The organism is Sphingopyxis sp. EU05-FHT14B03, from assembly GCF_058790875.1.
On sequence record NZ_JBYTDC010000001.1, the window covers coordinates 166242 to 275307 of the forward strand.

At 65.7% G+C, this 109066-nt stretch carries 113 protein-coding genes, 1 tRNA gene and 1 other RNA gene (2 of these 115 only partly in view); 47 read left to right on the forward strand and 68 right to left on the reverse strand.

What is annotated here, in order from left to right:
- The 3 genes in view from AC3WS4_RS00890 to dcm are tightly spaced (at most 31 nt apart) and all read right to left on the reverse strand, a layout consistent with a single transcriptional unit that may run on beyond the window.
- On the reverse strand, window positions 1-732 hold the 5' portion of the coding sequence (locus AC3WS4_RS00890; RefSeq protein ID WP_492740219.1) for a type II restriction endonuclease. It extends 483 nt beyond the left edge of the window; 732 of the gene's 1215 nt are visible here — the first part of the coding sequence; its start codon is at window positions 730-732; the stop codon falls past the left edge of the window.
- Between the two features lie 18 nt (window positions 733-750).
- On the reverse strand, window positions 751-1191 hold the full coding sequence (locus AC3WS4_RS00895) for a very short patch repair endonuclease (RefSeq protein WP_492740218.1): 441 nt from the start codon (window positions 1189-1191) through the stop codon (window positions 751-753).
- Window positions 1192-1222: 31 nt separating this feature from the next.
- The gene (dcm, locus tag AC3WS4_RS00900) at window positions 1223-2452 is read right to left on the reverse strand and encodes a DNA (cytosine-5-)-methyltransferase (protein WP_492740217.1); all 1230 of its coding nucleotides are present in this window, start codon (window positions 2450-2452) and stop codon (window positions 1223-1225) included.
- A gap of 600 nt (window positions 2453-3052) precedes the next feature.
- Here dcm and AC3WS4_RS00905 point away from each other — a divergent pair.
- On the forward strand, window positions 3053-3235 hold the full coding sequence (locus AC3WS4_RS00905) for a hypothetical protein (RefSeq protein ID WP_492740216.1): 183 nt from the start codon (window positions 3053-3055) through the stop codon (window positions 3233-3235).
- A 42-nt stretch (window positions 3236-3277) separates the two neighbouring features.
- On the opposite strand, the gene AC3WS4_RS00910 is transcribed toward AC3WS4_RS00905, so the two are convergent.
- Window positions 3278-5134, reverse strand: a complete 1857-nt coding sequence (locus tag AC3WS4_RS00910) for an ATP-binding protein (RefSeq protein WP_492740215.1) — start codon at window positions 5132-5134, stop codon at window positions 3278-3280.
- A 491-nt stretch (window positions 5135-5625) separates the two neighbouring features.
- On the opposite strand from AC3WS4_RS00910, the gene AC3WS4_RS00915 reads away from it, so the two are divergent.
- Window positions 5626-6114 (forward strand): MarR family transcriptional regulator, encoded by a 489-nt coding sequence (locus tag AC3WS4_RS00915; RefSeq protein WP_492740214.1) that lies wholly within the window; start codon window positions 5626-5628, stop codon window positions 6112-6114.
- 11 nt (window positions 6115-6125) lie between these two features.
- A tRNA-OTHER gene (locus AC3WS4_RS00920) sits at window positions 6126-6225 on the forward strand.
- 9 nt (window positions 6226-6234) lie between these two features.
- Here the strand turns inward: AC3WS4_RS00920 and AC3WS4_RS00925 are convergent.
- Together AC3WS4_RS00925 and AC3WS4_RS00930 are read right to left on the reverse strand one after the other, a co-directional pair.
- Entirely contained in the window at window positions 6235-6840 is a 606-nt protein-coding gene (locus AC3WS4_RS00925; protein ID WP_492742574.1) for a competence protein CoiA family protein, read from the reverse strand.
- 138 nt (window positions 6841-6978) lie between these two features.
- Entirely contained in the window at window positions 6979-8220 is a 1242-nt protein-coding gene (locus AC3WS4_RS00930; protein WP_492740212.1) for a site-specific integrase, read from the reverse strand.
- 454 nt (window positions 8221-8674) lie between these two features.
- Here AC3WS4_RS00930 and AC3WS4_RS00935 point away from each other — a divergent pair, with 454 nt between their 5' ends.
- Window positions 8675-9382: a hypothetical protein gene (locus AC3WS4_RS00935; RefSeq protein WP_492740211.1), complete on the forward strand. Its 708-nt coding sequence runs from the start codon at window positions 8675-8677 to the stop codon at window positions 9380-9382.
- A gap of 45 nt (window positions 9383-9427) precedes the next feature.
- Here the strand turns inward: AC3WS4_RS00935 and AC3WS4_RS00940 are convergent, their stop codons facing one another.
- Window positions 9428-9742 (reverse strand): EF-hand domain-containing protein, encoded by a 315-nt coding sequence (locus AC3WS4_RS00940; RefSeq protein WP_492740210.1) that lies wholly within the window; start codon window positions 9740-9742, stop codon window positions 9428-9430.
- Window positions 9743-9875: 133 nt separating this feature from the next.
- Window positions 9876-10853, reverse strand: a complete 978-nt coding sequence (locus AC3WS4_RS00945; RefSeq protein WP_492740209.1) for an NADPH:quinone oxidoreductase family protein — start codon at window positions 10851-10853, stop codon at window positions 9876-9878.
- Between the two features lie 110 nt (window positions 10854-10963).
- Here AC3WS4_RS00945 and AC3WS4_RS00950 point away from each other — a divergent pair, with 110 nt between their 5' ends.
- Both AC3WS4_RS00950 and AC3WS4_RS00955 read left to right on the forward strand, forming a co-directional pair.
- Window positions 10964-11494 carry a glycoside hydrolase family 108 protein gene (locus AC3WS4_RS00950; RefSeq protein ID WP_492740208.1) on the forward strand — a complete coding sequence of 177 codons (531 nt, stop codon included), beginning with the start codon at window positions 10964-10966 and terminating at the stop codon, window positions 11492-11494.
- 66 nt (window positions 11495-11560) lie between these two features.
- Window positions 11561-11974: a holin family protein gene (locus AC3WS4_RS00955; RefSeq protein WP_056349680.1), complete on the forward strand. Its 414-nt coding sequence runs from the start codon at window positions 11561-11563 to the stop codon at window positions 11972-11974.
- A gap of 119 nt (window positions 11975-12093) precedes the next feature.
- On the opposite strand, the gene AC3WS4_RS00960 is transcribed toward AC3WS4_RS00955, so the two are convergent.
- The 13 genes from AC3WS4_RS00960 to dapA form a co-directional block, all read right to left on the reverse strand.
- Complete coding sequence (locus AC3WS4_RS00960) at window positions 12094-12570, reverse strand: SRPBCC family protein (protein WP_492740207.1); 477 nt, start codon at window positions 12568-12570, stop codon at window positions 12094-12096.
- A complete protein-coding gene (alaS, locus tag AC3WS4_RS00965) occupies window positions 12567-15212 on the reverse strand; it encodes an alanine--tRNA ligase (RefSeq protein ID WP_492740206.1) in 2646 nt (881 codons plus the stop codon). Before alaS ends, AC3WS4_RS00960 begins: the two co-directional genes overlap by 4 nt.
- Before the next feature lie 60 nt (window positions 15213-15272).
- On the reverse strand, window positions 15273-16016 hold the full coding sequence (locus AC3WS4_RS00970) for a hypothetical protein (RefSeq protein ID WP_492742576.1): 744 nt from the start codon (window positions 16014-16016) through the stop codon (window positions 15273-15275).
- Between the two features lie 96 nt (window positions 16017-16112).
- Window positions 16113-16700 (reverse strand): hypothetical protein, encoded by a 588-nt coding sequence (locus AC3WS4_RS00975; protein WP_492740204.1) that lies wholly within the window; start codon window positions 16698-16700, stop codon window positions 16113-16115.
- A complete protein-coding gene (locus AC3WS4_RS00980; RefSeq protein WP_492740203.1) occupies window positions 16690-17313 on the reverse strand; it encodes a glutathione S-transferase family protein in 624 nt (207 codons plus the stop codon). The genes AC3WS4_RS00975 and AC3WS4_RS00980 overlap by 11 nt, the downstream gene beginning before the upstream one ends.
- Before the next feature lie 12 nt (window positions 17314-17325).
- On the reverse strand, window positions 17326-18141 hold the full coding sequence (speB, locus tag AC3WS4_RS00985) for an agmatinase (protein ID WP_492740202.1): 816 nt from the start codon (window positions 18139-18141) through the stop codon (window positions 17326-17328).
- Between the two features lie 141 nt (window positions 18142-18282).
- The gene (gene recA, locus AC3WS4_RS00990; RefSeq protein ID WP_056349659.1) at window positions 18283-19356 is read right to left on the reverse strand and encodes a recombinase RecA; all 1074 of its coding nucleotides are present in this window, start codon (window positions 19354-19356) and stop codon (window positions 18283-18285) included.
- A gap of 122 nt (window positions 19357-19478) precedes the next feature.
- On the reverse strand, window positions 19479-19832 hold the full coding sequence (locus AC3WS4_RS00995) for a response regulator (protein WP_056349656.1): 354 nt from the start codon (window positions 19830-19832) through the stop codon (window positions 19479-19481).
- On the reverse strand, window positions 19832-22147 hold the full coding sequence (locus tag AC3WS4_RS01000; RefSeq protein WP_492740350.1) for a hybrid sensor histidine kinase/response regulator: 2316 nt from the start codon (window positions 22145-22147) through the stop codon (window positions 19832-19834). Before AC3WS4_RS01000 ends, AC3WS4_RS00995 begins: the two co-directional genes overlap by 1 nt.
- 146 nt (window positions 22148-22293) lie before the next feature.
- Window positions 22294-24357 carry a M13 family metallopeptidase gene (locus AC3WS4_RS01005; protein WP_492740201.1) on the reverse strand — a complete coding sequence of 688 codons (2064 nt, stop codon included), beginning with the start codon at window positions 24355-24357 and terminating at the stop codon, window positions 22294-22296.
- An 84-nt stretch (window positions 24358-24441) separates the two neighbouring features.
- Entirely contained in the window at window positions 24442-25071 is a 630-nt protein-coding gene (locus tag AC3WS4_RS01010) for a DUF2062 domain-containing protein (RefSeq protein WP_082545114.1), read from the reverse strand.
- Window positions 25068-25553 carry an SsrA-binding protein SmpB gene (gene smpB, locus AC3WS4_RS01015; RefSeq protein WP_056349650.1) on the reverse strand — a complete coding sequence of 162 codons (486 nt, stop codon included), beginning with the start codon at window positions 25551-25553 and terminating at the stop codon, window positions 25068-25070. The genes AC3WS4_RS01010 and smpB overlap by 4 nt, the downstream gene beginning before the upstream one ends.
- A gap of 7 nt (window positions 25554-25560) precedes the next feature.
- Window positions 25561-26436 (reverse strand): 4-hydroxy-tetrahydrodipicolinate synthase, encoded by an 876-nt coding sequence (dapA, locus tag AC3WS4_RS01020; RefSeq protein ID WP_187139433.1) that lies wholly within the window; start codon window positions 26434-26436, stop codon window positions 25561-25563.
- A 101-nt stretch (window positions 26437-26537) separates the two neighbouring features.
- Between dapA and AC3WS4_RS01025 the strand changes: the two genes are divergently transcribed.
- Window positions 26538-28571 carry a lytic transglycosylase domain-containing protein gene (locus AC3WS4_RS01025; RefSeq protein ID WP_492740199.1) on the forward strand — a complete coding sequence of 678 codons (2034 nt, stop codon included), beginning with the start codon at window positions 26538-26540 and terminating at the stop codon, window positions 28569-28571.
- 6 nt (window positions 28572-28577) lie between these two features.
- Window positions 28578-29111, forward strand: a complete 534-nt coding sequence (locus tag AC3WS4_RS01030) for a GreA/GreB family elongation factor (protein ID WP_492740198.1) — start codon at window positions 28578-28580, stop codon at window positions 29109-29111.
- Here AC3WS4_RS01030 and AC3WS4_RS01035 read toward each other — a convergent pair.
- Window positions 29068-30777: a caspase family protein gene (locus tag AC3WS4_RS01035; protein WP_492740197.1), complete on the reverse strand. Its 1710-nt coding sequence runs from the start codon at window positions 30775-30777 to the stop codon at window positions 29068-29070. The two genes, AC3WS4_RS01030 and AC3WS4_RS01035, sit on opposite strands and share 44 nt — an antisense overlap.
- A 239-nt stretch (window positions 30778-31016) precedes the next feature.
- Between AC3WS4_RS01035 and AC3WS4_RS01040 the strand changes: the two genes are divergently transcribed.
- Complete coding sequence (locus AC3WS4_RS01040; RefSeq protein ID WP_492740196.1) at window positions 31017-31673, forward strand: hypothetical protein; 657 nt, start codon at window positions 31017-31019, stop codon at window positions 31671-31673.
- Between the two features lie 15 nt (window positions 31674-31688).
- On the opposite strand, the gene AC3WS4_RS01045 is transcribed toward AC3WS4_RS01040, so the two are convergent.
- The 10 genes from AC3WS4_RS01045 to AC3WS4_RS01090 form a co-directional block, all read right to left on the reverse strand.
- A complete protein-coding gene (locus tag AC3WS4_RS01045; RefSeq protein WP_200938049.1) occupies window positions 31689-31841 on the reverse strand; it encodes a hypothetical protein in 153 nt (50 codons plus the stop codon).
- A 75-nt stretch (window positions 31842-31916) separates the two neighbouring features.
- Window positions 31917-32309, reverse strand: an RNA gene (gene rnpB / locus AC3WS4_RS01050) — RNase P RNA component class A.
- Window positions 32310-32416: 107 nt separating this feature from the next.
- Window positions 32417-32650 (reverse strand): hypothetical protein, encoded by a 234-nt coding sequence (locus tag AC3WS4_RS01055; RefSeq protein WP_156377747.1) that lies wholly within the window; start codon window positions 32648-32650, stop codon window positions 32417-32419.
- Between the two features lie 8 nt (window positions 32651-32658).
- Window positions 32659-33348 (reverse strand): N-acetylmuramoyl-L-alanine amidase, encoded by a 690-nt coding sequence (locus AC3WS4_RS01060; protein ID WP_492740195.1) that lies wholly within the window; start codon window positions 33346-33348, stop codon window positions 32659-32661.
- A 70-nt stretch (window positions 33349-33418) separates the two neighbouring features.
- A complete protein-coding gene (locus AC3WS4_RS01065; protein WP_492740194.1) occupies window positions 33419-34276 on the reverse strand; it encodes a CheR family methyltransferase in 858 nt (285 codons plus the stop codon).
- Complete coding sequence (gene cheB / locus AC3WS4_RS01070) at window positions 34273-35391, reverse strand: chemotaxis-specific protein-glutamate methyltransferase CheB (protein WP_492740193.1); 1119 nt, start codon at window positions 35389-35391, stop codon at window positions 34273-34275. Before cheB ends, AC3WS4_RS01065 begins: the two co-directional genes overlap by 4 nt.
- Window positions 35392-35401: 10 nt before the next feature.
- Window positions 35402-35776 (reverse strand): response regulator, encoded by a 375-nt coding sequence (locus AC3WS4_RS01075; protein WP_056349620.1) that lies wholly within the window; start codon window positions 35774-35776, stop codon window positions 35402-35404.
- Between the two features lie 66 nt (window positions 35777-35842).
- Window positions 35843-36280 (reverse strand): chemotaxis protein CheW, encoded by a 438-nt coding sequence (locus AC3WS4_RS01080; RefSeq protein WP_262408102.1) that lies wholly within the window; start codon window positions 36278-36280, stop codon window positions 35843-35845.
- Window positions 36277-38670, reverse strand: coding sequence for a chemotaxis protein CheA (locus tag AC3WS4_RS01085; RefSeq protein WP_492742578.1), 2394 nt, complete (start codon window positions 38668-38670; stop codon window positions 36277-36279). The genes AC3WS4_RS01080 and AC3WS4_RS01085 overlap by 4 nt, the downstream gene beginning before the upstream one ends.
- 64 nt (window positions 38671-38734) lie before the next feature.
- Window positions 38735-39379 (reverse strand): histidine phosphotransferase family protein, encoded by a 645-nt coding sequence (locus AC3WS4_RS01090; RefSeq protein WP_492740191.1) that lies wholly within the window; start codon window positions 39377-39379, stop codon window positions 38735-38737.
- A 129-nt stretch (window positions 39380-39508) separates the two neighbouring features.
- Between AC3WS4_RS01090 and AC3WS4_RS01095 the strand changes: the two genes are divergently transcribed.
- The 4 genes from AC3WS4_RS01095 (at window position 39509) to AC3WS4_RS01110 (ending at window position 42540) form a co-directional block, all read left to right on the forward strand.
- Complete coding sequence (locus tag AC3WS4_RS01095; RefSeq protein ID WP_492742580.1) at window positions 39509-40105, forward strand: hypothetical protein; 597 nt, start codon at window positions 39509-39511, stop codon at window positions 40103-40105.
- Window positions 40106-40156: 51 nt separating this feature from the next.
- On the forward strand, window positions 40157-41110 hold the full coding sequence (locus tag AC3WS4_RS01100) for an RluA family pseudouridine synthase (RefSeq protein ID WP_492740189.1): 954 nt from the start codon (window positions 40157-40159) through the stop codon (window positions 41108-41110).
- Between the two features lie 81 nt (window positions 41111-41191).
- Window positions 41192-42094: an RNA polymerase sigma factor RpoH gene (gene rpoH / locus AC3WS4_RS01105; protein ID WP_056349598.1), complete on the forward strand. Its 903-nt coding sequence runs from the start codon at window positions 41192-41194 to the stop codon at window positions 42092-42094.
- A gap of 59 nt (window positions 42095-42153) precedes the next feature.
- Complete coding sequence (locus AC3WS4_RS01110; RefSeq protein ID WP_492740188.1) at window positions 42154-42540, forward strand: cupredoxin domain-containing protein; 387 nt, start codon at window positions 42154-42156, stop codon at window positions 42538-42540.
- Window positions 42541-42564: 24 nt separating this feature from the next.
- Here the strand turns inward: AC3WS4_RS01110 and AC3WS4_RS01115 are convergent, their stop codons facing one another.
- Window positions 42565-43362 (reverse strand): transporter, encoded by a 798-nt coding sequence (locus tag AC3WS4_RS01115; protein WP_492740187.1) that lies wholly within the window; start codon window positions 43360-43362, stop codon window positions 42565-42567.
- A 100-nt stretch (window positions 43363-43462) separates the two neighbouring features.
- On the opposite strand from AC3WS4_RS01115, the gene mtgA reads away from it, so the two are divergent.
- Window positions 43463-44170 (forward strand): monofunctional biosynthetic peptidoglycan transglycosylase, encoded by a 708-nt coding sequence (mtgA, locus tag AC3WS4_RS01120; RefSeq protein WP_492740186.1) that lies wholly within the window; start codon window positions 43463-43465, stop codon window positions 44168-44170.
- 272 nt (window positions 44171-44442) lie between these two features.
- Here mtgA and AC3WS4_RS01125 read toward each other — a convergent pair whose 3' ends face one another.
- From AC3WS4_RS01125 to AC3WS4_RS01160, 8 genes are all read right to left on the reverse strand, one after another.
- Entirely contained in the window at window positions 44443-44841 is a 399-nt protein-coding gene (locus AC3WS4_RS01125) for a hypothetical protein (protein ID WP_492740185.1), read from the reverse strand.
- 116 nt (window positions 44842-44957) lie between these two features.
- Window positions 44958-45494: a J domain-containing protein gene (locus AC3WS4_RS01130; protein ID WP_492740184.1), complete on the reverse strand. Its 537-nt coding sequence runs from the start codon at window positions 45492-45494 to the stop codon at window positions 44958-44960.
- A gap of 222 nt (window positions 45495-45716) precedes the next feature.
- Window positions 45717-46502, reverse strand: coding sequence for a polyphosphate kinase 2 family protein (locus AC3WS4_RS01135; protein WP_492740183.1), 786 nt, complete (start codon window positions 46500-46502; stop codon window positions 45717-45719).
- An 85-nt stretch (window positions 46503-46587) separates the two neighbouring features.
- Window positions 46588-47529, reverse strand: coding sequence for a tetratricopeptide repeat protein (locus tag AC3WS4_RS01140; protein ID WP_492740182.1), 942 nt, complete (start codon window positions 47527-47529; stop codon window positions 46588-46590).
- Between the two features lie 57 nt (window positions 47530-47586).
- Window positions 47587-48462: an alpha/beta fold hydrolase gene (locus tag AC3WS4_RS01145; protein WP_492740181.1), complete on the reverse strand. Its 876-nt coding sequence runs from the start codon at window positions 48460-48462 to the stop codon at window positions 47587-47589.
- Window positions 48463-48464: 2 nt separating this feature from the next.
- On the reverse strand, window positions 48465-50255 hold the full coding sequence (aspS, locus tag AC3WS4_RS01150; RefSeq protein WP_056349573.1) for an aspartate--tRNA ligase: 1791 nt from the start codon (window positions 50253-50255) through the stop codon (window positions 48465-48467).
- 102 nt (window positions 50256-50357) lie between these two features.
- A complete protein-coding gene (locus AC3WS4_RS01155) occupies window positions 50358-51869 on the reverse strand; it encodes an FAD-binding protein (protein ID WP_492740180.1) in 1512 nt (503 codons plus the stop codon).
- Complete coding sequence (locus tag AC3WS4_RS01160) at window positions 51869-52198, reverse strand: hypothetical protein (RefSeq protein WP_187139413.1); 330 nt, start codon at window positions 52196-52198, stop codon at window positions 51869-51871. The genes AC3WS4_RS01155 and AC3WS4_RS01160 overlap by 1 nt, the downstream gene beginning before the upstream one ends.
- A 109-nt stretch (window positions 52199-52307) precedes the next feature.
- On the opposite strand from AC3WS4_RS01160, the gene rnd reads away from it, so the two are divergent.
- Window positions 52308-53534 (forward strand): ribonuclease D, encoded by a 1227-nt coding sequence (gene rnd / locus AC3WS4_RS01165; protein WP_187139412.1) that lies wholly within the window; start codon window positions 52308-52310, stop codon window positions 53532-53534.
- Here the strand turns inward: rnd and AC3WS4_RS01170 are convergent.
- The 4 genes from AC3WS4_RS01170 to AC3WS4_RS01185 are packed head-to-tail and all read right to left on the reverse strand — an operon-like array spanning window position 53531 to window position 59094.
- Window positions 53531-55015 (reverse strand): Ppx/GppA family phosphatase, encoded by a 1485-nt coding sequence (locus tag AC3WS4_RS01170; RefSeq protein WP_492742582.1) that lies wholly within the window; start codon window positions 55013-55015, stop codon window positions 53531-53533. The genes rnd and AC3WS4_RS01170 overlap by 4 nt on opposite strands.
- Entirely contained in the window at window positions 55008-57176 is a 2169-nt protein-coding gene (locus AC3WS4_RS01175) for an RNA degradosome polyphosphate kinase (protein WP_492740178.1), read from the reverse strand. The genes AC3WS4_RS01170 and AC3WS4_RS01175 overlap by 8 nt, the downstream gene beginning before the upstream one ends.
- Window positions 57167-57823, reverse strand: coding sequence for an HdaA/DnaA family protein (locus AC3WS4_RS01180; RefSeq protein WP_492740177.1), 657 nt, complete (start codon window positions 57821-57823; stop codon window positions 57167-57169). The genes AC3WS4_RS01175 and AC3WS4_RS01180 overlap by 10 nt, the downstream gene beginning before the upstream one ends.
- The gene (locus AC3WS4_RS01185; RefSeq protein WP_492740176.1) at window positions 57823-59094 is read right to left on the reverse strand and encodes a heavy-metal-associated domain-containing protein; all 1272 of its coding nucleotides are present in this window, start codon (window positions 59092-59094) and stop codon (window positions 57823-57825) included. Before AC3WS4_RS01185 ends, AC3WS4_RS01180 begins: the two co-directional genes overlap by 1 nt.
- 212 nt (window positions 59095-59306) lie before the next feature.
- Between AC3WS4_RS01185 and purM the strand changes: the two genes are divergently transcribed.
- The 3 genes from purM (at window position 59307) to AC3WS4_RS01200 (ending at window position 61738) form a co-directional block, all read left to right on the forward strand.
- A complete protein-coding gene (gene purM, locus AC3WS4_RS01190; protein WP_492740175.1) occupies window positions 59307-60425 on the forward strand; it encodes a phosphoribosylformylglycinamidine cyclo-ligase in 1119 nt (372 codons plus the stop codon).
- A gap of 111 nt (window positions 60426-60536) precedes the next feature.
- On the forward strand, window positions 60537-61484 hold the full coding sequence (purN, locus tag AC3WS4_RS01195; protein ID WP_492740173.1) for a phosphoribosylglycinamide formyltransferase: 948 nt from the start codon (window positions 60537-60539) through the stop codon (window positions 61482-61484).
- Window positions 61484-61738 (forward strand): hypothetical protein, encoded by a 255-nt coding sequence (locus AC3WS4_RS01200; protein ID WP_492740172.1) that lies wholly within the window; start codon window positions 61484-61486, stop codon window positions 61736-61738. Before purN ends, AC3WS4_RS01200 begins: the two co-directional genes overlap by 1 nt.
- A gap of 12 nt (window positions 61739-61750) precedes the next feature.
- Here the strand turns inward: AC3WS4_RS01200 and ndk are convergent, their stop codons facing one another.
- The 4 genes from ndk to AC3WS4_RS01220 all read right to left on the reverse strand — a co-directional run bounded on the left by ndk (window position 61751) and on the right by AC3WS4_RS01220 (window position 64876).
- Entirely contained in the window at window positions 61751-62173 is a 423-nt protein-coding gene (gene ndk / locus AC3WS4_RS01205; RefSeq protein WP_056349541.1) for a nucleoside-diphosphate kinase, read from the reverse strand.
- A 100-nt stretch (window positions 62174-62273) separates the two neighbouring features.
- Complete coding sequence (locus AC3WS4_RS01210) at window positions 62274-62801, reverse strand: hypothetical protein (RefSeq protein ID WP_187139406.1); 528 nt, start codon at window positions 62799-62801, stop codon at window positions 62274-62276.
- A 70-nt stretch (window positions 62802-62871) separates the two neighbouring features.
- Window positions 62872-63321 (reverse strand): DNA polymerase III subunit chi, encoded by a 450-nt coding sequence (locus tag AC3WS4_RS01215; protein WP_492740171.1) that lies wholly within the window; start codon window positions 63319-63321, stop codon window positions 62872-62874.
- A gap of 112 nt (window positions 63322-63433) precedes the next feature.
- Window positions 63434-64876 carry a leucyl aminopeptidase gene (locus AC3WS4_RS01220; protein WP_492740170.1) on the reverse strand — a complete coding sequence of 481 codons (1443 nt, stop codon included), beginning with the start codon at window positions 64874-64876 and terminating at the stop codon, window positions 63434-63436.
- Window positions 64877-65006: 130 nt separating this feature from the next.
- Here AC3WS4_RS01220 and AC3WS4_RS01225 point away from each other — a divergent pair, with 130 nt between their 5' ends.
- The 4 genes from AC3WS4_RS01225 (at window position 65007) to rsmA (ending at window position 70858) form a co-directional block, all read left to right on the forward strand.
- On the forward strand, window positions 65007-67304 hold the full coding sequence (locus AC3WS4_RS01225; protein ID WP_187139403.1) for an LPS-assembly protein LptD: 2298 nt from the start codon (window positions 65007-65009) through the stop codon (window positions 67302-67304).
- 361 nt (window positions 67305-67665) lie between these two features.
- A complete protein-coding gene (locus tag AC3WS4_RS01230) occupies window positions 67666-69006 on the forward strand; it encodes a peptidylprolyl isomerase (protein ID WP_492740169.1) in 1341 nt (446 codons plus the stop codon).
- Window positions 69006-70025: a 4-hydroxythreonine-4-phosphate dehydrogenase PdxA gene (pdxA, locus tag AC3WS4_RS01235; protein WP_492740168.1), complete on the forward strand. Its 1020-nt coding sequence runs from the start codon at window positions 69006-69008 to the stop codon at window positions 70023-70025. Before AC3WS4_RS01230 ends, pdxA begins: the two co-directional genes overlap by 1 nt.
- Complete coding sequence (gene rsmA / locus AC3WS4_RS01240) at window positions 70022-70858, forward strand: 16S rRNA (adenine(1518)-N(6)/adenine(1519)-N(6))-dimethyltransferase RsmA (protein ID WP_492740167.1); 837 nt, start codon at window positions 70022-70024, stop codon at window positions 70856-70858. Before pdxA ends, rsmA begins: the two co-directional genes overlap by 4 nt.
- 1 nt (window position 70859) lies before the next feature.
- On the opposite strand, the gene AC3WS4_RS01245 is transcribed toward rsmA, so the two are convergent.
- The 3 genes from AC3WS4_RS01245 to guaB all read right to left on the reverse strand — a co-directional run bounded on the left by AC3WS4_RS01245 (window position 70860) and on the right by guaB (window position 74160).
- Window positions 70860-71375 (reverse strand): tetratricopeptide repeat protein, encoded by a 516-nt coding sequence (locus AC3WS4_RS01245; RefSeq protein ID WP_187139400.1) that lies wholly within the window; start codon window positions 71373-71375, stop codon window positions 70860-70862.
- Window positions 71376-71410: 35 nt separating this feature from the next.
- Window positions 71411-72598 carry an RsmB/NOP family class I SAM-dependent RNA methyltransferase gene (locus AC3WS4_RS01250; protein WP_492740165.1) on the reverse strand — a complete coding sequence of 396 codons (1188 nt, stop codon included), beginning with the start codon at window positions 72596-72598 and terminating at the stop codon, window positions 71411-71413.
- Window positions 72599-72702: 104 nt separating this feature from the next.
- A complete protein-coding gene (guaB, locus tag AC3WS4_RS01255) occupies window positions 72703-74160 on the reverse strand; it encodes an IMP dehydrogenase (RefSeq protein WP_492740163.1) in 1458 nt (485 codons plus the stop codon).
- A gap of 263 nt (window positions 74161-74423) precedes the next feature.
- Here guaB and AC3WS4_RS01260 point away from each other — a divergent pair, with 263 nt between their 5' ends.
- Both AC3WS4_RS01260 and AC3WS4_RS01265 read left to right on the forward strand, forming a co-directional pair.
- The gene (locus AC3WS4_RS01260; RefSeq protein WP_492740162.1) at window positions 74424-76019 is read left to right on the forward strand and encodes an acyl-CoA dehydrogenase family protein; all 1596 of its coding nucleotides are present in this window, start codon (window positions 74424-74426) and stop codon (window positions 76017-76019) included.
- Between the two features lies 1 nt (window position 76020).
- A complete protein-coding gene (locus tag AC3WS4_RS01265) occupies window positions 76021-77268 on the forward strand; it encodes an MFS transporter (RefSeq protein WP_492740161.1) in 1248 nt (415 codons plus the stop codon).
- On the opposite strand, the gene AC3WS4_RS01270 is transcribed toward AC3WS4_RS01265, so the two are convergent.
- Both AC3WS4_RS01270 and AC3WS4_RS01275 read right to left on the reverse strand, forming a co-directional pair.
- A complete protein-coding gene (locus tag AC3WS4_RS01270; protein WP_492740159.1) occupies window positions 77265-78473 on the reverse strand; it encodes an acyl-CoA dehydrogenase family protein in 1209 nt (402 codons plus the stop codon). The two genes, AC3WS4_RS01265 and AC3WS4_RS01270, sit on opposite strands and share 4 nt — an antisense overlap.
- A gap of 175 nt (window positions 78474-78648) precedes the next feature.
- Window positions 78649-79461 carry a flagellin N-terminal helical domain-containing protein gene (locus AC3WS4_RS01275; RefSeq protein WP_056349501.1) on the reverse strand — a complete coding sequence of 271 codons (813 nt, stop codon included), beginning with the start codon at window positions 79459-79461 and terminating at the stop codon, window positions 78649-78651.
- Between the two features lie 243 nt (window positions 79462-79704).
- On the opposite strand from AC3WS4_RS01275, the gene fliE reads away from it, so the two are divergent.
- From fliE to AC3WS4_RS01365, 18 genes are all read left to right on the forward strand, one after another.
- A complete protein-coding gene (fliE, locus tag AC3WS4_RS01280; RefSeq protein ID WP_492740158.1) occupies window positions 79705-80046 on the forward strand; it encodes a flagellar hook-basal body complex protein FliE in 342 nt (113 codons plus the stop codon).
- Between the two features lie 4 nt (window positions 80047-80050).
- Complete coding sequence (gene fliF / locus AC3WS4_RS01285; RefSeq protein ID WP_492740157.1) at window positions 80051-81700, forward strand: flagellar basal-body MS-ring/collar protein FliF; 1650 nt, start codon at window positions 80051-80053, stop codon at window positions 81698-81700.
- Window positions 81693-82727, forward strand: a complete 1035-nt coding sequence (locus AC3WS4_RS01290; protein ID WP_056349492.1) for a flagellar motor switch protein FliG — start codon at window positions 81693-81695, stop codon at window positions 82725-82727. Before fliF ends, AC3WS4_RS01290 begins: the two co-directional genes overlap by 8 nt.
- A complete protein-coding gene (locus tag AC3WS4_RS01295; protein ID WP_492740155.1) occupies window positions 82720-83316 on the forward strand; it encodes a FliH/SctL family protein in 597 nt (198 codons plus the stop codon). The genes AC3WS4_RS01290 and AC3WS4_RS01295 overlap by 8 nt, the downstream gene beginning before the upstream one ends.
- A complete protein-coding gene (locus AC3WS4_RS01300) occupies window positions 83313-84644 on the forward strand; it encodes a FliI/YscN family ATPase (RefSeq protein ID WP_056349485.1) in 1332 nt (443 codons plus the stop codon). The genes AC3WS4_RS01295 and AC3WS4_RS01300 overlap by 4 nt, the downstream gene beginning before the upstream one ends.
- Window positions 84641-85087 (forward strand): hypothetical protein, encoded by a 447-nt coding sequence (locus AC3WS4_RS01305; protein WP_056349480.1) that lies wholly within the window; start codon window positions 84641-84643, stop codon window positions 85085-85087. Before AC3WS4_RS01300 ends, AC3WS4_RS01305 begins: the two co-directional genes overlap by 4 nt.
- Window positions 85087-86298 carry a flagellar hook-length control protein FliK gene (locus tag AC3WS4_RS01310; protein WP_492742584.1) on the forward strand — a complete coding sequence of 404 codons (1212 nt, stop codon included), beginning with the start codon at window positions 85087-85089 and terminating at the stop codon, window positions 86296-86298. Before AC3WS4_RS01305 ends, AC3WS4_RS01310 begins: the two co-directional genes overlap by 1 nt.
- A gap of 14 nt (window positions 86299-86312) precedes the next feature.
- A complete protein-coding gene (locus tag AC3WS4_RS01315) occupies window positions 86313-86921 on the forward strand; it encodes a flagellar basal body-associated FliL family protein (protein ID WP_056349472.1) in 609 nt (202 codons plus the stop codon).
- A complete protein-coding gene (locus AC3WS4_RS01320; protein ID WP_492740153.1) occupies window positions 86918-87865 on the forward strand; it encodes a FliM/FliN family flagellar motor switch protein in 948 nt (315 codons plus the stop codon). Before AC3WS4_RS01315 ends, AC3WS4_RS01320 begins: the two co-directional genes overlap by 4 nt.
- Complete coding sequence (gene fliN / locus AC3WS4_RS01325) at window positions 87858-88190, forward strand: flagellar motor switch protein FliN (protein ID WP_187139388.1); 333 nt, start codon at window positions 87858-87860, stop codon at window positions 88188-88190. The genes AC3WS4_RS01320 and fliN overlap by 8 nt, the downstream gene beginning before the upstream one ends.
- Window positions 88190-88474, forward strand: coding sequence for a flagellar biosynthetic protein FliO (locus AC3WS4_RS01330; protein WP_056349463.1), 285 nt, complete (start codon window positions 88190-88192; stop codon window positions 88472-88474). The genes fliN and AC3WS4_RS01330 overlap by 1 nt, the downstream gene beginning before the upstream one ends.
- Entirely contained in the window at window positions 88464-89231 is a 768-nt protein-coding gene (gene fliP, locus AC3WS4_RS01335; protein ID WP_187139387.1) for a flagellar type III secretion system pore protein FliP, read from the forward strand. Before AC3WS4_RS01330 ends, fliP begins: the two co-directional genes overlap by 11 nt.
- Before the next feature lie 6 nt (window positions 89232-89237).
- Entirely contained in the window at window positions 89238-89507 is a 270-nt protein-coding gene (locus AC3WS4_RS01340; protein WP_056349455.1) for a flagellar biosynthetic protein FliQ, read from the forward strand.
- 7 nt (window positions 89508-89514) lie between these two features.
- Window positions 89515-90294, forward strand: coding sequence for a flagellar biosynthetic protein FliR (gene fliR, locus AC3WS4_RS01345; protein ID WP_056349453.1), 780 nt, complete (start codon window positions 89515-89517; stop codon window positions 90292-90294).
- A gap of 3 nt (window positions 90295-90297) precedes the next feature.
- Window positions 90298-91437, forward strand: coding sequence for a flagellar type III secretion system protein FlhB (gene flhB / locus AC3WS4_RS01350; RefSeq protein WP_492740151.1), 1140 nt, complete (start codon window positions 90298-90300; stop codon window positions 91435-91437).
- Window positions 91438-91541: 104 nt separating this feature from the next.
- Window positions 91542-91952 (forward strand): DUF7662 domain-containing protein, encoded by a 411-nt coding sequence (locus AC3WS4_RS01355; RefSeq protein ID WP_492740150.1) that lies wholly within the window; start codon window positions 91542-91544, stop codon window positions 91950-91952.
- Between the two features lie 127 nt (window positions 91953-92079).
- The gene (gene fliD, locus AC3WS4_RS01360) at window positions 92080-93447 is read left to right on the forward strand and encodes a flagellar filament capping protein FliD (RefSeq protein ID WP_492740149.1); all 1368 of its coding nucleotides are present in this window, start codon (window positions 92080-92082) and stop codon (window positions 93445-93447) included.
- Between the two features lie 11 nt (window positions 93448-93458).
- Window positions 93459-93848 (forward strand): flagellar export chaperone FliS, encoded by a 390-nt coding sequence (locus tag AC3WS4_RS01365; RefSeq protein WP_056349439.1) that lies wholly within the window; start codon window positions 93459-93461, stop codon window positions 93846-93848.
- A gap of 226 nt (window positions 93849-94074) precedes the next feature.
- Here the strand turns inward: AC3WS4_RS01365 and AC3WS4_RS01370 are convergent, their stop codons facing one another.
- From AC3WS4_RS01370 to AC3WS4_RS01435, 14 genes are all read right to left on the reverse strand, one after another.
- Window positions 94075-95139, reverse strand: a complete 1065-nt coding sequence (locus AC3WS4_RS01370) for a sigma-54 interaction domain-containing protein (RefSeq protein ID WP_492740148.1) — start codon at window positions 95137-95139, stop codon at window positions 94075-94077.
- 194 nt (window positions 95140-95333) lie between these two features.
- Window positions 95334-96191, reverse strand: a complete 858-nt coding sequence (locus AC3WS4_RS01375; protein ID WP_056349436.1) for a flagellar motor protein MotB — start codon at window positions 96189-96191, stop codon at window positions 95334-95336.
- On the reverse strand, window positions 96191-97054 hold the full coding sequence (gene motA, locus AC3WS4_RS01380) for a flagellar motor stator protein MotA (protein ID WP_056349433.1): 864 nt from the start codon (window positions 97052-97054) through the stop codon (window positions 96191-96193). The genes AC3WS4_RS01375 and motA overlap by 1 nt, the downstream gene beginning before the upstream one ends.
- A gap of 98 nt (window positions 97055-97152) precedes the next feature.
- The gene (locus AC3WS4_RS01385; RefSeq protein ID WP_492740147.1) at window positions 97153-97980 is read right to left on the reverse strand and encodes a flagellin; all 828 of its coding nucleotides are present in this window, start codon (window positions 97978-97980) and stop codon (window positions 97153-97155) included.
- Between the two features lie 21 nt (window positions 97981-98001).
- Entirely contained in the window at window positions 98002-99327 is a 1326-nt protein-coding gene (flgK, locus tag AC3WS4_RS01390) for a flagellar hook-associated protein FlgK (RefSeq protein ID WP_492740146.1), read from the reverse strand.
- Entirely contained in the window at window positions 99324-99635 is a 312-nt protein-coding gene (locus AC3WS4_RS01395; protein WP_492740145.1) for a rod-binding protein, read from the reverse strand. Before AC3WS4_RS01395 ends, flgK begins: the two co-directional genes overlap by 4 nt.
- A complete protein-coding gene (locus tag AC3WS4_RS01400; RefSeq protein ID WP_410468130.1) occupies window positions 99632-100735 on the reverse strand; it encodes a flagellar basal body P-ring protein FlgI in 1104 nt (367 codons plus the stop codon). The genes AC3WS4_RS01395 and AC3WS4_RS01400 overlap by 4 nt, the downstream gene beginning before the upstream one ends.
- Before the next feature lie 28 nt (window positions 100736-100763).
- A complete protein-coding gene (locus AC3WS4_RS01405; protein WP_492740144.1) occupies window positions 100764-101444 on the reverse strand; it encodes a flagellar basal body L-ring protein FlgH in 681 nt (226 codons plus the stop codon).
- Window positions 101425-102213, reverse strand: a complete 789-nt coding sequence (gene flgG / locus AC3WS4_RS01410) for a flagellar basal-body rod protein FlgG (protein WP_056349416.1) — start codon at window positions 102211-102213, stop codon at window positions 101425-101427. Before flgG ends, AC3WS4_RS01405 begins: the two co-directional genes overlap by 20 nt.
- Before the next feature lie 12 nt (window positions 102214-102225).
- A complete protein-coding gene (locus tag AC3WS4_RS01415) occupies window positions 102226-102969 on the reverse strand; it encodes a flagellar basal body rod protein FlgF (protein ID WP_492740143.1) in 744 nt (247 codons plus the stop codon).
- Between the two features lie 35 nt (window positions 102970-103004).
- On the reverse strand, window positions 103005-103832 hold the full coding sequence (locus AC3WS4_RS01420) for a flagellar hook-basal body complex protein (RefSeq protein ID WP_056349411.1): 828 nt from the start codon (window positions 103830-103832) through the stop codon (window positions 103005-103007).
- A gap of 12 nt (window positions 103833-103844) precedes the next feature.
- The gene (locus tag AC3WS4_RS01425) at window positions 103845-104159 is read right to left on the reverse strand and encodes a flagellar hook assembly protein FlgD (RefSeq protein WP_492740141.1); all 315 of its coding nucleotides are present in this window, start codon (window positions 104157-104159) and stop codon (window positions 103845-103847) included.
- A gap of 1 nt (window position 104160) precedes the next feature.
- A complete protein-coding gene (gene flgC / locus AC3WS4_RS01430) occupies window positions 104161-104571 on the reverse strand; it encodes a flagellar basal body rod protein FlgC (protein ID WP_056349404.1) in 411 nt (136 codons plus the stop codon).
- Window positions 104568-104906 (reverse strand): flagellar basal body rod protein FlgB, encoded by a 339-nt coding sequence (locus AC3WS4_RS01435; protein ID WP_056349402.1) that lies wholly within the window; start codon window positions 104904-104906, stop codon window positions 104568-104570. The genes flgC and AC3WS4_RS01435 overlap by 4 nt, the downstream gene beginning before the upstream one ends.
- 277 nt (window positions 104907-105183) lie before the next feature.
- Between AC3WS4_RS01435 and AC3WS4_RS01440 the strand changes: the two genes are divergently transcribed.
- The 5 genes from AC3WS4_RS01440 to flhA all read left to right on the forward strand — a co-directional run.
- Window positions 105184-105693, forward strand: coding sequence for a flagella basal body P-ring formation protein FlgA (locus AC3WS4_RS01440; RefSeq protein WP_187139380.1), 510 nt, complete (start codon window positions 105184-105186; stop codon window positions 105691-105693).
- A gap of 447 nt (window positions 105694-106140) precedes the next feature.
- Complete coding sequence (locus AC3WS4_RS01445; RefSeq protein WP_187139379.1) at window positions 106141-106446, forward strand: flagellar biosynthesis anti-sigma factor FlgM; 306 nt, start codon at window positions 106141-106143, stop codon at window positions 106444-106446.
- A complete protein-coding gene (locus AC3WS4_RS01450) occupies window positions 106443-106748 on the forward strand; it encodes a hypothetical protein (RefSeq protein ID WP_187139378.1) in 306 nt (101 codons plus the stop codon). Before AC3WS4_RS01445 ends, AC3WS4_RS01450 begins: the two co-directional genes overlap by 4 nt.
- Window positions 106749-106829: 81 nt before the next feature.
- The gene (locus AC3WS4_RS01455) at window positions 106830-107660 is read left to right on the forward strand and encodes a transglycosylase SLT domain-containing protein (protein ID WP_492740140.1); all 831 of its coding nucleotides are present in this window, start codon (window positions 106830-106832) and stop codon (window positions 107658-107660) included.
- Window positions 107657-109066, forward strand: the 5' portion of a protein-coding gene (gene flhA, locus AC3WS4_RS01460) for a flagellar biosynthesis protein FlhA (protein ID WP_492740139.1). Its footprint extends 714 nt past the window's final position; the window shows 1410 of its 2124 coding nt (coding positions 1-1410); its start codon is at window positions 107657-107659; the stop codon falls past the right edge of the window. Before AC3WS4_RS01455 ends, flhA begins: the two co-directional genes overlap by 4 nt.

The window sequence follows — 109066 nt, forward strand, 5'->3', positions numbered from 1 at the left end:
GCCATCTTTGAGGCGATCGGCTACAACAAGCCGCTCCATATGCCGGAACAACGCCTCTTCATGTTCCATCCAAGCGACGAGCGCGCGGTCAGGGTCTTCGCGGGGTTCAATCCCCGGAAGAGTTCGCCGTGCAAACTCGGAGAATTTAGCGGTGCCGGGGAAAGTGCCGCCGAATTTATCGATCAGGCGGCTGAGCGCATCGGGCTCGGTTTCCTCAGGCTCGATCCCGAGTTCCTCCAGTATGTAGCGTGCAGCGAGGTTGAGATCACCACCTTGCTCAGCCCCGAAATCACGCTGGCTAAGTTCAAAATCATCGGTCAGCTGTAACCCAAAAAGCCACAGCAATTTTTGCTCGGCCGAACTGCGTGCGGGACAAAGGATCGCGAGAACCCGGCGTGCTGCTGTCATGCAAAGGAACAGCGTGTCTCCAGCCTTGGCGCGGTAAACCACGCTTTCGGAGGCCGCTGGATAATAGAGCCGATACTCGGGATCACGATGCTCTTGCCGTTTCCGGCTATCATACCAGGTTCCGCTGAGCTCAAGGCGAAGAGGTGCCTCCTGCTCATCATCCATCCAGATGTAGGTCACCGGAATCTTTTCTTTGTCCGCCGGTGTCCCAAGGAAGGCTCGAAAGATATCGACGCCCTGAAATTCATGCCCTCGGGAAATCGCCGGGTCTACCTCGGTGCCCCTGAGAACCTTAGCCCCCGCACCGGCAAAATAGCCCGCCAAGTACCCCTTCGCAGTCACCTATTCGTCCCCCGATGTATTTGCCAATTCTACATTGCATAGCGTCAACTCGGTGTCACCTGAGCGAAGCCAGGTGGCAATCCGGTTGACCACCTCATCGACACCTAGCCGGTGTCGGCCTTTCAGGGCGCATTCCCAGACTATGCAAACTCGCCAGCCCCTATCCATAAGGGCCTCAACATTCGCGTGATCCCGGTTAACAGTAGCCGAAATTTTCTCCCGCCAGAACTGCTCCCGCGTCGCTGGCCACCGGAACAGATGACAGGCATGGCCATGCCAGAAACAACCATTTACAAATACAGCCGCACGAAACTTGGGAAAAACAATATCTGGTCGGCCTGGAAGCGCCCGCTCGTGCAGTCTGAAACGAAATCCCCGGCGATGCAGAGCCGATCGCAGCTGCATTTCCGGCCGGGTGTCCGTGCCGCGAATAGCCGCCATATTGCGGCTTCGAGTAGCAGGGTTGTGGACGTCAGCCAAAATTGCGCGCAGCCATTCCCTCGCACGCCATGATGTTAAGGATATGTGGCTGCATAACCCTCGCCACTTCAGCAAAGACAGGCACAACGACTGAGTTCCCGAATTGTCGGTAGGCCTGGGTGTCCGAAACCGGCAGTCGGAAACTGTCACTATACCCCATCAGGCGCGCGCACTCGCGAGGTGTGAGTCTGCGCGGATTCTTTCCGTGGCCCCGGCTGACGAGAATTTCAGAGCCGTCCTTATGATACCGAGCCGAGAGCGTTCGGCTGATGTCATCCACACCCACCAGCCCGAAACCAAAGCCGTTACCTTTAGCCCGATGCTTATCTGCGTAGCCCTGCAGATATGCCCAGAGCTTGTCCGAGAGTACGTACTTGTCATCAACCCGCGCATCGGGGCCCACCGTGAAGGGAGTTTCGGCCACCTCGCTACCGTCCTCCGGATGGAGAATCGAACCAAGCCGCCTCGAACCATAAGCTGGCAGATCGAGTGCGTCGAAAGAGAAAGGCACCGGGTCGCGGAAGCCCACGATAACAATGCGCTCGCGGTGCTGTGGGACGAAATGACCCGCGTCAATTATCCGCGTATGAATCTTGTAACCGAGCTCTTCCTCCAGCTTTCGACGGATCACAGCAAATGTCCGCCCCTGGTCGTGACCCTTGAGATTCTTGACGTTCTCCAGAAGGAACGCCGCTGGGCGGTGAAACTTGAGAATTCTCAGAACATCGAAAAACAACGTGCCCTGAGTTTCATCCTGGAACCCGTGAAGACGGCCGAGAGAATTTTTCTTGGACACGCCCGCAATTGAAAAAGGCTGGCACGGAAATCCCGCGACCAGAACATCATGTGCCGGAATGTCCGCTTCGCTAACCTCGCGGATATCTCCCGCAATCGGCCGATTATCAGGATAATTCGCTACATAGGTACTCTGCGCAAATCTGTCCCACTCCGAAGTAAAAATGCAGCGTCCGCCAGCAGACTCCATGGCCTGCCGCAGCCCGCCGATCCCGGCAAAAAGATCGATAAACGTGAAGTCAGCGTTCTGTACCGGTCGGGCGCGGCGACTGACTTCGGCGCGAAGAACGCTGAGAACTGCCTCACGGGGGCTATCCTCGCCCCTTTTCCATCGGTAGATGTGCCCTTCCGAATAGCCGAGCACAGCCGATGCTTCGGATACGGAGAATCCCGTCTGTTGCAGAAGATGATCGAACTCTGACTGCACACGCCTTCTCCCTGGGAACATTTTTGTCACCTTGCAATCATAGCTCCCGATTAGCAAGAACATAATGCGTACAACGCCATAGGCGGAATAATTTATCCGGTTCTGAGCTGCCAAAGGCAACCTGCTCTATCCGCTACGCGGACCGAGCCTATAGTCTCGGCCCGTTCGGGCAACGATCAGGAGCAGGACATGATGAGCGGGAGGTTCTGCGGTCGCACTCTTTTCCGCTTCGCTCCTTGAGGGTGCGGCCCTTTTGGACTGACCCGCTGGCGCTCTTGCCTCTCTCCTTGCCGGACACCCGCTGGCCCACAGGCCCGCGCGCAGGGCGCCCGGCTGGCGTCGCGCCGTGCAAGGGCGCCGTCGTTTTCCGCACTGCGGGGTGCGAGAGGCTGATCGCCTCTGTTTGCATGTGCGCGGGAACGCCAAGGGCTTTGCCCTCTCATTTCCCGAAGCGGAATAGTCGCCCCCGTGTGGCGGGCTTCGCCCGCTGGCCCGCGCCAGAGCGTCGATTTCGCTTACCCTCCCCCTCCCATCCTCGCCGGAAGGCAGGCCGCATAGCCGCAGGCAGTGCGGCTTCCAGCCGGAGAAAGGATGTTGGAGATGATCGATTTGCTATTGCAGTATCGCGCTTGCGGGGCGGAATGCCGGGAAGATTATCTGCGTAAGGTTGCACATGAGAACGGCCTGCCGCTGGCCTACGTTTGCCAGCTTGCCGACAGGCTGGGCGAGCGCGAGGATTTCGGGGCACTTGTCCTGATCTGCGAAGGTGGCCAAGTGGCCTAATGCGGACCAGCCCTCCTCCTTTTGGAGAGAAATACCGCCGCGCTATGCCGCGCGTTCTGTGACGGCCTGAAACCACCCAAGGATTTCGTCGCCGCCATCAACTTCGCGAAGCTGTGCGAGTGTCATGCTTGACGCGACGGCATTGTTGAGGCGGATTTTAGCGCGCGACTCTTTCTCGCTCTGTTTTACGGGGTCAAGCTGATCCCAGGGACTCGGCGCACCGCTGGTGTTGTGAACGTGCGCAGCGACCAAGGCAGGCACATCGCACCAGTCCGTAAATGCCGGCGCTGCGGGATACTGAAACTCTGCTCCGATACACGCAGGATGAAGATAGTTCTCCATTTCCTTGCGTTGCGTGAGGAAAGCCACATCCCGCGTGCCCCGTCCATTCACCGCGTCCACGTGTGCGCCATACTTCGGATCGTTCGGAGTATCGCGATCGTAAATATGGACCTCGATCATTCCAGCATTCTGCAAATATTGCTTCTCGACCCAATGCTTGAGGTTGCCGCCACCCGTAGGGATGAATGCGACCCGATGATCGGTTGTCAGGTCAACGAGCGCTGGATCGTGAGTGCAATAGAGCCTGGAAGCATGTCCGAGGAAGCTGACATCATGCGGGCCCTCCACATAGACGGCAACCTTCGCCCGCTTGTCTGGATAGACACCTAGGCTAGCAGCCACTCTTTCAAGGACCCCATCGGCACCTTCCTCAACTTGCGGCTGACCTGCTTCCGTGCGTGTAACCAAGCGGACAGAGTGGATCGGCACCAAGCCAGCAATGGCAGGCACGTGGGTTGTCATCATGACTTGGGTATGCGGATCATCGGCCAATGCGATCAGAGCGTTCACCAGCATAATCTGGTTCTCGGGATGCTGTGAACTTTCCGGCTCTTCCACCGCATAGATAACGCGTTGCGTAATGCTGTTTTCACGTTTTCGCTCCGCTTCCGCTCGAAAGAAATTGAGCAGAATCAGGCGACGCACACCGCTGCCGCGTTTGTTAATCGGGATTTGGTCGTCGCCCGTAAGACTCAGCTTGAAGCCATCCCATTTTGGCTCGGCCTTGAAAGATGGTGTTAGCTGGCGAGCCAAGTTGGGATCCATCTCTTGTAATTTCGCAAGGGTGCGCTGCGCCACTTCCATAGCGCTACGTTGAACGCGCGCTTTGATTGCCTCCAAATCGGCTTCAACCTCACGCACCGCGGCTGCGACGGCGATTTTCATTGGATCCGCGATTTCGGGATCGTCATCCTTACTTGGCCGGTCCGCTTGAAACAGGGCAAATGCAGGTAAGTTCTTCTGAAGCTGGTCCCAGACCTTCTTCCCATCCTCATCTGAAAGTGGGATCAATCTCTCGGTGCGATCCAAGTCCCCCACAGTTTCGCGGATTGCGGCCCGCAGAGAGGCGTTGGAACGCTGGTCCACCCCGGCAGCAAGGTCGACATTCACTTCCCGCGCCCGCGTTTTCAGCGCGTCGTTCTTCAGCTGGAGCAGGTCGGAAAGCTGCTCCGCAGTGGGATGGTTCGCCCGCGCAAAAACCTCTTCCTTTGGAGTCTTTGTGCGGCAATCAAAGCTTTTGACGATTTCGAGGTACCCTTGCGCGTTCAATAGATGCTCGGCTTCCAGCGTCGTTACAGATCGCGCATCGAGGGTCAGTGATTCCGGATAAAGATCGAAAACGCAGCCGATTTCGATCACCTTGCCGTCATTGTGAACACAAGGGTCAGACTGGTCGACCTTGATGAGCTGGTTGTTGAAGAACACTTCCAGCGCCTCGAGGATGGTGCTCTTGCCGACATCGTTGCGGCCCATCAGCGCGGTGAAATCCCCGACATTGACCGTAACGCGGTCTTTGTAGGAGCGGAAGTTTTCGATACTGACTGACAGCAGCCTCATGGTGTCCCCCTGTATTTGCTTATTTGACCGCAATTTAGGGCATCGATGTCTAACCCGCCAGCAATTGATCGCGCAGCACCGATGCCCGGAATCGGCGGCCATTTTTCCCGAAACCATATTATCAGTGCAGCTTGGTTGACTTGCAGCAGTGAGACGACATGCACGAAATTTCATGCCAGCGCTGGCTTCGCGGTCTATTTTGGCCTAAGATAAGCCTCGCAACACCGTCATTTGACGATTGTTCGAGGGTCCGGGGAGGCAGGCGGGCCTCCATCGGTAGGCGCCACCGCCTCGTTCCCGAGACCACCGTGCACCCCTGGGGCGACGGGTCCGCCGCACGAAGCAGGACACGTGCACATATTCCAGTGTCGCATATTCCCCACGGCATCATGCCGATACGAAGTTGGACCGAGCGGCCCCTGTGCCTCGGGGGGTCATTTGGAAAACTCGGCAAAGCGTGAGATATTCTTTTCAACGAAAGGAATACCCCCGTGGCTAAAGAAAAACCGAAGACGAGCGACGACCTCAAAGTTCTGGAGCAGAAATGGTCTCCAGAGCTGATTGAGGCCGGTTGGACCGTTCTGCCAGCTGCGCTGATCGAACATCAGCGCGCGCTGGGGCTCGACGCGATCGACATCAATATCATCCTCCACCTCGCCAATCGCTGGTGGACGGCTGACAATCGCCCGATGCCTTCCAAGAACTCGATTGCCGAGGCCATGCACATCGACCCCAGCACGGTGCGGCGGCGTATCCAAGCCATGGAGAAAGCGAACTTTGTTCGCCGCGAAGAACGTCGCGTTTCAAAGGTCGGCAGCAAGACCAACATATATCATCTCGACGGCCTGATCGAGGCGCTCAAGCCCTTCGCGGCGGAGATGGTGGTGAAGAAGAAGGAGCGCATGGCCGAGCGCGAGGCACGCTTTGCGAAGCGCGGCCGTCCGAAACTGGCTCTCGTGAAGAATGACGACGATATTTAGGAATTAACTTTGGCGGCGTAGCTCAACGGATAGAGCCCCCGGTTTCTAGTGACGCTTCAGCACGTGTGCGTCACGCTGGGAAGGTTGGAGGTTCAAGTCCTCCCGCTGCCCACTACCTTTTCAGCCGGACCAATTGACAGAGTGGATGAATTCCTCGCGCGTCCAACGGCTCAGGGCATATTCTCCCTTTTTGAGAGGCAGCCCACCCGTCATGCGTCGCGAGAGGTCATCGCCCGCGAGATGAAAAATATGGCCTTGGCATTCGAAGAACACGTAGGCCGTAGCGCGCTTCCATTTTTCTATAAACTGGTTGCTGCGCCCGACCCATCGCATGATCGCATATTCACGGCCATCGACGGTGTGAACGCGCGATCCCCAATTCATCGACGCTGCAAAGCTCCAGCCGGTGAAGCTCGACGGCCCATCATGGATATGCACAAGCCAGTACATCCGGTGCGAGCGCTGGTAAAAGGCTTCCCGCGCGATGCGCTCGTCCTCGGGCATCGGTGAATATTGTAGTTCCAATACGGTCGCCTGCGGCGCGCCCAGATTGCAAAGGACATCGGCGCGATGACGCTCGCCACTGACGGGATCTGTCAGACAGACTTCGCGGCAACTCAAATCGAACTGCTCTTTCCATTCCAGATGCCACAGGCCTTCAGGTTCGCTCCAGCGATCACAATCACCGGCTTTGTGCCGCCAGTGCCGAACATTTTCCACCGGCATGACTGCCGTCAGCAGCCCGCCACAATCGCGGCAAGTTGTTCGCTCTCCCTTTTCTAGAGGGGGTCGTTTCGCACCCTCGATCCACGCGTACAACATATCATCGCCCCCTTCCGAGCCGCCTTTGGCGCTAGGGTCTGCCTAGCGAACGAGGGCAACCACTTTAGTGCTGCTTCTCGATGCCTCGCGGGCCTGATCCAAAACTTCTACCGCTTTCAACTTAAATTCGGGAGCAAGATGGGCATAGCGCAGCGTCATCGCATAATCACTATGCCCAAGTAGTTCGCGGATCGTGTTTAGATCGACGCCGCCCATTGCGAGGCGCGACGCAAAATGGTGGCGCATGTCATGCCAGCGGAATTCCGAAATCTCCGCGTCCTTCAGAAGACGACGCCATGAGGAATTTACGCGGTCGAACCGCTCTCCCTGTTCATTCACGAAGACTAGGCTGAAGGTATCTTCGCATTGCGCTCGCCAGTTGAGCAGCACAGAAGTTGCTTCGCGGTTGAGGGGTATATGCCGCGTGCGTCTCGATTTCGCGGTTGCCCCGGTCACCGTCAGAATGCGCCGGTCCAGATTGACGTTCGACCATGTGAGATCGAAAAGTTCCCCGCGCCTGCATCCAGTGTTGATCGACAGCAGGATCAGGGGTTTTACATGATCGGTGAACACGACGTCACGCAGGCTGGGTAGAAGGACGTAGCCGCGCTCGGCGCGCCAACGATTGGCGGAATCGCGCTCGACGCGTCGACGCTCTTCACGGGCCTCAATTGCTGCGCGAAGCCGCCGTTCTTCGGCCTCGCTCAGAAAGCGCACCTTCATGCAATCATCGACGCGAGACTTTTTGATCTTGGCTAGCGGATTGGCGGTTAGCAGTCCCCAATCGACCGCACGGTTGAAGCTCGCCTTAATCGAGGCGAGATCGCGGTTGATCGTCTGATTGCTCAAGCCGCGTTCGACCTGGACCGCCCGCCACCGCTCGATATCTAGACCTGTTATTTTATCGAGTGGCCTGTCGAGAAGCGTTTTAAACGCCGTGGCGAGGCGCTTGAGATTTTGTTCATGTCCCTTCTGGTTGGACTTGGCCCATGCCCCATAATCGCCATCGAGAAATTTCCGATAGGTCGGAATGACAGCCTTCGGCTTGCGCGCTTCGACGGGATCGATGCCACGATAGAAATCCGCGAGAATAGCTCTCGCGCTCTCGCGTGCTTCGCTCACGCCGAGCACGTCGGCGCGGCCAAGCCATACCCGCTTGCCGCGCGCATATTCGCAGTAGTAAGACTTGGTCCCACTGGGCATCACGCGAAGAACAAGCCCTTTCAGTCGGGTATCGCGATAATCGATTTTGGTGGTCGGGGTGGTCAATTTATCGACCGCCATTTGGGTTAATGCTGTTTGCATGATTTACCGCTCCCGCATGTCCAAATTTCGATCTGGTGGTGCACTGGTGGTGCAACCTGACGAATTAGAACGGAACAAAGGGGCACCAGACGCAACGTCGATGACACCTAAAAAATGGCAGAAAACGGCGGTAAAATCAACAATTTTTGGGTGCATCAGGATGCAACGCGACCACGCGAAAATACGGTCTGGGGGTGTGGGGGTCGGAGGTTCGAATCCTCTCGTCCCGACCAATTCAATCCGCAACCAAGGCGGGACTTTCCGGAAACGACGGCTTGATTGCCGCGAAACGCTTGCGCATCGGCTCCTGTCGATGGCAAGCTGGCTTCGGCCGGTCTGAAACAGCACCGCTTTATTGGCGGGGGAGCCAGCAGGAGCGTGCGATGGGATATTTCCAGTCCATAATCCGGGAAGCGGGTCCCGGAGCGAGCCTGTGACGGAGCCATCGAGCGCCGCACGTCGATCTCTGATCGGGCGCGCGTTCGCCGGCTGGTTGAAGCTCGTCCGGCACATGGCGCCGCCGACGCTGTTCTTCTTCGTCGGCTTCAACCTGATTTTAGGAACCACGCGGCTCGCGCTCGCCGAACATGGCATCGACGTGAAGGGATTTGCCACCGCGACCATCGCCGCTCTGCTTGTGGGCAAGGCGGTGCTGGTCACCGACAGCATCCGTTTCATGGCGCGCTTCGACGGCGCGCCGCTGATCCAGCCGATCCTTTTCAAAAGCGCAATCTACTGGCTGTGCGTCTTCCTCGTTCGCCTGGCCGAAGCGCTGGTCCATTATGTGATCGAGCACGGGACCCCCGGCGGCTTCCTGCCCTATCTCGTCGATCATTTCAGCTGGAGCCGTTTCCTGTTCATCCAGGTCTGGCTGATGCTGCTCTTCCTGCTTTATGTCACGATCCACGAACTCGACAATCTGTTCGGGCATGGCGAACTGCGCCGGATATTCTTTCGCTGGAATACGACAGAGACCAAGCTGACCCGGCGCCGACGCGTCCGGTTGCTCGCCCGGCTCAACCGCTTGACCGAGGCCAATTCGGTCGCCGCGATGAGCGCGCCCGGTTCGCGACCGCACGACGAACTGGTGACGATATTGAACGAACTCGCGGACCATCCCAAAGGAAAGCCGCGCAAATAGGACGGGCGGCGCCGTCCCCTCAGGGCCGGCGCCGCCTTTCCATCGTCAGTGCTTCGCTTCGCCGTCGGCGGCATGCGCCTTGCGCATCGCGTCCATCTCCGCCTTGTCGACGGCGCCATCGCCGTTGGTGTCGATCCGCTTGATCATTTCGTCGATCTTCGCGGTGTCGACCGGCGCGGTGTCGCCCTTCTTCGCGGCCTGCGCTTCGGCCGCCTTCGTCAGTTCGGCCTTGTCGATCTTGCCGTCGCCATTGGCATCCATCCTGGCGAACAGGGCGTCGCCACTGGGAGCCGGTTCCGCCGCATAGGCGGCCGGGATGGCCAGCGCCAGCGGTGCGGCGATCATAAGCAATGTCTTCACGTCATTTCCTCTCGGATAGGTAGCGGCGTTTCCGCCGGAGAGCCCCGGCGCCGCTATGACGGTCGGATCGCCGCAAGACCATATCGCAAGGATTCGGGCCGCCGCGATTGCACGGCGATTCGGCGGTCAGGCGTTAGGGGATCAGGACGACCTTCCCCACCACCGCGCGCCGTTCGAGCATCGCAAAGCCCTCGCGCCAGTCAGCGAGGGTCAGCGCGGCATGGACATGCGGCCGGATTCGTCCCTCGGCGGCCAGCGCATCGATCGCCGCGATATTCTCGGCACCGCGCGCCGGGAACCGGCGGCCATATTCGCCCGCACGCACCCCGACGACCGAAAAGCCCTTGATCAACGGCATATTGACCGACACCTCGGGGATGCGTCCCGATGCGAAGCCGATCACCAGCAGCCGCCCGCCGAACGCGATGCAGCGGGTCGATTCGTCGAATATATCGCCCCCCACGGGATCGAAGATCACGTCGGCGCCGCGCCCGCCGGTCAGCGCCTTGACCTCGTCGCGAAAGCCCGGATCGGCCGCGATCACCGCGTCGGGCGCATAATATTCGGCCAGCGCCGCGCGCTTCTCCGCGCTGCTCGCCGCCGCGATCACCTGCGCGCCCAGCGCCTTGCCCAAATCGACAGTCGCCAGACCGACCCCGCCCGCCGCGCCGTGCACCAGCACTGTTTCGCCCGCTTCTACCCGCGCGCAGCGAACGAGCGCGACATAGGCGGTCAGATACGCCACGCCATAGGCTGCGGCCTCCTCCCACGACAGCCGCCCGGGTTTGGCGCGCAGGGCCGCCGCCGGAACCACGACATAGTCTGCCATCGCCCCGAAACGGTTGCCGCCGATCACCGCGTCGCCGACCGACCAGCGCAAAACCCCCTCGCCCAGCGCGTCGACTTCGCCGGCGAATTCCAGCCCCGGCACGAACGGCAGGTCGGGTTTCAACTGATACGCCCCGCGCGTCATCAGCAGGTCGGGGAAATTCACCGCCGCAGCGCGCACCCGCACCCGCACCTCACCCGGCCCCGGTTCGGGGACGGCCAGGTCGACCAGCCCACAGCCACCATGATTCTCCACCAATTCCCTGACCTGTAACGCCTGCATGGAGAAAAGCCTTTCCTAATTTATTCCAATATGGTTCGTTTTGTCCGTTCAACAAACCGGAGATGAGACTCATGCCCAGACCACAAAGATCGTCTTTCGACGCCGACGCGATGATTGATGCCGTCATCGACCGCGAAGGCGCTTATGTAAACTACTCCGCCGATCGCGGCGGCGCGACGTGTTGGGGAATCACCGAAGCCGTCGCCCGCGCGCAGGGTTATGGCGGCGACATGCGCGGCCTGCCGCGCGAGGAGGCCGTGTCGATCTACCGCCGCCTCTATTGGCAGCGCCCCGCTTATGGCCGGGTCGCCCACCGCGCGCCTGCGATCGCCGCCGAATTGTTCGATACCGACGTCAACATGGGCACGGCGACTGCGACCGGCTTTCTGCAGCGCGCGCTCAACGCCTTGAACCGCTCGGCGCGCGACTATCCCGACGTTGCGGTCGATCGCGAGATCGGCGCGCGCACCCTCGCCGCGCTCGATGCCTTCCTGCGGGCGCGCGGCGCGGGCGGTGAGACGGTGCTGCTACGCGCGATGGAGGCGTTGCAGGGCGAACGCTACATCGCGCTCGCCGAACGCCGCCCCAGCCAGGAGGCGTTCCTCTACGGCTGGCTCGCGAACCGTATCGGGCCGGACTGACCCTTCGAAAACATGTCGATTCAGTGTGAAGTTGTGAGGATTCTCTAGCAAAAAGGAAATGACGTCATGAGCATCATCGAAGGCCTGATCGGCCCGATCGCCAAGTTGATCGACAAGATCATCCCCGACCCCGAAGCCCGCGACCGCGCCAAGCTCGAACTGCTCAAGCTCGAGGGCACACAGGAAATGGAAGCGATCCGCACCCAGATGACCGCGATCGTCGCCGAGGCGAACAGCGCCGACCCGTGGACCAGCCGCGCGCGGCCGAGTTTCCTCTATGTCATGTATGCGCTGTTGCTGTGGGCGATCCCGATGGGCCTGATCGCCGCGGCGCGGCCCGAGATGGCAAAGGGCATCGCCGAAGGCATGAACGCCTATCTCGCCGGCATCCCCGAACCGCTCTACGCGCTCTTCGGCACGGGCTATCTGGGATATACGGCGGCAAGAGCGTGGGGGAAGGCGAGAGGGGTGGAGAGCTAAAAACGGCAAAGCCAGCCTCAAATCCCGTTCGTGTCGAGCGAAGTCGAGACACCCGTCGGGTGCCGCGCTTTCGAGGCGTCTCGACTTCACTCGATGCGAACGGGATTTCTATGGTGTCGTTATCCCTCGACCACTCGCGCCAGATTCGCCAGCGACGAATTCAGCCCCTCCAGATGGTCTTTCGCAGAAATCCCCGGCGGCACATGATGCGCGTCGATCGTGACAAGCGTGCCACCGCTCTGTCGCGACAAATACCAGTGCATCGACATCGTGCCCGAAAAGCGCGGATCGTCCGACACGAACTCGACCTCCCACACGACGAGCCGCCCGTCGTCGAGCACCGGAATATAGACTTCAACGACATCGCTCTCGTCGTCGCTCTTGGTCTCGACATCGGCGTCGTCGAACGTCAGCCGCATCAGAAAGCCGCCGCCGGCGCTCAAGTCGATATGCTCGAACGTCCCCGTCGCGCCCTCGGGCGGCAACCAGCGCGCCAGCTTCGCCTCGCTGGTGAAGGCGGCAAACACATCGACCAACGGCGCGGCGATCAGCCGTTCGGCATGATCGGTACGCCGCGTCTTCTTGGTCGGTTTCAAGCGAGCGCGGCTTTAACGGCCGCGACCGCGGCATCGGCGGCCGCGCCGTCGGGACCGCCGCCCTGCGCCATGTCGGGCCGCCCGCCTCCGCCCTGCCCGCCCAGCGCAGCGACCGCGAGCTTGACCAGATCGACGGCATTGTGGACTACGCCCTCAGTCACGCCCACCGCAACCGAAGCGCGCCCGTCGTTAACCGCAACCAGCATCGCCACACCACTGCCGACCTGCTTCTTCAAGCCATCGACCGTACCGCGCAGTTCCTTGGGATCGAGCCCCTCGACGACCTGCGCGAGGAAGGCGGTATCACCGATTTGCTCGACTGCCGGCCCCGCCGCGGCACCGCCGCCGCCAGAACCGCCAAGGGCGAGCGCCTTCTTCGCGTCGGCCAGTTCGCGCTCGGCCTTCTTCAATTGCTCGGCGAGCGCCGCAACGCGCGCCGGCACATCGTCGGGCGAGGTCTTGAGCGCCGCTGCCGCCGCCTTCAGCGCCTCGTCGCGGCCGTTCAGCCAGACACGCGCGGCATCGCCCGTCAGCGCCTCGATGCGCCGCACGCCCGACGACACCGCCGATTCGCCGACGATCTTGAGCAAAGCGATATCGCCCAGCGCCCGCACATGCGTCCCGCCGCACAGCTCGACCGAATAATGATGATCGTCCGCCGCACCCATGCTGAGCACGCGCACCTCGTCGCCATATTTCTCGCCGAACAGCGCCAGCGCCCCCGCCGCGACCGCATCGTCGGGGGTCATCAACCGCGTCGTCACCGCCTCGTTGCCGCGAATCTGCGCGTTCACATCCGCCTCGACGTCGGCGATCTCGTCCGCCGTCAGCGCCTTGGGGTGCGAAAAGTCGAAACGGAAACGGTCTTCGGCGACCAGGCTGCCCTTTTGCGTCACATGCCCGCCCAGCCGATTGCGCAGCGCCGCGTGCAGCAGGTGCGTCGCGCTGTGATTGGCGCGAATCCGGTCGCGCCGCGCGGCATCGACGGTCAACTGCACGGTGTCGCCGACCTTCAGCGTCCCGCTCTCCAGCTTTGCCTGATGCGCGTGCAAGCGCCCGAGCGGCTTGCTCGTATCGCTCACCGTCGCCGCCGCGCCGCCGAGCGTCGCGATCGTGCCGCTGTCGCCCATCTGGCCGCCGCTCTCGCCATAAAAAGGCGTTTGGTTGGTCAGCACGACCAGTTCGTCGCCCGCCTTCGCCTCATTGACCTGCACGCCATCCTTGACGAGCGCGATCACCTCGCCCTCGCCGACCGTCGCGCCATAACCGGTGAATTCGGTGCTGCCGTTGCTCTCGGCCAGATCGAACCAGATTTCTTCCGACGCCTTCTGCCCGCTGCCCTTCCACGCCGCGCGCGCCGCCGCCTTCTGCTGCGCCATTGCCGCGTCGAAGCCCGCGCGATCGACCGTGATATCCTGCGTGCGCAGCGCATCCTCGGTCAGATCATAAGGGAAGCCGAACGTGTCATAGAGCTTGAACGCGACATCACCGGGCAAAGTCGCGCCGGCGGCCATGCCGACCGTCGCCTCGTCGAGCAGCCGCAACCCCTTGTCGAGCGTCTGGCGAAACTTGGTCTCCTCGCGCTCCAATGTCTCGGCGATCAGCGGCTGGGCGCGGATCAGCTCGGGATAGGCCGCGCCCATTTCGGCGGTCAGCGACGGCAGAAGCCGGTACATCAGCGGATCTTTCGCGCCGAGCAGATGCGCGTGGCGCATCGCGCGCCGCATGATCCGGCGCAGCACATAACCGCGCCCCTCGGCCGACGGCAGCACCCCGTCGGCGATCAGGAAACTCGATGCGCGCAGATGATCGGCGATCACTCGGTGGCTCGCCTGCGTCCCGCCCTCGGCGGGAACGCCGGTCAGATCGACCGACGCCGCGATCAGCGCCTTGAAGGTGTCGGTGTCATAATTGTCGGTGACGCCCTGCAGCACCGCCGCGACGCGCTCCAGCCCCATGCCGGTGTCGATGCTCGGCCGCGGCAGATCGACGCGGTCGCCCGGCGCCCGCTGGTCGTACTGCATGAACACCAGGTTCCAGATCTCGACGAAACGGTCGCCGTCTTCCTCCGCCGATCCCGGCGGGCCGCCCCAGATATGGTCGCCATGGTCGTAAAAGATTTCGCTGCACGGCCCGCACGGTCCGGTATCGCCCATCGACCAGAAATTGTCGTTGGTCGCGATGCGGATGATGCGATCCTCGGGCAGCCCTGCGATCTTGCGCCACAGGTCATAGGCTTCGTCGTCGGTGTGATAGACCGTCGCGGTCAACTTCTCGGGTGCGAGGCCCCAAGTTTTGGTGATCAGCGTCCAGGCATGGTGGATCGCCTGTTCCTTGAAATAGTCGCCGAACGAGAAATTTCCCAGCATTTCAAAGAAGGTGTGATGCCGCGCGGTGAAGCCGACATTGTCGAGATCATTATGCTTGCCGCCGGCGCGGACGCATTTCTGGGACGAGGCCGCGGTGCTGTACGGCCGCTTCTCCAGCCCCGTGAAGACATTCTTGAACGGCACCATCCCGGCGTTGACAAACATCAACGTCGGGTCGTTGTACGGCACCAGCGGCGCCGACGGTTCGATATGGTGGCCGGTCCCCGCGAAATAGTCGAGGAACGAGCGGCGAATGTCGTTGGTCGATGTCATCCGCGCGATCTAGTGCGCTACGCCGCGTTTCTCAAGCATGATGCTTGGTTTGCCGCCAACCTATCGCTGGCAAAGTCGATTAAGCTCCTCATCGGAATATCCCGCTTCGTCGATCAATGCCTGCGAGACGTAGCGCACGTCGTATTGCGATACATTATAAACGCCGGTGCGAACGCGATAGAGAAGCAGCCCGCCACAGGTTCCGGCGATCCCGGGATGCGAGCTCAGAACCGCGAAATAGGCATAGGCACCGGGATAGGCCGCGTCCTCGGGGTTGTTGAGCCAGCCGTCGAGCCGCGCCGTGAACTGTCCCGCGCCCGTCTGGTGCATCTTCGCTTCCTTGCTGAAGCGGGCCATTTCGTCCGGGGTCGCCTCAAGTGCCGGGTCCATCATGCCCGCCAGCGTCGCGCTATTCCCTCGGTCGAGATTGTTCAGAAAGCGCGTCGCAAATTGTGTGGCCGCCCCGATCTCGGCAGCATTCGCCGTCCAGTCGATGGGCACGGGCTTATAGGGATCGGTCGCCGGATCGTAGCAGGAGAAGTTCTGACGGAAATCCTTGATCACCGTCACACCGCGATCGACGTCGATCTGGTTGTCGAAATAATAGCGGCCAAACCGGACCTTGAGTGCCCCGCAGCGTTGAGTGGCCAGCACCTTGATGCGATCAATGACGGGATCATACTGATCGGCGTCGATCACCGCGACGGTCGCGACAAAGCCCTTCCCGGGCACCGGCGCGACCTTGATTTCAGGCTGGCCGGCCGCAGCCGCCAGCAACGCAAGAGCCATCACCGCCATGATCATTCCCCCACCGGAAACCGCCGGACGGCGGCGCGCGAAGCTTGCCGCGCGCGATATCGCACCGCAAGCCGAATTTGCTTGGGTTTCAGACCTGTACCGTCAAAAGGCGGTCGCGATCCCCTTACCAAGATAACAGGGCAGCTGGCGCAGGACTTCGGCCTTGGGGATGCCATCCTCCATCATCTCGATCGGCACCTCGGACGTGTCGGTGCGTACGATGGTGAAGCCCGATCCCGGGGCCGCGCGGTGGACGACGACATAGCCGCAATCCATCGTACCGTCGGCGCGATCGCCGCGAAAATCGAAGGCGGCGTAAAGCCCCGGCGGCTGCCCGGCCGGATCCTGGTACCAGCTCAGCCGCAGGACGCGGATGATGCCGTCGGCCCAAAGCGTCTCGCGCTTGCGCAAATTGGTTTCCCATTCTAGCCGCGGGTTCGACGCCTGAAACGACAGCCGCAACATCGCATAGGCCGACGCAAAATCGCGCCGCGCGAGCGCCATCGTATAGGATGCGACACGGCCCATCGCGTCACTCTCGTCGGCGGCGTCCGGCACGAAGCTTGCCCCTTCGGGGGCGTTGACGACGCGCTCGACCTCGGGACCGAGCAGCGGCGATTGCGCCGCCGCCGGAACCGCGAGGCCGAGCAGGACGGCGGTGGCAATAATGCGCAGGCGGTCAGAAGACAAAATAAGCCCCGCCCTTCGCACGCGCCGCCTGCCACGTCGGGCGTGCGTGCATCGCGGCCACGAAGGCCGCCAGCTTGGGATATCGGTCGGCGCCGCCCATCGCGGCAACCTCTGCCGGGAAGCTGAGCATGATGTCGGCCGCCGACAGCCCGTCGCCGATGAAATGGCCGGCGTCGTTCACTTCATTGTCGAGATAGCGGAAATGCGCGTCGAGTTGCTCGTCGATCCGCGGCTTCACCGGCGCCGCGGCGTCGCCGAGCCGGCCAAGGTAGATGTTGAGCAGGATCGGGGTCATCGCCGATCCTTCGGCGAAGTGGATAAGTTCGAGGTGGCGGACATGGTCGTCGGTGCCGCGCGCTGGAACGAGCGCCTCACCGCCATAATTGTCGCACAGATATTCAGCGATCGCGCCCGATTCCTGGATCACCCGCCCCGCATCTTCAAGCAACGGCGATTTGCCGAGGGGATGAATGGCCTTCAATTCGGGCGGCGCGAGGTTGGTGACGGCGTCGCGCTGGTAGTGCTTGATTTCATAGGGCACACCCAGTTCCTCGAGCAGCCACAGGATGCGCTGCGAGCGGCTGTTGTTCAGGTGGTGGACGATCAGGCTCATGTCGCTCTCCTCTTATGGTGTGTAGGTCCCGTTGCGATCGATCAGCGCCGCGATCTCGCGCACCAGCTTGGCGCCGAGGATCGCGGTGACCTCGCCGGTATCGCGGCCGGGATGATGTTCGACGATATCGGCGCCGATAATCGGCGCGGTCTGTTTGTGCAGGACGGCGAGCAGTTCGCGCACCGTCAGTCCGCCAGGCTCGGGATGCGCGACGCCGGGCGCCGCCGACGGGTCGATGCCGTCCATGTCGATCGAGATGTAGAGCGGGCCTTCGAGTACCGGCACCGCATCGGGGGTGAAACCCGCCATCGGCACGATCTCGACCCCGAAGCGGTCGGCCTGCTCGCGGCAGTGTCGGTTCAGCGTGCGGATGCCGACCTGCACCAGCCGCGCGGCATGGCCGCCATCGTAGATGCGGGCGAAGGGCGACGCGTGGCTGCGCGGATTGCCCTCGAAATCGTCGTAGAGGTCGGGATGCGCGTCGATATGGAGGATGTTGACCGGCCCGAAACAGGCCGCCGCCGCCTCGACGAGCGGAAGAGTCACGGCATGGTCGCCGCCGAGGGCGAGTGGAATTTCACCATCTTCGCGCACAAGCGCGACGTGGCGGCGGATCATCGCGTCGTCGCGCGCGGTGTCCTCGGTCAGCGCGAGGTCGCCGTCGTCGGCGAAGGCGATGTCGGTGCCGAGTTCGGGGCCGAGTTCGCTCGCCATATTGCCGCGCTCGCTCCAGAGCTGGGCGCGGATCGCGGCGGGCCCGGCGGCGGCGCCGCGTTCGAAGCTGCTGTTGACGTCGGTGGGCAGGCCAAAGAGGCGGATCGCGGGCATGGCGTGCTTGTAGCCGCTCGAAGGGGCCGCGCAAGGCCAACGGCGGGCGGGCCGGTCCGCGAGAGGGTTGCGAACCTGAGGGGCAAGGAACCCGCCGCCGTTGGACGGCCGGTCCGCAGGAACGGACCGACCGGATTCCTATCAGTCGTCGGTGTCGTCGTCGGGGCCGACCATCATTTCCTCGGCGACCTGGTCTGTCTTGCCGCGGATCGCGGTTTCCAGCCGTTCCATCAGTTCGGGGTTATCCTTGAGGAAGGTCTTGGAATTCTCGCGGCCCTGTCCGATGCGGATCGAATCATAGCTGAACCAGGCGCCCGATTTCTCGACGATGCCCGCCTTGACGCCGAGATCGAGAATCTCGCCGATCTTGGAGATGCCCTGGCCATACATGATGTCGAATTCGACCTGCTTGAACGGCGGCGCGACCTTGTTCTTGACGACCTTGACGCGAGTGGTGTTGCCGACGATTTCGTCGCCATTCTTGATCTGGCCGGTGCGGCGGATGTCGAGGCGAACCGAAGCGTAGAATTTCAGCGCGTTGCCGCCCGTCGTTGTCTCGGGGTTGCCGTACATCACGCCGATCTTCATGCGCAGCTGGTTGATGAAGATCACCATGCAGCGCGAACGGCTGATCGAGCCGGTGAGCTTGCGCAGCGACTGCGACATCAAGCGCGCCTGCAGGCCGACATGGCTGTCGCCCATCTCGCCCTCGATTTCGGCGCGCGGAACGAGCGCGGCGACCGAGTCGACGACGAGCACGTCGATCGCGTTCGAGCGCACCAGCGTGTCGACGATTTCGAGCGCCTGTTCGCCGGTGTCGGGCTGCGACACGATCAGTTCGTCGATATTGACGCCAAGTTTCCTGGCGTAGACCGGGTCGAGCGCATGTTCGGCGTCGACGAAAGCGACGGTGCCGCCGCCCTTCTGCGCCTCGGCAAGGACGTGGAGTGCGAGGGTCGTCTTGCCCGAGCTTTCGGGGCCGTAGATTTCGATGACGCGCCCGCGCGGCAGGCCGCCGACGCCGAGGGCGATGTCGAGTCCGAGCGATCCGGTCGAAATCGCTTCGACCTGCATCGTCTCCTTCGAACCCAATTTCATCACCGAGCCCTTGCCGAAGGCGCGATCGATTTGTGCCAAGGCGGCGTCGAGCGCCTTCTGCCTGTCCGTGCTGTTCACTGATTTCCCCGATTCGACGAGTGACAATTGACCGGCCATGACCGTCCCTTTCCTGCTCTATCGCGAAGGCAGAAGCATCGCAACGCCGGACCTGTGTACGGTATTTGTTCTAAAGGAACAAGAGTAGAACAAAATTTATTGCGACGGCGCAAACCGCACGCTTATCCGTCGAAAAATTCGTTGAGAACGGTTTCGATTTCGCTGAGCCGGAACGGCTTCGATACCAGTTTGCGGTGGGCGTGCGCCGGCGGAATCGCGTCGCCACCACCCGACGTGAAGGCGAAGGGAATATCCTTCGCCGCGAGCGCATCGGCGACCGGCCAGCCCTTCGCCTCGCCGAGATTGATGTCGACCAGCGCCGCGTCGACCGGCTGCGCCGCGATGATCGCCAGAGCATCCTCGACGCTCGCCGCCTGTGCGGGTTCGGGGAAGCCCAGCGCGTCAAACATGTCGACCAGCATCATGCCGATCAACACATCGTCCTCGACGAGCAGGATGTTGCGATTCGCCGTCATCAGCCGGCCCGCTGCGCCGCGGCATCGAGCGCCGCCGAGGTCGCCTCGGTCAATTGCGCGACCGAAAAGGGTTTGGGAAGGAAGGACACATGATCAATATCGATCGACTGGCGCAATTGTTCCTCGGCATAGCCCGACATGAACAAAACGGGCAGGTCGGGACGCTTGGCGCGCAACGCGCGGACCATCGCCGGCCCGTCCATCGTCGGCATCATCACGTCGGTCAGGATCAGGTCGACCTTGTCCATCTGGCCGAAGCGTTCGAGCCCTTCCTCGCCCTGCGACGCGGTGACGACGGTGTAGCCGGCGCGGGTCAGCGCGCGTTCGGCGACCGCACGCACCATATCCTCATCCTCGACGAGAAGGATCGTGCCGGTGCCCCACTGGCTCTTCTTGGGTTTGGGGGGCGGCGGCGCGACGGCGGGCGCATCCTTGCCGGCGCGATGGACCGGCAGGTAGATGGTGAAGCTCGCGCCTTCGCCCGGCTTGCTGTCGGCGAAGATGAAGCCCGCCGACTGCTTGATGATGCCATAGACGGTCGAGAGGCCGAGTCCGGTTCCCTTGCCGACATCCTTGGTGGTGAAAAAGGGTTCGAAAATCTTGGGCAGCACGTCGGCGGGAATGCCGCCGCCGGTGTCGCTGACCTTGAGCGCGCTATAATCGGCGGGCGGCATCACGTCGCTGCCCATCGCGCGCACCTCGGCGGCAGTGACCGGATAGGTTTCCATCGTCAGCGTGCCCTGCCCCGCCATCGCATCGCGCGCATTGACCGCAAGGTTGATGATGACCTGTTCGAGTTGCCCCGGGTCGGCACGCACCGCGCCCAGTCCGCGCCCGTGGCGCACCGACAATTGCACCGTCTCACCGATCAGCCGCTTGAGCAGATGCGACACCTCCGAAATCACGTCGGGCAGCTGCAGGATTTGCGGACGCAGTGTCTGTTGCCGCGAGAAAGCGAGCAATTGCCGCGTCAGGCTGGCGGCGCGATTGGCGTTGCTGCGAATTTGCTGGATATCGTCATAATCGCTGTCGCCGGGCGTATGCCGCATGAGCATCAGGTCGCAGCTGCCGAGCACCGCGGTCAATATGTTATTGAAATCATGCGCCACGCCGCCCGCGAGCTGGCCGACCGCCTGCATCTTCGATGCCTGCGCGACCTGGCGCTTGAGCCGCGATTCTTCGCTCGAATCCTTGAGGCTCAGCAGTACCGCCGCCTCGCCGAGCCCGCGCACCCCGACGACGCGCATCGACACCGGCTCGTCGCCCTGCCCGGCGAGCCGGATCGACAGGTCGCCGCCGACCTGTTGTCCGCTGCTGTGGCGGCGAATCATGTCGGCGAGCGGCCCCTTGTCCTCGCTGACCACGATATCGCCGGGGTAACGCGGCATCTTCGCCTCGGACAATCCGGCGGCGCGGACGAAGGCACGATTCATGTAGAGGAAGCGTCCGTCGCGATCGACCATCGCGAGGCCGAAGGGCAGCAGGGACAGCAAGGTCTCGACATAAGTTTGCGCGGTGCCGCGATCGGCCGCGCCGACCTCCTCGTCGATCAGCGCCAGCAGCATCGGACCATGGCTGTCGGCAGGGATCAACGGGATCTGGAGCAAGCGGACCGGCGTCGCGCGTTCGCCCTCGCGCCCGAAATAGAGCGTCCCGGCATCGTCGAGCCGGAGCAGCGGCGCGACGTCGCGGCCCGCATAATGGGTCGCGTCGCTCTCCCCCAGCGCGCGCAGCAGGAAGGCGTGATTGGCAACGCGCAGCCGTCCCTCGGCGTTGACCAGCGCCGCCATGATCCCCGCCTGGCCGAGCGTGCGGCCCGCCGGGCCATCGAGATGACGGCTGATTTCGGAGACGAGATCGAGCCGTTCGACCGCCGAAAAACGCCACACCAGATAATCTTCGGACAGGCCGGTGCGGATCACCTGTGCGCGCAGGTGGAGGGTGCCGACCGTCAGGTCTTCGACCTCCCCCTGGCCGTCGCGCCAGGCAGTGCGCCCGGCGTTCTTGAGCAGTTCGGCGCCGCGTCCTTCGAGCGGCAGGCCGGGCGGGGTCACGAAGCCGCCCATCCAGGTCGCGAACAGGTCGTTGGCGCAGACGAGTCGTCCGGCGCGGTCGGTCACCGCGATACCGACATCGTCATGATCGACCGCAGCGCGCAGCATCGTCCAGTCGGGCAACGCCGCCTCGCCGCCGACGGCCGCAGGAAAAAGTCGGCGCAGCAGGATCACCGCGCCGCCGGTAACCGCCAGCCCGGCGAGGAAACCCGCCGCCAGCACCGCGTCGCGCGTCGCCCAGAACAACAGCGCCATCGACATGATCGCCAACCCGCCGAGCAGCGCCGCGTCGAACCGCGACAGGCCGCCGGCAAGCTCCGGCGACACCCCCGGGCCTGCCCCCCTGCTGAAGTCGTTTTCAGCGGAAGGCAGGCTCGTGGTGGTCAATGAGATGTCCCTTTAAGGCGTTACCAGATGCGGACGCGGTCCGCCGGCGCCAGATACAGCTTCTGGCCTTCCTTGATCTGATAGGCCTTATACCAAGGGTCAAGGTTGCGCGAGACCCAAGTCCGCTGGATCGAGGGCGAATGCGGATCGGTGGTGATACGCTGCGCCAGATTCTGCTCGCGATAGTTGCGCCGCCACACCTGCGCCCAGCCGAGGAAGAAGCGCTGGTCGCCGGTCAGTCCGTCGATCACCGGCGCCGGCTTGCCGCCCAGCGACTTCTGATAGGCGTCATAGGCGATCGTCAGACCCGCGAGATCGCCGATATTCTCGCCCAGCGTGAACGTGCCGTCGAGATGTTCGCCGGGCAGCACTTCATAGGCGTCATATTGCGCGACCAGCGCCTTGCCGGCGGCTTCGAACGCCGCGACGTCGGCGGGGGTCCACCAGTCGGCGAGCTTGCCGGTCTCGTCATATTTCGCGCCCTGATCGTCGAAATGATGGCTGATCTCGTGCCCGATCACCGCACCGATGCCGCCATAGTTGACCGCCGCATCGGCGTGCGGGTCAAAGAAGGGCGGCTGCAGGATCGCGGCCGGGAAGACGATCTCGTTCATGCCGAAATTGGCGTAAGCGTTGACCTCCATCGGGGTCATCCCCCATTCCCAGCGACGGATCGGACCGCCGAGGCGGCTGACATTGTCGTCATGTGCGAACTGGTTCGACCGCAACGCATTGCCGAACAGGTCGTCGGCCTTGATCTCGAGCTTGCCATAATCCTTCCACCGGTCGGGATAGCCGATCTTGGTGGTGAAATTCGCAAGCTTCTTCTTCGCCTTCACCTTGGTTTCAGGCTGCATCCATTCGAGGTTGCCGATGCGGGTGTCGAGCGCGGCGAGCACATTCTTGACCAGCCCGTCCATCGCCGCCTTGGTTTCGGGCGGGAAATATTTCGCGACATAATCCTGCCCGACGGCCTCGCCCATATTGTTGGTGGTGAAATCGACCGCGCGCTTCCAGCGCTCCTGCATCTGCGGCGTGCCCGACAGCGCGGTGCCATAGAAGGAGAAGGCTTCCTTGGCGACGGCATCGGGCAGCACGCCCGAGAAGGCGTCGAGGCTGCGCACGATCAGCGCGTCGCGGATCACGCCGATCGGCGCGTCGGCGAGCAGCTTGGCCTCGCCGGTGAAGGCGGTCGGCTGCGCCACGATCAGCGAGGTTTCGTTGATGCCGATGCCCTTGACGAAGGCCGCCCAGTCGAAGCCGGGAGCCGCCTGCGTCAGTTCACCTATCGTCATCTTGTTATAGGTCTTGGTCGCGTCGCTGCTGTCGTTCTTGTCCCAATGGACCGTCGCGACCTGCTTTTCGAAGTCATAGATCGCCTGCGCGCGCGCCGCGGCGTTGGTTTCGCCCGCCAGCAGCAGCACATTTTCCAGATGCTTGAGGTAGGCCGCCTGCAGCTTGGCGTTACGCTCGCCGTCCTTCAGATAGAAGTCGCGGTCGGGCATGCCGATGCCGCCCTGGAACACCGAATAGATGTAGACGTCGGGGTTCTTGTCGTCCTGCCCGACATAGCCGCCGAAGAAATGCTGGACGCCGCTGCGGTCGGCTTCGGCGAGCAGCTTGGCGAGGCCCGCCTTGTCGACGGCGCGAATCTTGGCCAGCCAGGGCTGGATCGGCGCTAGGCCCTTGGCCTCGACCGCCGCACCGTCGAGATAGGAGGCGTAAGCGCGGCCGATCATGCTGTTCGGGTCGCTCTTCGCCACGTCGAGGATTTCGCGGGTGCGCGTCTGCGACAGGTCCGCGAGCGCGGTGAACATGCCGTAATTGGACTTGTCATCGGGGATGAGGGTCTTCTTGGCCCAGGCGCCATTGGCATAGGCATAGAAATCGTCGCCGGGCTGGACGCTCTTGTCCATGCCGGTCGCGTCGAAACCGAAATCGCCGATCTCGGGCTTGGCTGCGGGTTTCGCGGCGGCCTCGGTCGTCGCCGCCTTTTCCTTGGCGATGGCGGGCACGGCGGCAAAGAGCAGGGCGCCAAGCGCCGCGGTCGCCAGAAGGCGAGGATGCTGTGTCGGACGAGTCATGATATTCCCCAGTGGTATATGGCTCCGCGATGTATGCGGGGCGATCTTGCGATGGGAAAATCTATACGCCGCCGCGCGGGCGGTTCAACCGACGACCGTGTCGCTCGTCGATGCCTCAAGTCGTTTGTCGCGCGCGCGGCTGATTTTGCGGCGCCAGCGGAGGCGAATCCAATTGTCCCAGATCACCGACGCGAGCACATAGCCAACGACCGCCGACACCGCCGAGATCACGAACAACCCCGCCAGTCCGCCGAGCAGCGCGGTGCCGGCATTCGCGGTGAACCAGTCCCACCATTCGACGAGCGAGGCACCCTCATCATAGAGAATGTAGAGGTTCGAGACATTGGTGTGCAGCCCGAACAGGAAGCTGCCGAGCCACACCGACGCCGCGAGGATCAGCGGCGTGGTCACCGGGTTGGACAGGAAAGTCATCGCAGCGCCGATCGGGATATTGGCGCGAAAGGGCAGCGCGAGCAGCGCGACGCCAAGGATCTGGACGCCGGGGATGAGGAAGAAGATACCGACGAACAGCCCGAGCGCGGTGCCGCGCCGCACCGAAGTGCGCGTGAAGCGCCACAAATGGCTGTGGGCGACGCGGTGCGCGAACGGCTTGATAAAGCGGCTTTCCAGCAACTCCTCGCGCGAGGGCGAGTTGCGGCGGATCCAGTTCATCACCGCCGCCTTGTCGCGCACCTTTTTCTCCGGCCCGCTCATCCGCGGTCCTTCATCAGGCGCTGCTTGTCGCGCTTCCAGTCGCGTTCCTTGATCGATTCGCGCTTGTCATGCGCCTTCTTGCCCTTGGCGAGCGCGAGTTCGACCTTGGCGCGGCCGCGGCTGTTGAAATAGACCGAGAGCGGCACGAGCGTCATGCCCTGCCGCGCGACGCCGGCGTGCATCTTGTTGACCTCGCGCCAGTTGAGCAACAGCTTACGCGGCCTTTTCGGTTCATGGTTCAACCGGTTGCCGTGGCTATATTCGGGAATGTTGGCGTTGATCAGCCACACTTCACCGCCTTTTACCTCGGCATAGCTTTCGGCGATCGTGCCCTCGCCGAAGCGCAGCGCCTTAACCTCGGTCCCTTGCAGCGCGATTCCCGCCTCGAACACCTGCTCGATGGCAAAGTCGAAGCGTGCGCGCCGGTTCTCGGCGACGATCTTTTTCTTGTCGAATTCGGCGGCAGACTGCGGGCGGGCCATTTTGAACCTAGATCACTCCGGCCGCGGACAATGCGGCATCGACGGCCTTGCACGATGCATCGGACGCCGGGATGATAGGTAGGCGCACTTCGGGCGAAAACCAGTCGTGGAGGCGCGACAGCGCATATTTTGCCGGCGCGGGCGAGCTGTCGCTGAACATCGCCCGGTGCAGATCGAACAAGCGGTCGTGCAGCGCCAGCGCCTTGGCCCAGTCGCCCGCGGCGCAGGCGGCGGCGAACTCGGCACACAGGCGCGGCGCGACATTGGCGGTGACCGAGATGCAGCCGACGCCGCCCATCGCGGCGTGCGGCAGCCATAGATCGTCGTTGCCGCTGAGCTGGCAGAAATCCTTGCCCGCCCCCGCCCGGTGCATCGTCACGCGGGCGAGGTCGCCGCTGGCATCCTTGACCGCGACGATGCTGGGAATTTCGGCGAGCTTGTTCATCGTCTCGGCGCCGATGTCGGCGACGGTGCGGCCGGGAACGTTATAGACGACGATCGGCAGGTCGCTCGCATCGGCGAGCGCTTGATAATGGGCGAGGATGCCCGCCTGGCTCGGCTTGTTGTAATAGGGCGCGACGATCAGCGCCGCGGCGGCGCCGGCGGCCTGCGCATGGCGCATGTGGCGGATCGCGGTGGCGGTGTCGTTCGACCCGCAGCCGGCGATCACCGGTACGCGGCCCGCAGCGGCATCGAGGCAGCAATCGATGACCTGATAATGTTCTTCGAAACCGAGTGTCGGACTTTCGCCCGTCGTCCCGCACGGCACCAGCGCGCTCGTCCCCTCGCCGATCTGCCAGTCGACCAGCCGCGCGAACGCCGGAGCGTCGAACGCCCCGTCGCGAAACGGCGTCACCAAGGCGGGAATCGAACCCGAAAACATGCCGGACTCCTTTACAAAAACGGCGCCGCGACCGATAGCTGGCCAAAGCGCGCCCGCTCATGGACGCCTATTCAGCGCCCCGCAAGGAGTTTGCCACTAGCATGGCCCTTATGAATTCGCTGCTACCCGTTTCCCGCCTCGCGCTCGCCGCGGCCCTCTTTCTTCCCACCATCGCGCACGCCAGCGAGCTCACCCCCGAACAAATGGCCTGGTACCGGGCGCAGATGGGGCTCGCCACGGCGTCGGCGTCGCCACCGGTCAGCACCAACTCGGTCGGCGATGCGGTGATGGAATGGCGGCGGCTGACCGCCAACAGCGGCGCCTCGTTCGACCAGCTGTCGCGCTTCCTGCTCGCCAACAAGGGCTGGCCCGATTCCGACAAGATGCGCGCGCGCGCCGAAAAGGCGATCGCGATCGACAGCTATGACCCCGCGCGCACCCTCGCCTATTTCCAGGCCTATCCGCCGCAGACCGCGAGCGGCCATTTGCGTTACGCGCTCGCTCTCAACGCCTCGGGCCGCCGCGACGAAGCCAATGCCGCGGTGCGCCGCGCCTGGACCGGCGGCACGCTCGACGAGGTCGAGACGAGCCGGGCGCTGTCCTTCTTCCCCGGCGCGCTGACGCTGGCCGACCATGACGCGCGCATGGACCGCCTGCTGTGGTCGGGCGCGACCGGCGCCGCGAGCCGCCAGCTGGCTTTCGTCTCTCCCGACCGGCGCGCGATCTTTGCCGCGCGGCTCGCGATGCGCAGCAATGCCGTCGACGCCGCGCTGCAAGCCGCCGCGGTCGAAAGCGCCAACCCGGCGCTGACCCGTAGCGATGCGGGCTATATCACCGACAAGGCGACCTGGCTGCGCAAGGCGAACCGCGTCGTCGAGGCGCGCGCGCTGCTCGCGGCGCCGCGCACGCTGACCCGCGCGCCGACCGATGCCGAGGAATGGCTCGAGACCCTGCTCACCAACGCGCGCGCGGCCGACAGCGCGGGCGACAAGCTCACCGCCTACAACATCGCGCGCCAGCTCAGCGACACCTTCCCGCCGGGCACCGTCGTCCGCGAAACCCCGCTCAGCGTGCGCGACGATTATACCTCGCTGGCATGGCTCGCGGGCCAGCTCGCCTTCAGGGATTTGCGGCGCCCGGCCGAAGCCGTGCAGTTGTACCGCACCTATGGCGAGGCGGCGCGGTCGGCGCAGACGCGGACCAAGGGCTTCTACTGGGCCGGGCGCGCCGCGCTCGCGGCGGGCGACAGCGCCACGGCCAACGCCCATTTCGCCGATGCCGCGCAGCATTATGACCAATATTACGGCCAGTTGTCGCTCGAGCGGCTGAGCCGGCCGCAGCCGCGCCCTGTGCCCGTGCCGTCGATCCAGATCAGCCAGGCCGAAAAGGCCGCGTTCGAGGACGACCGCCTCGTTCGCGCCGCCCGGGCGCTCGGCGAGATCGGCGCGTGGCGCGAACAGTCGCTGTTCCTGCGCGCGCTCGCCAACCGCGCGACAACGCCGTCCGACCATGTCCTCGCGGGCCAGCTGGCGTCGTCGATCGGGCGCCTCGACCTTGGCGTGATGATCGGGCGCAGCGCGCAGGCGAACAGCCTCGACGCGGTCGAGGTGTCGGGCTTCCCGACCGTTCGCGTTCCTGCGGGTCATGAGGGCAACTGGACCTTCATCCACGCGATCACGCGGCAGGAAAGCCAGTTCGACCGGCAAGCGATCAGCCACGCCGGGGCGCGCGGGATGATGCAGCTGATGCCAGGCACGGCGCGCGAGGTCGCGGGCAAGCTCGGCCTGAACTACGACGCCGGGTCGCTGACCGTCGATACCAATTACAACATGACTTTGGGGTCGACCTATTTCCAGCAGATGCTCAGCTATTTCGGCGGCAGCTATCCGCTCGCGGTCGCGGCGTACAATGCCGGGCCGGGCAATGTGAACAAATGGCTGCGCGCCAACGGCGACCCGCGCGGCGGCGGAATCGAGATGGTCGACTGGATCGAGGCGATCCCGATTTTCGAGACGCGCAACTATGTCCAGCGGGTGCTCGAAAATGCCGTCGTCTATGACACGCTGCGCGACGGCAACCGCGCACTGCCGAACGCGCCGCTGAGCTTCTATCTCGGCAAGCGCACCCCCGGCTGATCGTCCATGGCGGGGGACAAGGCGAACATCATCAGCCCGGCGGGCTTCGCCGCGCTGCGCGCCGAATATGACGCGCTGCTCGGCGGCGAACGCCCGAAGCTGGTCGAGGTGATCAGCTGGGCGGCGGGCAACGGCGACCGCAGCGAGAATGGCGATTATATCTATGGCCGCAAACGGCTGCGCGAGATCGACCGGCGGCTGTCCTTCCTCGCCCGGCGGATGAAGGCGGCACGCGTCGTCGATCCGGCGGAACAGCCCGACAAGAGCCGCATCTGGTTCGGCGCCACCGCCGAACTCGCCGACGACGACGATGCGCGGCGCACCGTGACGCTGGTCGGCGACGACGAGGCCGAGGCGGGCGACGGCCGGATCGGCTGGAACAGCCCGCTCGCCCGTGCGCTGCGCGGCGCCGGGGTCGGCGATTTGCGCACCGTGCAATTGCCGGCGGGACCCAAGGAATGGGAAATCGTCGCCGTCCGCTATCCCTCACGGCGCGTCATTCCCCGACTCCGGCGATCAGGTCGCGCTGGTCCTTCCTGAGTTCGGGAAGGTCGCGCGCCAGCTTGGCCCAGAAGGCCGCCTCCTTCGCGTCGACCGGCACACCGTCGCCCTTCGCATAGGCGTCGGCGAGAATGGCGCGCGAGCCGGCGAAGCCCGCGCGGGCACCGACACCGCAATCCTCGATCGCGTCCCTTCGCGTCTTGTCGGCGAAATGCGCCTCGCACAGCCAGTGATTGCCCTCGGGATTGCCGCCGTCGGCGAGCGTCCGCAGTCGGGCCATGTTCGCGGCGCGCGTGTCGGGAAAATAGGTGAGCGCGAAAATCGCCGCCGGATGCCCTTTCGCCGCGGCCTCGGCGTAGAGCGCCTGCGACCGGACGAAATCGGCGGGGCCAAAGGTGCCCACCGCGAGACGATAGGCCAGATGCGTCTTGGCCTTGGAAAATCCGGCGTTCGACGAGGCGAGATAGAGGTCGTAGGCACGCGTCACATCGTCCGGCGACGGATCATTCTCGAGCAGCAGATAAGCGAGTTCCTGCTGCCCGGCCGCGAACCCCTGCGCCGCCGATTGTTCGAGGTAGGCGCGAGCGCGCGGCAGGTCCTTCTTCACCCCGACGCCCAGCGAGAACATATAACCCGCGAGATGCTGCGCGAGCGGGTGGCCATCGTCGGCGAGTGCGACCAGTTGGGCGGCGGGATGATGCGCCAGGACGTCGGCGACGAGCAGCGGTTCGTCCTCGATCGCCAGCCGGTCGAGCGAAATGTCCGCGAGCGGATCGGCCGCCGGTTTCGCCGGCCCGCGCGTTGCGCCCGCGGTCGGCGCCGCCGCCGCCGTGACTGGCAACGCCGCGGCGGCGGCGCGCGCCTGCGGGACCTCGACCGGCGCGACGAGATAATAATCGTCGAACCAGCTGCCATAGTGAAAGGGCTGCTGCGGCCCGAGCTGCATGCCGAAGGTCGCCTTGTAGACGTCGCGCGACACGATCTTGAAATAGTCCGAAATTTCGAGGCCCGGGATCGCCAGCTGGTGCACCACCGCGGCGGCGAAGGGGCTGACCGGCGAGCCCACCGGTGCAAAATCGAGCGCGGGGCGGCCTTTCGCGGTCGAATAGAAGACCGCACCCTGCCCGATGTCGAGCAGACCGAGCGGCGCCGACCCCGCCACCCCCGCCGCGACATCGACATCCTCGACCCGCACCACGGGTTCGGTGGTGCGGCAGGCGTCAACGAACAACAGGGTGAAGGCGCCTTTGGGAACGACATGCTTCACCAGCGCCTCGATCGACAGATAGCGTTTTTCGACATCGGCGCGGCGCGTCGCGGGCGGTGCGTCCATCGGCACCAGCCAGTTGCGCCCGCCATATTCGAAGCCATGCCCGGCATAATAGATCAGCACCGATTTGGCGCCCCTGGCCTCGGCGGCAAAATCGTCGAGCGCCTTGTCGAGCGCCGCCTTGTCGGCGTTGCGGACGATCCGCGGCGCCATGCCGGCGCGTTCGAAGGCCTCGCAGACATAGTCGATGTCGTTGACCGCGTTCTTCAGCGACGGCCATTCGAAGTCGTTATAGGCGCTGTTGCCGATGAGCAGCGCCACCCGCTCGCCCTTGAGCGGCGCGGTGCCGCAGGATTGCGCCGCAGCCGCCGGCGCGAGGCCGCCCAGCGCGAGAAGTCCGGCGACGAGCGCGATGATCCGCCTGACCTGTTTCATTCTGCCCCCTGCCCCGAGTCGCGGCGATCGATACCGCCGCACCGAAACCCCGGAAAACTTCCCAACTTCACACGCGATCGCATGTTCGGCGGCAACCCCGCGCCCCCGCTTCATGCCGCCGCGAGGGTAAGCCAGCGGGATATTGTAGGAAAGCGCTAACTGCCCTGTGTGCCGCATCACCCCATCGACTGGACGATCGGCTAACAGCTGATACTCTGATCGGGTTGGAGGGAGTGACGATGATGCGAAGCCTGGCGATTGCCGCCGCCCTGTTGCTCTGCGGCACCGCGCACGCCGCGCCGGCCCGCACCCCGATGCCGCCGATCACCGACGCCCTGCTTCTCGACGGGCTGGAACTCGGGGAAGAGATCGAGGGCCGGGTCGATGGCGATCTCAATGGCGACGGCGATGCCGATACGGTGTTCGTGGTGGCGAGCCCCGACGCGCGGACGCTGTATGTCGTCCTGAGCTATCGCGGCGAGGTCGACATGGGGCATGAACCCGCAGGCAATTTCCGCCTGGGTCCCGACCCGCTGGGGCCGGCGACGCTGTCGATCGACAAGGGCGTGCTGGTGGTCGAGGATCTGACCGGCGGCACCACCGCACTGTCGGCGACCTATCGCTATCGCGCGGACAAGAGCCGGCCGAAGATGCGGCTGATCGGGCTCGACACGACGGTGTACAGCCGCACTTACGCCCATGACGGCAACGCGATGAGCTGGAACCTCGTCACCGGCGACGTCGAAACCAAGATGCTGAAACTGACGGGCGAAGGAGAAAATGCCTCCTATGAGGACGCGTTCGTCCAGCGCTTCAAAAGGCCGAGCAAGCCGGTCTTCATGGAGGATACGCCCGACCCCGAGGGGCAGCTGATCGCCTTTACGAGGGCGAAATAGGCCGTCCGCCCGGCGCTATTTGAGCAGCGCGGGAACGATCCACGCAACGGACATTACGACGATCGCCGCGATCAGCGAAAAGGCCAGCACGTAGCGGACATTGTGCCCCTTCACCCCGCCGCTGGCTTCCTCATCGGTCACTTCGATATGTTCATCGACGACTTTCATGGTTTTCCCTTTCGTCCGATTGCGGATCAAACGCGGGAGCCGCCGACGCGGTTCCCGCACCGCTGGCGGGGAGAGGATGCCAGAGGGTCTGTAAGCCGGGTTCTGTCCACCCCTTGCGGGGATAGGCGATCATTCCTCTAGGCCGGCGGTTACCCGACGGCTCAAGCAGTCAACCCGGATGGCGAGACCGGAACCGGTCCTGAGTAACCTCGTGCCATCCCTATTCGACCTTGCTCCCGGTGGGGTTTGCCGTGCCGCGTCCGTTACCGTCCGCGCGGTGCGCTCTTACCGCACCCTTTCACCTTTCGCCGGGCCGAAGCCTTGGGCGGTCTCTTCTCTGTGGCACTTTCCCTGAACCTGTCCGAAGACAGGCCCGCCGGACGTTATCCGGCACCGTGGTTTCCGTGGAGCCCGGACTTTCCTCCCCCGGCGGGATACCCCACCGGCGGCGATCGCCCGACCCTCTGGCGGGAACGAGCATAGCGCGAACGAAATCCATTTACGAGCGATTGTATGATACGGGCGCGCTAAGATGGGAGGTCTGCCGAGCCCACTCCAATCTTATGTCGCACAGACTAGTGCCCGCTGCGGTGTACTGCATTGAGTAGCGCCGAGTACGCGAAATAAATCAGCCCCCCCGCTGCCCCGACCAGCGCTGCAGCCGCAGCGTCATGATCGCTCACGCCTAGATCGATACCAAACACCTGCTTGATGGAGTAGGCTAGCAGAGCAGAAACACAAACTGCCTCAAGCAATATCAAGGTCAGTTTCGCGTCTTTCCGCATCCAATCTGCATCGAAGCGTGCCACTGTCGCCCTCAATCCCCCTCGGGCTGGGGCAGCAGCAGCGCCAACAGGATCGCGCGGCATTCGCCATCGATCGTGCCGTCGATCAGTTCGGGCCGGAAACGGCGCTGGAACGCCACCGTCGCGGCAAAACCGTCGGTGACGTCATAGCCGAACCGTTCCAGCGCGAGCAAAAACCCCGCGTCGGTCCACAGCGGATCGGTCAGCTTCTTGGTCGGGCGCGGCAGCGCGAGACGGCGGCGCGCGAGCTCGTGCCATGGGAAGAGCTCGCCCGGATCCTGCTTGCGCGTCGGCGCGATGTCCGAATGGCCGACGACATTGCCGCGGGTGACCTCGTGCCGGTCCTTGATCATATGGACGAGGCGGACGACCGAGGCGACCTGCGGGTCGGGAAAGGGCACATAGCCATGCTCATGCCCCGGGTTGACGATCTCGATCCCGACGCTCGCCGAATTGATGTCGCTCGTCCCGCGCCAATGCGCGCGCCCGGCGTGCCAGGCGCGCTTGTCCTCGGGCACCATATGGGTGATCTGGCCATCCTCGCTGACGACATAGTGCGCCGACACTTTTGACGCAGGATCGGCAAGCCAATCAATGGCTTCGGCACCGCTCTTCATACCGGTATAATGGAGTATGATCATCGAGACCGGCAGCATGCGCTCGTCGAAATTGGGAGACCAGCGTTCGATAAAATCGCTCATGCGTGTCGCGGCCCAATCGTTGCAAACCCGCCCTCACCTGCGCCAGGCCCGCGCAAATTGCAAGGCGGGTTCAGGCGGCGGCCACGCGCCGCACCTGCTGGTCGGCGGGTTCGTAGAGGCCGCGCAGCCGCGGGCTCGCGACATATTGGTCGGTCTGGCCCAGCACCGTCTCACCCGCGCCAAGCACGAGGAAACTCTGCGGCGCCGCCATCGCGCGCATCCGCGCAAAGGCTTTCTGCCGCATCGGCAGCGCGAAGTAGAGCAGCAGGTTGCGGCAGAAGATGAGGTCGGCGGGACTCGCGAGCGGCGGCCGGTCGGTGAGCATGTTCTGCACCGAAAAATCGATCCGGCGGCGCAGATCGGCCTTCGCCAGCCAGCCCCCCTCGGTCTGGTCGAACCAGCGCACCATGCGCTGCACCGGCAGCCCGCGCTGGATCTCGAACTGGCTGTACAGCCCGACGCGCGCGCGGCTGATCGCGTGATAGCTGACGTCGGTGCCGACGATGTCGACCTGCCACCCCGCCCATTTCGCTTCCTGCTCGGCGAGCAGCATCGCCAGCGAATAGGCCTCCTGCCCCGTCGATACGCCGCAATGCCAGATGGTGATGCGCCGCTTATCGGCGTTTATGACGCGAAGTTGTTCAAGCGCCGTCTTCGCAATGTCATCGAACACGCTGTGTTCGCGATAGAAAAATGTCTCGTTGTTGAGCATCGCGTCGACCGTATCGTCGAGCAACTGGCGGCTGTTCGAGGTCACCAGCGCCGCGACCAGCGCGTCGAGATCGGCGATGCCATGGCGCTGCATCACCGGTTTCAGCGACATTTCGATGCGCCAGATACGGCTCGGCGACAATGTCTGGCCGGTGCGCGATTCGAGCACTCCCATCAGGATGCGATAGGCCGATTCGCTCGCCGTCCCGCCCATCATGACCGGACCCGCCCTTTCAGGAAGCTGCCGAGCATCAGCGCGATCGCATCGGGATTGAGCGTCGCGGCGGCGATCCCCGCCTTGGCGACCGCGCCGGGCATGCCCCAGATGACGCAGCTTTCGGGCGCCTGCGCAAAGATCGTCCCGCCCGCCGCCTTCAGCCGCGCCGCACCGTCGGCGCCGTCGCGGCCCATGCCGCTGAGCACCACCGCCGCCGCGCGTCCGCCATAGACGTCGGCGAGCGAATCGAACATCGGGTCGGCCGAGGGACAGCAACCATTAGCGACCGGACGCCGGTCGAGCGCGATTTCACGGCGGCGCCCGCTGGCGACGACGATCAGATGCGCGTCGCCCGGCGCGAGGTAGATATGATTTTTTTCCACCACCATGCCCGCCGCCGCGACGACGACCTTGCGCGTCGTCATCGTCGCGATCTGTTTGGCGTAAAATTCCATGAAGGCGTCGGGCAGATGCTGGGTGAGCAGGATCGGCGCGGTGATGCGCGGGTCGAGATGTTTCAGGAAGCTGGTGAAGGCGGGAATGCCGCCGGTCGAGGCGGCGACCGCGATGCATTCGAGCGGCTGGTCGGTCTCGATCGCGATCGGCACGGGCGCCGGCACCGGGCGCGCCGCGGCGCGGATCTCGATGGGGGCGATCGACGGCAGATGGCCCAGCGTGCGGATACGGTCGGTCAGCACTTCGGCGAACCGTCCCGAAAAACTGCCGCGGCCGGGCTTGGCGAGCGTGTCGCTCGCACCGAGCGACAACGCCTCGATCGCCGCGGGTCCGCCCTCGATGCAGTTCGACGAGAGGATCAGCACGCGCGCCTTTTCGGCGCGTTCGAGCATCAGCGGCAGCGCGGTGATGCCGTTCATTCCCGGCATTTCGATGTCGAGCACGACGACATCGACGGGTTCGCGGGCCAGAAAAGCGAGCGCGTCCTGCGCCGAGGCGATCGACGCGCAAACGGTCAGGCCGTCGGTCTGGTCGATGATCCGTTCGAGGATGCTGCGTACGACAAGGCTGTCGTCGACGAGCATGACGCGGACGTTGCGCGCCGCCGGCATCGGCGCATCCGCGGCGCCTTCGCGCGCCAGGGGTCGGGAAACCGCCACCCGCCGCGCCTCAGGCGACGCCGACGAGCTGCAATTTTCCTTCGAGCGTTTCGCGGTCGAACGGCTTCATCACATATTCGTCGGCCCCGGCCTCGATCGCGGCACGGATATGGTCGATGCTGTTTTCGGTGGTGCAGAATACGACACGGGGGCGTTCTTCGCGCCCATAGTCGAGATCGTTGAACGCCCCCAGAAATTCCATGCCGCTCATCACGGGCATGTTCCAGTCGAGCAGGATCACGTCAGGACGATTGGCGCGGCAAAAGGTCAGCGCCTCCTGCCCGTCCGCGGCCTCGTCGACTGAAAAGGCCATGCCTTCGAGAATGTGGCGTGCAACCTTGCGGATCACTTTGCTGTCATCGACTACCAGACAGGATTTCGACATAAATTTACTCCGACCCCCGGGTGATGGAACCACCCTAAAGGCAAAGGGGTGTTCAGCCCGTTAATGTCAGGCCGCCCTGGCGACCGGCAACGTGATGAAATGCGACGGGTCGACGACGAGCAGCGAGGCGCCCTCATGCTCGATCATCGCATCGGCGACGCGCGCCCAGCCGGGCAGCAGCCGTCCGGTGACCCGCGTCTCGGGCGCGTCGATGAAACAGACATCCTCGATGGCGTCGGCGAGCAGCGCATAACCATGGTCGGCGACATCGACGACGATCACCCGCTGCCCCGGCGCGACGGCCGTCGGCGGCAGGCCGATCACGACATGCGGATCGATGAGCGTGAAGACGCGGCTGCGCAGCGCGAACAGGCCCGCGACATGCGGCGGTGCCGCGGGGACATGAACGGGAGTTCCCACCGTCACCACCGAATTGATCGCGCGGCTGCGCAGCGCGACGCGCGTGTCGGCGATGCGCGCGATCAAATAGAGTTTTTCCATCATGAACCGGCTCCTGCGACGCGGGTGCGCAGCGCTTCGAGCAGCGCGCCGCGGTCGTAACGATAGATGCTGTCGTCGTCGGGGCCCGTCGCCGCAACCGACGACCGCAGGCGGACGAGCGGGACGTCGGCGGCAACCGGCGCCGACTGTTCGTCGACGAGGCAAAGCTGAACGTCGGGGCGTTCGCCGTCGGCGGTCTCGTCACCGCTGACGACGCGGTAGCCCGCGCCGCGCAGGATCGGCGCGAGGAAGTTCGTCGCCCAGCCGTCGGCATCGTCGGACAGGCGGCAAAGCGGCTGACGGAGCAGCGGCGCGGCCTGGCCGGTACCATATTGCGCCATCAGCCAGAAAGGATCGATCAGTTCGACCGGCTCACCGCCGATCAGCACGACCCCGGCGATCAGCCCCGGCGCCGTCGCGGGCTGGACCGCATCGGGCAGGCGAACGATGTCGATCACCGCCGCGATCGGATAGCAGAGCACCGATCGACCGTCGTGGAGGCGGAGAAGCTTGACCGCTTCGGGGCCGACGGGAACCACGGCGGCGTGGACCGGGAATATCTCGGTACCGATCTGCGCCTTTACCGCGCCCGCGCTTTCGAACAGCGCCGACGCCGGCACTTCCTCGACGCGTTCGATCACCGACAGGCGAACTCCGCGCGTGCGGCCGCCGGCCTCGCGGAACAGCAGCAATTGCGCCGCATCGCGCGCGGCGGCGGCTTCGGCCGCAGCCTCGGCGCTCGCATCGTGGATGCGGCCCGCTTCGGACGCGTCGACCCCGGCGGCCGCGAGCAGCCCCTGGACATCGAGCAGCAGCACCGGGCGGCCATTATCGGGGAGGGTCGTCCCGGCATAGAGTCCGGTCGCCATGATCATCGGCGCGGCGGGCTTGATCACCAGTTCCTCATGATCGTGGATCGCCGCGACGCTCAGCGCATAGCTGTGCCCCTGCCCCGGCCGGACGAGGATGATCGCGCGGTCGTCCTGATCCTCGCTGTCGTCGACGGTGCAGCCAAGGACATGTTCGAGCCGCAGGAGCGGAAATTGCTCGCCGCGCACGGTGGCCAGTTCGCCGCCGCCAACACGGTCGATGCGGACCGAATCGCTCGTTTCGAGCAGGATTTCGCGCACCGATCCGCGCGGAATCGCAAAATATTGGCCCGACGCGCGAACCATCAGGCCGGAGATGATCGTGAGGGTCATCGGGACGCGCAGCACGATGGTCAGGCCGCGGCCCTCCTCGTTGCGCAGTTCGACAACGCCGCCGATCTTCTCGAGGTTCGCCTTGACGATATCCATGCCGACGCCGCGGCCCGAGATCGCGGTAATTTTGGCCGCGGTCGAGAAACCGGGGCGGAAGATGAGTTCGAGCTTTTCGCGCGGGGTCAGCGTCTTGGCCTCGGCGGCGCCGATGACCCGCGCCGAAATCGCCTTGGCGACCAGCGCGTCTGGGGACAGCCCGCGGCCGTCGTCGCGCACCACGATCTCGATCTGGTTGCCCGACTGGCGCGCCGACACGTCGATGCTTGCGTGGATGCCCTTGCCCGCGGCGACGCGCTCGTCGAGCGGCTCGATGCCATGGTCGATCGCGTTGCGGACGATGTGGATCAACGGATCACGGATATTCTCCATCATCTCGCGGTCGAGTTCGACCTCGCCGCCGCTGGTCGAGAAACGCACCTTCTTGCCGAAATCCTGCGCGAGGTCGCGGACGATGCGCGGCAAGGGCGAAAAGAGCTTGTCGATGCGCTGCATGCGCATCTGGCTGACCGACTGGCGCATGCCGGCGATCGAATCGGACAGGCGGTCGAAGGAGGCGATCACCGACGCGTCGGCGCCCGATTCGCGCAGCAGGCGCGCAAATTCGTTGCGCGCGAGCACGATGTCGGTGACCCCGGTCATCAGGCTGTCGAGCAAAGGCAGCGGCACCCGGATCGAACGCCAGCTCTGCAGTTCGGCGTTGATGTCTTCGTCGGTCAGCGCGGCGACGGGTTCGGAGGGCACGGCCGGTGCGGCAGGGCCTTGGTCGACAGCCGCCAGTGCGCCGATCACATCGCTATCGTCGCCCTGCGGTTCCTTGCCGCTGTTGCCGAGCGCCGCGCAAAGGCTCGACAGGCGGTCGACGATCGCGAGCACCGCGGTGACGAGCGCGGCGTCGGCGGCACGATTGCCACGGCGGACCTGATCGAGCGCATCCTCGGCGGCGTGCGACAGCGCGGTGACGCGCGGCAATGACAGGAAACCCGAGCTGCCCTTGATCGTATGGACAAGGCGAAAAATCGCGTCGAGTCCGGCGCGATCGGCGGGGTCGGCTTCCCAGGCGACGAGCGCGCCGCCGGCCTCGGCCAATATTTCTGCCGTTTCGGCGAGAAAATCGTTGAGCAGATCGTCCATCACTTTGTCGGTGCGCCCCAAAATTCTGAGGCTTCACCATGAAGGACAATGGTTAAGGAGGGCTTTACTCGCGCCCGCGCAGCACCGCGCCGACGAGCAGCGAGGTCGGCGTTTCGCGGGCCAGCATCACGGTGCCGCCATTCTGCGCCGCGACCGCCTGGACGAGGATCGCGGGGGCGGTGCGCGACGTCATCGGGCTTGCGCCTTCGCCGTCCTTCAGGATGCGTTCGACATCGGCGTCGAGGAAGATGCGCTCGGCCTCGACGTGCAGCGCGATTTCGATGCCCCCGCCCTGATTCTCGCACCCGATGTCGAGCCGCCCGCCGCGCACCAGCGCGTCGACCAGCAGCAGCGCGAGGTTGAGGACGATCTTCACCGCGGGCTTGGGCAGCGGCTCGGCGCCGATCATCCAGTTGAGGTCGATCGCGCGGTCGCCGATGATCCCCTGGATCGCCGACTTGGCCTCGTCGGCGGGCACCAGTTCGCCGAAACCGCCCGCCGATCCGAAGGCGAGACGAAAGAATTTCAGCTTGTTCGCCGACGTCCGCGCGCTCTGTTCGAGCAGTTCGGTGACGCGCGCGCGCATTTCGGGATCGCGTTCATCGGCGAGCAGTTCGAGGCCGTTGGCGAAAGCCCCGACCGGGCTGAGAAGGTCGTGACACAGGCGCGATGCCAGCATCGAGGCGAAATCGACGCGATCGTCGGACATGGATGGCTATGCTCCCCGCGGATCCGGCAGTTTCCGGCTGGCTGCTCCTAGGGCAGGCATAGCGACCAGTGCAAGGCTTGTGCGTCGTGCGGGGCTTGCGGAGCGATGCGAGCGATGCAAGACAGGGCCATGTTCAAGCTCGGCCTCATCGATCGCACGCGCAGGATGTTTGCGGAGCAATTCGAGGCCGACGGCGACGGCTTTTTGTATCGAAAATACCGCAAGGGCGCCCCTATTCGCGTGACCCCTCGGGAGCGCGATGATTTCGTATCTGCCTTCGAACGCGACTATCCGCGCGCCTATCTTGCCATGATCGCCGGCGCCGTCGTTACATTGCTAGGGCTGGTGACGATCGCGGTCGTCATCGAACGCGATCTCTCGAAGCCGGTCATCTACGCAGCGGTGGGAAGCGTGTCGGCGCTCTTCCTGATCGCCCATCTTCGGGTCTGGAGCGCACCCGCCCGGGCGCTGGAACGCCGGCCAGCAGTGGGCCAGGAACGATCGCGCGCCGAAATGCGCGACATCATGACCGCCGGCACCAGCTATCGCTATTATGTCATGATGCTGACGCTGTTCCTCCTGTTGCTCTTCAGTTTCAGCTTTCGGACCGAGGCTTTCAGCGGCGAGGACATGTTCCTGATCGCCTTCTACGTCTTTGCGTCGGCAATGATCGCGTCTTTGATCCTCCGAAAATGGCGCTTCGACCGGCGAAACCGCACTTCCTGAAGCCTCCCCCGCCCCCTTGAATTTCGGCGCCCCGAAACCACATTCGAACCAATGCAGGGGGACGACCAAGTTTTGACCGTGGCGCTCGGCGATAGCGCCGCCGGGCTGCGGCTCGACCGGGCGCTGGCGGAGGCCTTGCCGGACCTTTCGCGCGAGCGGCTGAAGTCGCTGATCAAGGGCGGCCGCGTCGCCCGCGGCGACGGCACGATCCTCTGGGACCCCTCGGCGAAGGCCGTGCCGGCGACGCTCGAACTGCGGCTGCCCAAACCCGCGCCGGCGCATAATGTCGCGCAGGACCTGGGCCTCGTCATCGCCTATGAGGACGAGCATCTGATCGTCGTCGACAAGCCCGCGGGACTCGTCGTCCATCCGGCGGCAGGCAATTTCGACGGCACGCTGGTCAACGCCCTGCTCCACCATTGCGCCGGGCAGTTGTCGGGCGTTGGCGGGGTCGCGCGGCCGGGGATCGTCCACCGCATCGACAAGGACACCAGCGGGCTGATCGTCGCCGCCAAGCACGACAAGGCGCACGAAGGCCTGGCGAAGCAATTCGCCGCGCACAGCATCGACCGGCGTTATCTGGCGCTCGCCACCGGCCGCCCGATGCCGGCGAACGGCACCGTCAACGCCGCGCTCGGGCGTTCAGCGACCAACCGCAAGAAGATGGCGGTGGTCGCCGAGGACCGCGGCAAGCATGCGATCACCCATTATCGCACGGTCGAACCGCTGAAGGGCGCGACGCTCGTCGAATGCCGGCTGGAGACCGGACGCACCCACCAGGTGCGCGTCCATATGATGCATATCGGTCACCCGCTGGTCGGAGACCCGGTCTATGGCCGCGCCAAAAAGCCGCTGTCGGACGTACTGAAAGCGCGGAATTTCACGCGCCAGGCATTGCACGCCGCCCATTTGGGCTTTATTCATCCGGTGACCGGTAACGTCATCGCGCTCGACAGCGAAATACCCCCCGATATGCGGGAACTGATCGACATATTGCGCGTTTAGGTTTCGAATGAAAATCTATTTTGACCGCGGGACCCAACTGCGGCATTCATGGTTCAAGGATTTTAGGGAAGACGCTCTCCAATGGCTAACAAAAGCAATGTTCCCGCGACGGTGCCGGCGCTTGGCGGCGAAGCCAGCCTCAACCGGTATTTGTCCGAGATTCGCAAATTCCCGCTGCTCACCCCCGAGCAGGAGTTCATGCTCGCCAAACGTTTCCAGGAACATGGCGACAATGAAGCCGCGGCGCAGCTCGTCACCAGCCATCTGCGGCTCGTGGCGAAGATCGCCATGGGCTATCGCGGCTATGGCCTGCCGGTCAGCGAGCTGATCAGCGAAGGCAATATCGGCCTGATGCAGGGGGTGAAGAAGTTCGACCCCGATCGCGGCTTCCGCCTCGCCACCTACGCGATGTGGTGGATCCGCGCCTCGATCCAGGAATTCATCCTGCGCTCGTGGAGCCTCGTCAAAATGGGCACCACCGCGGCGCAGAAGAAGCTGTTCTTCAACCTCCGCCGGATGAAGAACCAGCTCGAAGCGTTCGAGGACGGCGACCTGACGCCCGAACATCTGACCAAGATCGCGACCGACCTCGGCGTTACCGAGGACGAGGTCACCAGCATGAACCGCCGCATGGCGATGGGCGGCGACACGTCGCTTAACGTGCCGATGGGCGAGGATGGCGACAGCCAGTGGCAGGACCTGCTCGGCGATGAAGGCCCGTTGCAGGACGAGCGCGTTGCCGAAGCGCAGGAGCGCGACGTGCGCCACTCGTTGCTCAACGAGGCGCTCGACACGCTGGGTGAACGCGAACGCCATATCCTGACCGAGCGCCGCCTGACCGACGATCCCAAGACGCTCGAGGATCTGAGCCAGGTCTATGACGTGAGCCGCGAACGCGTCCGCCAGATCGAGGTGCGCGCGTTCGAAAAGCTGCAGAAGGCGATGCTCAAGCTCGCGGGCGACCGGCGGTTGGTCGGCGCCTGACCGGGCGCAGGAAATCGGGGCGACACGACCGGGCTTTTCCGGATGAAGGAGTGTTTGCCATGCGTTTCCTGACCCTCGCCGCCGCGGCCCTCGCCATCGCCCTGCCCGTCACCGCCGCCGAAGCTCCGGCGAAGGTGACGGTCGAGATGGCGAATTTCAGCTACACCCCCGCCGACCTGCATCTGCACGCCGGACACAGCGTGACGATCCATTTCGTCAACACCGGATCGGGCGGGCACGACTTCACCGCCGAAGAATTTTTCGCGGCGGCAACGATGGACGCCGCCAATCGCGCGTACGTCGGCGGCGCCAAGGGCCGCGTCTCGCTCGGCAAGGGAGAAAGCGCCGATGTGACGCTGGTCCCGAAGGCCGGCACCTACAAGGTCCATTGCTCGCACTTCATGCATTCGACGATGGGCATGACGGGCAAGATCATCGTCGACTGACCGCCCCCATCAAAACCACCACCGTCAAAAACGCCGGACATAACCCGCATAGAGTTCGACATCGGGGCTGTCGCGATTGAGGCCCGCGTTGACGCCGACATCCCACTGGCTCTCGGCGTCGGGCTGCCAGCCCAGCGACAGGCCCGCGAGCGCCTCGGTGCTGCGCCCGCCGGGGTCGTCGTCGCGCGCAAGGGATAGTTCGGCGGCCGCCGACACATCGTCCGACACACCGAAACCCAGCCCGACCACCGTGCCATAGGCCAGATGGCGGCCGTCGCCATCGGCATCGACCGCCGCGTCGACATGCGGCGTCAGTCCGAGCGAGATCGCCCCCAGGTCGAAGCTGGCGGGAACGAGCAGCCCCGCGCCCCAATCGCCCGAGCCGACACCCGCGCCGCCCACCGGCAGGGTCGCATAGGGAATGACCGCGATCGAGAACCCCGAACCATCGGGATTGCGCAAGTTCTGGCGTAGCGCGAGCGTGACGTCCCCGGTTCGTGTCGTGCTGCTGGTGTGGCCCGTCGCCCGATCGCGCTCGCGCACATGGCCGAGCATCGTCCAGCCGACCTGCAACTCCAGCGACGGGGTGAGGCCCGCGCGAAGCAATGCATCGCCGAACACCCAGCTGTCGGTCCGGCTATCTGCGCCGCGATCGAGCGTCCAGTCGGCGAGACCGATCTCCAGCATTGTCCGGCCCTCATCGACCGTGCAGGCCGGCGTGCCAAGCCCCGGGCGGTCGGGACAAAGCTCGCGTGCCTCCGCCGCAAAAGCCGGCGCACTCAACGCGACGGCGGCGAACAGCATGATCTGCCGCAGTGGCATCCTATTCCCCTTCGTGTCCGGCCGGTCTTTCTTGTCCCGGAAAGCGCGATTGCAATCAAGCCCGCTTGCCTCGCCGCGACGAGCGGCTAGTTTGCCGCGCATGGCAACGAAGACCCGCGCGTCGAAGCGCAAACTCCCCTGGTATCTGCGGCCGTTCAAATGGTTGCTGTGGTTCGTCATCCTGTCGGCCCTGTGGGTGCTGGTCTATGCCGTCGTGCCGCCGCCGGTGACGGTGACGATGCTGACCGACGGCAATGGCATCACCAAGGACTGGACCAGCCTGTCGAACATCGACCGCAACATGGTCGGCGCCGCGATCGCCGCCGAGGACGGGAAATTCTGCAGCCATGACGGCTTCGACCGCGACGCGATCGAACAGGCGATCGAGCGCAACGCCAAGGGCAAGCGCCTGCGCGGCGGATCGACGATCAGCCAGCAGACCGCGAAGAATGTCTTTCTGTGGCAGGGCAGCGGCTGGACGCGCTACGTCCGCAAGGTTCCCGAAATCTGGTTCACCTTCCTGATCGAAAAACTGTGGAGCAAGCGGCGGATCATGGAGGTCTATCTCAACGTCGCTGAAACCGGCCTCGGCACCTATGGCGTCGAAGCCGGGGCGCAGCGCTATTTCAAGCATGGCGCGAGCAAGCTGACCCCCTCGGAGGCCGCGCGCATCGCCGCGATCCTGCCCTTGCCCAAGAAGCGCGAGGCGATCAGCCCGTCGGGCTTCACCCGCCGTTACGGCAACACGATCCGCGCGCGCATCGGGGTTGTCCGGCGCGAGGGGCTGGATGCCTGCATCTACAAATAGACGCCACTCACCACCTGGAGATCGATGGCGGCGTTGGGGTGGGGAGCGGACGTTCCTTAAATCCTCCCAGTCGCGCAGCGATGGGGAGGTGGCAGCGGCAAAGCCGCTGACGGAGGGGCCGACGCCGTCAGGCGTCGTGCAACGTTTCAGCCCCTCCACCACGCCCTTCGGGCGGGGTCCCCCTCCCCATGGCTTCGCCACAGGGAGGATTTTACGTCCGTTCCCGCCCGAAACCAGCCATTCCCTTCTCGTCTAGGTCGCCTGCGGCGGCCCTATTCCGACGCGTCGCGCGCCGCGTCGGCGACCAACAGTCCGCCGATCACGAGGACCGCGACGACACCGATCGCGATCCCCACCTCGGTCGAGAGATTGTTCCGCTGTTTCCGCTCGAGCGGTCGACCATTGAGGAGGAGGCTCTGTTCGCCGTCGAGCGCGATGCCGATCCGGCTTTCAAAGCGCCGCACTTCGCGATCCGACTGGCGGCTGCCGTCGATGTTGATGGTGTCGCGCGCGAGACGCAGTTCGAGGCGCGGTGCCTCCTTATGCCGGCCGCCGCCCAAAGGCAGCGTGAAGCCGACACCGACGATGCCATCGGAACGACCGAGCCCCTGATCTCGAAAACCCCCGGACTGGGCCAAGGCAGGCGTCGTCAGCGCCGCGGTGAGCAGCATCGCGACTATCGTCCGCATATCATCCGTCCCCCATGTTCGCCCTGATTCACTCTATGTTAGAAATATATAACATTGAGTCAATTGGAATTTACATTGTTGGCGCTTGCACGCCCCGCCTACGCCGGTTTCCAGCTCTTTCGCTCTTCGGCCTGTTTGAGCACTTCGAACGCCGCCTGCCCCGCCGCGAAGCGCTTCGCGGCTTCGGCGTCGCCGGGCTTGACGTCGGGATGGCATTCCTTGGCGAGGCCCCGCCACGCCTTCTTCGTCGCCTCGAAATCGGCGTCGGGTTCGAGGTCCAATATTTCGAGCGCGCGCATCTCGTCGGCGCTGCGGCTGCCGTCGCCCGACCCGCCCCATTCATAATGCTGGGCGCGGGCATAGCTGCGCGCGCCGCGCGCTTCGTCGGCGGCGCGTTCGGCGGCATCCTCGGCGCTCAGGCCTTCGAAATAGTCCCAGCCGCGATTATATTCGGCGGCGTGGGTTTCACAGAAATACCAGCGATCGGGGCTGTTCGGCGATTTGGGCGCGGGGCAGTTGCCGGGGTTGGTGCAACCGTGACGGTCGCAAAGCCGCACCTTCTGCGCTTCGCTCGACGATCCATAGGGGCGCCAGCGGGGAAAACCCCAGTCGTCGGTTCTTTTGGCGCGGCTCATCCGACCCCATGTAGCGACGAGGGCCGGAAATGGCTAGCCGAGCGCGCCGAATCGCGCCGAAAAAAGCGCTTTCCTAAAAAAGATCGCTGTGCGAGCATCCGCTGCCTGGCTCTTTCGATCGTGCATATCCCGGTGATTTGTCACGCGTCGCCCATCACCGCTTAAAGCGACAAAGGAGACAGTTTCGATGCGCACATGCGTATCTTTTGTCGCTTTAGGACTTCAATCCTTCGGTTCGTAACCGAACGCCTTGTGCGCCAGTTTGACCGTCGCGGGGTCGAGGTCGGGCGGCGTCATCGGCACCGCGGCCTCGAGCGTGTCGGCGATGTGGGTCAATGCGGCGATCCGCCCCGCCTTCTTGTTGTTGCCGTCGATCACCGTCCACGGCGCCCAACGTGTGTTGGTCTGCGCAAACATGTCGTGCATCGCGGCGAGATAGTCGGCGCGGCGCGCGCGGTTGCGATAATCGTCGGCGCCGGTCTTCCACCGCTTCCACGGATCGTCGAGCCGATCGGCGAAGCGCTTGTCCTGTTCGTCCTGCGTGATGTGGACGAACAGCTTGACCAGATGCGTCTTCGACCCGGTCAGCTGCGCCTCGAACTCGTTGATCTCGTCGTAACCCTTGCGCCATTCGCCTTCGCTCGCATAACCCTCGACGCGCTCGACGAGGACGCGGCCGTACCAGCTGCGGTCGAAGATCGACAATTCGCGGTTTCCCGGTAGCCGCTTCCAGAAACGCCAGAGGAAATGGCGCGATTTTTCCTCGTCGGTCGGCGCGCTGATCGGCCAGACTTCGAAATATCGCGGGTCGAGCTGCGCCGCGAGGCGGGTGATGATCCCGCCCTTGCCCGCCGCATCCCAGCCTTCGAACATGATGACGCTGCGCTGGCCGTGGGTGATATGCGCCGCCTGGATGCGTTCGAGCCGCCCCTGCAGCGCGGCGAGATCCTCGCCATAATCGCCATCATATTTGGCACCGGATTCGAAGTCGGACAGGTCGATGGTCATCGCGCGACCTTAGCCCGGTCGATGCGCGATCACCAAGCGCCCGTTGCACCGCTGTCGCCCTTTGGCACAGCGCAGCGAGCGTTTGTTACTGCCCGGCCATATAGGCTTGCCGCGCGTCCCAGTCGGCAAGCGCGCGGCGATGGCGGTCGATACGCGCCAGCCCCTCGCCGATATCGCGATTCTTCGACCCCAGGCGCTGCGCCTGCCCGTACCAGTCGATCGCCGCGGTGAAATCGCGTCGCGCCTCGGCGCAGAGGCCGAGGTTGAAGGCGAGCGCCGCGGTCGGCTCGACATCGCGTCCGATCGCCGCCCAACTGTCGCAGGCGCCCGCTTCGTCGCTCTTGGTCTGGCGGATCGCGTTCTTGAACGCGTCCGCGGCGGCTTTGGGCAGGCCCTTGCGGTTCTCGTCGACGCGGACGTCTTCGGAAAAGCCGCTCGGCGCGAAGTCGCGGCGGATGGTCCCGACCTGCGCCTTCAACGTCGTTTCAACGAATGCATCGACGGTGCGGCTCGCTTTGCGGTCGGGGCAATAGACGAGTTCGTCGCGCGCACTCAGCGGCCTTGTGTAGCGCACGCTGCCGTCGCCCATCGCCACCAACCGGACATTGGTGCTGACGGTCGCGACGCGGCGACGACAGCGGAGGTCATATTCCTCTTCCTTCAGGCATTTATTCTTGTCGGCGGGGTCCTGCTCGATGCAGCGCTTGCGCTTCTCGGTCGTGGCGGTTTCGTCGACCCCGACGCGAACATTGCCGGTGACCAGCGCATCGGTCGGCACCCCCGATTCGGGCGCGACCACCCGGAAATAGGGCCGGCCGCCAAAGCGAACGCCCGCGAGTTCGCTTTCCAGCGCCTGTGACAGGACGCTGCCGTCCTCGCCCTCGAAGCGGTCGACCGCGATGCTGACCAGATCGTTGACGTTGGGGCTTCCGGCCGGGTTGGCACCCGCGATCGTCAGCGTCTCCGCCGTTGCGGGAACCGCACTGCAGACCAGCGCACCGGCCAGTATCCATCGCGAATGGCTCATCATTTCCCCCCGACGCCCATCGACCCGCTGCCGGGCTATCGCAGCCCGCCAAGCGAGTCAAAGTTCGGTGGCGATGAAGTCGGCCAGGCGCTCGGGCGCTTCCATCGGGATGAAATGGCTGAGTTCGGCCCAATGCTCGTCGCGCACTGCGCCGAGCGAAGCGCCCAGGCCGGGCCATGTCGGGCTGACGGAAAAATCGAGAGTGCCTGCGCGCTCGCCGGTCTTGGCACGGATCACGCTGATCGGCGCCGAAATCCCACCAAACCAGCGATAGGGGTCGGTACGCAGCGCGTTGAGATAGACCGACGCCTCCAACGCGGGCGGGCAAGCCAGTTCCCACCCCTCGCCATCCGCAGCGGGAAGCAATCCAAAGCGGCAATAATCGGCGAGCGCTTCGGCCCGCCAATGCGCATAGGGCGGACGCGTAGCGAAGTGCGCGGCCATCGCCTCCCAGCCATCCCAGCGATTCCGCCGCCGCGCCACCGGATGCTCGGCGGGGTCGGGAACGGGTTGCCCGACTGCTTCGGCATAAAATTCGGGCGGCATGATCACGGGATCGACCAGAATCAGGTGACGGAAAGCCTGCGGCCGCTCGGCGGCCAGCCGTGTGAGCAGGTAACCGCCCATGCTGTGCCCGCAGCCGACGAACGTCGTTCCCGCAAAACGGTCGATCAGCGGCAACAGGAAATCGGTCGTTGCCGCCCAGTCGGACAGCGAAGTCGGCTTTGCGCTGCGCCCGTGACCGCGGCTGTCAGGCGCCACCACATGCGTCCCGGCCGGGAGCGCCGCAACGACCTGATCCCACAACCGGGCGTGAAAGCCCGTCGCATGAAGCAGCAACACCGACGGCCGGTTGGTGGGCTCGCCCCATTCGAACCAGCAAATCTCGCCATCCGGCGTCGACAGCCGGTGCTCCCGCGCCGTCGACGTCATGGTCAGCCCTTCGGCCCGTCCACGATGCGGATGCCGAGTTCCTTGAGCTGCTTGTCGCTGACCGGCGCCGGGGCCTGCATCATCAGGTCCTCGGCCTTCTGCGTCATCGGGAAGACGATGACTTCGCGGATGTTGGGCTCGTCCGCGAGCAGCATGACGATGCGGTCGACGCCCGGCGCCGAGCCACCGTGCGGCGGCGCGCCGAATTTGAACGCGTTGATCATGCCGGCGAAATTGGTGTCGACATCGGCCTGGCTATATCCGGCGATTTCAAATGCCTTATACATGATGTCCGGCCGATGGTTCCGGATCGCGCCCGACGACAGCTCGACGCCGTTGCACACGATGTCATACTGATACGCCAATATGTCGAGCGGGTCCTTCGAGGTCAGTGCCTCCAACTCGCCCTGCGGCATGCTGAAGGGATTGTGGCTGAAGTCGATCTTGCCGGTTTCCTCGTCAGCCTCGAACATCGGGAAGTCGACGATCCAGCAGAATTCGAAGCGCGACTGGTCGATCAGTTCCAGCTGCTCGGCGACACGCGTGCGGGCGAGTCCGGCGAGCTTCGTGGCCTGCGCCTCCTTGCCGGCCGAGAAGAAGATGCCGTCGTTCGGGCCAAGACCGAGCGCGTCGGCGATCGCCTTCATGCCCTCCTGCCCGTGATTGTTCGCGATCGGCCCGCCGAACACGCCGTCCTTCTGCGTCGCATAGCCAAGGCCGGGGAAACCTTCGGATTGCGCCCACGAGTTCATTTCGTCGAAGAACTTACGGCTCTTTTCAGCCGTGTTCGGCGCGGGCACCGCGCGGACGACGTCGCCCGCCTCGACCATCGACGCAAAGCGGCCGAAACCCGACCCCTTGAACAGGTCGGACACGTCGGTGATCAGCAACGGGTTACGCAGATCGGGCTTGTCGTTGCCGTATTTCGCCATCGATTCCCGGTATGGGATGCGCTTGAACGGCAGCGGCGACACGGTGCGCCCCTTGCCCTGCCAGTCGGCGAATTCTTCGAACACGCCATGCAGCACGGGCTCGATCGCGGCGAACACGTCGTCCTGGGTGACGTAGCTCATCTCGAAATCGAGCTGGTAGAATTCGCCGGGCGAACGGTCGGCGCGCGCATCCTCGTCGCGGAAGCAGGGGGCGATCTGAAAATATCTGTCGAACCCGGCGACCATCAGCAGCTGCTTGAACATCTGCGGGGCCTGCGGGAGGGCATAGAATTTGCCCGGATGGACCCGCGACGGGACCAGATAGTCGCGCGCGCCCTCCGGAGATGACGCCGTCAGGATCGGCGTCTGGAATTCGGTAAAGCCCTGCCCAATCATTCGGCGGCGAAGGCTGGAAATCACGTTCGAGCGCAGCATAATGTTGGCGTGAAGTCGCTCGCGCCGCAAATCGAGGTAGCGGTAGCGCAGGCGGATATCCTCGGGATATTCGGTATCGCCGAACACCGGCAGCGGCAGCTTGTCGGCCGACGACTGGACGACGATCTCGCTGGGATAGATTTCGATCTCGCCGGTCGGCAGCTTCGGATTGATCGTCTCGGGCGAGCGTGCGGAAACCTTGCCCGTCACCGTCAGCACCGACTCCGGTCCGGCCGCATCGACGATCGGGAACAGCTTCGACCCGGTCTCGACGATGATCTGGGTCACGCCGTAATGGTCGCGCAGATCGACGAACAGCACGTTCGCATGTTCACGCGTGCGATGGATCCAGCCCGACAGGCGGACCTCTTGCCCGACTTCGGCGGCGGTCAAGGCGGCACAGGTGTGCGTACGATAGGCGTGCATTTTTTCGTCTTTCAATCGTCGGGGAGCGCGGGCGAAAGCCGCACCGATATGGCCGCGCCTAAGGCAGGGCGACGCGCCATTTGTCAAGGGTAGAAGGGCGATTCAGCCAGTCAGCCCCAGCCCGTCGAGCACCGGGCTGCCGAAGATCGCGCGATGCGTGGGATCGGGGATCAGACGGTTGCGGGCGGCGCGCCAGCGTTGCAAATCCTCGCCATAATCGGCTGCGACGCGTGCCCCATCGAGGTGACAGCTTTTCGCCCAGTGGCGCGTGAAGTCCACCCCCTCGCGGTCGAGCAGTTCGACGACGCGCGCATAGGCTTCGGCGGTCCGCGGGCTGCGCGGACCGTCGAAGTCGATCACTGCATTGTGGGTGAAACGCGCAGGTGCGAGCAGCCCCTGCGCGCGTTCCATGAAGCGCACTGTCACCGCGGTCGAACCGCCGTGGCGCGTGTAGACGCCGCAGATCAGCTCAAACACATGCGCCAAATCGCTGCGGTCGATCGTCACCGAGGCGTTGAACAGATCGGCGAGCGGCCGGTGGGTGTCGAGCCCCTCCCCCCAGGTGCCATGCACCGGCGGGTCATCGACGTCGGGACCTGCCGCATAGCCCATCTTCATCGCGAACTGGAGCAGCGCGCCGCGCGCCCAAGGATAATCGTCGAGCAGCCGTCCGAGCAGGCTGAGCGCGTCGTAACCCGCGCCCATTTCCCCCGGCGTCGCCTGGTCGTAATTAGCGCGCCAGGGCTCGGCATAGAGGAAACGCAGCATCGCGGGGCGTTTGAACGGCTTGTACGGATTGACGATCATCTGGACGAAATCGGGATCGCGATCGAGCGCATAGGCGGCCGAAAAGCGACGGAAGTCGCCGACCGCGAGCCAGTCGAGCGCGGCGCAGTCAACCTTGCGCAGATTCTGGATCGGGCGGACGAGGAATTTGGGGACGCTATCGACGACGAGCGCGGTGACGATGCCGAGCGCGCCGACGGGCAACTGGACCGCGGCGAAGACGTCGTCGTCGCGCAGGACCGTCGACCCGGTCGCGGCGATGAAGGCGTCGCTCATCACCCCGGCCGCGGGTTCGACCCAATGGACGCCCGCAGGTGTCACCAGTTGCAGCGCGCGGATATGATCCTGGATGCCGCCGCGCGCGACCATCGAGCCGTGCGTCCCTGTCGCCGCTGCGCCCGCGAAGGTCTGGCCGTTGCCCGCGCCGCTCGTCCACAGCGAGCGGCCTTCCGCCTCAAGCTTGTCGGACACCTCGTCGACGAGCGTCCCGGCCTCGACGAGCATCAGCCCGGCGGCATCGACACCGGGCAGGACGTCACTTGCGGCGATGCGGAAACAGCGGTTGAAGCGGCGGGTGTGGAGCAGCCAGGCGTCCGAACAGATATTGACGTTCGATGGCGACCAGCCTGCGCCGAGCGGCCGCACGCGCTTCCCCTTCGCCAGCGCTTCGCCAAGCCATTCGCGTACCGCCGCCGCCGCGATCGCGATCTCGTCGCGCCCGCGCGCCGCATCGCCGCTGCGCAACGCGAAACGCGTCGCATCCTCGCACACGCCGGTGCCGTGATAATTGGTCCAGCGACCCGACTCGCCGATCGGAACAATGGGCATCACGCGTCTCCCAGCGGCTGAATACCGGCATGGGCGCGCCAGGCGACGGTCACCGGGCGGATCAAGCCAAGCGTCGCGATAGCAACCAGGGCCTGTCGGCGCGTCGCATAGACTCGCAGGTCGCACAGCCCGTGATCGGCCTCCGGCGTTACGAAGGGTTGGCGCGCCGCGGCGGCGAGTCCCCAATATCTCAGCGTCACGACCATCGATTCCTCGTCGAGTGGCCGCGGATTGGCGATCGACACGAAGATGTCGCCCTGCCCCGCCATATATTGCCCGAAAAGCAGCGCAAAACCGATCGCCGCCAGCGTCCAGCCGACCCACATCATGTGCCGATACCCCTTCGCGTTTCAACATGCCGATGTTCCGGCTTCGCGACCCGAAGAGCGTGGGCAATTTTTCCTGCCCGTCTGCATCAACTAGCTGTATAGGCGCGGCATGCAAGTCCATCCGCTCATCGAAACCAGCGCCGCGCTCGTCGAATTCTGTGATCTCATCAAGAACAGCGATTTCATCGCGGTCGACACCGAGTTCATGCGCGAGAACACCTTCTGGCCCGAACTCTGCCTGATCCAGGTCGCCAACAGCGAGCACGCCGCAGGCATCGACCCGTTGGCAAAGGACATGGACCTGAAACCGCTGCTTGATCTGATGGTCGACAACGAGGACATGCTGAAGGTCTTCCACGCCGGCGGGCAGGATGTCGAAATCATCTTCAACCTGACCGGCAAGACCCCGCACCCGATCTTCGACACCCAGATCGGGCAGATGGCGCTCGGTCAGGCCGAACAGGTCGGCTATTCGAACCTCGTCGAGGCGTGGCTGGGTATCCAGCTCGACAAGGGCGCGCGCTTTACCGACTGGAGCCGCCGCCCGCTCGACAAGCGCCAGATCGACTATGCGATCGGCGACGTCACCCATTTGGCCAAAATTTTTCCGATGATGCTCAAAAAGCTCGTCAAGACCGGGCGCGGCCATTGGCTCGACGAGGAGATGGAAAAGCTAGCCGATCCGTCGAACTACAGCGTCGACCCCGATCAGGCGTGGCACCGGATCAAGATTCCGTCGCGCAAACCCGACGTGCTCGGCCGCTTGCAATCGCTGGCGGCGTGGCGCGAGCGCGAGGCGCGTTCGAAGAATCTGCCGCGCGGCCGAATCGTCAAGGACGAAACGCTCGCCGACCTCGCCGCGCATCCGCCGAAGGATCAGGACGGTCTGGGCCGCGTACGCGGGCTGTCAGCGACCTGGCGCTCGAACGACATCGGCGGGCGACTGATGGATGCACTCGACAACGCCAAGCCGCTCGACCGCGACGACATGCCCGACCGCGCCCCGCGCGGGCCGGGGCTGGGCAAGGAAGGCGTGCTCGTCGCCGATTTGCTCAAGCTGCTGCTCAAGATTCGCGGACGCGAGCTTAATGTCGCGGCGCGGCTGATCGCGCGCAGCGACGAACTCGAGGCGCTTGCTGCCGGGCGCCGCGACAATATTCCGATGCTGCAGGGCTGGCGCTACGACGTGTTCGGCCATGCCGCGCTCGACCTAGTCGAGGGGCGGATGGGCTTTGCCGTCCAGCACGGCAAGCTGGTGATGAGCAAGATCGAGGCCCCGACCCCGATCGACGCGGCCCCGATCGACGCGGCCCCGATCGACGCGACCGAAGCTTAAAGAAGCACGAGTTCAGGCTTGGCGTCGAGCGCTTGCGCGAGCGAGCGCAGGCGGCGGTCGACCGATTCGCCGGCGAGGTGGTGCCAGCCCGCTTCGAGGCTGAGGACCAGCTTGCCCTTTTCGAGTGCAATGCGGCTCGCCTTTAGCGGCGCTTCGACCCCGCCGGTCAGGCGCTGCGCCAGCCGGATCGCGAGCCCCCATTGCCGCGCCCGCGCCAGCCGTTCGGCCGCGACGAGCGATCCCATCGCCGGAAAATCGCCGTCGGCGCCGCCGAAGCCGGCGTGGAGCGCGCGCGCGAGCAGGATGCGGCCCGGAATGTCGATGCCGCGCCAGTTGCCATGAAGACCGATTTCGGTGCCGCGATCGGCGCGGAAATCGGGGTTCGCCGACCAGGCGACATCGCTGAGCAGGCTCGCCGCGAGACGGACGCGGCTGTCGGCGGCGTCTTCGCTGGCGAAGAGCGGTGCGATCCATTCGGCGAGCGCGGGACCGTGCGGGGCAAAGCGCGCGAGGCGACGGCCTTCGAATTCGGCGGCGACGATCAGCGGATCCTGCGCCCGCGTCCCGGCGTCGAGCGCCTGATAGAGCAGCCCTTCGCGGAGGCCCGACGACGAGACCGTCATGTCGGGAACGTCGATGATGTTGGCGAGCGCGGCAAGCAGGGCCGCGGCGTCAGGCAACGATGCGGCGCGGTTCGACGCCATGCCGGGAATCGCCTTCAGCTCCTCGAAGCTCAACCTCTGGGTCGCGCGGAGCAGCCGGCGCAGCGCGGTGCGCGGCAGGCTGTGCTGGTCGAGCACCGCGAGCGGGTCGTGGGTGAGTTCGAGGTCGAGACGCGCCAGCGCGCGCCACGAGCCGCCGACGAGATAAAGCGGCAGCCCGGCGCAATCGCCCGGCCAGTCCTTGGCGCGCAGCATCTTGCGGATCGCGCGCTCGAACGCCTGCGGGCCGTCCCTGCGCAGCGCGGGAAGCCGCAGCACGCCGAGCGGAAAGCTGTTGCGGCGGCCCACCTGGCCGTTCGACACCGCCGCGAGTTCGAGGCTGCCGCCGCCGAGATCGACCGCGATGCCGTGCGCGTCGGGGATGGCGGCGATGACGCCATAGCCCGCCGCCTCGGCCTCTTCCTGACCCGACAGCAGGCGGATCTGGAGTCCGGCCTCGGCGGCGCCGGCGATGAAGTCGGGGCCGTTGGACGCATCGCGCACCGCGGCGGTGGCGACGCATTGCAGGTCCTTGACCTCCATGTGCCGGGCCAGCAACGCGTAGCGGCGCAGGGCATAAAGGCCGCGCTTGGCGTCTTCGGAGGCGATACGACCGTCGATCGACAGGCCGCGGCCGAGGCCGGCGGCGACCTTTTCGTTGAAGATCACCGCCGGCGCACGCGGCGGGCCTTCATAAACGACGAGGCGGACCGAGTTCGAACCGATGTCGATAACCGCGGAGCGGTGGAGTTTGGACTGGGGACGCAACTTTTCAATCATCGCGCATATTGAGGATGAGCGTGGGGACGTCCTGGCGCTGGTGGAGCGCGGTACCGCGGCCCGAAAGCGACGGGTTTGTCATGAAATAATGATGCAAGTTGAATGGCTTATCGTCCGATGTTAAGCGCGCATAGGTGCCGTCGGGCAACAGCACCCAGCTTTGTTCATTGTCGATGAGGTTCGCGACGAGCACCTGGTCCAGAATCTGGTCGTGGACGGTCGGATTTTCGATCGGGATCATATATTCGACGCGGCGGTCGAAGTTGCGCGGCATCCAGTCGGCGCTGGAGATGTAGAGCTTGGCATTGCGGTGCGGCAGCGACGCGCCGTTGGCGAAGGCCCAGATGCGGCTATGCTCGAGAAAGCGGCCGACGACCGATTTGACGCGGATCGTTTCGGACAGGCCCGGAACCCCGGGGCGCAGGCAGCAGATGCCGCGCACGACGAGTTCGACCGGCACCCCGGCGACGCTCGCTTCATAGAGCTTGTCGATGATGCCGGGGTCGACGAGGCTGTTCATCTTGGCCCAGACGCCCGAGGGCGCCCCCGCCCGCGCCGCGGCGATCTCGGCATCGATGAGCTGACAGAGATGCGCGCGCATGTTGAGCGGCGACATGGTGATCATGTCGAGCCGTTCGGGTTCGACATAGCCGGTGATGTAATTGAACAATTGCGCCGCATCGCGGCCGGCGCGCGGGTCGGCGGTGAAGAAGCTGAGGTCGGTGTAGATGCGCGCGGTCACCGGGTGGTAGTTGCCGGTGCCGAAGTGGCAGTAGGTTTTATACCCCTGCCCCTCGCGGCGGACGACCATCGAAATCTTGGCGTGGGTCTTCCATTCGATGAAGCCATAGACGACCTGCACCCCGGCGCGTTCGAGCTGGTTCGCCCAGAGCAGATTCTGTTCCTCGTCGAAGCGTGCCTTGAGCTCGACGACCGCGGTCACCGACTTGCCCGCCTCGGCCGCCTCGATCAGCGCGCGGATCACCGGCGACTGGTCGCCGGCGCGGTAGAGCGTCTGCTTGATCGCAACGACGTCGGGATCGGCCGCCGCCTGTCGCAGGAAGGCGAGAACGACCTCGAAGCTTTCATAGGGATGGTGGACGAGGATGTCCTTGCTGCGGATCGCCGCGAAGCAATCGCCGCCATGTTCGCGAATGCGTTCGGGAAAACGCGCCGAGAAGGCGGGGAATTTGAGGTCGGGGCGGTCGACGTCGACGAGCGCCGACAGCGCCGCGAGACCGACGAAGCCGTCGATCTTGGCGACGATCGCTTCATGCCCCTGGATATCGGCGTTGAGCACCGCGGCGAGTTCGCCGGGCATGTCGGCCTCAAGCTCCAAAAGGATGACGCGGCCGCGACGGCGGCGGCGGATCGCGGTGCGAAACAGCCGGACGAGATCCTCGGCCTCTTCCTCCAGCTCGATGTCGCTGTCGCGGATGATGCGAAAGACGCCGCGCGCGCGGATACGGTAGCCGGGGAAAATGATGTCGCCGAACAATTCGATCAGAAATTCGATCGGGACGAAATTCGACGCCTCGCCGGGCACCGGCACGAAACGCGGGAGCGAGCCCGGTATCATCACCAGTTCGCGGATCGTCTCGCCCGTCGCCTTGCGCTCGAGGTCAAGAATCACCCCGAGCCCGCGGTTGGGGATGAAGGGAAAGGGATGCGCCGGATCGAGCACCTGCGGGGTGAGGATCGGAAAAATCTGGTCGATGAAATATTGGCGCAGCAGCGTCCGGAGCTTTCCGGCGTCCGAATGGTCGCCATGGACGACGATGCCCTGTTCGCCGAGTTGCCGGTGGAGCAATTGCCATTCGCTCTGCTGCTGGTCGACGAGGCGGTTCACCTCGGCCTCGATCTCGGCGAGCTGTTGGCCGGGCGAGCGGCCGTCGGCGCTGGGATCATCGATCCCCTGCAACTGCTGGCCCTTGAGCCCCGCGACGCGGACCATGAAGAATTCGTCGAGGTTGCTGCCCGAAATCGACAGGAAGCGCAGCCGTTCGAGCAGCGGATGCGCGGGATTGCGCGCCTCCTCCATCACCCGCCGGTTGAAGGCGAGCCAGCTGAGTTCGCGGTTGAAGAAGCGTTCGGGGCCGAAGGATGGCCGCGCCGTGTCGGCATCATTGTCTGCGCGTAGGGGGCCGCCAGCTATCGACATGTGTCTTCATCCTGCCTTTCAAGGAGATCGGGATCGATCAGCCCCTGTGACAGTAATGTTTCACGCGTAAGACGAACCCCGACGCGCCGCCCCTGTTCGAGCGAGGCGGCGTCGAGCGCGGCGACGATGCGGTGGAGCGTCGCATAGCTGCGCTCCATGCGCGGGACGACATAGGAGGCAACCTCGGGCGCGAGCGCCATGCCGCGCTGCGCGAACAGCGCCTCGATCAGGTCGCGGGCGAGGCAATCGTCGGGTTCGCCGATCGCCAGCACGGGCACCGCACGCAGGCGCGAAGCGAGATCGGGAAGCCGGATATTCCAGTCGGCGGGCGGCGCGTCGGCGATGACGAGAAGCGGGTCGCCGCTCGACTGCGCGGCGTTCCACGCATGGAACATCGCTTCTTCGGAAACGCTGTCATGGCCGTCGATGACGCGGCCGCCGGTTTCGCGCGCGAAGAGCCGGCCGATCAAACTGCGCCCCGACCCGCGCGGGCCGGTGAGGACCGCGGTGCGGACCGGCCATGTTCCGACATGGCGCAGGTAGCGCACGGCGTCGGCGTTGCTGGTGCCGACGATCAGCGGGCCGTCATTGCTACCCCCCGCGCTCCAGTCGAGCGGGAGCGCGATCTGTCCCGAAGGGCCGGCCATCAGCGGCTGATCCGGAGCGTACTCCCGCTCGCCTGTACCTTGTAGCCGCGCGCTTCGAGCGCGGCTTTCAAAGCGGCGATGTCGCCGCGGAAGGTCACGCGCATCACCGACGTGCCGCCGAGCGCGAGGCTGGTGGTCGAGGCCGACTGGACACCAGACACCCCACCGACGCTGCGCTCGGTCGCCGAGACCGATTCGACGTCGGGCGAGCTATATTGGACGGTGAAGCTGGCGACGCCGACGGTCGGCGCGGTCGGCACGCTGGCATCGGTTTCGGTGGGCAGTGCGTCGGTGTCGGTTTCCGCCACGTCGGGCAGTTCCTCGACCTTCACCGGCTTTTCGAGCACCAGATAGGTGTCGGTGCGCAGCACCCCGGCGGCAAGCGCGTCGGTGTAGAGCCGGTCCATCCGCGCGACCGCCTTTTCCATCATGTCGGGCAGCGCGCGCGGGGTCGGGCCGGTCATGGTGAAACCACCGATCAGCTTGTTGTCGGGGCCGAAGCGCGCGGTGAAATGACCGGTGATCGGCCCGCCGGGATAGCTATATTCGACACGCGCGATCGGGGTCAGCACGTCGGCGGCGCCATATTGGTCGAGGATCACCCGCCACCAGACGCGGCCGCGGCGGCCGACCTGCCCCGAATTGAGCAGCAGGGTGTCGGCACCGGTGCCCGCGGTGCGGACATAGTCGATCGCGCTCTGCCCCGTATTATATTCGGCCCAGGCGCGCTGCCAGGCGCTGCGCTGTTCGAACACCTGCGGCATGCCGTCGATCGAATAGACGGGGATGACGAGCAGCGGCGGCGACCGCAAGGTGCGGCCGCTGACGCCAAGGATCTGTCCGGCGCGGACGCGGTCGAACTGGACGCCGAGCCGTGCGACATAGCGGCGGGGGCCGATCTGTTCATCCTCGACGACGATCGCGGTGACGATGCCGTCGAGCACCGAATCATTGAGCGCCGGCCCGTCGCTGCCGTTGGTCTTGCGATAAAGCTGGGCCCAGCCCTGGCGCTGCGCCTCGCGCCAGCCCTTGGTCCGCGCGTCGTCGGCATTGTCGCCGGTGACGTCGACGAGGATGCCGCTGGTCAGGAAATCGCCGCTGCTGTTGATCGGGGTGATGCCGCGATCGCCGCGCGTAATCTGGCCATCGACGACACCGACGACGAGAATCGCGAAGAAGAGACCGAAAAGCGCGGCCCAGCGCCAGTCGCGCGGACGAATGGCATCGAGGGTCAGGCGGGGCGCGAAGCGAGGGAAAGCAGCCGAAATCATATAGTTCTTACGCTTCGTTCCCAACCTTAGGGGCGACAGATCCTTTTTCGTCATTCCGGCGAAGGCCGGAATCTCAATCGTCGCATTCTGACGCGATGTCGAGATCCCGGCCTTCGCCGGGATGACGATTTCAGCATGCCCTACGCCAAAGCCGATGTCGCCGACAAGGAAATCATGGCATTTCGTAGCCAGAGTCGTTAGTCGCGCGTGCCATGGATTCCAAGCAGAACAAATCGGACGGGCAGCCCGCCGGATACACTTATGCCCAGGCGGGCGTATCGATCGATGCCGGCAATGCGCTGGTCCGTGCCATTGCTCCGCTCGCCCGTGCGACGCGCCGCCCCGGCGCCGATGCCGACCTGGGCGGCTTCGGCGGCTTTTTCGACCTGAAGGCAGCGGGGTTCAACGATCCCTTGCTCGTCGCGGCGAACGACGGGGTCGGCACCAAGCTGAAGCTCGCGATCGAATCGGGACGCCACGACGGGGTCGGAATCGACCTGGTCGCGATGTGCGTCAACGACCTGATCGTGCAGGGTGCCGAGCCGCTGTTCTTCCTCGATTATTATGCGACCGCGAAACTCGACAATGACGTCGCGACCGCCGTCGTCGCCAGCATCGCCGAAGGGTGCAAGCAGGCCGGATGCGCGCTGATCGGCGGCGAGACCGCCGAAATGCCGGGCATGTACAGCGAGGGCGATTACGACCTGGCCGGGTTCTGCGTCGGCGCGGTCGAGCGGCACGAAGTGCTGACCGCCGACAAGGTCGCGGCGGGTGATGTCATCCTCGGCCTCGCCTCGTCGGGGGTGCATTCGAACGGTTTCTCGCTCGTCCGGCGGCTCGCGGCGGACAAGGGCTGGAAGCTCGATCGCCCGGCGCTGTTCGACCAGGAGGTGCTGCTGATCGACGCGCTGATGGCGCCGACGCGCATCTATGTGAAGAGCCTGTTGCCGCTGGTGAAGACCGGCAAGGTCCACGCGCTGGCGCATATCACCGGCGGCGGGTTGCTCGAGAATATCCCGCGCATCCTGCCCGTGAACCTGCACGCGCATGTCGATGCCGATGCATGGGAGCAGCCGCGGTTGATGGCCTTCCTTCAGGCGCAGGGCAATATCGAGCCCGAAGAGATGGCGCGCACCTTCAACTGCGGGATCGGCATGGCCGTCGTCGTCGCGGAAGGCGATGTTGACGCGGTTACCGCGGCGCTGACCGATGCGGGCGAGACAGTGCTGCGGATCGGGCATATCGCCGACGGCGCGAAGGGCTGCACCGTGACCGGGAGCGCCGAAACGTGGAGCGCGATGGGCGATTGGAGCGCAACGCATAATGCCTAAGGCGGCAAAGTCCCCCTCCCGCTTGCGGGAGGGGATAGGGGAGGGCCTGTTTCAGCGCACCTCCAATCGACAAGCCCTCCCCCGGCCCCTCCCGCAAGCGGGAGGGGAGAAATGAAAGCCCGCGTCGCCGTCCTGATCTCGGGCGCCGGGACCAATATGGCGGCGCTGCTCTATGCGGCGAAAGCCGCCGACTGTCCCTATGAGCTGGTGCTGGTTGCCAGCAACAATCCCGATGCACCGGGGCTGGCGATCGCCGAAGCCGAGGGCGTCGCGACCTGGAGCCTTTCGCACAAAGGACTCGACCGCGATGCGTTCGACGCACTGGTCGATACGCAATTGCGCGCGGCGAAAGCCGACTTCGTCGCGCTGGCCGGCTATATGCGAATCCTGAGCGACGATTTCGTCGGCCGCTGGGCGGGCCGGATGGTCAATATCCACCCGAGCCTGCTGCCGCTCTACAAGGGGCTGAACACCCACCAACAGGCGATCGACGCCGGCGACCGCTTCGGCGGGTGCAGCGTGCATATCGTGACCCCGGGGGTCGACGACGGGCCGGTGCTGGCGCAGACCGCGGTGGCGATCGTCGCGGGCGACAGCGTCGACAGCCTGAGCGCGCGGGTGCGGATCGCCGAGCATCAGCTTTATCCGCCGACGCTGGCCGCGTTTGTGAGCCGCGAGCGCAATCCCGATTATCTGCTCGGCCGGGTGCGCGACCTGGCGATGGCATTGCCCGAGGCCGACGAGGTCAGCTCGCACGGCATGCCATGTTTCGGAATACTGAAGGGCAAGAAATTCGCCTATTTTACGCAGGACCATCATGGCGACGGCAAGATCGCGCTGTTGGTGAAGATCAGCGGCGCCGACGAGCAGGCGGCGTTGATCGAGATGGATGAAGCGCGCTATTATCGCCCCGCCTATTTCGGCGACGGCTGGGTTGGTATCCGGCTCGACCTGGGCGATACCGACTGGGATGCGATCGGCGAATGGCTGCGCAAGAGCTGGCTTTCGGTGGCGCCGAAGAAGCTGGCGGGATTGATGGGCGTGGCGGACGAGTTCTGATGAAGCAAGCCGCAGTCGGTTTGCTCAAGACCGCGCTGGCCGCCGTCATCGTCATTCCGTTCGGCGTCGGGATCGGCAAGGCGATCGAATATGGCACGGTCGATCTGCTCGGCGACCGGCTGGGCTTCGATGGAGCGGCGCTGCTCGGAACCGCGGTGTTCGTTGCCCTCGCGCTTATGGTATCGAAACGCTGGACACGGTGGCAGGCACGAAAAAGGCCGCCGGATCGCTCCGGCGGCCCTTCGCTGCCCTAGGGCAAATGGCGATCAGCCGACGATTTCTTCGGGCTTGAAGAAATAGGCGATTTCGATCGCCGCATTCTCGTCGCTGTCCGACCCGTGGACGCTGTTCGCTTCGATGCTCTCGGCGAGTTCCTTGCGGATCGTGCCGGGGGCGGCGTCCTTGGGGTTGGTGGCGCCCATGATGTCGCGGTTCGCCTGCATGGCGTTTTCGCCTTCGAGGACCTGGACGACGACCGGGCCGCTGATCATGAAATCGACGAGTTCGCCGAAGAAGGGGCGTTCCTTGTGAACGGCATAAAAGCCTTCGGCCTGGTCGCGGCTCATGTGGATGCGCTTCGACGCGACGACGCGCAGGCCGGCGTCTTCCAGCATCTTGGTGACCGCGCCGGTCAGGTTGCGACGCGTGGCGTCGGGCTTGATGATCGAAAAGGTGCGGGTGACCGCCATGGGAAAGCTCCTGCGTGGGTGTGTTTTATGATCGGCGCGCGTCTAGCCGCGCTTTTGCCGCACTGCAAGGCAGGAAGGAGGCGGACACCCCGCTTCGGGGTCAACCGCCGTAGGTGACGGTGCCGTTGACCATGGCGCCGGCCTGGGTCGCGGTGACCTGTACCCCGCCCTTGCCGCCTTCGCCCTTCTCGGCGCTGAACATCATCATGTCGCCAGCCTTGACCTCGCTCGACACCTTCAGCCCCGCGGCCTCGGCCTGCTTGCGGAAATGGGCGATGACGTCGGCGGCCTGTCCCTTGACCTCGAAGCTCGCCATGCCGCTTTCGCCATCCTTGCCCGACGCCGACATGCCACCGGTCATCCTGGCGCCGGGATAGGCGGTGAAACCCGCGGGCAGCTTGGCATTGGCGACGCCGCCGCCGAAGCTCACCTCGCCGTCGGCGGTCTTGATGCTGACCGCGCCGTCCTCGCCGTCGGCGCTCTTGGTGACCTTATAGTCGGCGGTCTTGCCGGTGTCGGGATCGGTGTAGGTGCCGCTCGCGACCTCCTGCTCCGATTTCGAGCTGCAGGCGGCGAGGAGAAGCGCGGCGGCGGTGGCGGCGAGGATCAGCGTCGGGCGGTTGGTCATGATAAGCTCCTGTGGCGGTTCGCGATTTTCATAGCATCGGACGCGGACCGCGCGGTGACGCCGGTCACAGTCACGGCCCCTCCGACCAGCGGCCGTTTTCATCCTGTTTCCAGAAGCGGTTGTCGACATCGTCGCGCGCGGCGAGGCCGCGCCACAGCGCGCGGGCGTCGTCGATGCGGCTGTTGTCGAAGAGCAGGAAGACGCGCGCGAAACCGAGCGCCTCCTCGCGCCATTCGCCATCGGCGAGCGCGAGATGCGTCGCGCCATTGGGGGGTGGTGCGGCGAGCGTGCCCGCGATCAGGATCGGCTCGATCGCCTCGTCGGGCGAACCGGCGGCACCGTGCGGCAGGAAGCTCACGGGCTGGAGCGTCCACAGCGCCTCGTCGATCGCCTGGCGCTGCATCGCGGGACCCGCGACGACCAGCAGGCGGTCGCCGTTGCCCAATATGCGCGACGCGAGCGCGGGGAGCACCCGTTCGACGGGGTCGCGGGTCAGCCGGTAAAAGTCGACGCGGGGCATGGATTACAAGACCATCGTCATTGCGAGCGTAGCGAAGCAATCCAGAGCGGTTTACGCACATTCTGGATTGCCGCGTCGCCTTCGGCTCCTCGCAATGACGAGGTCGGGTGCGTCACCCTTCGAAATTGTCGGCGATGAAGCGGTCGAGCAGGCGTACGCCATAGCCGGTCGCGCCCTTGGCGTAGACCGGGCCGTCCTTGTCGTGCCACGCCATGCCCGCGATATCGAGATGCGCCCATTTGACGCCCTCATCGACGAAGCGCTTGATAAACTGCGCCGCGGTGATCGAGCCGCCCTCACGCGGGCCGATGTTCTTCATGTCGGCGATCGGGCTGTCGATCAGCTTGTCATAGGCGGCCGACAGCGGGAAGCGCCACAGCTTGTTGTTGCTGGCTTCGCCCGCGGCGATCAGCTGGTCGGCGAGGCCATCGTCGTTGGCGAAGATGCCGGCATATTCATGGCCGAGCGAGATCACCATCGCGCCGGTCAGCGTCGCGAGATCGACGATCACCGCGGGGTCATAGATTTTTTGCGCCCAGGTGACGGCGTCGCACAGGACAAGCCGCCCCTCGGCGTCGGTGTTGAGCACCTCGACCGTCTGACCCGACATGGTGGTGACGATGTCGCCGGGGCGCATCGCATTGCCGTCGGGCATATTCTCGACAAGGCCGACGATGCCGACGACATTCGCCTTGGCCTTGCGACCGGCGATCGCCTTCATCGCACCGGCGACCGCGCCCGCGCCGCCCATGTCCCATTTCATCATGTCCATGCCCGCAGCGGGCTTGATGCTGATGCCGCCGGTGTCGAAGGTGACGCCCTTGCCGACGAAAGCGACGGGCTTCGCGCCCGGCTCGCCGCCGTTCCAGCGCATCGCGAGCAGCCGCGGCGGGCGCGTCGAGCCCTGCGCAACGCCGAGCAGCGCGCCCATGCCGAGCGCCTTCATCTGGCGTTCGTCGAGAACTTCGAGTTCGACGCCCAAGTCGGCGAGATGCTGGCAGCGTTCGACGAAGCTTTCGGGATAGAGGATGTTCGGCGGCTCGGCGACGAGCGTCTGGGTGAAGGCGACGCCGTCGGCGATCGCCTGCGCCTCGGCCCAGCCCGCGGGCGCCCCGCCGGGCGCCGCGATCACGATCGACTGGAGACTCGGCCGGGCATTGTCGGCGAGACGGGTGCGATAGGTATCGATGCGCCAGTTGCGCAGCGTCGCGCCGGTGGCGAAAGCGAGGATATCGTCGGCATCGACGGGCCCGGCGCTGACAAAATCGACATGGACGGTGACGACGCCGCTCGTCTGCAGCCGGGCGGTCAGCGCCGCGCCGGCGCGTTCGAGGTCGTGGACGCCGCCTTCGCCGATGCCGATAAGCAGCAGCCGCTTCGCACGGTCGCCATCGATCGCCGCGGTTTCGGCCACCGTGCCCGCCGCACCGTCGAAGCGCGCCTGCGCCGCCGCGGCGCCAAGCAACGCGCCGAGCGCGGCGGCACCGCCCTTACGGACCGGAAAGGCGACGACGTCGGCAGACGCATCGATTTGCGCGACAAACTGAATGTCCATCCTGTGACTTTCTTATGCGATGATTGATTGGAACGTGCCGGACCGATAGGGGTTTCGCTTGCGAGTTGCAAAAACAAAGCTGCGGGTTCAAGCGAGCCGCAGGCTCCAGGTGACGGGACAAAGGGATTCAATGACGGGGACTTTGTTCCAAGGGGGCGACCGGCCGCTGTGGCTCGCGACAGCCAGCGCGCTGGCGTTGCTGGCGGTGCCGGCCGCGGCGCAGACCGGTGCTGAACCGCCGGTCGTGCCCGCGCCGCAGGGCGAACCCGACCTCCAGACCCCCGATGTATCGACCGGGAAGATCGATGCGCCCGATGTCGCGGGCGAACAGCAGGTCGGTTTTGCCGCCGACAATCTGAATTACGACAGCGATACCGAGATCGTCGTCGCCGACGGCAATGTCCAGATGAACCGCGAAGCGATCCAGATGCGCGCCGACAAGGTGACGTGGAACCGCAAGACCGGCGAAGTCGTCGCCGAGGGCGACGTCGCGATCACCAACCCCGAGGGCGACACCGCCTATGGCGACCGGATCGTCCTGACCGACACCCTGCGCGACGGGATCGTCGACGACATGCTGGTGGTGCTCGACAATGGATCGCGGCTTGCCGCAGTGCGCGGAAAGCGGTTCGAGAACGGCAATATCGAACTGGAGAATGCCGCCTACACCCCCTGCCCCGTCGAGGATAATGCGGGCTGCGCCAAGAATCCGAGCTGGCAGGTCCGCGCCGTCAAGGTGCTGTACGACAAGGCCAAGAACAAGGTCCGCTACAAGGGCGCGCGGATCGAGATATTCGGCCTGCCGCTGATCCCGCTGCCCGGTCTCAGCCACCCGCTCGACAGTTCGCCGAGCAGCGGGCTGCTGGTTCCCGAAATCCGGCTCGACCGGACCAATGGTTTCGAAATCGCGGTCCCCTATTATCTGCGGATCGCGCCCGACCGCGACGTCACGATCACCCCGCACCTCTACACCGGCGCGGCGCCGATGATCGAGGGCGAGTTTCGCGCGCTGACCGACGTCGGGTCGTTCCGCATCAACGGGTATGGCACCTATAGTTCGGTGGTCCCGCTCAACGGCACGCCGAGCACGGGCAACAACGAGCTGCGCGGCTATCTGGAGAGTGCGGGCAAGTTTCAGCTCAGCCCGCACTGGAGCGTCACTTACTCCGGCCGCATCGCGAGCGACCGCACCTTCCTGCGCCGGTACGACATCACCCGCGACGACCGGCTGCGGTCGACCTTCGAAGTCGAGCGGATCGGCGGACAAAGCTATTTGTCGATCGCCGGCTGGGCGACGCAGACGTTGCGCGCCGGCGACAAGCAGGGGCAGCAGCCGATCGCGCTGCCGATCCTCGATTATCGTCAGCGGCTGACTGACCCGCTGTTCGGCGGCCAGTTCGAGTTGCAGCTCAACACGCTGGCGATCGGCCGCACCGCGGGGCAGGACACGCAGCGCGCCTTTGCCGGGGTGCGCTGGGACCTGCGCCGCCTGACCTCGCTGGGGCAGGAAGTGACCTTTACCGCGATGGTACGCGGCGACGTCTATCACAGCGACGAGAATCTGCTCACCGCGATTCCCGGCTATCGCGGCAAGTCGGGCTGGGAAGGCCGCGGCATCGCCGCCTTCGCCGCCGACATGCGCTGGCCGTTCGTCGGCGAATTCATGGGCGGGACGCAGACGCTGACCCCGCGCGTCCAGCTCGTCGCGACGCCGAAGCTGAAAAACCTCGACATTCCGAACGAGGATAGCCGCGCCTTCGACCTCGAGGACAGCAACCTGTTCGCGATCAACCGCTTCAGCGGCTACGACCGGTTCGAGGACGGCGCGCGCATCACCTATGGCGCCGAATGGAATTACAGCCGGCCGGGTTTCAACATCAACAGCATCGTCGGGCAAAGTTACCGCCTGTCGGACAAGCCGAGCCTGTTCCCCGACGGCACCGGGCTGACCGACCGGACGTCGGACGTCGTCGGCCGCACCACCGTCGCGTACAAGGATTTCCTGCGGCTGACCCATCGTTTCCGGCTCGACAAGGACAATCTGGCGATCCGGCGCAACGAGTTCGACGCGACGATCGGCACCCGTGCGACCTATGCCGTGCTCGGGTACTCGCGGCTCAACCGCGACATCACGACGGTCGCCGAGGATCTGCAGGACCGCGAGGAAGCCCGCGTCGGCGGCCGCGTCGCCTTTGCCCGCAACTGGTCGGTCTTCGGTTCGGCGATCATCGACCTGACCAGCAAGGCCGATGATCCGCTGAGCCTGTCGGACGGCTTCGAGCCGATCCGCCACCGGCTCGGCGTCGCCTATGACGACGAATGCCTGTCGATCGCGCTGACCTGGCGCCGCGACTATATCGACACCGGCGACGCGCGGCGCGGCAACAGCTTCTCGTTCCGCGTGGCATTGAGAAACCTGGGGTTCTGAGGCGGGTTTCGAGCGGTAGCGGCCTTGAAAATCCTCCCTGTGGCGAAGCCATGAGGAGGTGGCAGCGCGAAACGCTGACGGAGGGGCTATAGCGCGACGTCGCCGCCCCGCCACCACCGCCTACGGCGGCGGTCCCCCTCCCCATCGCTGCGCGACAGGGAGGATCGGCAACGTCCGCCTCCACCCTGGAGCCGCCGACGGGCCAGGCGCGACCCGCATCTCATCCCATTCGCTCAGCTTGCGTTCAGCGTTCGGCGGTTAGTCCGACCCCAGTTATGATGCGCTTGCGCGCGCTTTGCGCTGGACCATCGGGCGTTTCGGCTGATACGGAGCGAACCGGAACCTCTTTCATAGGGTAAAAATGACCAAAATTTCGACCTTGATCGGCCTGACCGCTGTCGTGTCGCTGTGCGTTTCGCCGGTGCTGGCGCAGACCGTCCCCGACAGCGACGTGCCGACCACCAGTCTGAGCATCCCCGGCAATGTCCAGATTTTCGGCGACGCCAAGGGCAATGTCTATCGCCCGTCGGCGACGGTGAACGGCGAGATCATCACCGCCACCGACATCGAGCAGCGCATGGGACTGATCCGCGTCGCGAACAACAATATCGAGCTGCCGCCCGAAGAAGAACAGCGCCTGCGCCAGCAGGTGTTCAGCAACCTGATCGACGAGAAGTTGCAGATTCAGGAAGCCAGAGCGGCGAAGATCGATATCGACGAAAATCTGATCAACGAACAGTTCGCCCGGCTTGCCGCGCGCTACAAGCAGACCCCCCAGCAGTTCACCGAATATCTGGCGTCGAAGGGTTCGTCGGCGGCGGCGGTGAAGCAGCAGATCCGCGGCGAATATGCATGGGACCGCCTGCTCGCGCGCAACATCCAGTCGACGACCAATGTGTCGACCGAAGAGGTCGAGGCGGTCGTCAAGCGGATGACCGATGCCAAGGGGCAGGACGAGTTCCACCTGGCCGAAATCTATCTGACCGCGACCCCCGAAACGATCCAGTCGGTCGCCGAAAACGCCCAGAAGATCGTCCAGGCGCTGCAATCGGGCGGCAGCTTCGCCGCCTATGCGCGCCAGTTTTCCGAGGCGTCGACCGCGGTGGTCGGCGGCGACCTCGGCTGGGTCAAGGGCGGACAATTGCCCGACTCGATGGCCGACGCGGCACGCCAGATGCAGCCGGGCCAGCTGGTCGGGCCGATCGAGGTTCCGGGCGGCGTGTCGATCATGCTGATGGTCGACCGGCGTCAGGTGCTGACCGCCGATCCGCGTGACGCGGTGCTCAGCCTCAAGCAGATTTCGCTCGATTTCCCGGCGGGTACGACCCCTGCCAGGGGCGCCGAGCTCGCCGGACAGTTCGCCGAAGCGACGCGCGGGATCGCCGGTTGCGGCGGCGCCGACGCCGTGGCCCAGAGCCTGGGCGCGCAGGTCGTCGCACGCGACGGCATCGCGATGCGCCAGTTGCCCGCCCCGCTGCAGGCGACGCTGATCGACCTGCAGGTCGGCCAGACGACCCAACCCTTCGGCGCCGCCAACGAGGGCGTCAGCGTCCTCGTGCTGTGCGGCCGCGAATTGCCGAACACGGCGACCGCGCCCAACCTCGAGGAAATCGAGGGCCGGCTGCTTGAGGAAAAGGTCAACAAGCGCGCCCAGCGCTATCTGCGCGACATGCGCCGGGACGCGGTGATCGACTTCAGCTGATGTCCGATTCCGCAAACCCGCGTCCGATCGCGGTCACCCTCGGTGACCCGGCCGGCGTCGGGCCCGAAGTCGCCGCCCGCGCCTGGGCGGTTCGCAAGGATCATGACCTGCCGCCCTTCGTGGCGATCGGCGATATCGCGTCGATCGCCGCGGTGTGGGACGGCCCGGTCGAACGCGTCGGCGATATCGCCGAAGCCGAACGGCTGTTCGACGACGCCCTGCCCGTCTGGCACCTCGAGGACAGCGGTCCGGTGGTGCCGGGATCGCCGAGCAAGGCAGGCGCGACCTGTGCCCTGCACGCGCTCGAAACCGGGATCGGGCTGACCCGCGGCCAGGCGACCGGCGCGCTCGTCACCGGGCCGGTGTCGAAGTCGCAACTCTATGGCATCGGTTATACGCATCCGGGACAGACCGAATTCATCGCCGAGCGCTGCGGCGTCACCGCGACCAATGCGGTGATGATGCTGGCGGGGCCGCGGCTGCGCGTCGTGCCGCTGACCGTGCATGTCCCGCTGGCCGAAGTGCCCGAGCGGCTGACCAGCGAGTTGATCGTTGCCAAGGGCCGGATCGTCGCGCGGTCGCTGAAGCGCGATTTCGGGATCGAGCGACCGGTGATCGCGGTCGCGGGGCTGAACCCGCATGCGGGCGAGAGCGGCGAGATGGGCGACGAGGAGCTACGAATCATCCGTCCCGCGGTCGAGCAATTGCTGGCCGACGGGATCGCGATCGAGGGGCCGCTCGCCGCCGACAGCCTGTTCGCGCCGCACGTCCGCACGCGCTACGATGCGTTGCTCTGCTGCTATCACGACCAGGCGCTGGCGCCGTTCAAGGCGCTGCATTTCGATGACGGCGTCAATCTGACGCTCGGGCTGCCGATCGTCCGCACGTCGGCCGACCATGGCACGGCGTTCAACATCGCGGGCACCGGCACGGCCGATCCGGGCCCGACGATCGCGGCGATCCGCATGGCGGCCGAACTGACCGCGATGCGCGAGCGCAATTGCGCCCCCGCGGCGTGACCGGGCGGCCGACCCCCAGTCTGCCGCCGCTGCGCGAGACGGTGCGCGCGCACGGGCTCCAGGCGAGCAAGGCGCTGGGGCAGAATTTCCTGTTCGACGAACAGTTGCTCGACCGGATCGCGGCGCTGCCCGGCGATCTGGAGGGCGCGCGCGTGTTCGAGGTCGGGCCGGGGCCCGGCGGGCTGACGCGCGCGCTGCTGCGCGCGGGGGCGCAGGTGATCGCGGTCGAGCGCGACGACCGCTGCCTGCCATTGCTCGGCGAACTCAGCGAGGCGTTCGGCGGCGCGCTGACGGTGATCGCCGATGACGCGATGGCGATCGACGCCGACGCGCTCGCCGGTGGGCCGTATCATATCGTCGCCAACCTGCCCTATAATGTCGGCACCGCACTGTTCACGCGCTGGCTGGAGCCCGCGGCCTGGCCGCCGCAGTGGCTATCGCTGACGCTGATGTTCCAGCAGGAGGTCGCCGAACGCATCGTCGCCAAGGTCGACACCGGCGCTTATGGCCGGCTCGCGGTGCTGGCGCAGTGGCGATCGACCCCGCGCATCGCGATGAAGGTCCACCGCTCGGCGTTCACCCCGCCGCCCAAGGTGATGTCGGCGATCGTCCATGTCGTGCCGGCCGAGCAGCCCGAAGGGGTCAAGCCGAAGCTGTTGTCGCAGTTGACCGCGCAGGGGTTCGGTCAGCGGCGCAAGATGCTGCGCCAGAGCCTCAAGGGCATGCCGGGCGCGATCGAGGCGCTCGAGGTGTGCGGGATCGAAGCAACACGGCGCGCCGAGACGGTGAGCGTCGCGGAGTGGGTCGAACTGGCGCGGGTGCTCAGCCGCTAGATCAATTCTGGCTGGTCGTGACCACCGTCTTGGGGATCAGCGCTTCGGCCGCGACCACGCGTTTTTCGGCGCTGGCGCCGATCGTCTTTTCGAGCGCGGCGACCTGCGGGCATTTTTCGGCGCAGAGGCGCTTGGCCTCGGCGAGCTTTTCGCGCGCGAGTTCGAGCGCGCCCTTGTCGGCGAGCGCTTCGCCCTGCCCGGTCAGCGCGACGATGTCGGTGGGTTCGAGCAGCAAAGCCTCGCGATACAGGCCGATCGCCTTGCCCGGCAGACCCTGCGCGCGCGCGACCTGCGCCAGTGCGATGATCGCGCTGCGGTTGCGCGGATCGGCGGCGAGCGCCGATTCATAAAAATCGGTGGCGGCGACGAGATCGCCCGCATGCTGCGCCTTCACACCCTGTTCCTGCAGTCCGATCGAGACCGGCAGGATGTCGTTATCGGCCCGCTGCGCGTCGGACGCCGTCGGCAGGCTGGCAAGGACAAGACCCGCGCCGAGGGCCAGGAAACTGATGCGCATCGCATTCTCCCATCGCTTCATTGAAGGCGAGGCTATCACGGAGCCGTCAATCGGGCGAGGAAAAATCCGTCGCAGCCGTCATGCGCCGGAGTCAGCAGAAAACCGCCACCCGCGGCGCGCCCGACGCCCGTCGGGAGATAGTCCGTGTCGGCCGTCCAGCCGGGATGGCGGGTCAGAAAGTCGTCCACCTGGGCGCGCCCCTCGCGTGCGATGATTGAGCACACCGCATAGACGAGTTTGCCGCCCGGCGCCACCAGATCGGCACCGAGGCGCAACAGCTTCGCCTGCTCGGCGACATGGCGGTCGAGCCGTGCGGGGGTGGAGCGCCAGCGCAGTTCGGGGCTGCGGCGCCAGGTGCCGCTGCCCGAACAGGGGGCGTCGACGATGACGCGGTCGGCCTTGCCCATGCGATCGGCGAGCATCGCGGACTCCTGCCCCGGGTTTAGCAGCAGCGTGTCGATGCGCGTCGCGCCGGCGCGGTTTGCGCGCGGCGGCAGTTGCTGGAGCCGCGCGCGGTTGGTGTCGCAGGCGAGAATCGCGGCCTCGTCATTGATCGCCGAAGCGATGGCGAGGGTCTTGCCGCCCGCGCCGGCGCACAAGTCGACGATGACGTGCCCCGCTTCGGCGGCGAGCGCGACCGCCGCCAGCTGGCTCGCGGCGTCCTGCACCTCGAACTGGCCCTCGGCATAGGCCAAATGCTGGACCGCGGCGGTTTCGCCGGGCAGGCGCCAGCCGTCGGCGAGGCCGGCGATCGCTTCGCCCTCGGGGAAGATCCGTGCCAGCTCGTCGCGGCTCGAACGTAGCCGGTTGGCGCGCAGGTCGAGCGGGGCGCGGGCGAGCATCGCCGCACGCTCGGCCTTGCCGACGAGCGGGTCGAACAGCTTGAGCAGCGCAGGCGTGGCGAGCCCGGTTTCGGCGCGCGGTTCGTCGGCGGTGATGACCGCGGGCCCGTATGCGGCGCCGTCGAACAGCGCGGCGAGTTCGGCGTCGGCATCGGCGAGCGCGAGCATCGCGGCGCGGCCCGATACGGGCGCCGACCGCACGCCGCGGATCGCGTCGTAAACATGGTTGCGGATCGCGCGGCGGTCCTTCGACCCCGCGTAGCGGCGCGCGCGCATCGCCTCGGCGAAGATCGCGTCGGCGGGCGGGCCGCCGTCGCGCGCGGCGGCGGCGATGGCGTCGAGGATTTCGATCGCGGTGTGGACGCGTGCGGCGGGGGTCATGGCTTTTCCCTTATTTCGTCATTGCGAGCGAAGCGAAGCAATCCAGAGCCCGCGTAAACCGTTCTAGATTGCTTCGCTTCGCTCGCAATGACGATGTGAAATTGTCAACCGACCGGATAATTCGGTGCTTCGCGGGTGATCGCGACGTCGTGGACATGGCTTTCGCGCAGGCCGGCATTGGTGATGCGCACGAACTTCGCCCGCTCGCGCAAATCCTTGAGGGTGCGGCTGCCGGTATAGCCCATCGCCGCCTTCACGCCGCCGACGAGCTGGTGGATGACGTCCTTCGCGGGACCCTTGAACGGCACCTGGCCCTCGATCCCCTCGGGGACGAGCTTCATCTGGTCCTTGATGTCCTGCTGGAAATAGCGGTCGGCGCTGCCGCGCGCCATCGCGCCGACGCTGCCCATGCCGCGATAGCTTTTGTACGTGCGGCCCTGGAACAGGAAGGTTTCGCCCGGCGCCTCGGCGGTACCCGCGAGCAAAGAGCCGACCATGACGCTCGACGCGCCCGCCGCGAGCGCCTTGGCGATGTCGCCCGAAGTGCGCAGGCCGCCGTCGGCAATGACGGGGACGCCCAATTTCGACGCCGCTTCGACGCTGTCGAGAATCGCGGTGAGCTGCGGCACGCCGACGCCGGCGACGACGCGAGTGGTGCAGATCGAGCCAGGGCCGATGCCGACCTTCACCCCGTCGGCGCCCGCATCGATCAGCGCCTTGGTGGCGTCGCCGGTCGCGACATTGCCTGCTAGGATCTGGACGCGATTCGACAGTTTCTTGATCTTCTCGACCGTCTGCGCGACCATCCTGCTGTGGCCGTGCGCGGTGTCGACGACGATCAGATCGCATTCGGCATCGAGCAGCGCCTCGGCGCGTTCGATGCCGCTATCGCCGGTGTTGGTCGCGGCCGCGACGCGCAGGCGGCCGCTGCCGTCCTTGGTCGCGTCGGGGAAATTGACCGCCTTTTCCATATCCTTGACGGTGATCAGCCCGATGCAGCGATAATCATCATCGACGACGAGCAATTTTTCGATGCGGCGCTGGTGGAGCAATTTGCGCGCCTCGTCCTGCCCGACCCCGGGACGCACGGTGGCGAGATTGTCGGCGGTCATCAACTCGCGCACCGGCTGGCCGGGATTGTCGGCGAAGCGCACGTCGCGGTGGGTGAGGATACCGACGAGCCGCCCGCCGGTCTCGACCACCGGGATGCCCGAAATCCTGTGCTGATCCATAAGCGCGGTCGCATAAGACAAGGGCGCGTCGGGGGTGATGGTGATCGGGTTGACGATCATGCCGCTTTCGAAACGCTTGACCTGGCGCACCGCCGCCGCCTGCTCCTCGATCGTCAGATTGCGGTGGAGAACGCCGATGCCGCCGATCTGCGCCATGAGAATGGCCATATCGGCCTCGGTCACCGTATCCATCGCCGAGGACAGGATCGGGATGTTGAGGCTGATCTCGCTGGTCAGCTGGGTCGACAGCACCGCGTCGGACGGCAGGATTTCGGAAGGACCCGGCACCAGCAGCACGTCGTCGAAGGTCAGGCCGGTGATGATTTCCATGGGAGCCACTTTCTGCTTTTGGCGGCGCCTGCTCCCGTTGGCGGGGCGGCACGCGCGAGTCGATTGGTGGCGGCCCATGTAACCAGTCGGCCCCGCGCGCGCCAGTGGGAGAAGGCGATTATTTCGCGGCGGAGCAGGTCGCGCTTTGGCCGGTATCGCGAGCCAAGGCGGGGCGGCGTCGCATTTGGAAGATAGTATACTAACTGAGGGTTGCAGAGCGCCCTCGTTCGGTGCATCGCCGCCGCGACGAATGGGATGATGGAATGAGCAATTACGGGCAGGCGCTCAGCGCCGCACAGGACTATCGCGGCGCCGCGCAGGCGGCGCTCGCCGCACGGTTGCAAGACACGGCTATCGACAGCGAACAGCGCGCGGCGCACGGGTTCGCATGGGTCGCGACGACGGTGGCGGCGCTCGAGGCGACGCTCGGCTGGCTCGAAGCCGGCGGCGGTGCCAACCCCCTCGATGCGAAAATCGCGACCCTCGCCTTCGCCGAAGGCATCGGCCAGCTCGTCGGCGGACTGCCGATGGGACAGAATGAGATATTTCGTCCCGCCGACCTTGGCCTGACCGCCGCGGCCGCCAAGCTCGCCGCCGCCAGCGCGCCCCTGCTCGACGCCGACCATGCGGCGACGCGCGCCGAAGTGGCGGCGGCGCTCGCCGGCGGCCAATGGCCGAGCGAGACGCTTCACGACACCGACCTCGACGCGATCCGCGAGCAATATCGGCGTTTCACCGACAGCGAGATCGTCCCGCACGCGCATGGCTGGCACCTTGCCAACGCACTGATTCCCGATGCGACGGTGCAGGCAATGGCCGACCTCGGCACCTTCGGCGTCTGCATTCCCGAGGAATTTGGCGGGCTGGGACTCGGCAAGCTGGTGATGTGCATCGTCACCGAGGAATTGTCGCGCGGCTGGATCGGCACCGGGTCGCTCGGCACACGATCGGAGATCGCGGGCGAACTGATCGTGCTCGGCGGCACCGATGCGCAAAAAGCCGACTGGCTGCCGCGCATCGCGAGCGGCGAGGTCTTGCCGACCGCGGTGTTCACCGAACCCGATGTCGGATCGGACCTGGGATCGTTGCAGACGCGCGCACGCCGCGATGCGGACGGCGACTGGGTGATCGACGGGGCGAAGAACTGGATCACCCATGCCGCGCGGTCGGACATGATGACGCTGCTCGCGCGTACCCTGCCCGATGCCAAAGGCTATGCCGGGCTGTCGATGCTGCTCGTTCCCAAGCCGCGCGGCAGCGAAGAGACGCCCTTCCCCGCCGCCGGCATGAGCGGCAGCGAGATCGAGGTGCTCGGCTATCGCGGGATGCGCGAATATGCGCTGCAGTTCGACGCGATGCACGCGCCCGCCGACGCGCTTCTCGGCGGCGAGGAAGGTCAGGGGTTCAAACAATTGATGCGCACCTTCGAAGGCGCGCGTATCCAGACCGCCGCGCGTGCGGTGGGCGTCGCGCGTCGCGCGCTCGAACTCGGGCTCGACTATGCGACGACGCGCAAGCAGTTCGGCAAGGCGATCCTCCATTTCCCGCGCGTGTCGGACAAGCTGGCGATGAGCCTCGTCGATTTCGTCACCGCGCGCGAACTCTCCTATGCCGCCGCGCGCGCCAAGGACGGCGGCAAGCGCTGCGACATCGAAGCGGGCATGGCCAAGCTGCTCGGCGCGCGCGCGGCCTGGTCGAACGCCGATGCGAGCCTGCAGATTCACGGCGGCAACGGCTATGCGATGGAATATGAGATTAGCCGCGTCTTGTGCGACGCGCGCATCCTCAACATTTTCGAGGGCGCGGCGGAGATCCAGGCGCAAGTGATCGCGCGCGGGCTGGTCGGGGGCCGTAATTAAGATGGCCGACGGGAGCGAGCCTCGCCCCGCCCCCGTCTCGCCGCTCGCCCCCTTTCAATTCCCCGCTTTCCGCGCGATCTGGATCGCCAATCTCGCGTCGAACATGGGGTCGATGATCCAGTCGGTCGGTGCGGCCTGGCTGATGACCGAGCTGACCCAGTCGCACCTGCTGATCGCGCTGGTCAACGCGGGGGCGACGATCCCGATCCTGCTGATCGGGGTGTTCGCAGGGGCGATCGCCGACAATTATGATCGACGGCGGGTGATGTTGTGGGCGCAGGCGGGGATGCTCGCCGCCTCGGCGGCGCTTGCCGCGGTCACATGGTTCGGCACAATCGGACCGCTGTCGCTGCTCTTCTTCACCCTTGCGGTCGGCTGCGGGACCGCGGTCAATTCGCCCGCCTGGCAGGCCTCGGTGCGCCAGCAGGTCGGGCACGCGCATCTGCCGCAGGCGATCGCGCTCAACAGCATCGCCTTCAACCTCGCGCGCAGCGTCGGCCCGGCGCTCGGCGGGCTGCTCATTTCGCTCACCGGGCCGGCTCCGGCTTTCGCGCTCAACACGCTGAGCTATCTGGCGCTGATCGTCGTGCTGCTGCGCTGGAAGCCCGAAACCGAGCCGCCGAAGCGCAGCCCGATGCTCGCCGCGATCGCGACGGGACTGCGCTTCTGCGCGCAGTCCGACCCGGTGCGCCGCGTGCTGATGCGCGGCTTTTCGTTCGGCTTCGGCGCGGCGGCCTTTCAGGCGCTGCTCCCCTCGCTCGTCCGCGACCAGCTCAGGGGCGGCGAACTCGACTACGGCCTCTGCCTCGGCGCCTTCGGGCTGGGATCGATCATCTGCGCCCTATGGGTCGGTGCGGCGCGGCGGCGCTGGGGCAGCGAGATCGTCGTCAGTGTCGCAACGCTGGCCTTTGCGGCGGCGCTGGTCCCGGTCGCGCTGACCGATCAGGTCGCCGCGGTGCTCGCCGCGGCCTTCATTGCCGGCATGGCGTGGGTCGGCACTTTGACCTCGCTCAACGTCGCGATGCAATTGCGCTCGCCCGACGCGATCCTCGGGCGCTGCCTGTCGATCTATCAGGCGGTGACCTTCGGCGCGCTGGCGCTCGGGGCGTGGGTCTTCGGGATGATCGCCGATTTGTGGACGCTGCCCGCCGCCGTGCTGGCCGGCGGCGGCTGGCTGGCGCTGTCGGTGCCGATCCTCCACGCCGTCGCCCCAATGCCGGGGCGCGACGAAGGGCGGATCGCGCCTTAAGCCTGCGCGTTTTTCCAATCGCGCTTGATCTTCTTGGCGAGGCTCCATTTGTGGACCTCGGTGGGGCCGTCATAAATGCGGAAGGCGCGGACTTCGCGGAACACCTGTTCGACGATCGTCTTGTCGGTGACCCCGGTGCCGCCCATGACCTGGACGCAGCGGTCGGCGATGCGCATCAGCGCCTCCGACACCGCGACCTTCGCCATCGAGCTTTCGGCGGTGCCGAGGTCGCCGGTGTCGAGCACTTCGGCGCACCAGCGGATCATCAGTTCGGCCTGCTTGAGGTCGATCAGATTCTCGGCGAGCATGAAGCCGACGCCCTCATGGTCGATCAGCGGCTTGCCGAAGGCGGTGCGGCGATTGGCGTAGTCGCTCGCGATCTCGTGCGCGCGCTGGCAGGCGCCGTGCCAGCGCATGCAATGCGACAGGCGCGCGGGGGACAGGCGGATCTGGGCATATTTGAACCCCTCGCCCGCCTCGCCGAGCATCTGGTCGGCAGGGACGCGCAGGTTGTCGATGACGACGGTCGCGTGACCGCCGGGCATCGAGCTGTCGATCGTGTTCGGCACATGCTCGATGCGGATCGCGGGGTCGGGCAGATCGACGAGGAACATGCAGGCGCCGCCGCCCGCGGCGACATCCTCGGCCTTGGCCATGACGATGCCGACCTTGGCGCCATCGGCGCCGGTGATGAAGCATTTGCGGCCGTTGATCACCCAGTGGTTGCCGTCCATGCGGCAGGTCGTCTTCATCATCGAGGGATCGGAGCCCGCGCCGCCCTCTTCGGCGGGTTCGGTCATGAAGAAGGCCGAGCGGGCCTGGCCCAGCACGAGCTGGTCGAGGAAGCGCGCCTTGAGCTCGGGGCTGCCGACCTTGCCGAGCAGATACATATTGCCCTCGTCGGGGGCGGCGGTGTTGCACGCGAGCGGGCCGAGCGGCGACAGGCCCGATTTCTGGAGCACATAAGCCGTCTCGACCTGGGTCAGATGGTCGCCGTCGGCGAGGATATGCGGGGTGAGCACACCGGCGGCGCGCGCTTTCGCCTTGAGTTCGTCGACGAGGTCGTCGGTCGGGGCGCCATGATGGTCGCGGCGCGGGTCGCTTTCATAGGGGGCGACGACGGTGCGGACGAAGGTTTCGACGCGGGCGCCGATGTCGAGCGCACGATCCGAGACGGTCGCGGCGGCGGCTTGCTGATGGCTCATTTCTGGCTCCCCAATATGATCGGGGACCCGTTGGATCATTTGCGCGGCGGGGGCAAGCGCTTCGCGAGCGAAGCGCTCAAAACAGGGAACGCCCCGGCCGTGGGGGGCCGGGGCGTTCGATCAGGCTAATTAAGGGACCAACCAAATATAGCCTGAGTCTCGGTTACTCTGTGTCTTAGCGCAGCAGGTTCATGACGCCCTGCTGGCTCTGGTTCGCCTGGGCGAGCATCGCGGTCGATGCCTGTGCCAGGATGCCGGCCGCCGCGAGCTTCGTCGATTCCGCCGAGAAGTCGGTGTCTTCGATGCGCGACTTCGAGTCCGCCAGATTCACGACGGTCGACGTCAAATTGTCGACAGTGGCTTCGAGGCGGTTCTGCTGGGCACCCAGGTTGGCGCGTTCGGTGGCGACCGTCTGGATCGCGGTGTCGAGCGTGGCGAGCGCGCCCGACGCACCGGCGGCGGTCGAGAAGTCGAGGCCGTCGACGCCGAGACCGGCCGACTGCATGTCGGCGATGGTGATGTTCACGACTTCGCCGTCGTTCAGACCGGTCTGGATGTCGAGGTCGGCGGTGCCGTCGAGCAGCGCGGTGCCGTTGAAGGTGGTGCGCGTCGCAACGTCGTCGATCTGCGCGATCAGCGCCGTGACTTCGGTCTGGATCGCTTCACGGTCGTCGTCGCCCAGCGTGCCGGTCGAAGCCTGGACGGCCAGTTCACGCATACGGACGAGCATGTTCGAAATGCCGCCCATCGCGCCTTCAGCCGTCTGCGAGGCCGAGATGCCGTCGTTCGAGTTGCGGATCGCCTGGTTCAGGCCACGGACGTTGGCGTCCATGCGGGTGGCGATGGCGAGGCCGGCGGCGTCGTCCTTGGCGCTGTTGATGCGCTTGCCGCTCGACAGGCGTTCCATCGCCTCCGACTGCATGCGACCCGCAACGCGCGAGTTGTTCTGGGCGCGAAGCGCGCTCACGTTGGTGTTGATAACAGTCATATGTTCCCTTTCCGGCCCCCCAAGGGCCATTCCCGTGGTGTAAGGCTCGGTGAGCTTCACGATTGCAGTAACGGCGGGACGCGGCGGGGCTTAAGCGGGGCGCGTCAAAAAAACGCCGGACAGGGTTAATTCGCGCGCCACCCCCGCATTAATCCTATGTTTTCCTGAGATAAAAATTTTTGGCACGCGCTTTGCATTGTTCTTGGCGTGCGGCGCGATGCCGCCTCGAGGACGGATGAGATTATGAGCACGATTGACCAGAGCCGGCTGCTGCAAATGCGCAGTTCGATCCTCAATCAGAACCAGGCGCTGCAACGCGCTGCGGGCCGCGGTGCGGCCGGCGGCGTCGACGGCGCCGAGGCCACGCCCGATTTCGGATCGGCGATCACCGCCGCGCTGCAGCAGGTCAACGGCCAGCAGGCGAAGGCGAGCGAGCTCAGCGAAGCCTATGAGCGCGGCGACACCCACGACATCGTCAGCGTGATGATCGAGCGGCAGAAAGCCTCGCTCGGCTTCGAGACGACGTTGCAGGTGCGCAACAAGCTGCTCTCCGCGTACCGCGACATCATGAACATGCCGGTCTGATCCGATGGCCGAAGCCCAGATCCTCACCCCCGTCGACGACGGCAGCGCGAACCGCCTGCCCGTCCCCGTCATGGGCGGCCGCCTGGCCCCCGTGCAGCAGTTCATTCGTCAGCCCGCGGTCCAGCGCGCGCTGCCCGCGATCGCCACCACCGCCGCGATCGGCATCGCCGCGCTCGCCTATTTCGCGACCGCCGCGGCGCCGCAGACCCAATTGTTCGCCGGCCTGGCCGACGCCGACAAGTCCGCGGTCGCCGACGCGCTCACCGCGCAGGGCATCGGCCACACGATCGACCCGGCCACCGGCGCGCTCACCGTCGATGCCGACAAACTCCACGCCGCGCGTATCGCGCTCGCCGGCCAGGGCCTGCCCAAAGCCTCGGCCGACGGCAGCGAGATGATCGGCGCGCTGCCGATGGGCGCGAGCCGCGCGATCGAAGGCGAAACGCTGCGCGGTGCCCGCGAAGCCGACCTCGCCCGCACGATCGAGGCGATCGACGCAGTCAAGGGCGCACGCGTCCATATCGCCGCCGCCGAACCCAGCCTGTTCGTCCGCGAGGACAAGCCCGCGACCGCGTCGGTGATGCTGACGCTGCAGAACGGCCGCACGCTCAGCGACGGCCAGGTGCAGGCGATCCGTTTCCTCGTCGCCTCGTCGGTCCCCGGCATGAACGCCGAACAGGTGTCGGTGATCGACCAGCGCGGCGCGCTGCTGTCGGACTCGGCGACGTCGAGCGACATGCAGGCGTTCCAGCTCCAGACCCAGATGGAAGACCGTTTCCGCCGCGCCCTCGACAGCCTGCTCGGACCGATGCTCGGCGCCGGCAATTACAGCGTCGAAGTCCATGCGGACGTCGACATGTCGGAGAGCCAGGCGACACGCGAAAGCTTTCCCGAAAACGACCGCGCGCTGCGCAGTGAGCAGGTCATCCGTTCGGTCAGCGGCCAGGGCAATGCCCCCGCCGTCGGCATCCCCGGCGCGTTGTCGAATCAGCCGCCGCCGGCCTCGACGCTCAACCAGACGCCGACGGGCACCGCCCCAGCGACGACCGAAACCCAGAGCAACGAAAACGCCCAGCGGGCCTATGAAGTCGGCCGCGAGATTTCGGTGACGCATCGCCCGCAGGGCCAGCTTCGCCGCGTGTCGGTCGCGGTCGCGCTCAACCAGGGTAGCAAGGCGCTGAGCCAGGGCGACCTCGCCAAGATCGACAACCTGGTCAAGGGTGCGATCGGATTCGATGCGACGCGCGGCGATCAGGTCGCGATCGGCCAGCGTCCGTTCGCCAAGATCGAAGACGCCAGCCCGGCCTTTTACGAGCAGGGCTGGTTCATGCCGCTGGTCAAGCAGGTCGGCGCGGTACTCGCCGCGATCCTCGCCTTCTTCTTCATCGGCCGCCCGCTGATCCGCTCGGCGAAGGCCAGGGCGGCGGCGCGCGCCGAACGCGATGCCGCGCTGGAGGAATCGCTGATGGCGAGCGCCGCCAATCAGTCCGCGCTGGGCGCCCCGCGCGCCGGCCGCGAAATCACCCTCGAAATGATCGAGGCGGCGCCGAGCTATGAAGCGCGCGCCAATCTCGTCCGCGAATTCGTCCGCCAGGATTCGGCCCGTGCCGCGATCGTCGTGCGCCAGCTGATGCAGGAGGGCGCCCGTGCCTGAACTCGACACCGCGATCGGAACCGCACCCGCCAAGCCCGCCGTCGAGGGTTCGGCCGCCGCCGCGATCCTGCTGATGCTGCTCGACGAGAGCGACGCCGCGACGATCCTGAAGCACCTCGATCCCGATGAAGTGCGCCAGCTTGCCAAGGGCATGTTCGACGCCGCCAACGCCAATGAAGGACAGATCGAGCATGCGCTCGACCGCTTCGTGATGCGCAGCCGCGACGTCAGCGCGTTCAGCGTCGGCGCAGACACGCGCATCCGTACCGTCATCAACCAGGCCGTCGGGAACGTCCGCGCCGACAATATCCTCGCCGCCGTCGCGCCGCAGTCGAGCGCCGCGTCGCTCGAAATGCTGCGCTGGATGGACATGGACGCGATCAGCGGGCTGCTCGCCAGCGAACATCCGCAGGTCGGCGCGCTGATCCTGTCGGTGCTTGTCCCCGACATCGCCGCGCGTGCGATCGAAACGCTCGACGAAGGGCTGCAGGCCGACCTGGTGCTGCGCGCCGCGCAGCTGACCTCGGTCCCCGCCGCGGCGATCGAGGATCTGGAATCGGTGCTCGCCTCCGCCAATGTCGGCGGCCAGCGCGTCGCCAAGCAGCCGATCGGTGGCCCGAGCGACGTCGCCCGGATCATGAAGAAAATGTCGAAATCGGCCAGCGAGCGGACGATCCGCAATCTGAAAAAGGCCGACCGCCAGCTCGCCCAGACGATCGAGGAAGAAATGTTCATCTTCGAAAACCTGCGCGACCTCGATCTCAAGAGCCTTGGCACGATCCTGCGCGGCGTCGACGCGGCGCAGCTGTCGATCGCGCTTAAGGGCGCCGACGACGATATGGTCGACCTGTGCCTGTCGACGATGTCGCAGCGCGCGTCGGAAACGATCCGCGACGAAATGGCCGAGATGACGATGGTCAAGCGCAGCGACGTCGACGACGCGCAAAAGAGCATCATGCAGATCGTGCGCCAGATGGCGGCATCGGGCGAAATCATGATCGCGGGTGCGGGCGACGATTATGTCTGACCAGAGCTTCGCCCCCACCCCGCTCGCGCAGATCATGGCGCGCGACACCGGCTTTCGTCCGCTGTCGTTCGACCCGGCCGCGCGTGCCCGCGAAGCCGTGGCTGCCGCAGAACCGGTCGAGATCGAGCCGGGCGAAGATCCCTTCGCCACGGGTCTCGCCGAAGGCCAGCGCCTTGCCGAGGCGGGCTTCGCGGTCGAACGCGAACAATTGCTCGCGCTGGTCGCGGGCGCCCAGGCGCTGCAGGACGAACCCAGCGAGGAACTGGCGCAGATGATCGCCGAGACCGTCGAGCGGCTGGTCCGCCAGATCGTCGCCGACGCGCCGATCGATGCCGAGTGGCTGAAGGAACAAGCCGAAACCGCCGCCGCGCTGGTCGCCGAATGCGACAAGGCGCGCACCCTTTGGGTCCACCCCCAGGACGCGGCGCTGCTGATGGACTGCGCGCTCACGCTGCCGATCTCCGCCGACGCGGCGATGGTCCGCGGCACCGTCCGCATCGAAACTTCGGGCGGCTGGATCGAGCATGGCCGCGCCGTCTATCTGAATGAACTCCGCGCCGCGCTCGGCGGCGAAAGCGGTGCCGCATGACCCGCCGCATGGCCATGACCGCGCAGCAATTGCTCGCCCCCGTCGACCTCGGCAAGGCGAGCCCGCGCCGCATCGGCACGCTTGTCGCGCACGAAGGCATCATGCTCGAGGTGTCCGGTTTCCCGCAGCCTTTGGGCAGCAACGTACGCATCAAGTCGGCGGACAACGACTATGTCTATGGCGAAGTGGTCGGCTTTCGCGGCCACCGCAGCCTCGTCCTCCCCTTCGACATGAACAAGCCGCTGGTCACCGGCGCGCCGGTCGAACCGCATGGCGCCTCGTCGATGGTCCCCGTCGGCAAGGCTTTGCTCGGCCGCATCATGGACGCGCAGGGCAATCCGCTCGACGGCCGCCCGCCGGTCAAGTCGCAATTCCTGTGGCCGCTCGCCGGGCGCAAGGTCAATCCGCTGCGCCGCGGCCGCGTGACCAAGGCCCTCAACATGGGCGTGCGTGCGATCAACGGGCTGCTCACCGTCGGCGAAGGCCAGCGCGTCGCGATCATCGCGGGTTCGGGCGTCGGCAAATCGGTGCTGATGGGCCAGATGATCGCCGGCACCGAATGCGACGTCATCGTCGTCGGCCTGATCGGCGAGCGCAGCCGCGAAGTCAGCGACTTCGTCGAAACCAAGCTGCCACCCGAGGTCCGCAAGAAGTCGGTCGTCGTCGCGGTTCCCGCCGACCATCCGCCGCTGCTCCGCCTGCGCGCCGCGATGCGCGCGACCGCGATCGCCGAGGCGTTTCGCGACGAGGGCAAGAAGGTGCTGCTGCTGATCGACAGCCTGACCCGCGTCGCGCATGCGCAGCGCGAGATCGGGCTGACGCTCGGCGAACCGCCGACGATGAAGGGCTATCCGCCCTCGGTCTTCGCGCTGATCCCCTCGCTGTGCGAACGCGCCGGCATCGACAAGGAAACCGGAGGGTCGGTCACCGCGCTCTACACCGTGCTCGCCGACGGCGGCGACATCGACGACCCTGTCGTCGACAGCGCCCGCGCCATCGTCGACGGCCATATCATTCTGTCGCGCACCATGGCCGAACAGGGCGTCTATCCCGCGATCGACGTCGCCCGTTCGCTGTCGCGGACGATGGTCGACTCGGTCGATGCCGAGCACAGCGCCGCCGCTGCACGCTTCCGCCAGCTGTGGTCGGCGTATGAAGAGAACCGCGACCTGATGCTGATGGGCGCCTATGTCGCCGGCGGCGATCCGGTGCTCGATGAAGCCATCGCCCGCCGCGCCGACCAGCTCGCCTATGTGTCGCAGCCGGCCAAGGCCCAGGTCGATTTTCAAACCTCCCGCCAGTCACTCGTTGAAGGATATATTGCATGACCTCTCGCACCGCGCGCCGCAAACGGATCATCCGCGTTCGTGGCGTCGAGCATCAGATGGCCGAAGCCAATCTGGCGCGGGCCACCAACGAACTGGCAAACCTGGTCGAGCTGTCGAAGCGGCTCGAAACGCTGCGCAGCGACCTCGCCATGGCGAAGGGCGCAGTGGCCGGGCGCGCGCTCAACACGATCGGCGAACTCGGCATGCGGCTCGACATGGCGAAGGAAAATCTTGCCGCCCCGATGGTGAGCGCCAGCGCCCGCCGCGACCAGATGGGGGCGCTCGCGCAGCGCGCCATGGTCAAGGAAGAATCGGCGGTTCGCCTGTACGAACGCGGCCGCAAGTCGGCCGAGCAGGAAATGGAACGCCGCAGCGACGCCAACCGCCCGCACCGCGCACGCGGCGGCATGCGGCTGCGCCTGATCGACGGCGGCGTCGCATGATGGCCACCTTGCCGCAGACCTCGACCCCGGCACTGCCCTCGCTGCTCGCGGCGCTCGCCCCGGCGCAGGCCGCCGGCGCGGGCGAAGGCGGCGCATTCGAGCAGCTCGTCGCGCAGCAGGCGCCGAGCGCGGCTGTCGTGACCGCCCCGGTCCTGTCGGCCGTCCCCGCCGCCGTGGCTCCGGCCCCGCTCGCGGTGGTCGATGCACCGAGCGCCCAGCCCGCGCCCGTCGTCGCCGCTCCCGGCAAGCCCGCGCGCCCGATCGCCGCCGAACCCGAGCTCGCCGGTGCCGACAAAACCAGCGACGAGGTCCCGGCGCCGACCGCCGATGCCCGCCCCGCCACCGACAAGGCGGTGGTCGCGGCGAACGAATTGCTCGCGACGCTCGCCCACTTCACCGCCGCCGCTCCCAAGCCGGCGATTGCCAAGCCGGTCGCCGGAGCCAAGGGCGAAAGCGAAACCGGCGAAGAGGGTGAAGCCGTCACCGACGCCGCGCCGGTCGCCACGATGCTCCCGGCGCAACCGGCGGTCGAGACCCGCGCCGCCGCCAAGCCCGCAATCGAAACGGCCCCGGTCGCGCCGCGCCGCGACGAGACTCCCACGCTGCCGATGGCCGCGCCCAAGGCGCGCGACGCCGCGCCCGTCCCGGTCGCCGTTGCCGCCGCCGAACCGCAGGCCGTGAGGCCCGCCGCCGAACCGTCGATGACCGTGCTCTTCGCCCAGCCCGCGACGCAGGCCGGTGCGGTCGCCGAAGCCGCCAAGCCCGTTGTCATCGCCGAGCGGGTGCTCGACCTGACCAGCGACGATGCCTGGATCGAACAGCTCGCGTCGGACATCGCCGCGACCAAATCGGCGGCGAACGACGTCAGTTTCCGCCTGATGCCGCGCCACCTCGGCCGGCTCGACGTGTCGATGATGATGGGCGACGACGGCGTGTCGCTGAAGCTCGACACCCAGCATGAAGCGACCGCGACGATCGTCACCGCGGCGCAGGTCCGCCTCGTCGACGACCTCCGCCAGCAGGGCGTGCGCGTCGCCGAGACGCAGGTGACCCACACGCCGACCGACGCCGGACGCCAGTCGCAACAGGGCCAGGGTCGCAACCCGGCGCAGGACGCGGCGCATCTGATCGAAACCGCCACCGCGCACGACGCGCGCCCCGAAACCCGTGACCAAGAGCGCAGCGGCGACCGCCGCAGCCGCTTCGCCTGACGAGGAACAGAGTGATGAGCAAGGACAAGACCGACGCCCCCGCACCCAAGAAGGGCAAGATGAAGAAGCTGCTGATGATCACCGTCGGCGCCGCGGTGTTGATCGGCGCCGGGGCGGGCGTGGGCATGTATTTCGGTGTCGGCATGGCCGCGCATGCCGCGAAGCCCGAGGATCATTATCCCAAGCTGGTCGTGCGCGATCCCTCGGCCGAACCCGCCGCCAAGGGCGAAGGCGACGAGGCGCCGGCGCCGAAGGTCGGTACCGTTTCGGTCCCGAACGACAAGTTCAAGGTCGACCCGCGCAAATATGAGATCACCTATGTGCCGATCGCCCAGAGCTTCACGACGAACCTCGCCGACGGGTCGGGCTTCCTGCAGATCGGGATCAGCCTGTCGACCTTTTACGACGGCAAGGTCGTCGCCAACGTCGCGCGCCAGGACGTGCCGATCCGATCGGCGGTGCTGATGGTGCTCGCCGAACAGGATCCGGCGCTGCTGTCCACTTCGCACGGCAAGCAGCAGCTGCAGCGCCAGCTGACCGGCGCGATCAACCAGGTGCTGCGCGACAAGGAAGGGTTCGGCGGCATCGACAATGTCTATTTCACGAGCCTGGTGATCCAGTGACCACGAAGAGCAATCCCTTCAAGGCGCCGAAAGCGCCGGCCGCGAAGCCCGCACCCGAAGCCCCGGCGGACGACGCCAGGGCGTCGCTGCTGCTGCGCAAGGCCGAGGGCGGCTATGCCTTTCCGCTGCTCGACAGCGTCGCGAACCAGTTCGCGCGCAGCCTGCGCGACCTCGTCCGCGCGCTCGGCGCCCCGACGGTGCAGGTCGAGCGCGAGGCCGCCGAGGTCGTGCGCTTCGCCGACTGGACCAAGGCGTCGGCGCCGGCGATCTTCTGGCGCTATCACGCGCCGCCACTGAAGGGTCCGATCCTGCTCGCCGGCGGACGTCCGCTGATCCTCCAGCTCGTCGACATCTTCTATGGCGGCAAGGGACAGCTCGGCGCCGAACGCGAAGAACTGACCGACGCCGAAGAGCGCTTCGCGGCGCGGCTCGGCCGCGACATGGGGCTGCAACTGACCGCCGCCTGGGGCGACAAGCTGGCGATCGCGCCCGAACTCGACTGCGTCACCGGCGATCCCGCCAAGCTCGCCGCGGTGCGCGCCGACGACGAACTGCTCGTCCAGCGCTTCACGCTGCGCGGCGGAAAGCTCGACGGCCGCACCATCACCTGCGCCTATCCGGTCGCGGCGCTGCGCGGCATCGCGGGCGCCGAACCCGCCCCCGAAGCGCGCGAAACCAGCCCCGCCGACGCGGCCTGGGCGGCGACGCTGGGCAGCGCGCTCAAGACCGTGCGCCTTCCGGTGCGCTCGGTTCTGGCCCGTCCGGAAATTTCTTTGGTCAAACTGCTTGGTTTGGAGGTCGGTGATATCATTCCGTTAACCATTCCGCGCAATGTTCCGGTAACCGTCGCCGGCCGCAGTTTCGCGGTCGGTAGCATCGGCGAAGCCAATGGGAATGCAGCCATAATGATCGAGCATATCGAAAAAGGATCGGATCATGAGTGACATGAGCGAAGGCGCCGGTCGCCGCGATCGCCGCGACGCCAAGGATATGGCGATGGCGCCCAATTTCGACCTGCTCGCGGGGGTCTCGCTGCGCGTGTCGGTCGAGGTCGGATCGACGAGCATGACGCTCGCCGACCTGCTCGCGATGTCCGAAGGCAGCGTCGTCGAACTCGACCGCGCCGCGAACGAACTGCTCGACATCTATGCCAACGGCACGCTGATCGCGCGCGGCGAGATCGTCAACGTCGACGGCCGTTACGGTATCCAGGTCGCCGAAGTGGTCGCCCCCGACCGCGGCCTCGCCGGTTTCGACCGGAGGGCCTGATGTTCGAATATATCCTGCGCCTGCTGATCCTGCTGCCGCTCGTCGGCGGCATGGCGTGGGGCAGCCTGTGGCTGTGGAAAAAGGTCCAGATGGGCACGCTCCAGCTGCCCGGACAGGGCGCGAAACGGACGCGCGCGATCGAGATGATCGATGTGCTGCCGCTCGGCCCCGGCACCAAGCTGACCGTCGTCGAATTCGCCGGCCAGCGCATCCTGCTGTCGGTATCGCGCGGGGCGGTCACCCGCCTCGCCGACAACAGCCAGGGCGATTTCCATGTCGACTAGGACGAACTGGCTGCGTGCGGCTGCGATCGCCGGCGGCGTCGCGCTGCTCGTCGCGGCGCCCGCAGCCTATGCGCAGGAAGCCAATGGCCTCAGCCGCGCGGTGAACGAACTCGGCGGCGATGGCCGTCCTTTGAGCCTGTCGCTCCAGATCCTCGTCCTGATGAGCCTGCTGACGGTGCTGCCGTCGCTGCTGCTGATGATGACCAGCTTCACCCGCATCATCATCGTGCTGTCGATCCTGCGCCACGCGCTCGGGCTGCAACAGACGCCGCCGAACCAGGTGCTCGTGGGCCTCAGCCTGTTCCTGTCGCTGTTCGTGATGGCGCCGGTGATCACCGAGGTGAACCGCGTCGCGATCGAGCCCTATGGCCAGGAACAGATCGACATTGGGGTCGCGGTGTCGCGGTCGGGCGACGCGCTGCACGGCTTCATGCTGACGCAGACGCGCAAGTCCGACCTGATGATGTTCGCCAAGATCGCCAAAGCACCGAGCTATGCGAGCCCGAAGGACGTGCCCTTCTCGATCCTGCTGCCCGCTTTCGTCACCAGCGAACTCAAGACCGCGTTCCAGATCGGCTTCCTGATCTTCCTGCCCTTCCTGATCATCGACCTGATTGTCGCCTCGGCCTTGATGTCGCTGGGTATGATGATGCTGTCGCCTACGATCATATCGATGCCTTTCAAGCTGTTGCTCTTCGTCCTTGTCGACGGATGGGCGCTGACGATGGGCTCGCTCGCCGCCTCATTCGGGACCTAGCGACAGATGGAAGCAGATTATTTCATCGGGGTGGCGCAGCAGTCTCTGTGGATCCTCGCGCTCGCCACCGCGCCATTGCTCATCCCGATCCTGGTGATCGGCGTGCTGCTTGGCATGGTGCAAGCGGCAACGTCGATCAACGAACAGACGTTGACCTTCGTCCCCAAGCTGATCGTCGCCGCAGTCTGCCTTGCGATCTTCGGCGGCAGCATCCTGGTGCTGCTCACCGATTTCACCCGCGAGATTTTCGCGCAGATCCCGACGCTCGTCCGATAAGCAGGCGATGAACCCCGCCGACATCCCGAATGTGGAGGCGATGCTGCAGCTGTGGATGCTCGGCATGATCCGCCCCGGCGCCTGCTTCCTGGCGGCGCCGGTGTTCGGCGCGACCAACGTGCCCATCCAGCTCCGTCTCGTCATCGCGCTCGCGGTCGGCGTGCCCGCGGTCGCCGCATCGGGGATGACGCTGCCGCCCGAAGGGATCGTGTCGGTCCCGGGGTTCCTGCTGGTCATCGGCGAGGTCGTGATCGGGCTTGCGATGGGATTCGTGCTCCAGATGGGGCTCGCCGCGGCGTTGATCGCGGGTGAGGCGATCAGCAACGCGATGGGTCTCGGCTTCGCGTCGATGATCGATCCGCTGAGCGGATCCTCGAGCTCGGCGATCGGGCAGTTTCTGTCGATGCTCGCGACCGCGATCTTCCTCGCCGCCGACGGCCATCTGGTGCTGATCTCGATCATCGTCGACAGCTATAATGCCCTGCCGCCGGGCAACGCCTTTCCCTCCTATGAGACGATCGGGGGCATCCTGCGCTTCGGCAGCCTGATGTTCGCCGCGGGGCTGACGATCGCCCTGCCCGTCGGTTTCGTGCTGATCCTGGTCCAGATCATCATGGGCGTGATCGGGCGGTCGGCGCCAGCGCTCAACCTGTTCGCGGTCGGCATCCCGGCGACGCTGCTCGCCGGCGTCGTGCTGCTCGGCGTCGCGACCCCGGTGATGGCCGAGGGCCTCGCGCATATCCTGTCCGACGCGCTCGACGCCGCGCGCATGGTCGCGGGGACCTGAGCGATGGCCGGACAGACCGAAAAGGACCAGAAAACCGAACAGCCGACGCCGAAGAAGCTCGCCGATTCGGCGCGCGACGGCGACGTGCTGCAGTCGCGCGAACTGGCGACGGCGCTAATGATGCTCGTCGCGGCGGGCTGGCTGATCGCGGCGGGCGGCTGGTTCGTGCGCTCGGCGGGCGACCTGCTGTCGCGCGGGCTGACCATCGACCACCGCGACATCGCCGATTTCGCGCCGGGCGAAGCACTGCTGCGCAACGGGGTCGAGCTGCTGTTGCCGCTCGCCAGCCTGTTCGCCGCGGCGCTGCTCGCCGCGATCGCCGGGCCTGGCCTGCTCGGCTCGCTCGGCTGGCGCGGCAAATCGCTCGAATTCAAGGGCAACCGCATGAACCCGATGAGCGGGCTCAAGCGCATGTTCGGCGCGCAGGGCGCGACCGAACTCGGCAAGGCGCTCGCCAAGGTCGCCCTGCTCGGCAGCATCGGTTACTGGCTGGTCGCCAAGAACCTGCCCGCGATCCTGCACATGGCGTCGAGCGACCTGCACAGCGCGGTCGGGCTTGCGGGGCAAGCGATCGGCCATGCGGTGCTGGTGATGGCCGGCGGACTGGTCGTCATCGCGCTGATCGACGTTCCCACCCAATGGTATCAGCGCAACCGCCGCCTGATGATGAGCAAGCAGGAAATCAAGGACGAGATGCGCCAGTCCGACGGCGCTCCCGAACTCAAGCAGGCGCAGCGCCAGCGCGCGCACGAGATGCTGAGCGGGTCGGCGCGCAAGGCGGTGTCCGAGGCGACGGTGATCCTGACCAACCCGACCCATTTCTCGGTCGCGCTGCGGTACCGCCCCGGCATCGATGCGGCGCCGGTCGTCGTCGCGCGCGGGCGCGGCGACGTCGCGCTGGCGATCCGCGAACTCGCACGCGGCACCGACGTGCCGATCCTCGAATATCCACAGCTGGCGCGCGCGATTTACTTCACCGCGCGCGCCGGGCGCGTGATCCCGGAGGAATTGTTCGTCGCGGTCGCAACGATCCTGGCCTTCGTCTTCCGCCTTGAGCGCGCAGTCGCCGAGGGGATGGCGCAGCCGGCGGTCGACGTGCCCGAAACGCATCGCTTCGACGCCGAGGGACGAAAACAGGCATAGGGCCGGTTTCGACCGGTTTGGGACGTTCCAATCCGGCTGAGATGGGGGCTTGAAAAGACTCCAAAATGCTATATATTCTTTTGTAGCTTCTTATGGAGAGAATCATGTATCACTATCAACCTCTACGCGACTTTCTCGCTGCCAAAGGCGATCGATCGGTAACCCTGTCCTTCGGAGAGATCGAGGACCTCATCGGGCGGCGGCTGCCCCCATCGGCGTCGGGCGCGGTCAGCCGACAATGGTGGTCCAACGCGTCCTCGCATTCACAGGCCCGCGCGTGGCTGTCCTTGGGGCGCAAGGCCAAGTTGAACCCGACTGTCGGGATGGTCACCTTTTCCCGGCCCGCGCCGCTCACTACGTTGCCCGACACCATAGTAGTCGACATAACCGAACTGCATCCGATCACACTTCGCTTGCTCGAGACGATCGTATCAGAGACCAAGCTTAACGTAGAGGCCGCCACTGCGGCGCTGTTGAACAGTGCCGCCAATGACAGGCAACCGAAGTCTGAATGACGGTTGGGCTATCGACCGCGCCATATCAGTTCTCCGCCCCAATACCGTCTTCAGAGCGGGATAGTCGCACCGACGCCGCTTAAACTCCCGCCAGCGCGACCGTTATTGGGTCTGAAGGATATCGCGCATGGTCAGTTCAATCGCCAACAGCCTCGGTTTCGGATCGGGGATCGACACCAAGCAATTGGTCACCGACCTAGCCGCGGCGTCGCGCGCCCCCAAGGTCGAGCGCGTCACCCTGCTGGCCAAGCAGAATAATGCCAAGATCAGCGCGCTGGCGCAGGCGCGATCGAACCTCGAAGGCTTTGCCGACTCGCTGGGCCAGATGGTGTCCGACGGCACGCTGCGCAGCACCCCCACCGTCTCCGACGACAGCGTCCTCAGCGCCACGTCGCGCGCCGGTCTGTCGGCCGACAGCTTCGCCGCGACGGTCGAGGTGACCCAGCTCGCGCGCGCACAGACCGTCTATTCGGGCATCGTCGCCGACAAGAGCGCCCCGATCGGCGCCGGCACGATGACGCTGACCGTCGGCGGGGTCGCCAAGACGATCACCATCGGCACCGCGAACAACAGCCTCGACGGCCTGGTCAATGCGATCAACGCCAGCGGCGCCGGGGTCACCGCCTCGCTCGTCGCCGACGAGGGCGGGCATCGCATGATTTTGAAGGGGCCGAGCGGCGAGGCGAACGGCTTCACGCTGGAAACCGCCACCCCCGAACTCGCCGGTTTCGCTTATGGCTCGGGCGGCGGCATGACGCTCGGCCAATCGGCGACCAATGCCCAATTCACTATCGACGGCGTCGCCTTCAGCCGCGCGAGCAACATCGTCGACGATGTCGTGCCCGGCATGTCGCTGACGCTCAAGAAAGCGGCGCCGGGGCAACCGGTCGACATCGGCGCGAGCCGGCCGCTCGACATGATCAAGCAGACGGTCAGCGATTTCGTCGACGTCTATAACCAGCTCAAGAAAAGCCTCGCCTCGGCATCGAGCATGTCCGGCGCGACGACGGGCCTGCGCGAGCTCGAACGCGAATTGCAGGCGCTGGTCGGCAAGGTGCTGACCAGCAACAGCGGCATCAACAAGCTGAGCGACATCGGCATCGGATCGACCCGCGACGGCCTGCTCTCACTCGACACCGCGAAGCTCGACAAGGCGCTCGCGACGAATGCCGGCGCCGTGGAGGCGCTGTTCAATCCCCGCCGCGACGCGACGCATAACGAGACCAGCGATCCGGGCATCGCTTTCGCGCTCGACGCGATCCGCGACAAGGCGATCGCGACCGACGGGGTGATGGATCGCGTCTCCAAATCGCTCGCCGCAAAAAGCGAGGCGCTCGCCGAGACGCTCGAAAAAATCGAACAGCGCGAGGAATCCTACGCTGCACGGCTCGAAAAGCAGTTCGGCGGCCTTGATGCCAAGCTCGCGGCTTTCAAGGCGACCCAATCCTATCTCGAACAGCAGATCGAGATGTGGAACAACCAGAACAAGAATTAAGGGCGATCGCCATGGCAGCCACCGCCTCCACGGTCCGCGCGACCGGCCAATACCGCCGCATGCAGAGCGAAAGCCGCGCGGCCGGCGCCGACCCGGTCGAACTGGTCACCATGCTCTATGACGAGTTGGAGATCGCGATCGGCGTGCTCGCCGCGATGGTGCGGCAGGGCCAGCCGATTTCGGCCACCGAACCCGCACACCGCGCGCGCGCGATCCTGATCGGGCTCGACGCCGGGCTCGACCACAAAGCCGGCGGCGACGTCGCGGGCGCGCTGTCGCGGGTTTACAGCAGCATGCGCCGCAAGCTCGACAAGGCGGTGGCCGCGAACAGCGACGCGGACCTGGATGAGCTGCTGGAAGGCGTGAAGACCGTGAGCGGGGCGTGGCGGCAGCTCAGGTAAGAGCCGTCATTGCGAGGAGCATCGCGACGAAGCAATCTCCAGTCATCGGCCTGGCGCCGCGCCGATGGCTGGAGATTGCTTCGCTTCGCTCGCAATGACGGTTTTCAGCTTGCCCCAAAAAAACTTCGGCACCGGCCCCTTCCCTCTTTCATCGCCAAGGTGGGGACTGGCGACAGAAGGAACGAACCGGTGCCGATTCAGCGGCACTGAGACTGGTGGGGTAGCCTCAGGCTGCCTGTTGCTGAACTCCATATTTGCGCATCTTTTCGATGAGCGTGGTGCGCTTGAGCGTCAGGAGACGCGCGGCTTCCGAAATGATGCCGTCGGCAAGGTCGAGCGCGACGTGGATCTGTTCGAGCTCGATCGTCTCGATCTCGCGCTTGAGGTCGATCGGGCGGCCCGGCGCCGGCGTCTTGCCGAAGGGCGCGGCGGGCGTGCTATCTTCCGCGCTGGCCTGCGCCGCGACAAAGCTGGTGGGGATAGCCTGTCGCGGCGCAAGCGCTGCGGTGGGGTTCAAAAGAATGGCGACATCGTCGGCGCCCAAGGTCTCGCCGCCGTGCAATACGCTGGCGCGCTCAACGAAGTTGCGCAATTCGCGGACGTTGCCGGGCCAGGGATGCTGCATCAGCGTGAGCATGGCGTCATCGTCGAAACGGCATTTGGCTTCGCCGGGCATCTTACGCTGGAAATGGCGGATGAGCGCGGGAATATCCTCGACGCGGCTGGCAAGGCTGGGGACCTGAAGCACAACCACGCCGAGCCGGAAGAACAGGTCTTCGCGGAATTTGCCATCGGCGATCGCAGCGCCGAGATCCTGGTGGGTGGCCGAAATGACGCGGACGTCGACGGCCTTCACATCGCTGCTGCCGACGCGGACGATCATCCGTTCTTCCAGCACGCGGAGCAGTTTGACCTGCATGTCGAAACGCATGTCGCCGATTTCGTCGAGGAAGAGCGTACCGCCCTCGCTCGCTTCGAAATGGCCGATGCGGCGGGCATGGGCGCCGGTGAAGCTGCCCTTTTCATGCCCGAACAATTCGGATTCGATAAGGTCGCCGGGGATCGCGCCGCAGTTGATCGCTGAAAAGGCCTTGCCCGAACGGACGCCTTCGTCGTGGATCGCGCGGGCCACCAGTTCCTTGCCCGAGCCCGAAGGGCCGCAGAGCATGACCGAGGCGTTCGAACGCGCCACGCGGCGGATCATGTCGCGCAGTTGCGCGGCCGCCGGGCTCGTCCCGATAATCAGCATTTCAAGGGCAGCCTGGTCGCTGCCGTTCCCCACCTTGGTCATTTCGATCTCCACCGCGCCCCCCGAATTCGGCGCTTCTCGATGACCCAAGAGATTGCGGAATCTGGTAAACAAAAGACTAACCAAACCGACCTACCCCCTTCAAATCAAAGAGTTATTGCCAATCTGGCAGCAATGGTGGCGGATGTCCGTTGTTAAGGATTACAATGCTGCCAGATTGGCACCAATTGTTCCGATCAGCTGCCGCCATTGTCCCAGCCGAGGGTGATCGAGATGCGACGGTTGCGCGGATCATATCGATTCGAGGGGACATAGGGTTCGGTATCGGCCACCCCCTCGATGCGCGCGAAGCGGCTGGAACCGATGCCGCGGAAGGCGAGATATTGCCGCGTGACCTCTGCCCGCTCGACCGACAGGCGCCAGTTGTTGGTGCCCGCCTTCGCCGAATAAGGGCTGGCGTCGGTATGGCCGCGGATCATCACCTGGTTCGGAACCTCGGCGACGATCGTCGCGATCTGCGCGAACAATTTGTTCGCCTCCGGCGTCAGCTGGTTGGTGCCGACGACGAACATCGAGAAATCGGCATCGTCGACGATGTCGATGCGCAGCCCTTCGCGCGTTTCGGTGAAGCGGATGTTGGGCGCGAGGCGGCGGATCTCGGCTTTCGCCTGGACCTCGCGCAGCAGCGACTTGGCGAGCTTCTGGAAATTGGCGCGCTGAATCTCGCGGCCCGATGCCTCGCGCGGGCCGCCGGTGGCGTCGCGCGGGATCGTCATCGCGCGCGTACCCGTCTGCCCCGCGGCGTTCGGATATTTGTCGACGGAGACGAGCGAGTCGCCGCCGAACAGCCCGGTCGAGCCCGCGGTGTCCTGTTTGGTCTGGACGATCGTCGGGGCGAAATAATCGGCGAGCGCCTTGCGCTGCTTCTCTGTCGTCGCGCCGAGCAGCCACATCAGCAGGAAGAAGGCCATCATCGCGGTCACGAAGTCGGCATAGGCGACCTTCCACGCGCCGCCATGATGACCGGCATGCGGCGCTTCGATGATCTTCTTGACGATGATCGGGCGCAGCGGGGTATTCGGACGCGCGGCCATTACCGGCCCCGCATACCGTCGAACACCTCGGCGAAGGTCGGCTGGTTGTCATGGTCGACGCCCGAGCGGGCGGCCTCGATCACCAGCGGCTGCGGATGGCCGTGGAGCGAGGCGATGATCAGCTGCTTCACCGTGTGATAGATGGCGGCGTCGCTTTCGATCACCGCACGCGCGCGCGTCGCGAACGGACCGACGAGGCCATAAGCGAGCAACACCCCGAGGAAGGTTCCGACGAGCGCCGAGCCGATCATGCCGCCGAGGACTTCGGGCGGCTTGTCGATCGAGCCCATCGTCTTCACCACCCCGAGCACCGCGGCGACGATGCCGAGCGCCGGCAACGCATCGGCCAGGCTCTGCAGCCCGTCGGCGGGCTTGATCGCATGATGGTGGTGGTTCTTGATCGCGCTGTCCATCACCTCTTCGACCGCGTGCGGGTCGAGCGTGCCCGACGACACGACGACGAGGCGCAGCGTGTCGCAGATCAGGTGGACGAGCGTGTCGTCCTTCAGGAGTTTCGGATATTGCTGGAAGATCGGCGAGCTCGCCGGATCCTCGATATGCGGTTCGACCGCGACCGGCCCCTCGGTGCGCATCATCTTCATCAGTGTCGAGACGAGCAGGATGCAGTCGAGATAGTCGGACTTCTTGTAGGTCGGCCCCTTGAACACCTTGCCGAAGCCGCCGCCGAGCGCCTTCAGCTCCTTGCCCGAATTGCCGATGATCAGCGATCCGACCGCGGCGCCGCCGATGATCAGCATTTCGTGCGGCAGCGCGTGCATGACGGGGCCGAGATTGCCCCCGGTCAGCGCAAAGCCTCCGAACACCAGCACGAGAAGAACAACGATGCCGATTACGGGAAACATGCGCGGTGGGCTCCTGTCGGGGCGGTACCCCGAAAATCAGGGCGTCTTGATGATTAACGGCAGCGGCAGCGAAAGATTTAGGGCGAAGCGCCCTCGCCTCAGCTCAAAATATCGAACAAGGTCTGCCGGTTGATCCGCGCGAAGGCCGCCTGCGCCGCGTCGAGCGTCAATTTCTGGGCATTGAGCTCGGCGATCGCCACCGACAGATCGGTGTCCTCGACCGCCGACCGTTCGTCGGACAGGGTGATGCCGCGCAAATCGAGGCTGTCGCCGATCCGTTCGAGCCGACCGGCCGAAAGGCCCATCGCCGCGCGCTGGTCGGCGATGTGCGAGATCGCACCCGACAGGGTTTCGAGCGCGCCACCCATCGCGGCGCTGTCGCCCGCGGTGATCGCGGCCGCAGCATCGCGCAGGCCCGTCGACACGCTGTTGCCGTCGACGACAAAGGCGGTGCTGGCCGACGGCACCGGTGCAAAACTGACGTCGGCATCGAAACGCACCTGCTTCGCATTGGTCGCGAAGATCGGCTCGCCGTTGGAATCGCGCGTCGCGGCGAAGCCGTCGATCTCGTCGGCGATCGCCGACAGTTCAGCCGCGATACTGGCGCGGTCGGCGGGATTGGTCGTCGCGCTCGCCGCCGTCATCGTCAGCTCGCGGGCGCGGGTCAGCAGGTTGCTCACCGAACCCAGCGCGCTGTCGGCCTGCGACACCTGCGCGGTCGCGGTCTTGACGTTCGCCGCCCAGGTCTTCGCGCTCGCCTGCGCCTTGCCGATCGTCGCGATCCGCTGCGAGGCGGCGGGATCGTCGGAGGCGCGGAGCAATTTCTTGCCGCCCGAAATCTGGGTCTGGATGCGTTCGAGCTGGTCGGAGAGTTTCGACTGGCGCGCGATTTCGCGCGTCATGCGGTTGCCCACGGCGTTGATCATCGCGCGGTCCCTTCTCTATCGTCAGATCGCGCTGAGCAGCGCTTGCATCGTCTCGCGCGCGACCTGGATCGTGCGCGCGGCGGCGGAATAGGCTTGCTGAAAGCGCAGCAGGTCGGCGGCTTCCTGGTCGAGGTCGACCCCGCTGACGCTGTCGCGCGCGGCGGCGGCGCCGTCGGCGCGGGTTGCGGCGGCGGCAAATTGCGCCCGGCTCGACGAGGTGGCCTGCGCCTGCGACGCGAGCCGCGACGCCCAGGCCGCTTCGGGATCATTGGCTCCGCGCATGCCGCCGATCGCGAGCATATTGCCGTTGGTGCCGCTGCCGTTGGCGGCGGCGACCTGACTGGCCGACAACGGCGTCGCGGTCAGCGTCGCGGCGGTGGTGCCGGCGAACAGCGGCTGGCCGGCATTGCCATTGGCATCGGTGCCGGCCTGATGCGCGGAATTGAGCTGGCCGGCGAACTGCGCCGCAGCGGCGTCGAGCCCGGCACGCTGGTCGGCGACATGGTCGGCGGCCTGACCGAGTCCGGCGAGGTTGCCCGAACCGGGGTCGATCGCAGCACCGCCGGCCGTGAAGCCCAGACGGCCGTCGGCGGCAGTGGCGATCGCAACATGGGTCACCGTCGCATTGCCGACGAGCGTGTCGCCCGTTCCGGCGGCGCGCAGCGCGACCGTGCCCTTGTCGTCGAAGCTGGCCGTCACCGACATCTGCGACGAAATCTGGTCGATCAACCGGTCGCGCTCGTCGAGCAGGCTCGCCTCGTTGGTCGACCCCGCCCGAGCCTTGCGCAGGCCGGCGTTGACGCTTTCGAGGGCATCGAGATTGTTGTTGAGATCGGTGACCGACGACTGCGCCGCGTCCGAAATGCCTTCCGACATCGCGCCAAGCTGGGTGGCGCTGGAGCGGAACCCCGACGCGACATCGTCGACCGATTGCAGGAACTGCGCCCGCAGGGACACATTGTTCGGATCGGCGGTCAGCTGGTCGGCGGTGGTGAACAGCTTGGTGAGGTTGGTCGAGATGCCGTTGGCGTCGTCGCTCAGCGCGCTTTCGACCTTGGTCATCCAGTCGGCGCGCGTCGCCGCGCGCTCGGCTTCGCCCGAGGAGATGCGCGCGTCGTTGATCAGCCATTTGTCGACCGAACGACCGATGCCCTGGATCGTCACGCCGCCGGGGCTGACGTTCCGCCCGACCAGCGCCGATTCGGTGCCGCTCGCCATTTCCTTGAGCGCCAGCGTACGCCGGGCATAGCCGGGGGTCTGGGCGTTGGCGATATTGTCGCCGACGGTCGACATGGCGCGCGAATAGGCTTTCAGCCCGCTCGCGCCGATGCTGAGCAGGTCGCTCATTGTGTGCCTCCGCCCAGACTGCTCGGGCCGCTGCCCGTGATGCCCCTGAACTGGCGTTCGACCATGTCGGCGATGCCGAACTGGCGCATCGCGGCGATGCTGTCGGCGGTCTTAGCGTCGGCCATCTCGCGGAAATTATCAGTCGCGCTCGACCCGAAGACGTCTTCGCCGAGCTTCGCCTGGCGCATCGACGCCATCAGCTGGCGCAGGATAACCGCCTCGAAAGCCTCGGCCGCCTTGCGCAGCCCGCCGTCGCCGCCGCCGGCAGCCGCCGGGGTCGCGCCGATCGAAGAAATGGGCGTCGTCATATGATCACCAGTTCCGCAGTGAGCGCGCCAGCCTGGCTCAGCGCCTCGAGGATGGCGACGAGGTCGCCGGGAGGGACGCCCATGCGGTTGATCGCATCGACGAGTTCGGACAGCGACGCGGTCGGCTTGACCAGCATCATCGGCCGATATTCTTCGGTCACCTGGACATCGCTCGACTCCTCGACCGCGGTCTGGCCGCGGCTGAAGGGCGCGGGCTGCACCACCGTCGGCGATTCCTTGATCGAAACGGTGAGCTTGCCCTGCGACACCGCGGCGGTGCCGACGCGCACCGCGCCGTTGATCACCACCGTGCCGGTGCGGGCGTTGACGATGACCTTGGCGGGCGGTTCGGCACGCCGGACGCCGAGATTTTCTATCTGCGACATCAGGCGCATCCGCTGGTCGCCGCCACCCGCGGCGCGGATCGCGATGCTGGCGCCGTCGATCATCGACGCGCTGCCGGGGATCGCGGCGTTGATCGCGTCGGCCACCGCCTTGGCGTTAGTCGCATCGAACTGGTGGAGGTTGAAGGTCAGCATCTCGCTGCTGGCGAAGCCGGTGTCGACCGATCGTTCGACCGTCGCGCCACCCGCGATGCGGCCGCTCGACGGGACGTTGACCGTCAGCTTCGACCCGTCGGCGGCATCGACGCCGAGTCCGCCGATGACCAGATTGCCCTGCACCATCGCGTAAATCTGTCCGTCGGCGCCATAGAGCGGCGCGAGCACGAGGGTGCCGCCGCGCAGGCTCTTGGCCTTGCCGATCGCCGAGACGGTGACGTCGAGACGCTGGCCGGGCTTGGCGAAGGGCGGCAGTTCGGCGGTGATCATCACCGCCGCGGCATTTTTCAGCGCCGGATTGACGCCGGGAGGAAGGGTCAGGCCGAAGCGCGACATCGCGCCCTTCATGCCCAGCGTCGAATAATCGAGACTGTCGTCGCCCGTGCCCGCGAGCCCGACGACGAGGCCATAGCCGGTCAGCTGGTTCGCGCGCAGGCCCTGGAACTGGCCCATGTCCTTGATCCGCTCGGCCTGCGCCGGAGCGGCGAAGCTGAAGCTCGCGGCGAGCAAGGCAAGGAAAGCGAAAATGGCATGGCGTATGAGCACGGAGTTGGTCCCTTCGTGTCTGTCAGAACGGGCTGATGATCGAGAAGAAGCGTTGCAGCCAACCCTGCTGGCTGGCACGGGCGATCTCGCCCTTGCCGACGTAGCGGATGTGCGCGTTGGCGACGCGGGTCGACAGGATGCGGTTGTCGGGGCTGATGTCGATCGCGCGGACGATGCCCGAAATCTGGACGCGCTCATCGCCGCGGTTGAGGGTGAGCAGTTTCTCGCCCTTCACCAGCATCGTGCCGTTCGGATAGACGGCGGCGACGGTCACGCTGACCTCGCCCGACAGCGTGTTCGACTGAGCGGCGTCGCCCTTGCCCTTGAATTGGGATCCGCCGCCCATGGCGACATCGCTGGGATTGAACAGCGACAGCGGGCCGGTGGCCGGCGGGGTCAGCCCGACGCTGCCGTCGCGCGTCGTGCCGGCGCTGTTGCTCTTCGCCGCGATCGTCCGTTCGACGAGCTGGATGGTCAGGATATCGCCGACCTGCCCCGCGCGCCCACCCGAGGTGAGCGCGACATAGCTGCCCTGAAAGATCGAGCCATTGGCGGGCGGCACCGGCGGCGCCGGTTCGGGCATGGTGACCGAAAAGGCGTCGGGCGCGATCTGGTCCTTCTTCTTCGCCTCGACCGCGGCCGGAGCCGCGAGCAGCGCGAAGAACAGGAGGCCGGTCAGGCCGTCAGAGCGTTTGCGTGGCATTTTTCAGCATCTCGTCGGTGGCCTGGATCATCTTGGAATTGACCTCGTAAGCGCGCTGGGTCTCGATCATGTCGACAAGTTCCTCGACGACATTGACGTTCGATCCTTCGAGCATGCCGCCGCGCAGCGTGCCGCGGCCTTCCTCGCCCGCGGCGCCGACCAGCGGCGCACCCGAGGAGGCGGTCTCGACGAGGATATTGTCGCCGATCGCCTGCAACCCCGAGGGATTGGCGAAGCGCGCGATCTCGATGCGGCCGAGTTCGGTCGCTTCCGACTGGCCCGCGACCTGCGCCGAGACGGTGCCATCGGCGCCGATCGAGATGCTCGTCGCATCCTCCGGAATCTGGATCTGCGGTTGCAGCGGTTTGCCATCGGGGGTGATGATCGTGCCGTCGGCCGAGCGGTTGAAATTGCCCGCGCGGGTGTATCCGGTGCGCCCGTCGGGCATCTGGACCTGGAAATAGCCAGCGCCTTCGATCGCAACGTCGAGCGCATTGCCCGTCGTCTGCAGCGTGCCCTGCGTGTCCATGCGCGAGGTGCCGGCGAGTTCGACGCCGGTGCCGAGGTTGAGCCCGGTCGCATAGCGGTTTTCCGCCGACGACGGCGCCCCCGCCTGCGTCATGATCTGATAGCCCAGCGTTTCGAAATTGGCCCGGTCGCGCTTGAAACCCGTGGTGTTCACGTTGGCGAGGTTGTTCGCGATCACCTGCATCCGGAAGCCTTGGGCATCCAGACCGGTTCGCGCGACGTGCAAGGCACCATAGCTCATATTCTTGTCTCCTTAACGGGGCAGCGCCATCAGGTTCGCGGTCGCGCTGTCCATGTCGCGCGCGTCACTGATGAGCTTGAGTTGCGAATCCCAGGCCTTGCTGGCCTCGATCATGTCGACGAGGGCGACCGTCGCGGTGACGTTCGAGCCCTCGATCGAGCGGGTGATAACGCGCGCTTCGGGATCGTCGGGCAGGATGCCCCCGCCCTTGACGCGAAACAGATTGTCGAGCCCCTTGACGATGTCCGACCCCGTCGGCGTCGCGAGGCGCAGGCGATCGACCTCCTGCGGATTTTCGGGATCGCCGCCGGCGGGCACGACAAAGACGCGCCCTTCCTGGTCGATCTTGATCGAATCCGCGGGCGGGATGGTGACGGGTCCTTGCGAACCCTGCACCGGATGGCCGTCACCGGTGGTGAGCAGTCCGCTGGGCGAGACCTGAAGGTCGCCGCGGCGGGTATAGCCCTCCTCGCCATTCGGCGCCTGGACGACGAGCATCGCGTCGCCGGCCATCGCGATATCGAGGTCGCGGCCGGTCGCGGTGATCGTGCCGGCGCGCATATCGGCGCCGACGACTTCCTCGGACGCCATGGCGCGTCCGCCCGCACCGCTGCCGTGCAGCCACAGCGACTGCGCTTCGGCCATGTCGGCGCGAAAGCCGGGGGTCTGGGCGTTGGCGAGGTTGTTGGCGATCGCCGTCTGCCGGGCCATGCTGCCCCGCATCGCGGTGAGGCTGGTATAGATGACGCGGTCCATGGGGTTGCTCCTGGCAGGCGGCTAATCGCGGGCTATCAGCGGAGGCCGATGATCGTCTGGGTCAGCGCGGACGCGCCCTCGATCGCCTTGGCATTCGCCTGGAAATTGCGCTGCGCCGCGATCAACATCACCAGTTCCTCGGTGATATCGACGTTCGAGCGTTCGAGTGCGCCCGACTGGATCGTGCCCATCGGGCCGTTGGTCGCCGCATCGATCGTCGGCTGGCCGCTCTCGCCGGTCGCCTGCCAATGCGCATCGCCGACGGGGCGCAGGCCCTCGGTCGCGGGGAAGGTCGCCATGGCGATCTTGCCGAGCGTCTGGTTCGAACCATCGGCGAAGGTCGCGGTGGCGAGGCCGTCCTGGCCGATCGACACGTTGACGAGCGCGGCGTCGGGATTGCCGGCGGCGTGCTGCGGCACGACGAAGTCGGTCGTCGAGGCAAGGGTGCGGCTGGTGACATTGCCGTCGGCATCGACGGGCAGCAGCTGCAGCGTCGCGCCGGTCGAGTCGACGACGCGGCCATCCTCGAGCGGCGAGAAGGAGCCGTTGCGGGTGTAGGTGACCTGGTTGCGCGGCGGTTCGCCCTTCACGACGAACATGCCGTCGCCGATGATCGCCATGTCGAACGTCTTTTCGCTCGATTCATACGACCCTTGGGTGAACTGCTGGGTGATGCCGGTCAGGCGCGTGCCCTGCCCCGCGACGGTCTTGGTCGACTGGTTCGGCGAGGCGGCGAAGATGTCGCCGAACTGCGCCTTGCTGCGCTTGAAGCCGATCGAGCCGGCGTTGGCGATGTTGTTCGAAACGACCGACATTTCGGTCTGGGCGCCCTTGAGGCCCGAAAGCGAGGTATAGAAAGACATGGGATCGGTTCCTTACTGCGTGCTGGTGGTGTCGGTGGTGGTGGCCGGCGCGGGGGTCGCGGCCTTGATGTCCTTGAGCAGCTGGGTCTGCGCCGTGAGCTGGTCGGAAATCGTCTGAAGCGTGGTGTTCGTCTCGGTGATCCCGGCGAGGCTGGAGAATTGCGCCATCTGCGCGACCATCGCCTGGTTATCGACCGGGTTGAACGGGTCCTGCTGGCTCAGCTGCGCGGTCATCAGGCGCAGGAAATCGCTCTGCCCCATCTGGTTCGCGCTGCCCTTCGGCTGGAGCACGACATTGCTGGTGTTGGTGACGCTGTTCACGGCCATCTTACTGTCCCATCCGCAGGGTTTCGTTGATCAGGCCCTTGGCGGTTTCGAGGACCTGGACGTTGTTCTGATACTGGCGGGCGGTCTCGACCATCTCGACCAGCTCGGCGGCGCTATCGACCGCGGCGTCCCAGACATTGCCGTCGGCATCGGCCAGCGGGTTGTTGGGATCGTGCCGTTTCGACGGCGCCATTTTCGTTTGCGTGACCTGGTCGACCGCGACCGTCGCGCGGCCGCCTTCGTCCATCACGGTACGGAACACCGGCTTCATCGAGCGATAGGCGCCCGCTTCGCTGCCGGCGGTCGTCCCCGCATTGGCGAGGTTCGACGCGGTGGTGTTGAGCCGGATCAGCTGCGCCGACATCGCGCGGCCGCTGATGTCGAAGACCGAGAAATTGCCGTTCATCGTCATTCGCCCTTCAGCGCGCGAGTCAGCGTGTTGACGCGGCCCGAGAGGAACGAGAGGCTCGAACGATAGGCGAGCGCGTTTTCGGCGAAGGCGGTCTGTTCGGTCGCCATTTCGACGGTGTTGCCGTCGAGCGACGACTGGACCGGAATGCGATATTCGATCGCCCCTTCCATCGAGCCGCCCTGCTGCGCGAGGTCGAGCGCTTTCGAAAAGTCGAGGTCGCGCGCCTTGTAATTGGGCGTCGCGGCGTTGGCGATGTTCGACGCGAGCAGCATCATCCGCTGGCTGCGGAGCTGCAGCGCATTGGCGTGGATGCCGAAGAGCTTCTCTGATGCCATCGTACACAATCCTTCTTTCGGTGGTCCGCTCCGGCACCGGCCGGCGCAGACGCGCGAAAAACACCAAGGCATTATGCAATCGGCGTGCCAAACGTGGATCATTGCCGGATTTCCGCCATTTTTCAGGCCCCGGAACCGTGAGTTGTTCGAGCTGTCGGCGCGAGGGTCAGATTTTTGACGGCCGTGCGGCGAGCCGCCCCGAAAGCCGCGGCAAAGCGCGACTGGCACGCATCCTGCAATCAGGCGAGCGACCATTTTGGACCAAAGGAGATGGGTCATGAACCGCAATCTTTTCCTTGCCATCGGCGCGTTGGCCATGGCGATCCCTGCCGAAGCGCCGGGCCAGACCGCCAGCGAGGACTGGCAGACGATCGACGTGCTCACCGCGATGGTGGCCAGTGCCATGGGCCGCACCGCGACCCCTATCGACCGCCGCATCAAGCTCGCGCGCTGTCCCGAACAGGCATCGGTGACCGCCGTCGACAGCTCGACGCTCGCCGTCCGTTGCCCGTCGCTCGGCTGGCGGCTGCGCGTGCCGATGACCGCCCCGGCCGGCGCCAGCGCCGCGGGCGGCTTCGTCGCCAAGCCCGCCGCCGCCGCACCGGTGGTGCGCCGCGGCGACAATGTCCGCGTCACCATCGATACCGAAAGCTTCTCGATCAGCTATGCCGCCACCGCGACGCAGGACGGCCGCGTCGGCGACCTGATCGCGCTGCGCGGCAGCGACACGAAGAGCGCGCTGAGCGCCGTCGTCACCGGCCCGGGACGCGCGCGCCTGGTCGACTGACCCTTCCTGATCAAGGTCCCGAGCCTTGTTCAGGGCCTGAACCCCTCAATTGCGCGTTCGAGGCGTCGAAATGGCGAAGATATTGGGTTTGGGCGGACGCAGCCGGTAGTGGTTCTACCTGCAAGGCCGCACAAGCCCAAGATCGAAGCCATTTCGACGTCCCTTCGGGATTTGACCGATTTTGCCCATGGCGTCGTCGGCAAGCCTCGACATATCGACATATGCCTTCGCCTTGCCTCCTAGCCCTGAGCAAAATCGCTTCAAACCTCGAACGCGCAATTGAGGGGTTCAGGCCCTCTGGCCCGGTGGTTGTCGGTTTCCCGACGCCGCCGGGCCTTTTCTTTGGTTTTTTTGACCGATCGCGCTTAATCGCCCGATTTCGCGTCCGTTAAGTCCCTTCGAACAGGCCCGTCGTTTTTCTGACGGACCCGAGGAAAGGAGGCGCACATGACGGGAGACGGCAAAATCGGGCTGCAGGTCGGCAACGTCGTGCGCATCGGCGCCGTGCGCAAGATCGCCGGCGCCACCGCCGAACCCGCACCGACGCCCGCGCAGCCCAGGGCCGCGAGCGAGCCGGTACCGGTCGCCAGCCTGATCGGCCTCGCCGCCGATATCGCCAGCCAGCCCGCGCCGGTCGACGGCGCGCGCGTCGCTGCGATCCGCGGCGCCATCGCCGGGGGCAGCTATCTCCTCGACCCCGCCGCCACCGCGCGCGCGATGATGCAGTTTCACGGACGCGGCGCCGACGCATGATGATGCAGATGGAAGAGGTGCAGGCCCAGCTCGACACGCTGGTCGCGGCGCTCGACGGGCACGACGCCGGCGCGATCATCGCGGCGACCGAAGCGCTCGCCACCGCGGTGATCCTGTTCCGTAGCGCGAAGGTTCCGCCGGGCCGCGAGGACCATGCCCGGATGCTGATCGACATGGTGCTGCGCAAGCTGGAGGCCGCCGCGATCCGGGTCAATGTCCTCAAGGACTGGACGCGTCAGAGGATTGACAGAAACCACCAGGTCCGCGGCACCGGGCCGCAGGGCATCGCGCTAAGCTATTAATTAACCAAGACAACTACGCCATTTTCAAAGAATGGCACGATGATTGCTTTTGGTCTGCTGAATGCAGCGGAACCAACAGCCATGACGACGATCAACAACAGTGCCGCCAGCGGCGCCGCCTCCCCCGTGATGGCGGCGGTGCAGGACGCATCGGGCCGTACCGGGGTCGATTTCGACTATCTGGTCGATGTCGCGCGTGTGGAAAGCGGCTTTAACCCGACCGCGAAAGCATCGACCTCGTCGGCGCGCGGGCTGTACCAGTTCACCAAATCGACCTGGCTCGCGACGCTCGACCGCCACGGCGCCGACCATGGCCTCGGCTGGGCCGCCAACGCGATCGGCCGCGATGCATCAGGGCGGCTCACCGTTACCAACCCGACGCTGCGCCAGCAGATATTCGACCTGCGCGACGACCCCGCCGCTTCGGCCGCGATGGCCGCCGCCTTCACCTCCGACAATCGCGCCTATGTCGAAAGCCGGACCGGCCGCACCGCCGAGCCCGTCGACCTGTACCTCGCCCATTTTCTGGGAAGCGGCGGCGCGGTGAAATTCCTGTCAGCGTGGGCGGCCGACCCCGACCAAGCCGGCGCGACGATGCTGCCCGAGGCCGCGGCCGCCAACCGATCGATCTTCTACGCCGCCGACGGCAGCATGCGCAGCCTCGGCGACATTCGCGAACGCTTCCGCGCCAAGCTCGATGCCGGCGGCGAGCCCGGCTTCACCCCCGGCGCCTTCCCCGGCGGCACTGCCCCAGCCCCCGGCTGGCGGATGCAGATGGCGAGCATGAGCGGCACCCAGGCCGGGCGTCCGCCGCTTTCGATGATGGATATTCAACCAATGCCCAAGAAACTCTCGATGGGCTTCGCAGCCCAGGCCTATCAACGCCTCGCCTCGCTCGGAGGCGGCGCATGAACCTGAGCTTCAACGCCCGCGACGCCGGTCGTTTCGCCGGTGCCGCCGCGCTGCCGGCCGGGATGCTGATCCTCGTCGCGCTGATGGTGATCCCGGTATCGCCGCTGATCCTCGACATCAGCTTCGTCGCCAACATCATGGTCAGCCTCGCGGTGCTGATGGTCGCGCTGTCGGCCGCCAAGCCGCTCGATTTCTCGGCCTTTCCGACGGTGTTGCTGCTCACCACCCTCTTTCGCCTCGCGCTCAACGTCGCCTCGACGCGCGTCGTGCTCGTCCACGGGCACGAGGGCACGCACGCTGCGGGTCATGTCATCGAAGCGTTCGGCCAGGTGCTGATCGGCGGCGACTATGTCGTCGGCCTGTTCGTCTTCGTCGTGCTGATGATCATCAACATGGTCGTCATCACCAAGGGCGCGGGGCGCGTGTCCGAAGTGTCGGCGCGCTTCACCCTCGACGCTTTGCCCGGCAAGCAGATGGCGATCGACGCCGACCTCAACGCCGGGCTGCTCACCCCCGACGAAGCCAAGGCGCGGCGCGTCGAAGTGGCAACCGAAGCCGATTTCTATGGCTCGATGGACGGTGCGTCGAAATTCGTGAAGGGCGACGCGGTCGCCGGCCTGCTGATCCTGTTCGTGAATATCGTCGGTGGCCTGATCCTCGGCGTGTTCAGCCACGGCCTCAGCTTCTCCGAAGCCGGCAGCACCTATGTCACTCTCGCGATCGGCGACGCGCTGGTCGCGCAGATTCCGGCGCTGCTGCTGTCGATCGCCGCCGCCGCCATCGTGACCCGCGTCACCTCGCCGATGAACCTTTCGGACCAGATCGGCAGCCAGTTCGCCTCGCCGCATATCTGGTTCGCGGTCGGCGCCATCCTGTTCATCCTCGGCATGGTCCCGGCGATGCCGCAGATGCTGATCCTGCCCGCCGCTGCTCTGTCGCTCGGCATGGGATGGCAGTTGCGCAAAGCCGCCGCCGCGGTCGCCGCAACTCCCGAACCGGCGCTGCCCGCGCCCGACCCGCACCTGATCGAATGGTCCGACGTCAGCGATTCGAGCCCGTGCCAGCTCGAGATCGGCTATGCCCTCGTCGCCCTCGTCGACGAACGCAAGGGCGCGCCGTTGATGGGCCGGATCACCGGCATCCGACGCCAGCTGTCGAAAGAACTCGGCTTTGTCGTCCCCGCGGTGAAGGTCAGCGACGACCTGTCGCTGCCCGGCAACGTCTATCGCATCTCGGTCGCGGGGGTGATCGTCGGCGAGGACGAGGTCTTCCCCAATGAAATGCTCGCGCTCGACTCGGGCGACCTCGTCACCAAAGTCACCGGACGGCCGTGCAAGGACCCGACCTTCGGCCTCGACGCGTTGTGGATCCCGCGCAGCAGCCAGAACGACGCGATCGCCGCCGGC

Bases quoted from the DNA above. Each gene is read 5' to 3' on its own strand.
- motA (WP_056349433.1), bottom strand. From the start codon at position 97,054: ATGTTTCCCGTAATCGGCATCGTTGTTCTTCTCGTGCTGGTGTTCGGA.
- AC3WS4_RS00930 (WP_492740212.1), bottom strand. From the start codon at position 8,220: ATGGCGGTCGATAAATTGACCACCCCGACCACCAAAATCGATTATCGC.
- dapA (WP_187139433.1), bottom strand. From the start codon at position 26,436: ATGTTTTCGGGTTCGATTCCCGCCTTGGTGACGCCGTTTCGCGACGGG.
- AC3WS4_RS00925 (WP_492742574.1), bottom strand. From the start codon at position 6,840: ATGCCGGTGGAAAATGTTCGGCACTGGCGGCACAAAGCCGGTGATTGT.
- AC3WS4_RS01095 (WP_492742580.1), top strand. From the start codon at position 39,509: ATGTTCAAGCTCGGCCTCATCGATCGCACGCGCAGGATGTTTGCGGAG.
- rpoH (WP_056349598.1), top strand. From the start codon at position 41,192: ATGGCTAACAAAAGCAATGTTCCCGCGACGGTGCCGGCGCTTGGCGGC.
- AC3WS4_RS01270 (WP_492740159.1), bottom strand. From the start codon at position 78,473: ATGAGCCATCAGCAAGCCGCCGCCGCGACCGTCTCGGATCGTGCGCTC.
- AC3WS4_RS01435 (WP_056349402.1), bottom strand. From the start codon at position 104,906: ATGGCATCAGAGAAGCTCTTCGGCATCCACGCCAATGCGCTGCAGCTC.
- fliE (WP_492740158.1), top strand. From the start codon at position 79,705: ATGAGCACGATTGACCAGAGCCGGCTGCTGCAAATGCGCAGTTCGATC.
- AC3WS4_RS01250 (WP_492740165.1), bottom strand. From the start codon at position 72,598: ATGACCCCCGCCGCACGCGTCCACACCGCGATCGAAATCCTCGACGCC.
- AC3WS4_RS01085 (WP_492742578.1), bottom strand. From the start codon at position 38,670: ATGGACGATCTGCTCAACGATTTTCTCGCCGAAACGGCAGAAATATTG.
- fliF (WP_492740157.1), top strand. From the start codon at position 80,051: ATGGCCGAAGCCCAGATCCTCACCCCCGTCGACGACGGCAGCGCGAAC.
- AC3WS4_RS01030 (WP_492740198.1), top strand. From the start codon at position 28,578: ATGGCGGGGGACAAGGCGAACATCATCAGCCCGGCGGGCTTCGCCGCG.
- AC3WS4_RS01440 (WP_187139380.1), top strand. From the start codon at position 105,184: ATGAACCGCAATCTTTTCCTTGCCATCGGCGCGTTGGCCATGGCGATC.
- AC3WS4_RS01010 (WP_082545114.1), bottom strand. From the start codon at position 25,071: ATGAGCGGGCCGGAGAAAAAGGTGCGCGACAAGGCGGCGGTGATGAAC.
- aspS (WP_056349573.1), bottom strand. From the start codon at position 50,255: ATGCACGCCTATCGTACGCACACCTGTGCCGCCTTGACCGCCGCCGAA.
- AC3WS4_RS00980 (WP_492740203.1), bottom strand. From the start codon at position 17,313: ATGAGCCTGATCGTCCACCACCTGAACAACAGCCGCTCGCAGCGCATC.
- mtgA (WP_492740186.1), top strand. From the start codon at position 43,463: ATGGCAACGAAGACCCGCGCGTCGAAGCGCAAACTCCCCTGGTATCTG.
- AC3WS4_RS01245 (WP_187139400.1), bottom strand. From the start codon at position 71,375: ATGCGCATCAGTTTCCTGGCCCTCGGCGCGGGTCTTGTCCTTGCCAGC.
- guaB (WP_492740163.1), bottom strand. From the start codon at position 74,160: ATGGAAATCATCACCGGCCTGACCTTCGACGACGTGCTGCTGGTGCCG.
- AC3WS4_RS01300 (WP_056349485.1), top strand. From the start codon at position 83,313: ATGACCCGCCGCATGGCCATGACCGCGCAGCAATTGCTCGCCCCCGTC.
- AC3WS4_RS01175 (WP_492740178.1), bottom strand. From the start codon at position 57,176: ATGTCGATAGCTGGCGGCCCCCTACGCGCAGACAATGATGCCGACACG.
- AC3WS4_RS00950 (WP_492740208.1), top strand. From the start codon at position 10,964: ATGATTGATGCCGTCATCGACCGCGAAGGCGCTTATGTAAACTACTCC.
- ndk (WP_056349541.1), bottom strand. From the start codon at position 62,173: ATGGCGGTCACCCGCACCTTTTCGATCATCAAGCCCGACGCCACGCGT.
- AC3WS4_RS01060 (WP_492740195.1), bottom strand. From the start codon at position 33,348: ATGAGCGATTTTATCGAACGCTGGTCTCCCAATTTCGACGAGCGCATG.
- AC3WS4_RS01155 (WP_492740180.1), bottom strand. From the start codon at position 51,869: ATGCCCATTGTTCCGATCGGCGAGTCGGGTCGCTGGACCAATTATCAC.
- AC3WS4_RS01375 (WP_056349436.1), bottom strand. From the start codon at position 96,191: ATGGCCGCGCGTCCGAATACCCCGCTGCGCCCGATCATCGTCAAGAAG.
- AC3WS4_RS01275 (WP_056349501.1), bottom strand. From the start codon at position 79,461: ATGACTGTTATCAACACCAACGTGAGCGCGCTTCGCGCCCAGAACAAC.
- AC3WS4_RS00895 (WP_492740218.1), bottom strand. From the start codon at position 1,191: ATGGCGGCTATTCGCGGCACGGACACCCGGCCGGAAATGCAGCTGCGA.
- AC3WS4_RS01445 (WP_187139379.1), top strand. From the start codon at position 106,141: ATGACGGGAGACGGCAAAATCGGGCTGCAGGTCGGCAACGTCGTGCGC.
- AC3WS4_RS00955 (WP_056349680.1), top strand. From the start codon at position 11,561: ATGAGCATCATCGAAGGCCTGATCGGCCCGATCGCCAAGTTGATCGAC.
- AC3WS4_RS01035 (WP_492740197.1), bottom strand. From the start codon at position 30,777: ATGAAACAGGTCAGGCGGATCATCGCGCTCGTCGCCGGACTTCTCGCG.
- purN (WP_492740173.1), top strand. From the start codon at position 60,537: ATGAAAGCCCGCGTCGCCGTCCTGATCTCGGGCGCCGGGACCAATATG.
- AC3WS4_RS01110 (WP_492740188.1), top strand. From the start codon at position 42,154: ATGCGTTTCCTGACCCTCGCCGCCGCGGCCCTCGCCATCGCCCTGCCC.
- AC3WS4_RS01200 (WP_492740172.1), top strand. From the start codon at position 61,484: ATGAAGCAAGCCGCAGTCGGTTTGCTCAAGACCGCGCTGGCCGCCGTC.
- AC3WS4_RS01330 (WP_056349463.1), top strand. From the start codon at position 88,190: ATGTTCGAATATATCCTGCGCCTGCTGATCCTGCTGCCGCTCGTCGGC.
- AC3WS4_RS01080 (WP_262408102.1), bottom strand. From the start codon at position 36,280: ATGATGGAAAAACTCTATTTGATCGCGCGCATCGCCGACACGCGCGTC.
- flgC (WP_056349404.1), bottom strand. From the start codon at position 104,571: ATGACGATGAACGGCAATTTCTCGGTCTTCGACATCAGCGGCCGCGCG.
- AC3WS4_RS01295 (WP_492740155.1), top strand. From the start codon at position 82,720: ATGTCTGACCAGAGCTTCGCCCCCACCCCGCTCGCGCAGATCATGGCG.
- fliP (WP_187139387.1), top strand. From the start codon at position 88,464: ATGTCGACTAGGACGAACTGGCTGCGTGCGGCTGCGATCGCCGGCGGC.
- AC3WS4_RS00905 (WP_492740216.1), top strand. From the start codon at position 3,053: ATGATCGATTTGCTATTGCAGTATCGCGCTTGCGGGGCGGAATGCCGG.
- pdxA (WP_492740168.1), top strand. From the start codon at position 69,006: ATGTCCGATTCCGCAAACCCGCGTCCGATCGCGGTCACCCTCGGTGAC.
- AC3WS4_RS01365 (WP_056349439.1), top strand. From the start codon at position 93,459: ATGGCAGCCACCGCCTCCACGGTCCGCGCGACCGGCCAATACCGCCGC.
- AC3WS4_RS01370 (WP_492740148.1), bottom strand. From the start codon at position 95,139: ATGACCAAGGTGGGGAACGGCAGCGACCAGGCTGCCCTTGAAATGCTG.
- fliD (WP_492740149.1), top strand. From the start codon at position 92,080: ATGGTCAGTTCAATCGCCAACAGCCTCGGTTTCGGATCGGGGATCGAC.
- AC3WS4_RS01040 (WP_492740196.1), top strand. From the start codon at position 31,017: ATGATGCGAAGCCTGGCGATTGCCGCCGCCCTGTTGCTCTGCGGCACC.
- AC3WS4_RS01405 (WP_492740144.1), bottom strand. From the start codon at position 101,444: ATGCCACGCAAACGCTCTGACGGCCTGACCGGCCTCCTGTTCTTCGCG.
- AC3WS4_RS01065 (WP_492740194.1), bottom strand. From the start codon at position 34,276: ATGATGGGCGGGACGGCGAGCGAATCGGCCTATCGCATCCTGATGGGA.
- AC3WS4_RS00970 (WP_492742576.1), bottom strand. From the start codon at position 16,016: ATGATCATGGCGGTGATGGCTCTTGCGTTGCTGGCGGCTGCGGCCGGC.
- AC3WS4_RS01090 (WP_492740191.1), bottom strand. From the start codon at position 39,379: ATGTCCGACGATCGCGTCGATTTCGCCTCGATGCTGGCATCGCGCCTG.
- AC3WS4_RS01315 (WP_056349472.1), top strand. From the start codon at position 86,313: ATGAGCAAGGACAAGACCGACGCCCCCGCACCCAAGAAGGGCAAGATG.
- AC3WS4_RS01265 (WP_492740161.1), top strand. From the start codon at position 76,021: ATGGCCGACGGGAGCGAGCCTCGCCCCGCCCCCGTCTCGCCGCTCGCC.
- AC3WS4_RS01170 (WP_492742582.1), bottom strand. From the start codon at position 55,015: ATGATTGAAAAGTTGCGTCCCCAGTCCAAACTCCACCGCTCCGCGGTT.
- flgK (WP_492740146.1), bottom strand. From the start codon at position 99,327: ATGAGCGACCTGCTCAGCATCGGCGCGAGCGGGCTGAAAGCCTATTCG.
- AC3WS4_RS01100 (WP_492740189.1), top strand. From the start codon at position 40,157: ATGCAGGGGGACGACCAAGTTTTGACCGTGGCGCTCGGCGATAGCGCC.
- AC3WS4_RS01185 (WP_492740176.1), bottom strand. From the start codon at position 59,094: ATGATTTCGGCTGCTTTCCCTCGCTTCGCGCCCCGCCTGACCCTCGAT.
- smpB (WP_056349650.1), bottom strand. From the start codon at position 25,553: ATGGCCCGCCCGCAGTCTGCCGCCGAATTCGACAAGAAAAAGATCGTC.
- AC3WS4_RS01415 (WP_492740143.1), bottom strand. From the start codon at position 102,969: ATGGACCGCGTCATCTATACCAGCCTCACCGCGATGCGGGGCAGCATG.
- AC3WS4_RS01160 (WP_187139413.1), bottom strand. From the start codon at position 52,198: ATGATGTGGGTCGGCTGGACGCTGGCGGCGATCGGTTTTGCGCTGCTT.
- flgG (WP_056349416.1), bottom strand. From the start codon at position 102,213: ATGAGCTATGGTGCCTTGCACGTCGCGCGAACCGGTCTGGATGCCCAA.
- AC3WS4_RS01000 (WP_492740350.1), bottom strand. From the start codon at position 22,147: ATGTCGATGGCGCTGTTGTTCTGGGCGACGCGCGACGCGGTGCTGGCG.
- AC3WS4_RS01145 (WP_492740181.1), bottom strand. From the start codon at position 48,462: ATGACGTCGACGGCGCGGGAGCACCGGCTGTCGACGCCGGATGGCGAG.
- AC3WS4_RS01260 (WP_492740162.1), top strand. From the start codon at position 74,424: ATGAGCAATTACGGGCAGGCGCTCAGCGCCGCACAGGACTATCGCGGC.
- AC3WS4_RS01340 (WP_056349455.1), top strand. From the start codon at position 89,238: ATGGAAGCAGATTATTTCATCGGGGTGGCGCAGCAGTCTCTGTGGATC.
- AC3WS4_RS01450 (WP_187139378.1), top strand. From the start codon at position 106,443: ATGATGATGCAGATGGAAGAGGTGCAGGCCCAGCTCGACACGCTGGTC.
- rnd (WP_187139412.1), top strand. From the start codon at position 52,308: ATGCAAGTCCATCCGCTCATCGAAACCAGCGCCGCGCTCGTCGAATTC.
- fliR (WP_056349453.1), top strand. From the start codon at position 89,515: ATGAACCCCGCCGACATCCCGAATGTGGAGGCGATGCTGCAGCTGTGG.
- fliN (WP_187139388.1), top strand. From the start codon at position 87,858: ATGAGTGACATGAGCGAAGGCGCCGGTCGCCGCGATCGCCGCGACGCC.
- AC3WS4_RS00945 (WP_492740209.1), bottom strand. From the start codon at position 10,853: ATGCAGGCGTTACAGGTCAGGGAATTGGTGGAGAATCATGGTGGCTGT.
- AC3WS4_RS01310 (WP_492742584.1), top strand. From the start codon at position 85,087: ATGGCCACCTTGCCGCAGACCTCGACCCCGGCACTGCCCTCGCTGCTC.
- AC3WS4_RS01005 (WP_492740201.1), bottom strand. From the start codon at position 24,357: ATGACTCGTCCGACACAGCATCCTCGCCTTCTGGCGACCGCGGCGCTT.
- AC3WS4_RS01420 (WP_056349411.1), bottom strand. From the start codon at position 103,832: ATGTCTTTCTATACCTCGCTTTCGGGCCTCAAGGGCGCCCAGACCGAA.
- AC3WS4_RS01395 (WP_492740145.1), bottom strand. From the start codon at position 99,635: ATGACGACGCCCATTTCTTCGATCGGCGCGACCCCGGCGGCTGCCGGC.
- AC3WS4_RS01135 (WP_492740183.1), bottom strand. From the start codon at position 46,502: ATGACCATCGACCTGTCCGACTTCGAATCCGGTGCCAAATATGATGGC.
- speB (WP_492740202.1), bottom strand. From the start codon at position 18,141: ATGCCCGCGATCCGCCTCTTTGGCCTGCCCACCGACGTCAACAGCAGC.
- AC3WS4_RS01130 (WP_492740184.1), bottom strand. From the start codon at position 45,494: ATGAGCCGCGCCAAAAGAACCGACGACTGGGGTTTTCCCCGCTGGCGC.
- purM (WP_492740175.1), top strand. From the start codon at position 59,307: ATGGATTCCAAGCAGAACAAATCGGACGGGCAGCCCGCCGGATACACT.
- AC3WS4_RS01115 (WP_492740187.1), bottom strand. From the start codon at position 43,362: ATGCCACTGCGGCAGATCATGCTGTTCGCCGCCGTCGCGTTGAGTGCG.
- AC3WS4_RS01075 (WP_056349620.1), bottom strand. From the start codon at position 35,776: ATGTCGAAATCCTGTCTGGTAGTCGATGACAGCAAAGTGATCCGCAAG.
- AC3WS4_RS01125 (WP_492740185.1), bottom strand. From the start codon at position 44,841: ATGCTGCTCACCGCGGCGCTGACGACGCCTGCCTTGGCCCAGTCCGGG.
- AC3WS4_RS01385 (WP_492740147.1), bottom strand. From the start codon at position 97,980: ATGATCAACGCCGTGGGCAACCGCATGACGCGCGAAATCGCGCGCCAG.
- recA (WP_056349659.1), bottom strand. From the start codon at position 19,356: ATGGCCGGTCAATTGTCACTCGTCGAATCGGGGAAATCAGTGAACAGC.
- AC3WS4_RS01305 (WP_056349480.1), top strand. From the start codon at position 84,641: ATGACCTCTCGCACCGCGCGCCGCAAACGGATCATCCGCGTTCGTGGC.
- alaS (WP_492740206.1), bottom strand. From the start codon at position 15,212: ATGACATCGACCAACGACATTCGCCGCTCGTTCCTCGACTATTTCGCG.
- AC3WS4_RS01045 (WP_200938049.1), bottom strand. From the start codon at position 31,841: ATGAAAGTCGTCGATGAACATATCGAAGTGACCGATGAGGAAGCCAGC.
- AC3WS4_RS01355 (WP_492740150.1), top strand. From the start codon at position 91,542: ATGTATCACTATCAACCTCTACGCGACTTTCTCGCTGCCAAAGGCGAT.
- AC3WS4_RS00910 (WP_492740215.1), bottom strand. From the start codon at position 5,134: ATGAGGCTGCTGTCAGTCAGTATCGAAAACTTCCGCTCCTACAAAGAC.
- AC3WS4_RS01140 (WP_492740182.1), bottom strand. From the start codon at position 47,529: ATGAGCCATTCGCGATGGATACTGGCCGGTGCGCTGGTCTGCAGTGCG.
- AC3WS4_RS01215 (WP_492740171.1), bottom strand. From the start codon at position 63,321: ATGCCCCGCGTCGACTTTTACCGGCTGACCCGCGACCCCGTCGAACGG.
- AC3WS4_RS01210 (WP_187139406.1), bottom strand. From the start codon at position 62,801: ATGACCAACCGCCCGACGCTGATCCTCGCCGCCACCGCCGCCGCGCTT.
- AC3WS4_RS01025 (WP_492740199.1), top strand. From the start codon at position 26,538: ATGGCCCTTATGAATTCGCTGCTACCCGTTTCCCGCCTCGCGCTCGCC.
- AC3WS4_RS00995 (WP_056349656.1), bottom strand. From the start codon at position 19,832: ATGACGGCGAATCGCAACATCCTGCTCGTCGAGGACGATGTGTTGATC.
- AC3WS4_RS01180 (WP_492740177.1), bottom strand. From the start codon at position 57,823: ATGGCCGGCCCTTCGGGACAGATCGCGCTCCCGCTCGACTGGAGCGCG.
- AC3WS4_RS01220 (WP_492740170.1), bottom strand. From the start codon at position 64,876: ATGGACATTCAGTTTGTCGCGCAAATCGATGCGTCTGCCGACGTCGTC.
- AC3WS4_RS01225 (WP_187139403.1), top strand. From the start codon at position 65,007: ATGACGGGGACTTTGTTCCAAGGGGGCGACCGGCCGCTGTGGCTCGCG.
- AC3WS4_RS01425 (WP_492740141.1), bottom strand. From the start codon at position 104,159: ATGGCCGTGAACAGCGTCACCAACACCAGCAATGTCGTGCTCCAGCCG.
- AC3WS4_RS01230 (WP_492740169.1), top strand. From the start codon at position 67,666: ATGACCAAAATTTCGACCTTGATCGGCCTGACCGCTGTCGTGTCGCTG.
- flhB (WP_492740151.1), top strand. From the start codon at position 90,298: ATGGCCGGACAGACCGAAAAGGACCAGAAAACCGAACAGCCGACGCCG.
- AC3WS4_RS01455 (WP_492740140.1), top strand. From the start codon at position 106,830: ATGACGACGATCAACAACAGTGCCGCCAGCGGCGCCGCCTCCCCCGTG.